Source organism: Prosthecobacter sp. (assembly GCF_044226605.1).
GTDB lineage: Bacteria > Verrucomicrobiota > Verrucomicrobiia > Verrucomicrobiales > Verrucomicrobiaceae > Prosthecobacter.
In genome coordinates this window covers 345,688-461,030 of the sequence record NZ_JBGAGS010000002.1, presented here as the reverse complement: position 1 = coordinate 461,030, position 115,343 = coordinate 345,688, and the positions used below count along the sequence as shown (strand labels likewise).

At 60.0% G+C, this 115,343-nt stretch carries 72 protein-coding genes and 2 tRNA genes (2 of these 74 only partly in view); 46 read left to right on the top strand and 28 right to left on the bottom strand.

The annotated features are described in order from the left end of the window. Positions 1-1,263 carry the 3' portion of a DUF1501 domain-containing protein gene (locus tag ACILSO_RS03915; protein WP_395736058.1) on the top strand. The gene continues 192 nt to the left of window position 1, outside the view, so only the last 1,263 of its 1,455 coding nucleotides appear in the window; the start codon falls outside the window, past its left edge; it ends in the stop codon at positions 1,261-1,263. Between the two features lie 92 nt (positions 1,264-1,355). Then, positions 1,356-2,300 carry a TraB/GumN family protein gene (locus tag ACILSO_RS03910; RefSeq protein WP_395736057.1) on the top strand — a complete coding sequence of 315 codons (945 nt, stop codon included), beginning with the start codon at positions 1,356-1,358 and terminating at the stop codon, positions 2,298-2,300. Positions 2,301-2,307: 7 nt separating this feature from the next. Here the strand turns inward: ACILSO_RS03910 and ACILSO_RS03905 are convergent, their stop codons facing one another. Next, on the bottom strand, positions 2,308-3,279 hold the full coding sequence (locus tag ACILSO_RS03905) for an SIS domain-containing protein (RefSeq protein WP_395736056.1): 972 nt from the start codon (positions 3,277-3,279) through the stop codon (positions 2,308-2,310). 144 nt (positions 3,280-3,423) lie between these two features. On the opposite strand from ACILSO_RS03905, the gene ACILSO_RS03900 reads away from it, so the two are divergent. Further along, a complete protein-coding gene (locus ACILSO_RS03900; RefSeq protein ID WP_395736055.1) occupies positions 3,424-4,407 on the top strand; it encodes a hypothetical protein in 984 nt (327 codons plus the stop codon). A 60-nt stretch (positions 4,408-4,467) separates the two neighbouring features. On the opposite strand, the gene ACILSO_RS03895 is transcribed toward ACILSO_RS03900, so the two are convergent. After that, positions 4,468-4,701: a ferredoxin gene (locus ACILSO_RS03895; protein WP_395736054.1), complete on the bottom strand. Its 234-nt coding sequence runs from the start codon at positions 4,699-4,701 to the stop codon at positions 4,468-4,470. A gap of 168 nt (positions 4,702-4,869) precedes the next feature. Between ACILSO_RS03895 and ACILSO_RS03890 the strand changes: the two genes are divergently transcribed. Next, positions 4,870-11,415, top strand: coding sequence for an autotransporter-associated beta strand repeat-containing protein (locus ACILSO_RS03890; RefSeq protein ID WP_395736053.1), 6,546 nt, complete (start codon positions 4,870-4,872; stop codon positions 11,413-11,415). A gap of 51 nt (positions 11,416-11,466) precedes the next feature. Next, complete coding sequence (locus ACILSO_RS03885) at positions 11,467-12,516, top strand: ComEC/Rec2 family competence protein (RefSeq protein ID WP_395736052.1); 1,050 nt, start codon at positions 11,467-11,469, stop codon at positions 12,514-12,516. Positions 12,517-12,578: 62 nt separating this feature from the next. Here the strand turns inward: ACILSO_RS03885 and ACILSO_RS03880 are convergent, their stop codons facing one another. Beyond that, complete coding sequence (locus ACILSO_RS03880; RefSeq protein WP_395736051.1) at positions 12,579-14,207, bottom strand: SGNH/GDSL hydrolase family protein; 1,629 nt, start codon at positions 14,205-14,207, stop codon at positions 12,579-12,581. Positions 14,208-14,336: 129 nt separating this feature from the next. Between ACILSO_RS03880 and ACILSO_RS03875 the strand changes: the two genes are divergently transcribed. Both ACILSO_RS03875 and ACILSO_RS03870 read left to right on the top strand, forming a co-directional pair. After that, positions 14,337-14,639, top strand: coding sequence for a DUF2089 family protein (locus ACILSO_RS03875; protein WP_395736050.1), 303 nt, complete (start codon positions 14,337-14,339; stop codon positions 14,637-14,639). A gap of 14 nt (positions 14,640-14,653) precedes the next feature. Next, the gene (locus tag ACILSO_RS03870; RefSeq protein WP_395736049.1) at positions 14,654-15,292 is read left to right on the top strand and encodes a hypothetical protein; all 639 of its coding nucleotides are present in this window, start codon (positions 14,654-14,656) and stop codon (positions 15,290-15,292) included. A 14-nt stretch (positions 15,293-15,306) separates the two neighbouring features. Here ACILSO_RS03870 and ACILSO_RS03865 read toward each other — a convergent pair whose 3' ends face one another. Then, positions 15,307-16,515 (bottom strand): neutral/alkaline non-lysosomal ceramidase N-terminal domain-containing protein, encoded by a 1,209-nt coding sequence (locus ACILSO_RS03865; RefSeq protein WP_395736048.1) that lies wholly within the window; start codon positions 16,513-16,515, stop codon positions 15,307-15,309. A 166-nt stretch (positions 16,516-16,681) separates the two neighbouring features. On the opposite strand from ACILSO_RS03865, the gene ACILSO_RS03860 reads away from it, so the two are divergent. The 3 genes from ACILSO_RS03860 to ACILSO_RS03850 are packed head-to-tail and all read left to right on the top strand — an operon-like array spanning position 16,682 to position 20,321. After that, positions 16,682-17,647 carry a mannonate dehydratase gene (locus ACILSO_RS03860; RefSeq protein WP_395736047.1) on the top strand — a complete coding sequence of 322 codons (966 nt, stop codon included), beginning with the start codon at positions 16,682-16,684 and terminating at the stop codon, positions 17,645-17,647. A 1-nt stretch (position 17,648) separates the two neighbouring features. Beyond that, on the top strand, positions 17,649-19,085 hold the full coding sequence (locus ACILSO_RS03855; protein ID WP_395736046.1) for an Nramp family divalent metal transporter: 1,437 nt from the start codon (positions 17,649-17,651) through the stop codon (positions 19,083-19,085). Between the two features lie 9 nt (positions 19,086-19,094). After that, the gene (locus tag ACILSO_RS03850) at positions 19,095-20,321 is read left to right on the top strand and encodes a mandelate racemase/muconate lactonizing enzyme family protein (protein WP_395736045.1); all 1,227 of its coding nucleotides are present in this window, start codon (positions 19,095-19,097) and stop codon (positions 20,319-20,321) included. A 17-nt stretch (positions 20,322-20,338) separates the two neighbouring features. Here the strand turns inward: ACILSO_RS03850 and ACILSO_RS03845 are convergent, their stop codons facing one another. The 3 genes from ACILSO_RS03845 to leuC all read right to left on the bottom strand — a co-directional run bounded on the left by ACILSO_RS03845 (position 20,339) and on the right by leuC (position 24,061). Next, entirely contained in the window at positions 20,339-21,436 is a 1,098-nt protein-coding gene (locus ACILSO_RS03845) for an SGNH/GDSL hydrolase family protein (protein ID WP_395736044.1), read from the bottom strand. Positions 21,437-21,444: 8 nt separating this feature from the next. After that, complete coding sequence (locus ACILSO_RS03840) at positions 21,445-22,476, bottom strand: alpha/beta hydrolase (RefSeq protein WP_395736043.1); 1,032 nt, start codon at positions 22,474-22,476, stop codon at positions 21,445-21,447. Between the two features lie 169 nt (positions 22,477-22,645). Then, on the bottom strand, positions 22,646-24,061 hold the full coding sequence (gene leuC, locus ACILSO_RS03835; protein WP_395736042.1) for a 3-isopropylmalate dehydratase large subunit: 1,416 nt from the start codon (positions 24,059-24,061) through the stop codon (positions 22,646-22,648). 174 nt (positions 24,062-24,235) lie between these two features. Here leuC and dctA point away from each other — a divergent pair, with 174 nt between their 5' ends. Then, positions 24,236-25,492: a C4-dicarboxylate transporter DctA gene (gene dctA / locus ACILSO_RS03830; protein WP_395736041.1), complete on the top strand. Its 1,257-nt coding sequence runs from the start codon at positions 24,236-24,238 to the stop codon at positions 25,490-25,492. Positions 25,493-25,556: 64 nt separating this feature from the next. Then, complete coding sequence (locus ACILSO_RS03825) at positions 25,557-25,985, top strand: DUF2059 domain-containing protein (RefSeq protein WP_395736040.1); 429 nt, start codon at positions 25,557-25,559, stop codon at positions 25,983-25,985. A gap of 34 nt (positions 25,986-26,019) precedes the next feature. Here ACILSO_RS03825 and ACILSO_RS03820 read toward each other — a convergent pair whose 3' ends face one another. Further along, positions 26,020-28,536 carry a transglycosylase domain-containing protein gene (locus tag ACILSO_RS03820; RefSeq protein ID WP_395736039.1) on the bottom strand — a complete coding sequence of 839 codons (2,517 nt, stop codon included), beginning with the start codon at positions 28,534-28,536 and terminating at the stop codon, positions 26,020-26,022. Between the two features lie 77 nt (positions 28,537-28,613). Between ACILSO_RS03820 and ACILSO_RS03815 the strand changes: the two genes are divergently transcribed. The 3 genes from ACILSO_RS03815 (at position 28,614) to ACILSO_RS03805 (ending at position 31,548) form a co-directional block, all read left to right on the top strand. Then, positions 28,614-29,681: a class I SAM-dependent methyltransferase gene (locus tag ACILSO_RS03815; RefSeq protein ID WP_395736038.1), complete on the top strand. Its 1,068-nt coding sequence runs from the start codon at positions 28,614-28,616 to the stop codon at positions 29,679-29,681. 16 nt (positions 29,682-29,697) lie between these two features. After that, positions 29,698-30,594: a TIGR01777 family oxidoreductase gene (locus ACILSO_RS03810; protein ID WP_395736037.1), complete on the top strand. Its 897-nt coding sequence runs from the start codon at positions 29,698-29,700 to the stop codon at positions 30,592-30,594. Positions 30,595-30,669: 75 nt separating this feature from the next. After that, the gene (locus tag ACILSO_RS03805) at positions 30,670-31,548 is read left to right on the top strand and encodes an HAD family hydrolase (protein WP_395736036.1); all 879 of its coding nucleotides are present in this window, start codon (positions 30,670-30,672) and stop codon (positions 31,546-31,548) included. Here ACILSO_RS03805 and ACILSO_RS03800 read toward each other — a convergent pair. Both ACILSO_RS03800 and ACILSO_RS03795 read right to left on the bottom strand, forming a co-directional pair. Next, the gene (locus ACILSO_RS03800) at positions 31,545-32,516 is read right to left on the bottom strand and encodes an NAD-dependent epimerase/dehydratase family protein (protein ID WP_395736035.1); all 972 of its coding nucleotides are present in this window, start codon (positions 32,514-32,516) and stop codon (positions 31,545-31,547) included. The genes ACILSO_RS03805 and ACILSO_RS03800 overlap by 4 nt on opposite strands. A gap of 402 nt (positions 32,517-32,918) precedes the next feature. After that, on the bottom strand, positions 32,919-33,167 hold the full coding sequence (locus ACILSO_RS03795) for a hypothetical protein (protein ID WP_395736034.1): 249 nt from the start codon (positions 33,165-33,167) through the stop codon (positions 32,919-32,921). Here ACILSO_RS03795 and ACILSO_RS03790 point away from each other — a divergent pair. Beyond that, positions 33,166-33,726, top strand: a complete 561-nt coding sequence (locus tag ACILSO_RS03790; protein ID WP_395736033.1) for a hypothetical protein — start codon at positions 33,166-33,168, stop codon at positions 33,724-33,726. The genes ACILSO_RS03795 and ACILSO_RS03790 overlap by 2 nt on opposite strands. A 403-nt stretch (positions 33,727-34,129) precedes the next feature. Here ACILSO_RS03790 and lptD read toward each other — a convergent pair whose 3' ends face one another. Together lptD and lpxA are read right to left on the bottom strand one after the other, a co-directional pair. Beyond that, positions 34,130-36,523, bottom strand: coding sequence for an LPS assembly protein LptD (lptD, locus tag ACILSO_RS03785; protein WP_395736032.1), 2,394 nt, complete (start codon positions 36,521-36,523; stop codon positions 34,130-34,132). Positions 36,524-36,748: 225 nt separating this feature from the next. Beyond that, positions 36,749-37,540 (bottom strand): acyl-ACP--UDP-N-acetylglucosamine O-acyltransferase, encoded by a 792-nt coding sequence (lpxA, locus tag ACILSO_RS03780; protein ID WP_395736031.1) that lies wholly within the window; start codon positions 37,538-37,540, stop codon positions 36,749-36,751. A 120-nt stretch (positions 37,541-37,660) separates the two neighbouring features. Between lpxA and ACILSO_RS03775 the strand changes: the two genes are divergently transcribed. Further along, positions 37,661-37,747, top strand: a tRNA-Ser gene (locus ACILSO_RS03775). A gap of 34 nt (positions 37,748-37,781) precedes the next feature. Continuing rightward, positions 37,782-38,732: a glycosyl hydrolase gene (locus ACILSO_RS03770; protein ID WP_395736030.1), complete on the top strand. Its 951-nt coding sequence runs from the start codon at positions 37,782-37,784 to the stop codon at positions 38,730-38,732. Here the strand turns inward: ACILSO_RS03770 and ACILSO_RS03765 are convergent, their stop codons facing one another. After that, a complete protein-coding gene (locus tag ACILSO_RS03765) occupies positions 38,733-40,187 on the bottom strand; it encodes an AlkA N-terminal domain-containing protein (protein ID WP_395736029.1) in 1,455 nt (484 codons plus the stop codon). A gap of 130 nt (positions 40,188-40,317) precedes the next feature. Between ACILSO_RS03765 and ACILSO_RS03760 the strand changes: the two genes are divergently transcribed. Further along, positions 40,318-40,833, top strand: coding sequence for a methylated-DNA--[protein]-cysteine S-methyltransferase (locus ACILSO_RS03760; protein WP_395736028.1), 516 nt, complete (start codon positions 40,318-40,320; stop codon positions 40,831-40,833). A 7-nt stretch (positions 40,834-40,840) separates the two neighbouring features. On the opposite strand, the gene pbpC is transcribed toward ACILSO_RS03760, so the two are convergent. Continuing rightward, the gene (gene pbpC / locus ACILSO_RS03755) at positions 40,841-43,162 is read right to left on the bottom strand and encodes a penicillin-binding protein 1C (RefSeq protein ID WP_395736027.1); all 2,322 of its coding nucleotides are present in this window, start codon (positions 43,160-43,162) and stop codon (positions 40,841-40,843) included. Between the two features lie 5 nt (positions 43,163-43,167). Beyond that, on the bottom strand, positions 43,168-49,032 hold the full coding sequence (locus ACILSO_RS03750; protein ID WP_395736026.1) for an alpha-2-macroglobulin: 5,865 nt from the start codon (positions 49,030-49,032) through the stop codon (positions 43,168-43,170). 176 nt (positions 49,033-49,208) lie between these two features. Between ACILSO_RS03750 and ACILSO_RS03745 the strand changes: the two genes are divergently transcribed. The 7 genes from ACILSO_RS03745 to ACILSO_RS03715 all read left to right on the top strand — a co-directional run bounded on the left by ACILSO_RS03745 (position 49,209) and on the right by ACILSO_RS03715 (position 62,438). Beyond that, positions 49,209-51,650 (top strand): DUF1592 domain-containing protein, encoded by a 2,442-nt coding sequence (locus tag ACILSO_RS03745; RefSeq protein ID WP_395736025.1) that lies wholly within the window; start codon positions 49,209-49,211, stop codon positions 51,648-51,650. A 15-nt stretch (positions 51,651-51,665) separates the two neighbouring features. After that, positions 51,666-53,024, top strand: coding sequence for a DUF1552 domain-containing protein (locus ACILSO_RS03740; protein ID WP_395736024.1), 1,359 nt, complete (start codon positions 51,666-51,668; stop codon positions 53,022-53,024). Between the two features lie 68 nt (positions 53,025-53,092). Continuing rightward, the gene (locus tag ACILSO_RS03735) at positions 53,093-56,938 is read left to right on the top strand and encodes a hypothetical protein (RefSeq protein ID WP_395736023.1); all 3,846 of its coding nucleotides are present in this window, start codon (positions 53,093-53,095) and stop codon (positions 56,936-56,938) included. A gap of 19 nt (positions 56,939-56,957) precedes the next feature. Continuing rightward, on the top strand, positions 56,958-58,214 hold the full coding sequence (locus ACILSO_RS03730) for a hypothetical protein (protein WP_395736022.1): 1,257 nt from the start codon (positions 56,958-56,960) through the stop codon (positions 58,212-58,214). 12 nt (positions 58,215-58,226) lie between these two features. Then, positions 58,227-59,189 (top strand): hypothetical protein, encoded by a 963-nt coding sequence (locus ACILSO_RS03725; protein ID WP_395736021.1) that lies wholly within the window; start codon positions 58,227-58,229, stop codon positions 59,187-59,189. 418 nt (positions 59,190-59,607) lie between these two features. Next, positions 59,608-59,748: a hypothetical protein gene (locus ACILSO_RS03720; protein WP_395736020.1), complete on the top strand. Its 141-nt coding sequence runs from the start codon at positions 59,608-59,610 to the stop codon at positions 59,746-59,748. Then, positions 59,748-62,438, top strand: a complete 2,691-nt coding sequence (locus ACILSO_RS03715; protein WP_395736019.1) for a DUF1592 domain-containing protein — start codon at positions 59,748-59,750, stop codon at positions 62,436-62,438. The genes ACILSO_RS03720 and ACILSO_RS03715 overlap by 1 nt, the downstream gene beginning before the upstream one ends. Before the next feature lie 10 nt (positions 62,439-62,448). Here the strand turns inward: ACILSO_RS03715 and ACILSO_RS03710 are convergent, their stop codons facing one another. Next, positions 62,449-63,027, bottom strand: a complete 579-nt coding sequence (locus ACILSO_RS03710; protein ID WP_395736018.1) for a hypothetical protein — start codon at positions 63,025-63,027, stop codon at positions 62,449-62,451. A 288-nt stretch (positions 63,028-63,315) separates the two neighbouring features. On the opposite strand from ACILSO_RS03710, the gene ACILSO_RS03705 reads away from it, so the two are divergent. The 4 genes from ACILSO_RS03705 to ACILSO_RS03690 all read left to right on the top strand — a co-directional run bounded on the left by ACILSO_RS03705 (position 63,316) and on the right by ACILSO_RS03690 (position 68,516). After that, positions 63,316-64,602, top strand: a complete 1,287-nt coding sequence (locus ACILSO_RS03705) for a DUF1552 domain-containing protein (RefSeq protein ID WP_395736017.1) — start codon at positions 63,316-63,318, stop codon at positions 64,600-64,602. A gap of 164 nt (positions 64,603-64,766) precedes the next feature. Continuing rightward, positions 64,767-65,939: a ThuA domain-containing protein gene (locus ACILSO_RS03700; protein ID WP_395736016.1), complete on the top strand. Its 1,173-nt coding sequence runs from the start codon at positions 64,767-64,769 to the stop codon at positions 65,937-65,939. 235 nt (positions 65,940-66,174) lie between these two features. Beyond that, entirely contained in the window at positions 66,175-67,287 is a 1,113-nt protein-coding gene (locus ACILSO_RS03695) for a hypothetical protein (RefSeq protein ID WP_395736015.1), read from the top strand. Between the two features lie 317 nt (positions 67,288-67,604). Beyond that, entirely contained in the window at positions 67,605-68,516 is a 912-nt protein-coding gene (locus tag ACILSO_RS03690) for a ThuA domain-containing protein (RefSeq protein ID WP_395736014.1), read from the top strand. A 706-nt stretch (positions 68,517-69,222) separates the two neighbouring features. Here the strand turns inward: ACILSO_RS03690 and ACILSO_RS03685 are convergent. The 3 genes from ACILSO_RS03685 to ACILSO_RS03675 all read right to left on the bottom strand — a co-directional run bounded on the left by ACILSO_RS03685 (position 69,223) and on the right by ACILSO_RS03675 (position 74,370). After that, positions 69,223-71,709, bottom strand: coding sequence for a DUF1592 domain-containing protein (locus ACILSO_RS03685; RefSeq protein WP_395736013.1), 2,487 nt, complete (start codon positions 71,707-71,709; stop codon positions 69,223-69,225). 5 nt (positions 71,710-71,714) lie between these two features. Continuing rightward, positions 71,715-72,986, bottom strand: a complete 1,272-nt coding sequence (locus ACILSO_RS03680) for a DUF1552 domain-containing protein (RefSeq protein WP_395736012.1) — start codon at positions 72,984-72,986, stop codon at positions 71,715-71,717. A 64-nt stretch (positions 72,987-73,050) separates the two neighbouring features. Further along, complete coding sequence (locus ACILSO_RS03675) at positions 73,051-74,370, bottom strand: hypothetical protein (protein ID WP_395736011.1); 1,320 nt, start codon at positions 74,368-74,370, stop codon at positions 73,051-73,053. 147 nt (positions 74,371-74,517) lie between these two features. Between ACILSO_RS03675 and ACILSO_RS03670 the strand changes: the two genes are divergently transcribed. Then, entirely contained in the window at positions 74,518-75,309 is a 792-nt protein-coding gene (locus ACILSO_RS03670) for a DUF1080 domain-containing protein (RefSeq protein WP_395736010.1), read from the top strand. A 42-nt stretch (positions 75,310-75,351) separates the two neighbouring features. Next, a complete protein-coding gene (locus ACILSO_RS03665) occupies positions 75,352-76,845 on the top strand; it encodes a sulfatase (protein ID WP_395736009.1) in 1,494 nt (497 codons plus the stop codon). Here the strand turns inward: ACILSO_RS03665 and ACILSO_RS03660 are convergent. Further along, positions 76,820-77,191, bottom strand: a complete 372-nt coding sequence (locus tag ACILSO_RS03660) for a nuclear transport factor 2 family protein (RefSeq protein WP_395736008.1) — start codon at positions 77,189-77,191, stop codon at positions 76,820-76,822. The two genes, ACILSO_RS03665 and ACILSO_RS03660, sit on opposite strands and share 26 nt — an antisense overlap. Before the next feature lie 118 nt (positions 77,192-77,309). Here ACILSO_RS03660 and ACILSO_RS03655 point away from each other — a divergent pair, with 118 nt between their 5' ends. Further along, positions 77,310-81,803, top strand: coding sequence for a PVC-type heme-binding CxxCH protein (locus ACILSO_RS03655; RefSeq protein ID WP_395736007.1), 4,494 nt, complete (start codon positions 77,310-77,312; stop codon positions 81,801-81,803). Positions 81,804-81,807: 4 nt separating this feature from the next. Beyond that, on the top strand, positions 81,808-82,689 hold the full coding sequence (locus ACILSO_RS03650) for a hypothetical protein (RefSeq protein ID WP_395736006.1): 882 nt from the start codon (positions 81,808-81,810) through the stop codon (positions 82,687-82,689). A gap of 334 nt (positions 82,690-83,023) precedes the next feature. On the opposite strand, the gene ACILSO_RS03645 is transcribed toward ACILSO_RS03650, so the two are convergent. Next, positions 83,024-83,635 carry a transposase gene (locus ACILSO_RS03645; RefSeq protein ID WP_395736005.1) on the bottom strand — a complete coding sequence of 204 codons (612 nt, stop codon included), beginning with the start codon at positions 83,633-83,635 and terminating at the stop codon, positions 83,024-83,026. A gap of 153 nt (positions 83,636-83,788) precedes the next feature. Between ACILSO_RS03645 and ACILSO_RS03640 the strand changes: the two genes are divergently transcribed. After that, the gene (locus tag ACILSO_RS03640) at positions 83,789-86,983 is read left to right on the top strand and encodes a PVC-type heme-binding CxxCH protein (protein ID WP_395736004.1); all 3,195 of its coding nucleotides are present in this window, start codon (positions 83,789-83,791) and stop codon (positions 86,981-86,983) included. Positions 86,984-87,036: 53 nt separating this feature from the next. On the opposite strand, the gene ACILSO_RS03635 is transcribed toward ACILSO_RS03640, so the two are convergent. Continuing rightward, positions 87,037-87,846 carry a hypothetical protein gene (locus ACILSO_RS03635; protein ID WP_395736003.1) on the bottom strand — a complete coding sequence of 270 codons (810 nt, stop codon included), beginning with the start codon at positions 87,844-87,846 and terminating at the stop codon, positions 87,037-87,039. A 9-nt stretch (positions 87,847-87,855) separates the two neighbouring features. Further along, entirely contained in the window at positions 87,856-90,501 is a 2,646-nt protein-coding gene (locus ACILSO_RS03630; RefSeq protein WP_395736002.1) for a DEAD/DEAH box helicase, read from the bottom strand. A gap of 142 nt (positions 90,502-90,643) precedes the next feature. Here ACILSO_RS03630 and ACILSO_RS03625 point away from each other — a divergent pair, with 142 nt between their 5' ends. The 7 genes from ACILSO_RS03625 (at position 90,644) to ACILSO_RS03595 (ending at position 105,120) form a co-directional block, all read left to right on the top strand. Then, positions 90,644-94,168 carry a DEAD/DEAH box helicase gene (locus ACILSO_RS03625; RefSeq protein ID WP_395736001.1) on the top strand — a complete coding sequence of 1,175 codons (3,525 nt, stop codon included), beginning with the start codon at positions 90,644-90,646 and terminating at the stop codon, positions 94,166-94,168. A gap of 340 nt (positions 94,169-94,508) precedes the next feature. Beyond that, on the top strand, positions 94,509-95,108 hold the full coding sequence (locus ACILSO_RS03620; protein ID WP_395736000.1) for a hypothetical protein: 600 nt from the start codon (positions 94,509-94,511) through the stop codon (positions 95,106-95,108). A 110-nt stretch (positions 95,109-95,218) separates the two neighbouring features. Then, positions 95,219-95,294, top strand: a tRNA-Ile gene (locus ACILSO_RS03615). A gap of 117 nt (positions 95,295-95,411) precedes the next feature. Beyond that, a complete protein-coding gene (locus tag ACILSO_RS03610) occupies positions 95,412-100,472 on the top strand; it encodes a DUF1800 family protein (RefSeq protein WP_395735999.1) in 5,061 nt (1,686 codons plus the stop codon). Then, positions 100,472-101,935 (top strand): DUF1501 domain-containing protein, encoded by a 1,464-nt coding sequence (locus tag ACILSO_RS03605; RefSeq protein WP_395735998.1) that lies wholly within the window; start codon positions 100,472-100,474, stop codon positions 101,933-101,935. Before ACILSO_RS03610 ends, ACILSO_RS03605 begins: the two co-directional genes overlap by 1 nt. Before the next feature lie 34 nt (positions 101,936-101,969). Continuing rightward, on the top strand, positions 101,970-102,515 hold the full coding sequence (locus tag ACILSO_RS03600; RefSeq protein WP_395735997.1) for a hypothetical protein: 546 nt from the start codon (positions 101,970-101,972) through the stop codon (positions 102,513-102,515). A gap of 100 nt (positions 102,516-102,615) precedes the next feature. Further along, positions 102,616-105,120: a protein kinase domain-containing protein gene (locus ACILSO_RS03595; RefSeq protein ID WP_395735996.1), complete on the top strand. Its 2,505-nt coding sequence runs from the start codon at positions 102,616-102,618 to the stop codon at positions 105,118-105,120. A gap of 43 nt (positions 105,121-105,163) precedes the next feature. Here the strand turns inward: ACILSO_RS03595 and ACILSO_RS03590 are convergent, their stop codons facing one another. Together ACILSO_RS03590 and ACILSO_RS03585 are read right to left on the bottom strand one after the other, a co-directional pair. Then, entirely contained in the window at positions 105,164-107,155 is a 1,992-nt protein-coding gene (locus tag ACILSO_RS03590; protein ID WP_395735995.1) for a serine/threonine-protein kinase, read from the bottom strand. Positions 107,156-107,394: 239 nt separating this feature from the next. Further along, on the bottom strand, positions 107,395-107,931 hold the full coding sequence (locus tag ACILSO_RS03585; protein WP_395735994.1) for a hypothetical protein: 537 nt from the start codon (positions 107,929-107,931) through the stop codon (positions 107,395-107,397). 163 nt (positions 107,932-108,094) lie between these two features. On the opposite strand from ACILSO_RS03585, the gene ACILSO_RS03580 reads away from it, so the two are divergent. The 4 genes from ACILSO_RS03580 to ACILSO_RS03565 all read left to right on the top strand — a co-directional run bounded on the left by ACILSO_RS03580 (position 108,095) and on the right by ACILSO_RS03565 (position 113,866). Continuing rightward, on the top strand, positions 108,095-109,588 hold the full coding sequence (locus ACILSO_RS03580) for a type IV secretory system conjugative DNA transfer family protein (protein WP_395735993.1): 1,494 nt from the start codon (positions 108,095-108,097) through the stop codon (positions 109,586-109,588). Positions 109,589-109,784: 196 nt separating this feature from the next. Next, on the top strand, positions 109,785-113,165 hold the full coding sequence (locus tag ACILSO_RS03575) for a hypothetical protein (protein ID WP_395735992.1): 3,381 nt from the start codon (positions 109,785-109,787) through the stop codon (positions 113,163-113,165). Between the two features lie 49 nt (positions 113,166-113,214). Further along, positions 113,215-113,364, top strand: coding sequence for a hypothetical protein (locus tag ACILSO_RS03570; RefSeq protein WP_395735991.1), 150 nt, complete (start codon positions 113,215-113,217; stop codon positions 113,362-113,364). A 67-nt stretch (positions 113,365-113,431) separates the two neighbouring features. Beyond that, positions 113,432-113,866, top strand: a complete 435-nt coding sequence (locus ACILSO_RS03565; RefSeq protein ID WP_395735990.1) for a Crp/Fnr family transcriptional regulator — start codon at positions 113,432-113,434, stop codon at positions 113,864-113,866. 44 nt (positions 113,867-113,910) lie between these two features. On the opposite strand, the gene ACILSO_RS03560 is transcribed toward ACILSO_RS03565, so the two are convergent. The 3 genes in view from ACILSO_RS03560 to ACILSO_RS03550 are tightly spaced (at most 22 nt apart) and all read right to left on the bottom strand, a layout consistent with a single transcriptional unit that may run on beyond the window. Then, on the bottom strand, positions 113,911-114,189 hold the full coding sequence (locus tag ACILSO_RS03560) for a hypothetical protein (protein ID WP_395735989.1): 279 nt from the start codon (positions 114,187-114,189) through the stop codon (positions 113,911-113,913). 1 nt (position 114,190) lies between these two features. Continuing rightward, the gene (locus ACILSO_RS03555; RefSeq protein ID WP_395735988.1) at positions 114,191-115,183 is read right to left on the bottom strand and encodes a hypothetical protein; all 993 of its coding nucleotides are present in this window, start codon (positions 115,181-115,183) and stop codon (positions 114,191-114,193) included. Between the two features lie 22 nt (positions 115,184-115,205). After that, positions 115,206-115,343, bottom strand: the end of a protein-coding gene (locus ACILSO_RS03550; protein WP_395735987.1) for a hypothetical protein. It continues 279 nt past the right edge of the window; the window shows 138 of its 417 coding nt (coding positions 280-417); its start codon lies beyond the right edge, outside the window — the gene reads right to left on this strand; its stop codon occupies positions 115,206-115,208.

The window sequence follows — 115,343 nt, the reverse complement described above, 5'->3', positions numbered from 1 at the left end:
CAAAACGGCGCGCCCTCCCATGTGGACCTGTTTGACCACAAACCGATGCTGAAAAAGATGCACGGCACGCAAATTCCCGACAGCGTGGTGGCAGGCAAACGCTTCAGCACCATGACGGGCGGACAGACGGCACGGCCGGTGCTGAGCGAGATCACAAGGTTTTCTCGTCATGGCCGCAGCGGCGCGACCGTGAGCGATTTTCTTCCCCACACGGCGGCGATGGCCGACGAGCTGTGTTTCATCAAGTCCATGCACACCACGCAGGTGAATCACGCACCGGCGATCACCTTTTTCATGACAGGCAGCGAGCAGGCGGGCCGTCCAGCCATCGGCTCGTGGCTGAGCTATGGCCTCGGAAGCGAGTCAGAGGACATGCCGTCCTTTGTCGTGATGACCTCGCGCGACAAGGAGGCGAGCTGCGGCCAGATCTTTTATGATTTCTACTGGGGCAGCGGCTTTCTGCCGTCCAAATATCAGGGCGTGAAATTCCGCGGCAGCGGAGACCCGGTGCTATACCTGAGCAATCCCGATGGCATGAGCCACGCGGTGAAGCGCACCATCCTTGATGGCATCGCGGGCCTGAACGAAATGAAGCTGCGGGACTTCGGCGATCCCGAGATCGCCACGCGCATGGCGCAATATGAGATGGCCTACAAGATGCAGACAAGCGTGCCGGAGCTGACCGATGTCTCTGACGAGCCGCAGCACATCCTGGACATGTACGGCCCGGACGTGAAACGCCAGGGCAGCTACGCCTACAACTGCCTCATGGCGCGCCGGCTCGCCGAGCGTGGCGTGCGCTTTGTGCAGCTCATGCACGCGGGGTGGGATCAGCACCGGAACCTGAACACCCAGCTCAAAATTCAATGCACCGACACCGATGCCCCAAGCGCCGCACTGGTGAAAGACCTCAAGCAGCGCGGCTTGCTGGAGGACACCCTGGTCATTTGGGGAGGGGAATTTGGCCGCACGCCCTTCCTGCAGGGCAAGATCGAGGACACCAAGCAGTGGGGCCGTGACCACCACCCCTACGTTTTCACCGTCTGGATGGCAGGCGGCGGTGTGAAGCCCGGCATGACCTACGGCGAGAGCGATGAATTCGGCTTCGGCGTCGCAAAAGACGGCGTCCATGTGCACGACTTTCAGGCCACACTGATGCACCTGCTCGGCATCGATCACGAACGCTTCACCTTCCGCTTTCAAGGCCGCCAGTTCCGCCTGACGGACGTGCATGGCAGCGTGGTGAAAGCGGTCGTGGGGTGATGGCGCAGGCCTTTTGACCGGACGCGGACGGCCGCCAGGATGATCACACATCCGGGTTGCATCCGCCGCCGCCCACGTGTTTGAGTGAACATATGCTGATTCCCCGTTTTATCCTCGCACTCGCGCTGTGCGTCTGCGTGGTGGCCTGCAAGCGTGAAGCGGTAAAAAACCTCACGAAGCCGGACGCTGCGGCGTTTGTGGCGGATGGTGGCGGGGATGGCAGTGTCTGGGTGGTGGACGGGCCAAACGGTGGCCGTCTCTTTTTGTGCGGCACCATCCACACTCTCCGGGAGAAGGATTACCCCTTGGCGCCAGCCTACGAGGCGGCGTACATGTATTCAAACAAGCTGGTGCTGGAACTGCCGCCAGGCGCCGCCACAAGTGAGCAGCTGGGAGAGCGGATGTCGCAGCTCGGGCTGTATCCGGAAGGAACCTCGCTCGAAGCGCATGTGAGCAAGGAAACCTGGGACGAAGTGAAAAAATGGGCGGCAAAGCGCCGGCTCAACCTTGCTCCTCTCAGCCGCCTGCGGCCGTGGTTTCTCTCCCTCATGATCACGAACACCGAATACGCGGCGCTCGGAGCCAAATCCAACCAAGGCGTGGACACCTTTTTTGAGGAGCGTGCGAAGAAGGACGGCAAGCCGGCCGAAGGGCTGGAAACGGTGGAATTTCAAATTCAGATGTTCGCTTCTCTGAGCGAGAAACAGCAGCGCGAGTTTCTGGAGCAGACCCTGGTGGAGATCAGCACGGTGGAGCAGGAGTTTGAAAAAATCATCAAGGCCTGGAAATACGGCCAGCTGGATGAGCTGAAGGAAATGCTGTTCCGGGAGGCAGACAAATACCCCGACCTGACGAATCTTTTCCTCACCTCACGCAATCTGGCGTGGATGGACCGCCTGGAGCAGATGCTCAAACGCGGTGAAAAGGTCATGGTCCTGGTGGGCACCGGGCACCTCACTTCAGAATCCGGGCTGATCGAATTGATGCGCAAACGCGGTTATCGCGTGCGGCATTACCGGGAAGTGACGGACTTCTGAACCTGCCTCACACCAGCCGCAGCCGGGTAAGGTCCTGGGTATCGACCATTCCAACAGGCCGTCCCGACTCATCCACCACGACGAGGTCATCCACCCGGTTTTTCTCAAAGGTGGCAAGAACCTCCGCCGCCAGTTTGCCGGCCTGAATGCTCACCGGGCGTGGGGTCATGAAGGCGCTCACCGGCTGATCCGCGATGGCATGGTTTTTCTGGAAAGCGCGGACGAAGTCGCCGTGAGTGAAAACACCGGCGAGAGTGCCGTCTGGATTGGCAACGATAGCGGCCCCGCTGCGGGCGCGCGTCATGGCCTGGAGAGCGTCCCGCACCACCGTTTCCGGCTGGATGACAGCGAGTTGGTCTCCACTGCGCATGACATCGCTCACCCGGGTGAGCAGGGCACGCCCCAGCGAGCCGCCGGGGTGCAGCCTGGCAAAGTCCTCCGACTGGAACCCTCGCGCCTCCAGCAGAGCCATGGCCAGGGCGTCGCAGAGGACCAACATCGTTGTCGTGCTGGAAGTGGGGGCCAGGTTGAGCGGGCAGGCCTCCTGGGTCACGTGGACGTCCAGCACCACATCCGCATTTTTGGCCAGCGTGGACCCCATGCCGCCGGTGATGGCGATGATCGGAATGTCAAAACGCTTTAGGTGCGGCAGCAGGTCCAGCAGTTCGGACGTCTCCCCGCTGTAGCTTAGCATGATTGCCATGTCCCCTGGGTCCACGACCCCCAGATCTCCATGCAGGGCATCGCCCACATTGAGCAGCACCGTGGTGGCGCCGGTGCTGTTGAGGGTGGCGGCAAGTTTACGGCCAATGTTCCCGCTTTTGCCCACGCCACAAACGATCAGCTTGCCACGGTTGCGCACACCTGCGAGAAGCAGTTCGATGGCGCGGGCGAAAGAATCGTCGATGCGTGCATGCAGCCGCTGCAGCTCGTCAATTTCAAGCTGGATGACGCGGCGGGCTTTTTCGGGGTAATTCATGGGACCAGAACTGTTAGGCGGGGACTGAGATGCAGCAACCAAGTGCTTGAGAACTAAGCATTTCCCCGCCATGATTGGCGCCGTCCCGTCTGATCTGTCTTTTCGTCAATGACTTCTGGTTCCATTGGTTCCCACCGCGCCTTCATGGGTGTTAGCATCACTTTGTGCGTCATACTATCGCTGACGCTCTATGTGGGATGGCGGGTGTACTTCTTCAGTCTGTCCAATCGCAACACTCTGATCGAAATGGCCCACAAGGCCGAGCAGAGAAATCATGAACTGGAAAGCATGGGCATTTCGTTTGATGCGGCCACCACGGGCGGCACCGCCCCGTCCACTTTGCCCAAAATCGGCGCTGGCAACAATGAGCCTCTCAAAATCGCCGCCCCCATTTCGCCTGCCCCCACAACAGCCACCCTCCCGCCAAGTTCCACGTTCCCACCAGAATCGAGCATCAGGGAGCTCCCCTTGCTGGAAACCACCGATGAAGTCGCTCAGGCCATCGCTCTGCTGGAACAGTATTGGAAAACCCCCGAGTGGAAAGATCGTGTGGCAATGGTGGCCAACGCTGAAAAAGTCGCTCCTCTGATGAAGGATTTCTATGAAACCCAGGGGGGCAAGGACCCGGTGCCGGGCAGCATGTCCACCAAGGCGCGTTATCAGATCAACAACACTGAGATCCTTTATTTCAGCTACTCCAGCAGCCGGCCCACCGGCTCATTGGAAGTAGCCATGCTTCGCGGCCCTCAGGGAAATTTCCTCATCGATTGGGAGAGCCTGGCAGGATACGGTGAAATGTCATTCCATGAGTTCCGCAACCAGCGGCCCACCAAAGCTGTCCTCATGCGGGGCTATGTACGCCTCTTTGAGTATTACAATTTTGAGTTCTCGGACTCCAAGAGATACCTCTGCATCAAGCTGATGTCCGAAAACGGTGAAAATTCGGTGTACGCCTACTGCGAACGCGGAAGCCAGCTCGCCCGCTCGATCGACGCGGATCTCGTCTCCACCGGCCCATCAGGGTTCAAGGGCTACACAATGCTGGTTTCGTTTCCGCCAAACGCCCAGTCCAATCAATGTGTGAACTTGGAAAAGGTGCTGGCCCAGCGCTGGCTCAATCTTCCCTGAGACGACGGCCGGGCGGTCCAGTTGGAACCGAACGCCCTGCCGCTCAAAACCTGACAACGTTTACTCGCCGTCACGGCCGATCGCTTCCACGGGGCATCCCGTCAGCGCTTCTTCGCAAAGGGAGCGCTCCTCATCCGATTCCGGCTGTTTATAGAGGAAGGAATGACCACCGTCGTCGTCGCGCTTGAAGTTTGCCGGAGCTGTTTCGCGGCACAGGTCGCAGTCAATGCACTGGTCATCGACATAGTAGGCTCCAGGAGCGTTTTGGGCGTATTTGTTTGCAGCGTCAGCCATGGGAATCTGGGAAGTAAGGGGGTGGTGATAGTAGTTCCCGGCCTTCGGGATTCAAACGGTTTTTTGCCCCCTGCCCTCCTGCTCCCTGATTGACAGAGTCTTTACAATAAAAGCTCGCCTCAGCCGTGATGCTCGCCGCATCATTCACCCCCAACCTCGTTTCAGGCCATGAAATCGATCGCTTTCGCCCTTTTGCTCCCCTTCGCAGTCCATGCCGACAACGAAGTCGGCTTCATAGAACGGTTTGCCCTCGCCTCCGACCGGGAAAAAGCACTCGGCGAACTGGTGCCGGGCTCACAGGACTACTATTTTTTCCACGCACTGCATTACCAAAACGTGCGGAACGACGCGAAGCTCAACGAAATCCTGAATCAATGGCGTGAACGAATGCCTGACGAGAACGAAATGCGCCGGATCATTCTGAACCGGGAGGCGCTCCTGAAATACGAAAGCGCCCCGCTCGAGACTCTGAAGTATCTCATCGAGCGTCTTGGGATCCGCCATGACCACCAACAGGAGGTCCGGGATCGAAAACCCGACCTTCCCACAAACCTGGACGCCGCCAAAATCGGCCGGACGGTGTTCCTAAACGATGCGCTCAACAACGACCGGGGCCTGGAATCACTCAGTCAGGACGCTCTGACGGCCCTCATCCGGGATCAGGTGCCGCTTTCTCCGGACCAACGCCACAGCGTTCTCGGAAAGCTGCAGCGTCCCGACGTGCCAAATCTGGTGCAGGCGATCATCGCAGATCTCCAGGCAGACCGGTCACGCACCTTCGGCTCGCTGCCGATTCATCGTGCCCTGCTGCCCGAGCAGCTTGATGCGTTGCTTCAAACCTTCCCGCAGTGGCTGGGACAGCAGGCCTTTGTGAACACCCGGCTGCGCAAGCTGGTCCCCAGCGCGGACGTGAACCTGGAATATGACGACGCAGAGCGGGAGGCCTGGCTGGAACGTGTGTGGGCGTTTGCACAAAAACTGCCTCCATCCCAAAACACATTGAAGGCCCGGGTTTTATACCTGCGGCTGGATCATGACCGCAAGAAGGGTGTGTATAATCGCGAACGCTTCATCGAATACCTGAAGCTCCCGCGCCAGACGAACTACATCAATCTCAGCTATCTCAGGAATGTGAGAGCTGGGGAGATTTCCAATCTGAATGCGGACCTTGGCGATGCCCTCCTGAGCTCTCCGCCGATCCACACGGATGAGCCGCTCGTGCGGGAGTATTTTCTCCATGTGTTTGCCTCGGAGGTGAAGGCAGATTCCGACCCCAATGACGTACTCGCGAAATGGACGGATTACATCGCGGAAGAGTGGCTCACCCCCGTCCTGGCGGAGGCTGTGATAACCAACGGCATCGGCAGGGCAGAGCGCTGGGCGTCCCTGATCTCGCCAGCAGAATTCCAAAGGCTGAAGGAGCGGGTGGACATTGAGTTTCCGGCGACAAACGCGCCGGAGTTCAAGCCGGGAGACGACATCCAGTTTGACGTCACTGTGAAAAACACGCCCAAGCTTATCGTGAAAATCTTTGAGCTGAACACCCTGAATTTCTTCCAGACCCAGCAGCGCCAGCTCAACACCGACCTGAATCTGGACGGCCTGGTGGCCAACAGCGAGCAGACCCATGCGTTTGACGGCGGCCCGTTTGTTCGCAAGCGGCAGACGTTTAAATTTCCCGAACTCAAAGCCAGGCGCGGCGCTTGGATCGTTGAATTCATCGGAGGCGGCCGCAGCAGTCGTGCACTTGTCCGCACGGGTCAATACCACGCCCTTCAGCAGACGGGTCCCAGCGGAGACCTGATCCTGGTACTGGATGAAAAGAACCAGCCCGTGAAGGATCCGGTGGCATGGTTTGAAGGACGCAAGCTGGCGGTAAATGAAAAGTTCGGCCGGATCGTGGTGCCGTTCACCAATCAGCCGGGCATGAAGAACCTCATCATCGGCGATGCCGCGGGAGGCTTTGCCACACTGACAACTTTCAATCACCATGCAGAAGACTACCGCCTGGATGCGCAGTTCCACATCGAACGCGAGCAGCTGCTCGCACGCCGCGAGGCCACGCTCGCGATTCGGGCGGCCCTGATGCTCGGAGAGGTGCACCTTTCCCCGGACCTGCTTGGCGAGCCAGCACTCACCATCACAAGCACCACCCACGATGGAATCTCCACCACGCGTGAAGTGAAGGACCTCAAGCTCAGCGCGGGCAGCGTTCTGACGCACACGCTCCAGGTGCCTGAACGCCTGGCCTCCCTCACCGTGGGATTCAAAGCCAGGGTGGAGGTGCTGAGCAATGGCGGGACGAAGAAAGATCTCAGTGCCAGCCATACGTGGACGCTGAACGGCATCGACAAAACTGAGGCGGTGAATGACGGCCATCTCAGCAGCTTTGACGGCCAGAGAGTCTTTGAACTTCTGGGTAAAAACGGAGAGGCGATTTCCGACCAGCAGATTCTCTTCACGTTTAAACATCGTGAGTTCAACCGCTTCCAAGTCGTGGCGCTGCGGACAGATGAGCGAGGCCGCGTGAGTCTCGGCAGGCTTGATGGCATTGAATGGGTGAAGGCCAGGATCCCAAATGGCCGGGAGACGCGCTGGCTGCTGGAAGATGCGGCCACCACTCAAGTGACGATTGTCCATGCGAAACAAGGAGAGCAAATCCGCATTCCAGTGCCCAAGGCATCTTCGAACAACATTTCGCTGATCGCCCAGTCAGCAGGCACCTACCTTCGTGCGGTGGAATCGAGAATCCTTCAAGTGCTTCCTGATTCCATTCTGGTCAGCGCACTGGAGCCAGGGGACTATTCTTTGCGCATTCCTGGCCATGATCAAATCATCACCATCAAGGTCGCTCAAGGTGATGTCATCGGCGGCTGGGTGCTCGGCCGGCACCGGCAGCTCGAACTCAAAGGCACAACACCGCTGCACATCGTGAGTGTCGAGAATGACGCGGAGTTCATCACCGTAAAACTGGCGAACAGCGGGCCGTTTGCGCGGGTTCATTTCGCAGCGTCACGGTTTGACCCGGGGAGCGGTATCTTTGGCGGGCTGGGCGGCTTTGCACGGTTTGGCGCCGCGTCCGGCACGCCGGCTAAAAATCCGAATCTCTACTCGGCCGGACGGGAGATCGGCGATGAATACCGCTACATCCTGGAGCGGCGCTACGCCAAACTCTTTCCGGGCAACATGCTGACGCGTCCCGGTCTTCTGCTCAATCCATGGGAAATTCGCCAGACGGACCTGGACGCTCTCTTGCAAGCAGGGGGCCAAAGCGCAGTCATGACTCGTGGCGGCGCTGCGGCCACGATTCATAATCCGGGCCCTCAACCTGCCGGCAAACCACAACCCCAAGGCGGACCGGCAGGCGGCACCAACCTCGACTTCCTCGCGGCCGCCGCACCAGTGCTCTACAATCTCATTCCAGACAAAGACGGGGTGGTTCGCATTGAACGCAAAGCGCTGGGGGACCGCCAGCATGTGCAGATTTATGCCGAAGATCTGCATAACGCCTCATGGCGTTCGCTGACGCTGCCGGAGGTGCCAACGAAGTTTGCCGATCAACGTCTGGTAAGAAACCTTGATCCTGCGACCCCATTCACGCAGAAGAAGGAGATTACCGTCCTGGAAAGCGGAAAAGCGCTCAAGCTGGCAGACATTTTGACCAGCGAAATGGAAACCTACGACACTCTTGGAAGCATCCATTCGCTCTTTACCACCCTGACTGGAAACGAGCACCTCGCGGAATTCGCCTGGGTGTTAAACTGGCCGAAGCTCAAGGAAGAGGAGAAGCGGGCAAAGTTCGGTGAATATGCCTGCCATGAGCTGAATTTCTTCCTCTCGCGCAAGGACAAGGCCTTCTTTGATGCGGTGGTGAAGCCCTATCTGGCGAACAAAAAGGACAAGACCTTCATGGATGAGTTTCTGCTGGGACTTGATTTGAAAAAACATCTGGAACCCTGGTCCTATGCAAGGCTGAACATCGTGGAGCGCATTCTGCTGGCGCAGCGGATCGAGAACGAAGCACCGAATGCGGCGCGACATGTAAGGGAACTGTGGGAGATGATTCCGCCAGACCCGGAGCGGCAGGATCACCTCTTCGAAACCGCTCTGCGTGGCCGCGCGATGGACGAGGGAAATTCGAATGGCTTCAAAGATGCCGCCAAAAACGCGGCCATGTCCCCTCCCCCACCACCGGCACCAATGGCCGCTGCGGCCCCGGCCGATTCCCTCCATCCCGCAACACCTCCGGCAGCCGAGGCAGGAGCTCCTGGCGCCACGATAGTGCCACAGCTTCGGCAGCGCTCCATGAACGCTCTGGAGATGAGGCAGCTCGCCACCGACAAGGATGCCAAGAGGAAAGAGATGGCCGAATATGCCGAGGCGCGCGAACAAGCTCTCACCAAGTCTGGAGCCGGAACCCTCGTCTTGAATGGTGCCAACACATACACCGGCGGCGTCACCATCAATGGCGGAACCTTGATGTACTTCGGCAGCGGCGAAACCACGGAAGCACGCAAGCAGATCCGCAGCTTTTTCCGCGCACTGGGTCCGACCAAGGAATGGGCGGAGAACAATTACTACAAGCTGCGCATTTCGGCCCAGAACGCTGATCTCGTGACCGTGAACTCATTCTGGCGGGATTACGCTGCATGGGTGGCGGCGGGGGCCAGGGGCGGCTTTGTCTCCGGCAATGTGGCCGAGGCCACCACGAGCTTTGCGGAGATGATGCTGGCCCTTGGAGTGGTCGACCTCCCATTCGAAACCGCAAAGCATCCGGCGAAAAGTGAGAACGGCCAGTTTACATTCACGGCCGGCGGCCCGTGCATCGTCTACCACAAGGAGATCAAACCCGCTGCTGAAGCAAACAACGCACAAGGGCAGCTTCTGGTCTCGCAGAGCTTCTTCCGGCAGAACGATCGCTATCGTATGGACGGAAACGAGAGGTTTGAAAAATACGTCACCACGGAGTTTCTGAATGGAGTCACGTATGGTGCAAGCATCGTGGTGACCAATCCCACCAGCAGTCCGGTGAAGGCGGTGGTCCTGCTGCAGATCCCGCAGGGGGCGCTGCCGGTGCTCGGCAGCAAGGCCACGGATTCCCGCCAGATCCGGCTGGAACCGTACACCACGCAGACTTTTGAATATCACTTCTACTTCCCGCTGGTGCCGGCAAAAGCAGGCCTCAAATTTGCCCACTTCCCTGTCAACGTGGCCACCTCCACGAATGCGACAGGCGCCAGGCCGTTTGAGTTCAATGTAGTCTCAAAACTCACGGAAGTAGACAAAGCCTCCTGGGACTATGTCTCTCAGCATGGGAGCGAAGCGGAGGTGTTTGCATTTCTGGAGCAAAACAACCTCGCCGCCCTCTCCCTGAGCCGGGTGGCATGGCGCTGCCGCCAGAGCGTGGATTTCTACCGGAAGCTCATCTCCTTCATGCGCACGCACCATCTGGATGACGACACCATCGACACCTATGCGCTCCTTCACAATGACGCAGCGACATTGCGTGAGTGGCTGAAGTCTCGCTTTGGCGAGGCTTGTGGCCCCTGTTTCGAAAGCAAACTGCTGACGCTGGACCCTGTCGAACGCCGCAGCTACGAGCAGCTCGAATACTCTCCGCTCGTCAATCAGCGTGCGCACCGCGTGGGCGGCGAGTGGAAGATCGCCAATCCTGCTGTGCTGAATCAGTACTCCAGCCTGCTGAACATTCTGGCTTACAAGCCTCAGCTCGACGCTATGGACAACCTGAGCGTGGCCTATTTTCTCTTTTTGCAAGACCGCGTGGAGGAAGCGCTGACCCGTTTCAAAGGGATCGACGTGGGCAGGCTTCCCACGAAAATTCAGCATGACTACTTTCAGTGCTATGCGGCCTTTTATGAAGGAGATCTGGCCGCGGCGCGCGGCCTGGCAGCAAAGTACGCAGATTATCCCGTTCCACGATGGAAGCTGCTGTTTGCAGATGTGTCCACGCAGCTTGAAGAAATCGAAGGCAAGGCCGCGAAGAGTGAGAAAGGCGACAAGCCTGACCGTGAGAAGCAGCAGGCCGAACTCGCAGCCACCGAACCGGGATTTGATTTCAAGGTGGAGAACAAGAACATCGCTCTAAGCTGGAAAAACCTGGAGGAAGTGACGGTGAACTATTATCTGATGGACCCTGAGTTCAGCTTCAGCAGCAGTCCCTTCGTGAGCCAGGACGCCGGACGCTTCAGCATCATCAAGCCCAACAAGACGACCGTGCAGACTTTGCCAAAGGACCGGAGCACTCTGGATGTGGCTTTGCCGGCTGAATTTGCCAAAGCCAACGTGCTGGTGGAAGTCCTGGGTGCCGGACAGCGCAAAACGCAGGCCTACCATGCCAACACGCTGAAAGTAGCTCTGACCGAAAACTATGGCCGCCTGGAGATCCGCGACGCCACGACGGACAAGCCCCTGGCCAAGGCATACGTAAAGGTGTATGCGCGGCTGAACAACGGCACGGTGCGCTTTTTCAAAGACGGCTACACGGACCTGCGCGGGCGCTTTGATTACGCGAGCCTGAACGGTCCGGAGAACGGAGCACCGCAGCCCGTGCCATACGAAGGCGCACCGGCAAACGGCCTGGACTACCAGATGCTGAAGCCTGCTGAACTGCAGCAGGTGGAGAAACTCGCATTGCTGATCCTGAGCGACACTCACGGCGCGACAGTGAAGGAAGTGCAGCCGCCAGGACGGTGATAAAGGAGTTTCTGAGAGAATCTGGCCTCAAGCAGCGTGAACACGCATTCCATGAAACCGATCCTCGCCGCCTTCCTCGCCCTCACCCTGTGTGCCACTGCCCGTGACAAGACGCTCGATTTTTACTGGATCGACTCCGAGGGCGGTGGCTCCACGCTGATCGTGACACCCGAGGGTGAGTCGGTGCTCATTGATACTGGAAATCCCGGCGGGCGGGATCCTCAGCGCATACAAAAAGTCGCCACAGAACAGGCGAAGCTCACACGCATCGACCACGTCATCATCACGCACTTCCATGCGGACCATTTCGGTGGTCTGGCTGAACTGGCAGAATTGATGCCCGTGGGCACGCTCTATGACAAGGGCATTCCGGACAACAGCCCGGACGGCAAGGCGCAGGACATGCGCTGGACGCTGACAAGCCGCCCCTACCGCAGTGCCAAGGTGGGAAAGCGGGTGACGCTGGCTGCCGGAGACATGGTGCCGCTGAAACAGGCCGAGGGCAGCCCGAAGCTGACGTTGCGCTGCCTGGGGGCGAACCAGAAGTTTGTCCCGCCCTCTCCAGACCAGGCGGAGAATCCGCTCAAAGGCTCCGTGCCTTCCAAAGCAATCGACTCGACCGACAATGCAAACAGTGTGGTGATGCTGCTGCAGTTCGGCGATTTCCGCTTCTTCGATGGCGGTGACCTGTCCTGGAATGTGGAGGAGAAGCTGGTCTCTCCTTTCAACCTCGTCGGCACGGTGGACCTTTACCAAGTGAACCATCATGGACTGGATGTGAGCAACAATCCCATCCTGATCCACAGCCTGCAGCCCACGGTTTCAGTCATGAACAACGGTCCGCGAAAAGGCACGAGCAAGTCTGCCATGGATGCCCTCAAATCGACACCCACGATCCAGGCAATGTACCAAGTGCATGAAAACGTGCGCGAAGACCATGAAAACACCGCTGACAAAAGCATGATCGCCAATCATGGAGATCTGGCCGAAGGCTGCGCTGCAAACCACATCCACTGCGTGGTAAGCACGGACGCGAAGACCTACACCGTTGAAGTGCCTTCGCAGAAGCACAGCCGCACGTTTCAGACGCGCGCAAAATAAGGAATGCTGGACGTGGCGGAGTGCGGAGGGGATCAGAATGATCCCTCTGAGGCGGGAGGGCCTTACTTTTTCTCCGCCAGCTTCGCACGAATCACCGGTGCCAGCCATTTGGCCGTTTCATCGGCGATGACGTTGTAACCCGCGAGGTTGGGATGGCGGTCACCGGTCCAGCCGGGGAGGTGGCCAAAGATGCCGTCCAGGTGGTTGTCGAGGACGACGACGGTGGGCTCCGTTCCTGGCTGAATGTACGGAGTGGCAAAGGCGCGTAGATTCTCAGGAATCTTCGCGAGCGGGAAGCGGCGGTAGTTGAGCATGTCCGGCCCCTTCTTCAGTTCAGCAAGGTATCGGGGGACGATGTCGAAGAGCTGGAGTTTCTCCTCCTTGGCAACCTGCCTGACGAAGTCGTTGATCTCTGGGCGCGGGCTGTCCACCACATAGGGAATCACGGTCATGGGAATGAGCATGGCCTTGGGATGGTCTGCGCGGAGCCGGGTGAGAAGTTCGTGAAAGTCTTTGGGAAAGTTCTCTTCGAATTTCTCGCGCTTGGAACGGTCGTTGATGCCATAGCGGATGAAGATGTAGTCGGCCTGCGGCTTGGTTTTCACAGCCTTGTCGTAACGGGTGTCAAGCAGACGGCGGATGGTCTCGCCGCTGACTCCTTCATTGTAGACATCGGTGGGCGGGAGGTCGGCTTCGGCGGCAAGTTTGATGCGCAGGGTGTCTTCAATCTGCGGCTCGTCAGGAGCGAGTTTCTTCGGAATGCTCGCCTCGGTGGTGCTGTCTCCAAGGAGGATGATCTGCAGGCGCTTTTTGCCTGCGGTGGCATCGCTGTAAACGAAGGGCTTGCCGCCGATGAACTGGTCTGAGGTGAGGGTGGGGCAGATGCGCTTTTCCACGTGAGCCACGAAAAGCTCCGTGCCGCGCACGTGGCTGACAAAGGGCCATCGCGCGGGGTTGTACATGGTATCGGTGAGGTCGCGCATGAGGACGACGTGCTTGCCGTTTTTCTCCATTTGGCGCAGTCCAAAGGGACGGCCGGAGACACACATGTTGAGGTGCACGCCCATGAGGATGACGTTGTCGATGTGCCTGGATTCGAGAAGGTTCCAGATTTCCACGCCGCTGTCGCTGATGGCGTCTTTTTCCTGGTCGATGCGGAGGACGTCGATTTGCTTTTTCCAAGGGGCTTTCGCATTGAGGCCTTTGGCGGTGAGTGACTGCGCCCAGGCGGCATGTTCGGCAGGATCGTCGTCTTCGCCGCCGTCGGTTTGATCGAGGGGATACACGGCCATCTCTTCCGCCGGGATCTGCTTGCACCATTCGGCGATCTTGTCAGGCAGACGCGCGGCGGTGGGTGCGGACTTGGCGCGGTCGCGGGCTGGAGTGCCCTCATAGGGCTGCATGCAGCTGCTCGGGGCGTGAATGATGAAGACGCCGTCTTTGCGGGCCTTCTCAAGGACTTCATTCATGCGGGGGGCCATCTCTACCTCGCGCGTAACGGCGTTTTTGCAGTGGTGGGCGTCCCACATGTCGCAGACGATGATGGCGGTGCGGGATGGGAGCCACTGTTCCTTGACCAGTGCGGCCTTTCCGGAAGGGGCCCGGGATTGCAGCGTGAGGGAAAGAGGCTTCTCCTCCTGTGCCAGGACATGAAGAGAGAGGAGCAGAAGGGAGGAAAGCAGCAGGCGCATTGAGGCGATACGCTGATTGGGGGCGCATTTGCGCAAAATCCTTGGCTTTAGGTGTGGCGAGCAGCTTTTCAATAAAACAAAAGTTTGATTGCATAATGTTAAACATTATGTTCATTTTCACTTAACTATATGGAAGATTCGTCGCCTAACCGCCGCTGGCTCGATTCGCTGGAGGATGAGGATATTAATTTTTTGAAGCGCTTCCTGCTGGCCTCCGGCTCCCTCAAGGAACTGGCCGAAGGCTACAAGGTCAGCTACCCGACGGTGCGCCTGCGCCTGGACCGACTGATCCAGAAAGTACACGTCTATGATGATGCCAACGCCGGCGATGCGCACGAGCGCCACATGCGTGCGCTGGCCGCGGACGGGAAGATCGACACCGCGACCCTGAAAACACTGCTGTCCAGCTACCGCAAAACACAAAGATCCTAAACCAACCGAAGACGATGAAGCCGTATCTCCTGATCCTCGCTTTGATGACCTCGTATTTGAACGCAGCCGCACCGGCCTTTCCAAACCGTTCATGGAAAGCGGACACACCGGGGCTGACGATGTCCAAAGATGCAAGCTATGACGACGCGACTGGCACGATTGAGGTCACGGCCTCTGACAAGGCGGTCATTCCCCTGCTGGTCGATGCTCAGCCGAATGTCGGCACGCACTCGTACGCATTGAAGGGAGAGGTGAAATATGAAAAGGTGGGTGGCACGGGCTTTCTGGAAACGTGGACAAGCATTGGCGCTGGCAAAGCCTTCTCCCGATCACTGGGTGACTACGGCCCCATGGGAAAACTCACCGGGACGAGCGCTTGGCGTGAATTCATTCTGCCAATGAACATGATGGGATCGTCCGAACCGGCGAAGCAGATCGAGATGAATGTGGTGCTGCCGGACGGCGGAAAGGTGTGGCTGCGGCATCTGAGGCTGGAACCGATGGACTTTGGAGCATCGGGATTCCCTTTTATGACGATCATGATTGCGGCCAGCGCAGGAACTGCGGCCATCGTTGTTTTGGTGGTCTGGCGCAGCAAGCGCCGGCGATCCCGAGAAACCGAGATCAAACGCATGATGGCGGCCGACGCGTGAGCCAGGGCCCGCCATTATTGGGAAATTTTTTGGTGCAGTTCGTGGACCTTGGCGGCGATGCGCTCCTCCACGCTGTCAGCCCATCCAGCGGCGGCTTCGTAGCCGCCTTCTTTGAGAACACGCAGGCTGGGGACGTAACCGGTGTAGTCATTGGAATAGCCTGCCACCCAGACGCCAGCGGCCCCGGCGAATTCACGTTTAAAACGGAGGGAGTAGTCCACCACCACCTCGCTGCCGAGAGTGATGAAGGTGAGGTCGTTGCCGATCTTGATGACCTGCACCGGGTAATCGTGGTCCGCCCGTCCAGCTTTGGCGTAGCTCAGTTTGATCTCCTCATAGGCGGCACGAATGGGGCCGTTCACCGGGCGCGGATTGACGACAAGAGCCATTTCAACGGCGTTGGAAAGCGAACGCCCATGCTGCATGGCCAGCTCCAGATCCGTGACACCAGGCACGACATCACTTCGGCGCGGGTACGGGTTCTGGTCACCTCCACATCCCATGAGAAACAGCGCGGTGAAGCCGGTCCGGTGCTCCTGTAAGTATTCCTGCGCAAATCCGGCGTAGTCGCCGCACCAGTTGTAGAAGCCGAGGCTGGTGTTGTGGCATGCGTAGCCAAACAACGTGGCGCGTAGCGTGCCGTCGAGAGCTTCGATGCGCAGAGCAGGCACCTCATGATCGACTGGACCATTCGGGTTCGGTGCTTTATTGGTGTCCGGGTGGCCAGCCGGCAGCGTGTAGTCACGGCGGCGGTTCATGGCAAAGCCGCAGCGAGCCTTGTTCCAGGTGAGACGTGCGGGCTGCATTTCCGACAGAGCTTTGCCAACGAGCGAAACAAGATCACCCTGCAGTTTCTGTGTGTAGTCCCAGGCATCCTTCGCTTTCGGATTGTCCTTGTCGGCATCCGTGAGCGGCGCTGTGCGCAGGGATGGCCCGCTATGGGTGTGTGAAGCGTTCATGACGAGGTTCGACGGGGGCAGGCCATATTTCTTCTCCGCCTGCTGCGCCACCTCCCGGCGAAGAAGCTGCGGAACTCCGATGAGATCCAGCGTGACAAAGACCAGCTTGTTTCCCTTCTCATCCTCCAAAGCAAGAGCCTTGGCATACAGCTCTTGAACCTTGCCTTCGGCAGGTTTGTTGCGCGCCCCATACCCGGCCATCCAAAGAAGCTTCTGAGGCGTCACCGTGATGGTGGCGGTTCCAGCTTTCCAATTGGCTGGCACGTAAGGTGCCACGGATTTCGGCGCAGCTGGAGGCGAAAGAGGCGTTGCTCCAGGCGGCGCGGCAAAGACCGGACTTGCACACAAAACGGCGAGGGAAAAAGCGCGGAGCGACATGCACAAACTACGGGCGCGCTCACGTTGTTTGTTCACTCCGCACCCATCTTTCATGCGCCTTGCCTCTGTCCTCACACCGCTCAACGATCACCATCTGACTCTCGCGGCCCAGTGCGGCGTGGAAGAGATTACGGTGCGCTATCCAGGGCCGGAGTTGGAGCGCCTGTTGAAATCCAAAATGCAAATCGAGAGGCACGGCCTGAAGCTGGGAATCATTGAAGGCTACCTGCCCATCGAGAAGCTCAAGCTCGGAAAGGACGATGGCAGTGACGTGAGGGCGATGAAGCGGCTGCTTGAACACATGAGCGAGGCGGAAATCCCGCTGCTCTGCTACAACTTCATGGCCGGCACCGACTGGGTGCGCACCAAACTGGATGCCAGGGAGCGTGGCGATGCGCTGGTGACGGCCTTTGATCTCAAGGATGCACAACAAGCCATGTCTTTGAACGCGACGAAGATTCAGGCTGGTGGCGAAACCATCACGGCAGACGCCCTGTGGACGAACTTGGAGCGCATGCTCGCCGAACTGCTCCCCGCGGCAGAAAAACACGGCGTGACGATGGTCATGCATCCCGATGACCCGCCGCTGGCCGAATTCGCCGGCAAGGCGCGCATCATGAACAGCGTCGAAAACTTCGAGCGGCTCATGCGTCTCGCACCGAGCCGGCACAACGCGATCTGTTTCTGCCAGGGCACCTTTGCGGAGATGGGTGCGGATATTCCCGCCACCATCCGCAGGCTCGGCCCGCACATCCGCTACGTTCATTTTCGCGACGTGCGTGGCAATGCGGAGTGTTTTGCCGAGACGTTTCATGACAACGGCCCCACCGACATGGTTGCCGCCATGCGCGCCTATCACGACATCGGCTTCCCCGGTCCCATGCGTCCCGATCATGTGCCGCAGCTCGACGGCGAAGAAGAGGGAGAGCCCGGCTACACCATGATGGGCCGTTTGTTCGCGTATGGCTACATGCGCGGGCTGATTCAAAGCGTTCAAGCCTGCCAGCCCTCATCCTGACATGAATCCACCCAGCACGAATTACGGCTGCCTTCCTCCTTGGAAGACCGACGATCTCCCCGCGCCGCTGCCATTCAGCTGGCGCAATGCGCTGCGCACCATCGGGCCGGGGGCCATCCTGCTCGTGGGAGCCATTGGGATGGGCGAGTGGATCGCGGGGCCGTTGTTTGTGGTGCAGTATGGACGCAGTGTGCTGTGGATCGCGACGCTGGCCTTTGTGCTGCAATCGCTGCTGAATCTCGAAGCGGTGCGCTACACGCTTTACACAGGAGAGCCGGTGCTCACGGGTTTCATGCGGATGCGGCCGGGATCGCGGGTGTGGGGTGTGTTTTATGCGCTCGCAGGCTTTGCGCAGCTCGGCATGCCTGCGGCGGCGGCGGGATGCGCCGGGGTGACTTTTGCGATGCTGCAAGGGCGTGCTCCGACGAATGTCGATGCGTCGACTGTGACGTGGATCACGGTGGCGCTTGTATTGATCTCGGCCGTGGTGCTCGCCTCAGGCAAGAAAGTCGAGCGGCTGCTGGAGCGGCTTTCGTGGATGATGATCATCTTCATCTTCGGTTTCCTGCTGTGGGTGAACTTCACTTTTGTGCCGCTCAAGGACTGGAGCAGCACGCTGACAGGCTTCTTCTCATTCGGAGTGATTCCTGAAAAGGTCGATTTCGTGATGCTGGCGGTTTTTGCATCTCTCGCAGGCAGCGGCGGCATTGGCAATCTTGCCATCGCCAACTGGTTTCGTGACAAGGGCTTCGGCATGGGTTCCAAAGCGGGCAACATGGGCGGCGTATGGAGCACGGAGCAGACATTGGCCCCCGTAGGCAGCGTGTTTCCGATCAACGTGGAAAATTTGAAGCGCTGGCGCGACTGGTGGCGTTACGCGATCATTGATCAATCCGGCCTGTGGATGCTGGGATGCATCGTGGGCATGTTTTTGATGGTGAATCTGGCCTCGTCATTGTTTCAGCCCGGCATGCAGGTCACCGGCGTTGCGGCGGGTGTGTTTCAAGCGGCGGAGATGCGCAAGCTGTGGGAGGGCTTCTGGATTCTCGGCCTCATGAACGGCTTCTGGATTCTTTTTTCGACGACGCTGACGAATGTGGATGTGCTGGCCCGCGTGGTGGCAGACATGGCTTGGGCGGGCGGTGCGGTGCCGAAGAAAATGCCGGTGGGGCGGCTCTATGGCCTGCTGCTGCTCGGCTTCACGGTGATCGCGTGCTTCGGTGCATTCCTTGGCGATGCGAAACTGCTGCTCATGATTCTCGGCGCCACCGCCGCACCCATCACGGCTTTCTCCGCGCTGCAAATCCTGCGCCTCAACACCACGCTGCTGCCACGTGAACTGCGGCCGCCCCTGTGGCGCAAGATCGCGCTCATCTTGTGCGCCTTGTTTTACGGCTTCATTTCATTCGCCATGTTCCACCAGATTTTCTCCCACTAATCCCCCCTCATGTCACGCATCACCGCCATCGAAACCGCCATTCCCTCCGGCATCATGCCGAATCTGCTGCTCGTCCGCATTCACACGGAGGACGGGTTCATCGGCTGCGGCGAGACGTATTACACGCCACATGCCATCGCTGCGTTGATTCACGATTGGATGGCAGAGCACCTGCTCGGAGCCGATGCGCTGGCGATCGAGGCGCACTGGCGTTTCATCTATGAGCGCTGCACACCGTTTGGGCATCCGGGTGCGGAGATGCGCGCGCTGTCGGCCATTGATCTCGCGATGTGGGACATTCTTGGGCAGGCGTGCAACCAACCGGTGTATCGCCTGCTCGGCGGGCCGGTGCGTGAGGCGATTCCCGTGTATAATACGAGCGGCGGTCCGAGTTACGGCGCGCTGGCAGGCACCACAGCAGCTCCACGTCATCCGGGCTGGCCGGGCTATGGCGACATCGGCAGCAAGGGACCGCTGCAAGACAACTGGGCCTCTCACTTTGCCGCCGGTGATCTCGCTGAGGAATTGCTCGCTGAAGGCATCACCGCGATGAAGCTGTGGCCCTTTGATCGCGCGGCACATCGCAACGGCGGTCTGCACATCTCATGGGCCGATGTGGAAGAAGCGATGAAACCCCTGCGAGAGATTCGCGATCGAGTGGGCATGAAAATGGACATCGCCATCGAAGGGCACGCGTTTTTCCAGCTCCCGGCGGCGGAACGCATCGCCGAAGCTTTGCGCGAGATCAAACCGCTCTGGCTGGAAGACGTGCTGCGCGTCGACAACGCAGCCACGCTGGCCGATTTCCGTCGTCGGAGCGGTCTGCCCATCGCGGCGAGCGAAATGCTGCTCGGCCGTAAAGAATATTTGAGCGTGCTGCAAGCGCAGGCTTGCGACTACTGCATGGTCGATCCCACCTGGAACGGCGGCATCAGCGAAACCCGCCGCGTCATCGACATGGCGCAGACCTTCAACGTCCCCGCGACGATTCACGACTGCACCGGCCCGCTCACGCTTTTCAGCGGCCTGCATCTCGCGGCCTCATCGGCCAATGTCGTTTTTCAGGAGACGGTCCGGGCGCACATCCGCTCGTTCTACGACAAGCTGGTCGATACACTGCCAGTGATCGTGAACGGGAAGGCGCAGATCCCCACGGGAACAGGTCTGGGGACCAAGTTGAAGGACGAACTGTTCCGTGAAGGAGTGAACGGATGGAGGAAGAGTGTGGCGAAGTAGCGGGGTTGGCAGGCCCCTTAAAGCTTCGATTTCATCCACGAGTAGAAGCTTGCGCCGATCTGGGCGTAGCCGACGGCATTGGGATGGACGCCGTTGTTGTTGGGATACCCATCCACGGGATCCACATTCAGCTCTGTGGGAACGATGAAGATTCCGTCCTTCTCCCGGTTGGAGAGACGCTTGAGCATGATTTGCACAAGGCGGTGCTGGATGCGCTTCCAGCCCCAGCGCGGATATTTGTCCTTATAGTTCGCTGTAAAACCTTCCTGCCGGGCGTTCGGAGGAGTGGTGAGACCGACGGCGAGTTTGGCCTTGGGCGCGGCTTTGTGAAATTCGGCGAGGAGTTTGTCCGCATTGTCGAGCACCTCGTTGATTTTGGCGTCGGGATTGTTGGGGTCAGCGCCGAAGCAGTCGTTGATGCCAAGGAGGAACGTGACGATGTCGGGCGGCTGGTTGTCGCAGTGTTCCTTAAAGTATCGAGGCAGGTCGAAGTCGCCTTTCTTGCCATCTGCGGAGGGAAAAACAAAGGGGCTGGTGGATTTGCGCGCGAGAGGCCCTGCAGTGACACCTGCAGCCTCCGGCGAAAACTTGGTGAGAAAATCGATCCACCGCCAGCCGCCGTAGCCCTCGTGAGCAACGCCAGGCTGCGCGCCGGCAGGTTTGTGCGTGCCTAGAAGCATCGTCTTCGGATTGCCCGGCTGAGCCAGCAGGCGGGCAATCTCGTTGGGGTAGGCGGAGGCGTGCGTGAGGCTGTCTCCCACGATGAGGATGCGCAGCGGCTGCGTGGAGGAGGATTTGCGCGGAGAAACATGCAGCGTCGTCTTTCCCTGCTCGACGACTTTGCCACCGGCATCCTTGACGGTGATGGCGAGGGGGTGATCGCCAACGTCCTTGTCAGAAGGCGTGAGGGTCCAGCGGCGGTCTTCGTTTTTGCCAAGCTTGCACGTGAACTCAAAGCGGTAGTCCTCGGGCTTCTCGGTGAGGACGATGTTGTCGTGGTAGATGCTCATCGCGACATCCGGCGTGGCGTAAACCACCGGCGGAAGAGTAAGCTGGAGATCGCCGGCGACAGCAGACGTGGCGATGACAAAAAGAAGACTGAAAATCCGGTGCATGACTCCCACTACGGAGCGCCATGGGCGAATCGTTCCAAGAAGCGGAGAATGGCTGCCATGGAAAGCTGGCCGCCGGGAGTGGAAGGAAAAAAATCCATGCCATGCGTAGCCCAGGGAAGCTCGAGAAAGAAGTGGTCCGCCCCGATCTGTGCGAGGCTGGTGCTGAAACGGCGGCTATGCCCAATGCCGACCAGGGAATCCTGGGTGCCGTGAACGATCAGTGTGGGAATTTGGTGCGTGTGAAGAAACTCCGTGGCGGAGGCGGTGCGGTAGCCTTCGGTCACTTCATGCGGGTCTCCTCCCATGTACTGGCGGACGAGGGTGAGTGATTTGAGCAGGTCGTCCGGAACCGACCACTCGCGGGCCAGATGCATGTTGGGAGTGCCATAAACATCAATGCATGCCCGGGCGCCAAGATCCGGCATACCGTAGGCGCAGGCGGCGGCGATCTGTGCACCAGCCGAGCGCCCCATGAGGACAATGTGCCGCGCATCGATGCCGAGTTCTGCCGCATGATCGCGCACCCAGGCGAAGGCGTGGCGGGTATCCTCCGCCTGCGCAGGCCACCGGTGCTTCGGCGCAAGGCGATAGGCGTATGAGCAGAGCACGTAGCCGTGGGATGCGAGTTCGGTATTGGCGGCGATAAACTCGCCCGGATCACCGCTGTCCCAGCCGCCAGTGTGGGCGATGAGGAGGCAGGGCAGCGGCTCTCGTTTGCCGGCTGGGCGATAGATGACGATGTCGAGAGATTCAGCCCCCTGCTGCCAGTAGGTGCGGCGCTCATGATGCACTTTGAATTTCCCGGTGTGCAGCGGCATCCACAGACGCAGCCAGGAGAAACCCAGGCTCTGAGCCCTGGCAATGCGCGATGCCTGCATGGCTGGTATGAAAAAGACGATGGCGAGAATCAGGCAAAGTAGCGCGACCAAGCGCGATGAACGCAGGGCTGGATAAAGTGACGCGAGCAGCAGCAGCGTGAGCCAGTGGCCGAACTCGGTGGTCACCAGCTGGAGCTGCCATTGCAGGCGCGTGGGCGCCATGATCCAGGCGTTGACCGCCAGAAAGGACAAAAGGAGAAGTGCCAGAGTGAGCGCCACGGATTTCACAAATCGGGAGATGTCCGTCTATAACATGATTCTGGATTCACCGAAGTCACAAAAAAGGCGCGGATCTCGCGACCCGCGCCTCTTTGGAAGAAACTTCAGCTGATCAACCGGCAATCGTGAACACCTCGCGGGCGTCCGCGATGCTGCCGGTGAGAGCGGCTGCGGCGACCATGACGGGGCTCATGAGAACGGTGCGTCCCGTGGTGCTGCCCTGGCGGCCCTTGAAGTTGCGGTTCGAGGAGGAGGCGCAGAGCTGGTCTCCCACAAGTTTGTCGGGGTTCATGGCCAGGCACATGGAGCAGCCTGCGCCGCGCCATTCAAAGCCAGCTTCGCTGAAGACCTCATGCAGCCCTTCCTGGCGCGCGAGCACATCCACCACCTGCGAGCCAGGAACGGCGATGGCTTTGACTCCAGCAGCCACCTTGCGGCCTTTGATGAATTTCGCCACTTCGCGGAAGTCGCTGAGACGACCGTTGGTGCAGGAGCCGATGAAGGCCACGTCGATCTTGGTGCCCTTGATGGGTTGGCCGGCTGGCAGCTTCATGTAGTCCAGGGCATCCTGGATGGAAATCCGGCCAGGCTCGGTGCTGGCGCTTTCGGCGGTCGGCACGTTTTCTGTCACAGAGATCGCCTGGTCCGGGCTGGTGCCCCAGGTGACTGTCGGAGGAACGTCTTCGGCCTTGATGTTCACCACGTCGTCATAGACGCAGTCTTTGTCGGAGGCGACGGCACGCCATTGGGCAACGGTGCTGTCCCAGGCATCTCCCGTCGGGGAGTAGGGGCGGCCCTTGAGATACTCAAAAGTCTTTTCGTCCGGATTCACATAGCCGCAGCGCGCACCACCTTCGATGCTCATGTTGCAGACGGTCATGCGCTCTTCCATGGACATGGCGTCAAACAAGCTGCCGCCGTATTCGTAGGCGTAACCGATGCCGCCGTTCGCTCCAAGAAGGCGGATGATGTGGAGGATGACATCCTTCGCGTAAACTCCGGGGCGGAGCTGGCCGTCCACATTGATGCGGCGGACCTTCATCTTGCCCAGCGCCATGGTCTGCGTGGCCAGGATGTCGCGCACCTGGGTGGTGCCGATGCCGAAGGCGATGGCTCCAAAAGCGCCGTGAGTCGCAGTGTGGCTGTCGCCGCAGGCGATGGTGGTGCCGGGCTGGGTGATGCCCTGCTCAGGCCCCACAACGTGCACAATGCCCTGCTTGCCACTGGAAAGACTGAAGTAGGTGATGCCGAACTCCTTGGCGTTCTTGTTGAGTTCCTGGATCATGGCCTCGGCCAGGGGGTCGGCAAACGGGGAGACCTGGCTGTCCGTGGGGACAATGTGGTCCACCGTGGCGAAGGTGCGGTGCGGGTAGGCCACCTTCAGGTTCAGATCGCGCAGCATGCCGAAGGCCTGGGGGCTGGTCACTTCATGGACGAGATGAGTGTCAATGAGGAGCTGTGTCTGGCCATTGGCGAGGGTGCCGACGACGTGCGAGTCCCAGACTTTTGCGAAGAGTGTTTTGCCCATGATGCGTGCGAATTGGTGGTTTGGAGGGCTGGCAGCCTAGCACGCCCGGCGGAGGGTGCAAGGATGGGGAAAGAAGTCCCGCCAGATGCCTAATGCCACGACGAACACCCTCACTAAAAGTCGTGAAACAATGCTTCTTGGCATTTCCTCCCGGACCTGCCAGCATCCGCGCCCATGAAATGGCTGAAAAATCTCTACGTGCAGGTGCTGGTCGGGATCCTGCTGGGCATCCTGATGGGGTGTTTCTGGCCTTCCGAGTCGATCCCGCTGAAAACCCTGGGCGTGGCCTTTGTAAACGCGGTGAAGATGCTGATCGCACCAATCATTTTTTGCACGGTGGTGCATGGAATCGCCGGAATGGGAGACCTGAAAAAGCTGGGCAGCGTGGGTCTGAAGGCGCTGATTTATTTTGAACTGGTGACCACCGTGGCGCTGATCATTGGACTGATGGTGGCAAAGGGGGTGCAGCCAGGTGCGGGCATGCACATGAATCCGGCGGAGATCGTGCTGAGCGCTGACGACCAGAAGGATTTCGACAGCTACACCAAGGCGGGAGAAAAGCTGACGGTGGTCGGGCACCTGATGCAGATCATCCCAAAAACCTTTGTCAGCGCCTTTTCCGAAGGGGAGATTCTTCAGGTGCTGTTCATTGCCATCCTGGCCGGCGTGGCACTGGCCAGAATGGGGGACCGCGCCAAAATGATCAACGACATGCTGCACTCGGTGTCGCAGATGTTCTTCGGCATTGTCAGCATTGTGACCAAGGCCGCGCCCATCGCGGCTTTTGGAGCCATGGCGTATGTGATCGGCAAGTTCGGATTTGGCGCGCTCGGGAACCTCATGCTCCTCATGGGCTGCGTCTATCTCACATGCCTGCTGTTTGTTTTTGTCGTGCTCGGCTCCATTGCCTGGTGGAACGAATTCAGCCTGTGGAAGATCCTGCGGCATATCAAGGAGGAGCTGCTGCTCACGCTCGGCACCTCTTCATCGGAAGCCGCACTGCCAGGCTTGATGCGAAAGATGGAGAACAGCGGCTGTTCTGACGGGGTTGTGGGCATCGTCCTGCCCGCGGGCTACTCCTTCAATCTGGATGGAACCAGCATCTACCTCACCATGGCCGCGCTGTTCGTGGCCCAGGCCACCGACACACCCCTCTCCCTGGCGCAGGAACTGGGCATTCTTGGCATTCTGCTGCTCACCTCGAAAGGCGCTGCTGCAGTCACCGGTGGTGGGTTTATCACACTGGCCGCCACCCTCGGCGCCACGCATACCATCCCAGTAGCCGGACTCGCTCTCATCCTCGGCATCGATCGCTTCCTCTCTGAAGCTCGCGCCATCACCAATCTGATCGGCAACACCGTGGCCATGCTCGTCGTGGCCAGGTGGGAGAATGAATTTGACGCAGAAAAAGGAAAGATGCTGCTCAGGTAAATGCTGCACGCTGACCACACCCGTTTTTCTCCGGACCATCCCTTTGAAAGCCAGCCTTGCAATCATGCGCGCCATCCTCTTCACCTTCCTCCTTGCATGCACCCTCACAGCCCAGGCCAAAGACGCCGATTCGGCTCTGACTCAGGACATTCGCAAGTTTCTCAAACTGACCCACGTCGCCGAGCTGAGTTTTGCGGACATCCAGAACAACATTGAATTGCAAAGCCGTGCCAACCCGGATGTTCCGGCTGCATTCTGGAAGGAGCTGTCTGCAAAGCTCAACCCGCAGGACTTCATCGAAAGAATGGTGCCCATTTATGAAAAACATTTTTCCCATGAAGAGATCAAGGCCTGGATTGCCTTCTTCGAATCTCCCCACGGCCGGTCCTTTCTCAAAAGCCAGATAACGGTCCTGAAGGAATGCGCCGCTGCGGGCCAGGCTTACGTTGAGGAAGTGGCGGCCCCGCTTCTCAAAAAACACGAAAAGAAGTAGTCGCTGCCTTCACGGATCGGCGCGGCCCGCTCAATCAAAAATCGATCTTCATGGGCGGCGGCGGAGCTAGCTTCAGCTTCGGACCATCGTCATCCCCTCCGTCCACGGCATCCACAGGAATGGCTTTGCGGATCGGCGTGCCGTCATCGTTGACCGGGCTGGCACGTGGGACCGCCATCTCCGAATTATAAGGATCTTCGCCGATCACCGTGAGAGCCCGCATGCGCACAGGCTCAACGTTCACCCATTTGGAAGTCTCCGCGATGAGAGGGGCGGATCCAAAAGCGCTGATGGGGGACTGGTAGCCAAACTGCTTGATCTCGACTGGCAGTCCTTCGCCGGTGTGAAGATTGCAAAAACCCTCCAGCGGCGTGCCCGGGCGCAAATATTCGAAGTAAGTGGCGCGCACGGATTTTTCACGGCCGTCAGGTCCCTTGATTTTCTCGTAGCAGTAGTCGGTGGCGCGCATGCCGCTGCGCTGGCACATCTCCACACGCTCCGCCGTCTGCGGCGGTTCGATCTCCTGCGGCACGTAACGTGTGATGCTGGCATTCACCATGTCCGTCCAAACCGGCAGCACGATGCGGTTGGAAAAGGCGCCGGGATAGATGGTCTTCTGCTTGTCGAAGCCAGCCCACACGCCGCAGGTGACTCCCGAGGTGTAGCCCATGAACCAAAGATCCTTGAACTCGTAATGCGTGCCCGTTTTGCCTCCGGCCGTGAATTCGCCGAGCTTGTAATCACTGACCGCCGGACTCCCGGTGCCCCGGTGCAGCGCATCCACGAGACAGGTGTGCGTCTGGTAGGCGGCAATGGGGTCCATGCTCTGCACGCTGCGCAGGGCCGCTTCAGAGATTTGAAACACCGCCTTGTCATTGTTGTCGGTGATGCGCTGAATCAGGTTCAGCTTCTGCGGTCGGCTGCCCAGGGTGGGGAAATTCGAGTACGCCAGGCACATCTCACTCAGCCGCACCTCGCTTGCTCCCAGAAACATCGAGGGATAGTCCCGCATTTCGGAGCTGATGCCCGCCTTCTGCGCCACCTGTTTGACCATGGGCACGCCCACACGCTCTCCCAGGCGCACCGTGGCCGAATTGCGGCCTTGGATCAGCGCCTCACGAGAACTCATCGGCGCCTGGGTCCACTTCGGATTGTCCACCTCCGCGCCCCACTCTCCGAGAATGCCGGTGAGACCGCCGATCATCACGCGGCGGTTGTCCAGAGGTGCGTCGTCCACCTTGGTGCCAGGATAAAGCCCTGGATTGCTGAATGCCGCCGCGTACACCAGCGGTGTGAAGGCAGTCCCCGCCGGACGCACTCCGTCTGTCGCACGGTTAAACTGGCTGTCTCCGAAATCCCTTCCGCCCACCATGGCAAGAATGCTGCCGTCTTTGTTATCGATCATCAAAGCGGCTGCCTGCAGATATTCCGGCAGCGGCTTGGGCGTGGCCGGGTCGATCTCACCACGCCTCATGCGCGCGCGGTAGTCGGTCATGATCGCGCGGAACTGCGCAAAGGTCTGGTGCTCGTAGCCTGCGCGTTTTTCCACTTCAGCCATCCGCTTGGTGACAGCTTCTTCCGTGGCTTTCTGCAGATCCTGATCAATGCTCGTGTAAATCTTGAAGCCGCCGATGGAGGCACGCTCTTCACCCACGAGTTCCACCACCTCCCGACGCACCGAGTCAAAGACGTAGCTCAGGCGGGGGTCGGAGCTCTGCGGAGCGGTGACAAGCGGCTTTTTCTTCAGCCTTGCCGCCTCCTCCTTCGTCAGCGTGCCCTCGATGGACATGCGCTCGAGCACATAGTTTCGCTCCTTCAGCGCGCGCTGCGGATGCTTGATGGGCTGGATGTTGTTCGGGCTTTTGATCAGCCCCACAATCGTCGCCGACTCCTCGACGGTGAGATCCTTGGCGTCCTTGCCAAAATAGCCACGAGCAGCGGCCTGAATCCCGTAAAAGTTGATGCCGAAAAAGATGCGGTTCAGATAGAATTCGAGAATTTCAGGCTTCGAAAACTGCTTCTCAATGCGCTGGGCGATGAAGGCCTCCAAAATCTTGCGCTTGTAGCTGCGCTCCAGCAGCTTGAAGGTTTGCCGGGCCAGCTGCTGCGTGATCGTGCTCGCACCCTGCGTCACTTCGCGGGCCACGATGTTTTCCTTCACCGCTCGGGCCAGGCCGATGTAATCCACGCCATCATGCTTGAAGAAGCGCGAATCTTCCTGCGCCACCAGCGCGTCGATGAAGTGCTGCGGCACATCCGTCACCGGCACTGGCGTACGATTCAGCACGTACAAACGGGCCATTTCATCGCCGTCACGATCATAAATGATGCTCGCAGACTCGAGTTTCTTGAGTTCCTCAAGATCAAATTTCTCTGCGTCCCGCCTCAAGGGTGCCACGATAACGCTGTACACACCAAAAGCAGCCACCACGCAAAGCAGCGCAAAGGCCATCAAGGCGCTGAACCAGCCGCGGCGGTAAAAGGGCAGTTTCAGGCCGGCTTCGCCACGCCAGTTGCGCACAGGCTTAAGATCGGGATCATCACGGAACATGGATTGGGAAGAAAGAAGAGCGGACAAACTACCCCCCCTTCACATTCTGCGCCAGTCCTTTCCCTCGGTTCTCCTCCATGTCTTCCCTGCCCCAGATCCTTCGCGCAAAACTCGCCGCCACGCCCTCCGGCCGGCTTCCCTTTGCACAGGTCATGGAACTGGCGCTTTATCATCCTGAGCATGGTTATTATGGCGCAGGGCCACGCAAAATCGGTCGTCAGGGCGACTTTTTCACCAGCGTGAGCGTGGGTCCGTTGTTTGGGAAGCTGCTCGCCATGCGGGCTCTGCAGGAGTGGCGGGATCTGGGGGAACCCGCGGATTTTACCATCATTGAGCAAGGCGCCCACGACGGCCAGCTGGCAGAGGATGTCATGGACGCTCTTGGCGGTACAGGCATCCGCTACCTCATTGTGGAGCCGAACGCCCGATATCGTGAGGCTCAAGCCCGCAGGCTTGAAGGACGCCCGGTGCATTGGGTGGAAAGCCTTGCCGATCTCAAAACCAGCCCGGCCCATGCTTTTTTCTTGTGCAACGAACTGCCGGACGCCTTTCCGGTCCACCTCGTGCGGTGGAACGGCGAGCGCTGGGAGGAATTGTTCGTGGAATCGGACGGCGCGGAAGCCTTTCGCTTCATTCCAGGAGACTGCTCCTGCGGGAATCTGGAGGCCGAGGTAAAACACCTGCCGCACGACCTCGCTACCGGCCACGTCTTGGAAATCAATCTCGCCATGCTGGCTTGGATTCGTGACCTCGCACATTCAGCGTTTCGCGGTGCCATCTTCATTGCCGACTACGGTCTGGATGCGGAGGAGTTTCATGCGGACGCACGGGCGGAGGGCACGATTCGTCGCTACCATCAGCACCAAATGGATGGCCAGGTGCTGGCAGGGCTGGGCGAGTGCGATCTCACAACTCACATCAATTTCACGCGCCTGATCGAGGAAGCCCTGCGGCATGGACTTGCGCAGCGTGAATATGACCTGCAAGGCCGTGTTCTGGGGCGCATGGCCACCTCCTGGATTCAAAGCCTGGAAGGCAGCCAGCCCGATGCAGCCACGATGCGCCAGTTCCAGTCTCTCACCCATCCAGCGCTGATGGGGCGCTCCTTCCGCTGTGTCATTCTGGAGAAACCTCCCGGACGTTAAGAACGTTACAGGGTTTATGCGCATCGGCCTCACAGGCGCCACGGGTTTCATCGGCAGTCATTTTGCTTTGCTGGCGCATGGCAAGGGCCATCAGATCGTGGCCTACTCCCGTGGAAGCAAAGGAGCCCCCGTGGCAGACGAAAACTTGCAGCAGCCGCGGCAGGCGGCCCATGCGCTGCCGGAGACAAAGCTGGATGCGCTGGTGCATCTGTCCGGGGAATCGCTGATGGGGCTGTGGACTGCGGAGAAACGGGATCGGATCTGGAAAAGCAGGGTGGATTTCACGGAAGCTCTCGTTGCGCACCTGGGGACGTGGAAGGAGCAGAACCGCCCGAAAGTGCTCCTCTGCGCCTCCGGCGCTGGATTTTATGGCAACAGCGGGTCGGCCATCGTGGATGAAACCTCTCCACGCGGTGAGGGCTTCCTGGCGGATGTTTGCGCAGGCTGGGAAAGGGCCGCACACCGGGCGGAGGCCCTGGGCATGCGAGTCGTCTCTTTACGCACGGGCATGGTCCTGGGCCGTGACGGCGGGGCCTTTCCCCTGCTGCGTCGCGTTTTTGGCCTCGGTCTCGGCGGCAGGCTGGGAAGCGGCGAGCAGTGGATGTCTTGGATCCACCTCAATGACGCGGTGCAGATCATTCTCAAGGCGCTCGAGACGGAAACAGTGAGCGGCCCCGTGAATCTTTGCGCACCGGGCGCAGTGACGAATGCGGAGTTCACCCGAAAGCTCGCCGAAGCTCTTCATCGCCCGGCCTTCTTTCATGCCCCCGCTTTCGTGCTCCGGCTGCTGCTGCGTGGAATGGCGGAAGAAATGCTGCTGAGCGGCCAGCGCGTCATTCCTCGCATCGCCGCTGAAATGGGCTTCGAATTCGAGCATGCCGACATTTCCGGGGCGTTCAAATCACTCGTATGAAGGCGTGGTTGGCAGTGGCTTGAAACAACTGTAAACAATCGTCCACCACTGCAAATAACCGTCAATTTCCCCAGCATGGCATCCCAGCAGACCACCATCGGCATCATCTACGATTATGACCAGACGCTCAGTCCCACCTACATGCAGGACGAGACGCTCTTCCCTCACTTCGGCATCAATCCCGAGCAGTTTTGGAAACGCAGCCGTGAGCTGGTCAATCAGGAAGGATACGACGGCGAACTGGCCTACCTCAAATGCATGCTCGACTACCTCGAAATGGACCGTCCCACCAACGACGACCTGCGGAAACTTGGCTCAAAACTGAATTTTTTCCGCGGGGTGCCCGAGTTGTTCGACGAGCTGAACAAAGTTCTCAATGACCAGCACCGGCTGCTGGGGGTGAAGATCGAGCACTACATCATATCCAGTGGCCTCAAGGCGCTGCTGGACGGGTCCGCGCTGGCGCCATTTGTGAAGCGCATCTTCGGCTGCGAATTCGGCGAGGACAAAAACGGCCGCATCACCTTCCCGAAGCGCGTGATCAGCCACACCACCAAGACCCAGTACATCTTTCGCATCAACAAAGGCATGCTGGAGCCTCATGAGGACGTGAATGACCACATGGCCCATGAACTGCGCCCCATCCCTTTCCAGCACATGATCTATGTGGGAGACGGCCCCACGGACGTGCCGTGCTTCACCCTCATGAAACGCTACGGCGGACATGCTGTGGCGGTGTACAATCCAGATGAAGTCAGCCGCAGCAGCTTCCGCAAGTGCTACCAGCTCACGGGCGTGGCCGACCGGGTGAAACACATTGCTCCCGCCGATTACCGCTCCGGCAGCCATCTGCGCCTCCTGCTGGAGGAGATGGTCACAGACATTGCCGACGGCATCGTCCGCAAACGGCGCCAGGAGATCGAGGAAGGCACCGTTTCAGCACCTCATTTCTAGCAGACCGCGATCCCTCGCGCCCGCATCTCGCGGAACCATTCCACATAGGCGGGCACCCCTTGCGCTATCGTGGTCGTGGGCTTGAAGCCCAGCAGAGACTTTGCCTTGCTCACATCGGCGGAGGTCAGCGGCACATCGCCGGGCTGCTCAGGCAGTTGATTGATGACCGCCTTCTTGCCGAGGGCATGCTCAATGTTGGTGATGAGTTCATTCAACGTGACGGTCTGCGACCCGCCGAGATTGAAAATGTCGCAGATAGGGCCGCTGCGATAGTTCAGCGCACCGACAATGCCATCCACGATGTCATGAACAAAAGTGTAGTCCCGCGCAGTGCTGCCATCGCCGAATTTGTCGATTGGCTTGCCGTCTTCAATGAGACGGCTGAATTTGGAAATGGCCAGGTCAGGGCGCTGGCGTGGGCCATAGACAGTGAAAAAACGCAGAGCCACCGTCTTGATGCCATAGAGATGGCTGTAGTTTGAGCACATCTGCTCGCCTGCCATCTTGGTCATGGCATAGGGGCTGATGGTTTGAAGAATGGGATCCGCCTCTGCAAACGGGACTTTCTTGTTCACGCCATAGACAGAGGAACTGCTGGCAAAAACAAAGTGCTTCACTCCAGTGCGCCGGGCTGCCTCCAGCAGATGGAATGTGCCTTTGATGTTGGTGTCGATGTACAATTCCGGCTGCTCGATGGAGGGGCGCACTCCGGCCCGGGCCGCAAGGTGAATAACCGCGTCAAAATGACCCTTTTCGAAAGTTTCAGCCACAAACTGGGGATCGGTGATTTCTCCTTCCCGGACCACCACTTTCGGCCCTAGCGCTCGCACGTTCTCCCTCTTGATCGACGGATTGTAATAGTCGTTGAAGCTGTCGATGATCGTGATCTGTGCGGCATCATCTTGAATGAGACGCTCAACGGTATGGGAGCCGATGAATCCAGCTCCGCCTGTGACAAGAATTTTCATGCTAAATAGGGTCCGGGGGCCGTGGTTGCAGGCCGCCGAATGAGCAACTAACGGGCAGCGATCCGACATTTGCAAGGGCATCAGGAGAAAGGGATTGACGCAAGGGGGCGAATTTCGCTAAATGTAGGGGAATTCTCTGAATCATTCATTTTCCAGTCTTTGAACCATGAGCGAACCCGAAAACACGCCACCCCAACCACCTTCTGGCTCAACGCCAAAGACAGCCGCCGTCCCGCTTAAAAAGGAGACCGTGCGCATCACCCTGCGTGGGCGTCCTGGTGCTGGTGTCACCCAGCCTCGTGAGTCCACGGCCCCCATTTCCCCGGCTACCGGCGGCATTCCAGCCTCCTTCAACACGACCTCCGTGGTTCCCATGGTGTCGAAGAAGTCCACAGCTCCGATTCAGCTGCCCTCGGCCCCCCTTCCGCCGCCTGCGCCCAAGTCCAGCACCACTCCGGTGAAGCTGCCTGCGCCGCCAATGTCTCCGCCGTCCCGGAAGGTCACCGCCGCTGTTCCTGTGGTTTCTTCCCCTCCTCCGAGCGCTCCAGCTCCGTCGGGTTCGATGCCCCCTCCGGCACGTCCGCTGGCTCCGCCTACGGCCCCGAGGCCCCCAGGCGCTCCCGTGGCACCTTCGGCCCCCGGCGCTCCCATGCCGCCCCGTCCGGCCGCTCCACCCATGGCGGGCCTGCCGGCAGCCACCCGTCCCCTCAGCCAGAATCCAGCCGCCCCGCCACCCCGCACGGAAACCGGCGCTCCAACCGTCCCTCTGCAGAAGGCACCCGGACCTCGTCCTCCTTCAGCACCTGGTGCTGGCACCGGCCCCATGGCTGGCGGCGCCACCGGTGGTGCTGCCCCACTCCCAAAAGCAACCGTCAAGCTGCAGCCTACTCAGGCCATGCAGCGCCCCTCCATTTCGGCGCCTCCAAGCGCTCCGGTGAAGCGCAGCGCCGCTGCGGACGCAGAGCAGTTTTATGAAGAAAAAGACCCGGAAGCCGGATTGGTGCCATTGTCGGTGATCTGCTTCGTGCTCTCCGCTGTCTTGATGACCGTGCAGCTCCTTGGATCAGACAGCGCCGGCTTCGTCGACAAAGAAGGCGGCTCTCCCGTCAAGGTTCCAGAAGTGCTCAAACAGGATTGGGAAACCTTTTCCAAAGCCAACAGCACCTGGTCCAACGAGAAGTTCGCCAGCACTTTGAAGCCGATTCCTTGAAGCCCCTTCCTGACAGACTCACCTTCACTTTTCTCATTTCATGCCTCTTGCCTGGTTAGTTTTCCTCCTTGCTGTAGCAGCCTTGGCCCTCAATTTCCTCGCCAAGAGCGGTGGCAGCATGTAAGCCGTTTGGAGCAGCGAGTTTTCCCAAACAGTCATCTCATTGCCACCTTTGCGGAGGCAATGAGATTTCGTTTTTATGCATGTGAGTGAGCGCTCATGCGCGAGTGGCGGAAGAGGCGACGAAGAGAACGATGTTCATCTTCCAAAAGCGACGCGCTTCACTCCAGACACGGCGATGCTAAGCGTTCAACAAATCGCGGCCTGACTGTATTCCCCATCCCTCAAACGGCCAGCTTGGCAGCACCGAGGCGAAATATCACCCGCTCCAATCACGTGAGGACTACTGCTTGCCGCCGCGACCACCAGGATTCGGATCCATGTCCAGGTCGAAGTTGAATTTCGGGAAGTCCTTGAGAGTGAAGGACAGGAGAAGACCGAAGTCTGAAATGCCATTGCCATTGTTGCGTGACATCACACCGAAGGAAGCAACCCAGCTGCTCAAGTCCTTCGAAATGCTGTAGCTCTGAAACTGCAGGATGCCCCCCGTCGCTTCGTAGATGTGGTAGGTGTTAAAGCCGAAGTCCTCGTTCAGCCGGGCATAAAAGCGCGTGTAAAGCAGGCTGCTGTTGCGGAAAAACGGGTGGTCGTGAATGTACTGGTGCCCCATTTCAAAGGACGCGTTTTTGTTGATCAGCCACGTGACGCTGTTGTTGGCTTCGGTGAAGCTTCCCACCCCGCCTTGAATCGGCAGCTGCACGTCAGACCTCAGGCTGGCCCAGGGCACCGGCACCCAGAACAGTTCATTGTAAACATTGGAGAGGCTTCGGCCATACTCCGGGTCCTTGCCAAAAACGTTCACGTACGTGTTCATGCCCGCCCAGGTGTAGGTCTGCTCGTCCCCGCCATTGGGCGTCTCCCAAAAACCACCGTACCCATTGCTGCCCATGTAGTCACGCTTGGTCTGCAGCAGGTTGCGGAAACCAACACGCGCCACATTCCATGATCTGAGGCTGTCCACCGCAGTAAACAACGGCACATCAATGGAGCGCGGCCTCGTGGTGGAGGAAAGCCTGTCGATCGCAGGCAGGCCGGCGTTCTGATTTGCATCCAGGTAAGAATAGTTCAAGTAGGGCTGGAACACGTGGCGTATGCCGTTGAGTCCGAGAAGCGGCACCTGCACATCACTCCAGTTTTTGGAGAGCTTGAAGGAAACGTCCAGGCCCATGCTGAAAATGCCTCGGGTGTAGTGGCTGAGCCCGGTCACGCTGCCGACGATGCCCGTGTAGCTTGTCAGGCCCGCACCAATCCTCGGCGTCACATTCAGCCAGCCCATAAAGGTCTTCGGGTACAGAAACTCATGATAGGTGTGGAAGCGCCCGTAACCCGGCTGCCGAAGCCTGCTGGAGATGGCTCCAAGCCCCTGCGTCACATCCAAAGGTGTCAGAGTGGCATTGCGGGACTGCCCCGCGAGACTGAGGAAGGAGGAAGCCGCTGTGCCCAGTGGATCCCCCAGCACACCTGGCAGACCACCCGCCCCCAGCGCCTGCAGGCGGAGAAGTTCGGCCTTTTCCTGGTTGCCCACCACTTCACCAATAATGCCGGCACTGATCGTCCCCTGATGGTAGATCCCCGTGTTCCACAGCGGCCGCCGGGTAAAATCAATGGAGAGCTCGGGCAGACGGGTTGTCGTGCGGTAGAAGTTGTTCAGCTTAAACTTCGCCATCAGCGTGGCGACGTAGGAGTCATTCGTGTGAATGAGGGAAACGAGGTTGTCCGGCTCGCGATTGGTCCGGTAGTCGTTGAAGAAGAAATCCTCGTAGAAGTGGATGTCGCTGATCTTGTTGATGTCGAAATCCAGATACCAAGTGTTAACATCAGGCCCGGGCAGGTAGATACGATGCTGAAAGTTGACGCGATAACGGTTCGTCGGCACCGCATATCGTGTTGCGCTGGTCGCATTCGTGTTGGGGGCGGTGTCGTTGACACCGTAAAGCTTCAGCGTGCCAAAATTCTGCCGGTTCGCACTGTGGCGCAGCGAGATGAAATCCACCCCGGCGCCCACGCCACGTTTGCTGCGGAGGTCAAATTTGTACTTCGCATAAGTGTGGTCGCCATGCACCACGGCCAGCTGTGTGAGCAGGAAGGCGCCCCAGCGGCTCTGAAAGCCGGGCCCAAGCCGCAGGTTTGTCTCCTCATCCAAAGATTTCGTCAGTTTCGGCACCCACAAGAAGGGTGTTTTCCCGGCATACATCTTCACATCCTTGAGGATGGCCCTGTCTTCCGGATAAATTGTCAGCTCTTTGACTGCCAGCCGGTAATTCGGATCCTGCACGTCGTGCGAGGTAAAGGACACCCCTGTGGCATCAATCCGGTTCTCCAACTTGCTGCTGGAGTGGAAATCTTCCGCCTTGAAGAAAAACATGCCCGCCGTTCTCCTGAATCCGCCGCCGCCGGCACCGCCTCCGCTGCCCGTCAGCGCGGTGCCTGGAATGCCAGACGTTCCCGCCGCGATGCCGGTGATCACATTTCTGCCTGACATCTCACCCGTGATCGAGTTGTAGGTGATCGAATCCCCGCGGTAGATCGTGCCATCCCGCCAGATCGTCACTCCGTCCTTGGCAATCACTTCTCCAGTGGACTGGTTGTACTGCGCACTGCCACAGCGCATTTCGACGTTTCCGTAGTGAATATGCACGTCGCCTGTCACCGTCGCGATGCCCGTTTCGGGATCCATCGTGGTCGTTAAACCGCGAATATTTAAATCGCTCGTGAGGCTGTCGAGAAGGGATTGCCCGCTTGCCGCCCCGGCGGCTGCCAGGACGCAAACAAGAACCGTCACGCAAAATCTTGAAAAAATCATAACACGAGAGAGCATCACCCTAAATAGGCAGGAAGATGAGAGTCCCCTAAATAGGCTACTGGGATCGCGGTGACAAGAAAAAGCCGGAGTTTTTTCGCCTCAATCGTCCTCCGTACCGCGACGCACGGAACACACCCCTTTTTTGCTCGGTGCCTGCACAAATTCCAGCATCCGCCGTGCCTTTTCGGACCACTCCCTGCCGCCCGCTTCCTGCAGGGCTTGGGACCGGTTCAGCCCGCTGCAGAACAGCAGCTGAAACAGCTCTTTGACCGACGCCCGGTCCTCAGCGGTGAAACCCTGCCTCCGCAGGCCGATCACGTTCAAGCCCGTCATGCGGTTGATGCGGCTGCCGGCACAGTAATGCGGCAGGTCCTTGCTGAAACTGCTGTTTCCCTGCATCAGACAAAAATCGCCAATGCGTAGAAACTGATGCACCACGGAACCGCCGCCCAAAAAGGCCCCGTTCCCCAGGTGGACATGGCCGGCCAGCAGGACGGAATTGGCGAGGATGTTTTTGTCTCCCAGCACCACATCGTGCGCCAGGTGGCAGCCCACCATAAGAAAATTACCATCACCGATGCGGGTCGCAGCCCCCGGCTTGCTGCCGCGGTGAATCGTCACATGCTCGCGGATCACATTTTTCTTGCCCAAAATGACACTGCTCTGCGTGGCGGGATCAAATCCCAGGTCCTGAGGTTCGGCACCAATCACCGCCCCACGTCCGATTTTGGTCCCCTCCCCCACCACCACATGCCCCACCAGCTGCGCATGCGCCTCGATCTTGCATCCCGCGCCAATCTCGCTGGGGCCCTCGATGATCACATACGGGCCGATTTCGGCCGTCGGGTCGATTTGGGCGCTCGGATCGATCAGGGCGGTTGGGTGAATCATTTCCGATGACCATGGATGCCACCCCGTCAGGGATCAATCCAGACTTGCAGCTCCCGCAAAACTTCCTCTTGGCAGGCTGCATCCCATTGCCTATGGTCCCGATTCCGCAACGCAGCACCAGGAGAGGTGGTCGAGTGGTTTATGGCTCCAGTCTTGAAAACTGGCGTGGGTTTATCCCCACCGTGGGTTCGAATCCCACCCTCTCCGCGCTGACGCTTCCGCACAAGATCAGCGCCCCCTCATGCTCCTACGCTCCGCTTTCTTCGCCGCTCTCGCCTCCCTGCTTTCTGTTTCAGCTTCCGCCGAGCCGCTCCTCGGCGTCCATGGAGAGAACTCCATGCAGCGCGTGCTGGATTTCGAAACCTGGCTGGGCCGCAAGGTGGACGTCATTCTCTGCACCGTGGATTTTCAAAAGTGGGAGAACTACCGCTATGCCAGCTGGCTGAGCCAGACCGTGTATGGACAGCGTGGCGACCGCCGGCTGGTCTATGATGTGCCCATCATCATCAACGGGGCCAGCTATGCAGAGGCGAAGACGGGCGCCTATGACGAACACTGGAAGTGCCTGGCAGGTTCCATCCTGGAAAACAATCCAGGCGACTACGAAATCGTGATTCGCCCGAGCCACGAAATGAACGGCGATTGGTTCGCCTGGGGCGTGGGCGGATCCAAGGCCTCGCAAATCCCGGACTTCATCGAATCTTGGAAACGCTTCCATGGTGTCTTCCGCAGCGTGCCGGGTGGAGCGCGGTTCCGCTTCTGCTTTTCCACCACCGAAGGCGCCAGCGATCCCCGCCCCATGTGGCCCGGAGACGACTACGTGGACCTCGTGGGCCAGGATGTGTACTGGAAGCCGAAGGTCATGGGTGGCGAAGGCTGGGAGACCAACGATCCCAAGGAAGCCTGGGAAAAGCGCGTCAGTCCCTACGGCTACAATGAATGGAACCTCACCGGCATGCTCGCCTTTGCCAAAGCTCACAAAAAACCCTTCCAGATCGACGAGTGGGGCGTGTGGGGTCCCGACGCAGCCTCCTTCGTCGAATCGATGGCAGCTTTCCTGAAAGCGAACGACGTGCGGTCTCACACCTACTGGGAGTCGAACGCCGGCTATCCCGGCGAGCTGCACCAACGCGAGAAGGAATGGCCGGCGACCACGCAGGCGTTCAAGACAGCGTTTGGGAAAGCCAAATAGTCACAGGCTGTTCCACACATGCAGCACTGCATAGCTGCGCCACGGCCGCCATGCCTGTGACATCTCCTCTGCCTGCTTCGCGGTGACTCCGCCCAACTTGTTCCGCACCGCGATGTCTTCCTTCGGAAAAGCATCCGGCCAGCGCAGCGCACGCATGGCGATGTAGTGAGCCGTCCAAGGCCCAATCCCCGGGAAGGTCACGAGTTGAGCGATGGTCGCCTCGGGATTGGCACCCGGCTCCAGATGAAGAGCACCAGAACGGATGGCCTCTGCCATCGCGAGAATACACGCAGCCCGAGTGCGAATGATACCAAGACTGGCGATGCCCTCGACCGTGGAGCGCGTGACCTTCGCGGCCAGGGGCGAGAGACGACTCAGCTCAGGAAACGGCGTTTCGATTTTTTCACCAAAGGCCTCAGCATACCGGCAGGCAATCTTCGTGGCCGCCTGCACCGTGATCTGCTGCCCGAGGATGGCACGCACCGCCATCTCGAAGCCATCGAACGCGCCGGGCACTCGAAGCCCGGGCTTTTGCAAAACGGCAGGTTTCAACCGCGGGTCCTGCATCAGGTGCGCAGCGATGACATCAGGACGCGCGGAGAGGTCGAACACATTGCGCAGGCGGCCAAGCAGCGCAGGCAGAACAGGAGCGAGCGAGTGGGTGAACTCCACCTGCAGCGCGTTCTTGGCAGGCGCGTTGGACACCTTGATCCAACCCGTGTGGTCACCAAGCCGCACCGTGCGCGAATACGTGCCGCCCGAAACGAATTCGACCTCACGAATCGCACGTCCCGCGAGGAACTGCAGCATGGCCTCCCAATCGTAAGGCGGACGATAGCCCAGTTGCAGCGTGGAGGTATCAGTGGCGTGAAGCTTGGCCAGATGTGCCGCAGCTTCTTTACGCAGGCGCGTAGGCGGCATGCGATAATGAGTGCTGAAAGCGTCATTGAATCGGCGCAGGCTGGAGAACCCACTGGCAAAGGCTACATCAATGACGGGCAGCTTGGTATCGGTGAGAAGTTGCTTCGCCAAAAGCAGACGTCGCGTCTGAATCAGCTCAATGGGCGAAACACCAAGCTCCTGCTGCACAATGCGCCGCAACTGGCGCGAGCTGAGATGAAACTGCGCCGCAATCTCTTCCAGTCCCGCGCCATCATCCGCGAGCCCTTCATCCATGCGGTGCACAATGAGATCCGCTAAACGGTGGGCCTGATCCACCGGCGCGTGGCCCGGTGCCAGCTCGGGACGACAGCGCAAGCAGGGACGGAAGGATGCCTTTTCGGCTGCGCCGGCATTGGGATAAAACTGGCAGTTCTCGCGCTTGGGAATTTTAACCGGGCAGATGGGACGGCAGTAAACGCCCGTGGAAGTGACGCCCACGTAAAACACGCCGTCAAAGCGTGGATCGCGGGATTTCAGGGCGCTGTAGGCAGCATCGTCATCAATGAGATTCATGGTGTTTGGAGATGCGGCATGTTGCTTCCATTCCACTGATACGGCTGGCCGTTTTCGGACATGAAGTTAAAATAAACTTCATGTCCGAAAACGGCCAGCGTGCCAGTCCAGAAGGGCCATGATTTACCCCATGAAAGCCAGCACCACCTCTTTGACCTACTTTTACAAAACCATGCCCTCACCTGTCGGCACGCTCACACTGGTGGCCAATGACCATGGACTGGCGGCGGTGCTGTGGGAAGACGATGATCCGAAGCGCGTTCGCCTTGGGCCGCTGCATGAAAACAAGCAGCATCCCGTGCTGCTCGAGGCAGAGCGGCAGCTGCGAGACTACTTTGCAGGTCGGCTCGAAAAATTTGTGCTGAAGCTGGACTTCGCCGGCACTGAATTTCAGAAGCAAGTTTGGGCCGCCTTGCTCACCATCCCATTCGGCCAAACGCGCAGCTACGCGCAGATCGCCGAGCAGATCGGCAACCCCACCGCAGTGCGTGCCGTGGGTGCCGCCAATGGCAAAAACCCCATCTCCATCATCGCCCCATGCCATCGCGTCATCGGTTCAAACGGCAAGCTCACCGGCTTTGCGGGAGGCATGGAGGCAAAGGCGTTTTTGTTGAAGCTGGAAGGCAGGGAACTGGCGCTGGAATAATGGGCCATCACGGCACCATTTCCACCCGCACCTCCACCGCCGAGCTGCGCCCCTGATCATCCAGCACATGCACCCGCCATTTTCCGGCGGCTGCCGTCCACATCACCGGTGTGGCGGGATCGCTGGCACCTAGAAACCGTGCTCCGGCAAACCAGAAAACGCGGCTCACTCCTGGCGCTGTATCCGCGCGCAGCGGGATCGTCTGCCGCGCCGCATCGGATGCTTGCAGGGTGTAAACCAGCGCCGCTCGCGGAGACACAATTTTCGGCACTGCGCCCATGTCTGCCGCGGTGAGAGATTCAGCGCTCGCCTTCAGTGGCGGCGGCGTTTTGCGCGGCACTCCCGCAAGCTTGAACATCTCCAGCAGATCCGGCGGCCAAAACTCAAACACCTCACGCTTCAGGCCACGCCTGCCATCATCACGCGCCACTCGCAGCCCCGTGTCCGCATCCATCAAAACCTCCCGATGAATCTCACACGGTGTGATCGGCGAGACGCCAGGAATGAACCCGCCCTGCACGCGATGCAGGCAATGCGGCGTGGGCAGTTGCCCCGACACCGCGCACAGCTCCACCTGCGCAACTCCCGCAGGCGGTGCCTCACGCTTCATCGGCAGCCGCAGATGTCGAAACGTTTCAAACAGCAGCGGTGCCGCGCACTCGCGCGCGATGAAGGCCGGATTGGCCTTGCCATTGAAATTACCAATCCACACCACCAGCACATACTCGCCGCGCATCCCTGCCGCCCAGGCATCACGAAAGCCATGCGAGGTCCCCGTCTTCCACGTCACCGCCGGATCATCCATCACCGCCTCGCCTTCTCGCGTGCGCAGCATCTCCCGCGTCAGATATCGCGACTCAGCAGTGAGCAGGGGCTTGGCCGCGGAGGCACTCGGCTCCGTTTTGAAATAACTCAGCCGCCTCGCGCCGCCATCGCTCGCCAGCAGCGCGTAGAGTTCCGCCAGTTCCTCCATCGAGACTTCACCACCACCGAGCGGCAATGACAGCCCGTAAAATTCCGCAGGCTGCGGCAGAGCCACGCCAGCCTCCTTGAGAAATCCGTACAAGCCCGGCGCATCCAGCCGCTGCGCCAGCGACACCGCCGGAATGTTGCGGCTGTGATACAGCGCATCCTGCGCGGAAATCGGCCCCGCAAAGTTGCGGTCAAAATTCTCCGGATTGTAGCTGCCGAAGGCCATGCGCCCATCCCGCAGCAGCGTGTGCGGATGGATCAGCCCCTGCTCCATCGCCAGCGCATAGATGAATGGCTTCAGTGCCGATCCCGGCGAGCGCCGCGCCAGCACTCCGTCCACCTGTCCCTGAATCGAGCTGTCAAGAAACCGGCTGGATCCCACATAGGCCAGCACCTCCCGCGACGGAGCATGCACCAGCAGCGCGCACGCATTGGTGATTCCCACCTCACGCTTGCGCTCCACATAATCATTGAGCGCCTCCTCCACACCACGCTGCCGGTTGCCATCCAAAGAGCAGCGCAGCGGCGTCCCGGACCCCGCGCGGTCTTCCACCGGCTTCTCGGCAAACAGTCGCCGCGCCAGATGCGGCGCCTCACGTGGCACCGGCTGCAGCTGCCGCAGCGTGAAAGCAGCATCCAGCGGATCAGCAGGCAGGCCCCTCTCCACGCGCAGGCGTTCCCACAGCCGATGCTGTGCCGCGGCCAGACGCGCATTGTCACCCGTCGCACTCGGCCGCCGCGTCGTCGGACTTTGCGGCAGCACAGAGAGCGTCACCGCTTCCCGCATCGTCAGCTCACGTGCCGGCTTCCCACACCACAGCAGGCTCGCCGCCCCCACTCCTTCCACATTCCCGCCATAGGGCGCCTGGTTGAGATAGGCCTCAAAAATGGCGTCCTTCGAATAATGTTTTTCAAACTGCACCGCACGCAGCATCTGCCATGCCTTGCCCCACGGCGTGCGGGTGTGCAGATCATAGCGCAGCCTTGCGAGCTGCATCGTGATCGTGGAGCCACCGCCTCGCGTCGAGCCAGAGACCACGCCCCATGCCGCACGCAGCATCGAAAGCGGATTCACCCCGGGATGATCATAAAAATGGCGGTCCTCCAGCGTAAGCGTCGCCTCGGTCAATGCCGGGCTGATTTCCGTCAGCGGCACATAGCGCCGATACTTCCCGTCCGGCGTCAGCGCCAGATGCAACAGCCTGCCATTGCGATCCTCCAGCGTGCGTGAAAATCGAAACTCCGTCGGGTATAACTCCGGCTGCGGCAGCAGCAGCCAGATCAGCGCCAGCAGCAGCAATGCCTCTCCCGACCAGCGCAGGAGGCGCATTCGCTGCAGGCGATGAAGCAGGCGCATGACCGTCACTCCACGTTCACTTTGCCACCGCCATCGCGTCCCTTGGTGCCACGGTCATACATGCTTTCGGCAAACACCGGCGGGATCGCATAACTGCCTACGGCAATCGGTTTGATGCGGTACGAAAAGGTCTTCACCTCGCCCTTGCCCAGCCCGCAGAAGAACACATTGCGATCTTCGCGCACATCCACGTAATCCGCGCCCGGGATCGTGCCGCGCCCGGGCTTGAGCCCGTTCGGTTCCAGCTCAAAGCTGCCGGGCATCAAATCGAGCACAGCAATGTTGCTAAGCGCATCGGGAGACACATTGCGCACACTCAGCCGCACCAGCGCGCCTTCACCCACCTTGAGTTTTTCCACCGCCTTGCCATCCGCTCCCAAAATCTCACGAAACACTTCCAAACCATCGGCGATGCGTTGAGTCGGCACACCGGTGTCAAAGCCTGCCTCAGTCACCTGATAGAAGGCGCCAAGATCACGCCCGCCTTCCTGTGCAAGACCGAAGCGCAAGCTTCCAGCCTGGGCGCTGAAGTCGCTCTGGATCAGACCCGTCGTCTCCGCCACCAGCACGCTTGGCGGACCACCTGCCCGCGCCAGTTCGCTCAATGACACCTTCACGCCCGACTGCTTCGCGAGGTCGGAGTAGGCCTTCAGCGCCAGGATCGTCGTGGCGGCGCTGATGGTGTTGAATCGGTTGCGCGCCAGCGGCTCGGTGATCACAGACAGATCATCATAACCAAAGTTCCCCGCCAGTTCCGGGAAGTGTTTGCAGGCCACTGCAAAGCCTTCCGCCTGGCTCACCTGCGGATCTCCATAGTACCAGCCATGCCACCTCAGGGGTGCCTGCCCTTGGCCTTTGCGCACGGCAGCCCAGTAATCCTGCATCAGCACCACCGCCTCCGGACGCTTCTGCAGCAGCGCATACGTTCCCGCCAGATACGCCGCCGTGAGATGCCCGCGCCACGCCTCCTGATGTTTCTGCCGCAGATTGTCACGCAGGTTCAGCACATACGTGGAGGTGTTTTCGCCATGACGCGTGAGCAAATAGATCGCCGCCGCCTGGATCGCCGCATCGTCCAGGCTGCCCACCGGCTGCCGCGCCATCTGCTTCATGCGATTGCGCGCACCCTCCAGCAACGCGGAAGGCACCGCATGGCCCGCATCCCGCGCCTCTGTCAGGAACCGTGTCACATAGACGGAGAGATAATCCATGCCCGTGAGTGCATCCGAATCCCAGTAGCCAAATCCACCGTTCGAATGCTGGCGGCTGCGCAACAGCGCAAAGGCCCCGTCCAGCTGCTGCGCGGACTCCGCGGCATCAAAACCAAAATCCACCTCCTTCGCCAGCAGCAGCCGTGCAACAGCGCGGCTGGTGATCTGTTCGGAGCATCCATACGGATACTTGTGCAGATAAGACTCCAGTCCACGCGCAAGTCCCAGAGGCAGCGCAGATACATTAGCATTCAGCTTCCGATACTGCGGATACATCTCCCGTGTGACCTTCACGTCATGCGCATTCTCGCGGAAGTACCCGCTCTGCACATTCGTGATGTACGGCGCAGCAGGCCGCACACTCAGCGTCGCCCGTCTCAGCACAACCTGCCCGGCGGCTTCCGCTTTGAAGGCGATCTCTGCGCCGCCAAGTTCATCCTTCACCTTCACCCGGAAACGCACCGTGTCCTCCTTGCCTGTGGCCACGTTGATCGCACCCTTCGGCGATTCGATCACTTCAAGGTGTGGCGTCACCTGCGCCACAACACTGATCGGCGCATTCGCCTCCGAGCCTTCGAGATTGTTCGCCACCGTGAGCGACGCGATGAATTCATCTCCCGGCGCGGCAAAGAACGGCACATTCGGCGTCAGCACCAGCGGCCCGCGCACGATGCTGCTGGTCTCCGCGCGGCCCACCGCATCCTCGGCCACAGCCACCGCCATGACGTTGAGCTTCCCGGCAAAATAATCCGGCACTGTGTAGCTGACTTCCTGCCGCTCAGGCCCCGCGGCGATCAGGCCCGACCAGAACACCACCGGCGGTTCCTTGCGCCGTTTAAACGGATTCAAGTTCAGCCGCAGCGGCTTGTCCGCATCTCCCCCGTAGGCCTTGTTTTGCGCGATGAGCGAAAACTCCGGCAGGATCAAATCCATCAACTGCTCCGTCTCCACTTCCATTGCACGTTTGCGGCTCAGATGCGCCAGCGGATCCGGCAGTTTGTAATCGCTGATCTGGTGAATGCCCGCATCCACCGCATAGACCACGATCCTGCAAGGCTTCGCCGCCGAGAATCCAATCTTCATCACGTCCCCCGGTTTCACCTTTTCCGGCGTATCGATCTTCACTTCAATTCGCCGCTTGTCCGGATTCGCAATGAAGTGCTCCACCGCATAGCTCAGCGGCGAGGTGAAAATTTCCTTCGAGTCCAGCGCACGCACAAAGGACGCGTTCACATACGCCGAGCCTTCAATGTCATTCGGCACCGTGATGTGCTGCACGCTGGCCGTCGTGCCCGCCTTGAACCACTGCCACCCCAACACACGCTCACGCTCAATGGTAATGAGTCCCGCCCCCGTGTAAGTCGCGCTCAGGCTCGCTTCCAGCGACTCACCGCTATTCCACGCACCCTTCGCCAGTTTGATGCCCAGTTCCGCATCGCGCTCCATGCTGCGATCCAGGTCTCCCTTGCCCACCACAGTGAATGGCGTGGCACAGACCACATTGTTTTCTGCATCACGCAGTTCCAGACGGAACCCACCGGACGCATTCGTTGGCAGCGCATAAATGCCGCCTTCAACCGGCAGCGCAAACCGCGTCTCCGTCATCATGGACTCCCTCTGCGTGGAGACATACGCATAGCTGCCGCTCTCCTGCTTCGTCAGTACAGACACATGCTTGATCTGAATCAGCCGCGCCATGAGATCCTTCGGTGCAAAAGGTTTCAAGTCCGGCCCCACGGCCATGAAGCGCACATTGGCCACCGTGTCCTTGCCCAGGTAGTCAAGCTTCGCATCCGGCTTGTAACCGATCACATAAGGCAGCGCGGCCACCAGGAAATTTTTCCCGCTGCGAACACTGCGCCCGCCATCAGCTTCAAATCCCTCGATAAGCAGGCTCACCTGAAAGCAGCTTTTGTCAAAACGCTCGAGTGCCAGATCAAACTGCGCCGCACCGGTGTCGTCCGTCGTCTTTTCGCCGAGATTGATCTTCTGCCCCGCCTCAGTCTCTTCCGTGTCCTCCGCCTCCGGCAGACGATTGTGGAAGATGAAATCCGGGAACTGCGAGAACGCGAATGAACCCGGGCTCAGTTCCATCCGCGCTTTCAGCACACGCTTGGCAGCCGGAAAACCAAACAAAGTTTGCAGCGAGACATCCGCTTTGATATCGCGCGGCTGCAGCCACCCGGCGAGTTCACTACCGGTGAGCGTCACATCGATCTTCATGCGATCCGGCTGGAAGTCCTCCACCTTGAAGGTCGTCTGCCCAAGCCGGAGACGGTCATTGACGCCTCGGATCAAATACAGCCGCGCGATATAGCGTCCCGTTGGATCGGTCTCATCCGTCTTCATCTTGACCTCCATGAAACCGTCTCCGGACAGCACGATCTTCTGCGTGTCGATCACCTCGTCCTTCGCGCTCACAAGGTCCATCTCCAGCGGCAGCCCCGCCAGTCCGGCGCTCCAGTCACGGCGCTTCAGCACCGCGCCCAGGTGAATGTCATCCCCCGGCCGATACACGCCGCGCTCGGTAAACACAAAGGCCTCCAGCGCCTCCTTCTCCGAGGCCATCACACCGCCAATGTCGAAACGTGAAAAGTCGAGCAGGCGGTCCGGACGATCAAACGGCAGAAAGGACAGGTCATTGCCCAGCGTGGCCACAATGGCCACGGGCCGCTTTTCCCTCTGAAACTTGGCCACATCTGGCAGGAGCACATGCCCGTCGGCCGTGGTCTGCTGCAGCAGATACTCGCCGTTCTTGGCCAGCACAGTGATCACAGCTCCATTCACCGGGTCACCGCTCTGGATGCTTTGCACAAACACATCGCGCGAGCCGTCCGCATTCTTTTTCACCATCAGGCCCAGATCGGTGACGAGGACGAAGCGCTTCGTCGTCGCCTGATCCATTACCCGCCAGTCATCCTCCACGTCATCTCCCTCCATGCTCTTTTTGCCTCCAGAAACGGGTTCCACTCCGTCCGCTGTGAGCAGAAACAAACCGCGCGATACATCCGGATCTGCAGCATCTGGAGCTTGCAGTGCACTGGCGAAGTCGATCACCGAATAGCAGGCCTGAAACTCGTTCTTCATCGCCACCGGCTGCACACGGCGCATGAAGTGAGCGATGTTTGATTCGTCAAAACGGTCATACATGGTGAAGTAGGGATTGGCAAAGTCGCCCTCCGTCATCACCACCAGGTGGTTCACCTGCCGCGCCGGCACCCGCGCCATGTTCACGCGCAGAAAAGGCACGCCGCGCGATTGCAGCGAGAGCTTACGCTCGCCATTGAGAGCCAGAATGCCCCCCTTCCCCAGCAGCTGCACCTCCTTTGGAAAACGTGGAGGATAGGCAAAGGTGCGCACCTCCCGGCTGAGCCGGAAACCGCCGAGAGCCTCGACTCCCTTCGTGACACGCACAAACAGACGCCCCTGCTTTTCCGTGAGAAACTTGAACGCATGCCGCGTCGTCGCCGGGTGATCATCACTCAGCTCCAGTTCGACCGGCTTGAGCGCCACTGGGGCGAACTTCTTCAGCATATCCTCCGTCACATCGTTCACGCCCGGATGGACGCGGCGGCCGCTGACATCCACGATCTGAAAGCCGACCGGCTCCTGCCACACACCCAGATGCTTCATCAGGCTCTCCGTCGTTGCATAGCCTTCCGTGTTGATGAAGAGAAACTGCTCAGGCTCGCCATCCTCTGTCTTCAGGATGTCCGTGCTTGTCTCGGTGATCTTGAAACCGCTGTCCACATCCGGCACGCGCACCTTTGAGACGAGATCCGCAGTCAGAGATCTGCCACCAACCGTGCTGGTAATTTCCTTGTGCAGCGTCACCTTCACATAGTCCTCCTTCTCCGGCACCTGGATGCGCGCCGTGCGGATCCAGAACTCGCGCTGGAATTTCCCTTCCGTGACCGTGAAGAGCGTGTCGGGCTGTTTTCCTTTCCAGTCGAAAATTTTGGCGCCTCCCACCACCTCCAGTGACACCAGTTGCTCCACCTGTGCCTTGGCCAAAGGATGAGTCGAGGTGAAACCCACCACAACATTTTGCAGCGATGGATCGCGCGGATCGATCTCAAACTCTGAGCTGGAAACGGAGAGCACCAGCGGCGCTGTCGTCCCCTTCCAGCTTGCCTCTTTCAAAGCCACTTCTTTGGGCAGCTGTGACGGATCAAGCTTTACAGTGAATTCCTGCCCCGAAGGCCAGTCCTTCGCTGGCGTGAACTCCAGCAGCTTGTCAGAAGTCCATTTCCAAGTCCCGGGATGTTCAGGAGAGAGAGTGACACCAGTGGCCGCCTTCCCAACAGCATCCAGCCGTGCCAGGGATGCATTGAACGCCACCTTCATCGGCTGCGGTTGCGGCTTCTCTTTGATGATTTGAGTGAGCTCAGGCATCACCAGCACGCCTGTGACCTGCCGCACTTCCAGCCGCACCTGAGGTCGTGGCCGGTGCGCGTCAAGATAGTGACGCACCTGCGGCACGATCAGGCACATCGCGCCTGCGAAAACAATGGCGAAGGCATAACAGCCTGGATGCCGTCGCACATGATCATCCGCCGCACGGGCAAAGCGCGGCAGCCAGGGCGGCGGCTGATAATGAAATTGCCCAAACAATGCGCGCATCAGGCGCTGCACCCACGAACCGGAAAAATCGGACATAAAAAGGGAGAGATTTGTAGGTGGAGATTAATCCTCCGGTTTTCCCGCGCTCGGGGAATCTTATGGCAAAAAATGATTTTTAATCCCTTGATTCTGTCCGCGACTGCCTCGGTTTCCGCCCCCCGATAGTTCGGGGGGACTGCATGAATTGACATGCCGCACCGTATGAAAATCCGATGCCAGCCCGCCACCTGCTCCCATGCCTTGCCACCGCCCTGCTGCCCGCTTTTTGCGGCTCTGGACTGGCCGCGCCTGCCGCAAGTCTTGACCCCAGGGTGCAGTCCTATTTTGAAGAACATTGCCTGAAGTGCCACGACGCCGATGTGCAGAAAGGTGACTTCCGCATGGACACCCTGTCTCCCAAAGTCGGCTTCGAAAACACGCCGCAGTGGCTGGAGATCATGGAGCGCATCAATTCGGGCGAGATGCCGCCGAAGAAGGAGAAGAAGCGCCCCGAAGCAGCAGCCTCCGCGCAGGTCGTGGAATGGATCGCCGCAAGAATGAAAGAGGGCGAGCACGCACGCATGGCCTCACGTGCGAAGGTGAGCTACAACCGCCTCACTCGGGACGAGTACGTCAACACCATCCGCGACCTTCTCGGCGTGGAATACGACGCCAAGGATCCCGGCGCGTTTCTGGAAGATCCTGAGTGGCATGGCTTTGAGCGCATCGGCTCCGTGCTCACGCTCTCACCATCCAACATCGAGAAATACCTTGCCGCGGCGGAGACTGTTTTGAACGAGGCCTACCCCGACATCACACCTCCCGCGAAGAACGCCAAACCGGTGGTTCCGTTCGGCGGCTCGAAGCCCGTCCTCTATGAAGAGCAGATCAGCGAACGACATCGCGAGCGCCTGCTTGAGCTGGGCCTGCTGGACAAAGTGCGCTATGACATGTGGCCGGGAGACATCTTCCGCTACTCCTTGCTCAAAGACCCGCTGCCCGAAGCCGGCGTGTATGAGATCAGCTACACGCTCAGCGGATTGAAGCCTGACAAAGGCCGTGCGCCGCGCATCAAAGTGTACGAGGCAAAGCTGGACCGCGTCTTGTTTGAGCAGGACATCGTCGCCCCTGAGGACAAACCAATCACGGTGACCTTCCGTGCGCATCTGCCCAAAGGCCGCCCGAACATCGAAGTCTATAATGACGTGCCCGGTCCGTCCAACCTGCCACGCTCAGGCCGCCATGGAGACACCCCGTTTATCAGCACCAAAATGGGCCGCATCCCCTGGCAGATGAAGCTCACCGATGAGCAGGGAAAGCCCCGCTATCCCTTCCTCATCATGGACTCCATCTCATGGCGCGGCCCGCTCGTCAGCGATGCCGAAAAGAAGCTGCGGAATGACTACATGCCGCAGGAAGAGGGCAACATGGAGCAGGTGCGCGAGTGCCTCGCCACATTGGCACGCCGAGCTTTCCGCCGCCCGATCACCGACGAAGAACTCGATGGCTACATGAGCATCGTGAAGGCCGAACTCGCGGCCAAAGAAAAATTCCGCGACGCAGTCAAGGCGGGCATGCTTTCCATCCTCTGCTCCAAGAGCTTTGTTTTCCTTGCCGAGGGCGACGAAAACGCGGCACGCAACACGCTCAATGATTGGGAGATCGCATCTCGTCTCTCCTACCTGCTCTGGAACACCACGCCCGACGCAGAACTGGCTGCGCTGGCTGAGCAAGGAAAGCTGCATGACAAGGCCACGCTCTCAAAGCAGGTGGTCCGCCTGCTGGCAGACGCACGCTCCGTCCGCTTCACTGACTCCTTCGCCACCCAGTGGCTGCGCCTGCGCAAAGTGGGCATGTTCCAGCCCGACAAGAAGCTCTACCCCGACTACGACAAGGCGCTGGAATCCAGCATGATGGGAGAAACCAAAGCATTCTTCCATGAGGTTTTACAGGGCGGCCACACCTTGCGCGACCTGCTCCACTCCGACTGGAGCATGATGAACCCGCTCCTCGCGCAGTTTTACGGCTTGCCCGAGACCGCTGCATCGGGCGCTGAATTCCAGCGCGTGTCGCTGCCTGCTGACAGTCATCGCGGCGGACTGCTAACCCAGGCCTCAATCCTCTCGCTCACCTCCGACGGCGTGCGCCATCGCCCCGTCCACCGCGGTGTGTGGGTCATGGAGTCCATCTTTGGCAAATCCCCTCCCCCGCCGCCTGCAAACGTCGATCCCATCGCCACCAATCCGGCTGCGCCCAAAGCCACGCTGCGTGAGAAGCTCGAAGCGCATATCCACGACGCGAACTGCGCCTCCTGCCACGCCAAGATCGATCCGCTGGGACTCGCGTTTGAAAACTACGATGCCATAGGCCGCTGGCGCACCGAAGAGGTCACCGATGGCACCGGCACCAACCCAAAGGTCAAAGCTTCAGGCAAGCTGCCAGATGGTCGCGAATACCAGACCGCTGATGACTTCAAAAAACTGCTCCTCTCAGACCTCGACGCCTTCAACGCCACCTTCATCGAGAAGCTCGCCACCTACGGCCTGCGCCGCAGCATGTCCTTTGATGATCGTGAAGACCTGAAAGCCATCGCAGCCACCAGCAAGGCAAAGGACTACCGCCTGAGAGACATCGTCGAGGCCTTCGTTTGTTCTAACCTGTTCCAGAAGCGCTAACAGCAACACACACCTATGAGCAATCTTAACCTCAACCGCTGGCGCATGAGCCGCCGTCAGATGCTGCGCGGCCTTGGCGCTACGATTTCCCTGCCCCTGCTCGAATCCATGGGTGCACTGCCAGCGCCCTCGCAGCCCAAGCGCAGTGTGTTCCTCTACATCCCGAACGGTGTGAACACCCTGACCTGGCAGATCGACAAGGCCGGTGCGGATTACGAATTCACCAAGCCCCTGATGCCACTTGAAAAGCATCGAGCCGACATCACGCCCATCAGCGGTCTGCACCACCCCATGGTGATCGGCAAGCATCACAATTGCGAGAAAGTCTGGCTCACCGGCGCCAATGTCCCCGGCGATGGCGGCGCCTTCCGCAACACCGTTTCCGCCGACCAGCTCATCGCCGAAGTACAGGGCAATGCGACGCGCTTTTCCTCGCTCGAAATGGCCATCGAAGGCACCTCTCTCGCCTGGTCCAAAGATGGCATCCAGCTTCCGGCAGAGCGCAACACCCAGCAGATTTTCAACCAGCTCTTCGGCGTCGAAAAGGACAGCAAGGAAACCATCCGCCGCCGCCTCAGCCGCCGTAGCAGCATCCTCGATCTCGTGGCAGACGACGCCAAGCGCGTGAACGGCAAGCTCGGCAGCGCCGACCGCAGCAAGCTCGATGAATACCTCACCGCCGTGCGCCAGGTGGAGGAGCGCACCCGCCGCGCCGACGAATGGCTGAACGTTCCCAAGCCCGCCGTTCCCGCTGCCGAGGCTGCACGCCTCCAGCGCAAGCTCAGCATGGCCGAGGCCGGTGAGTATTACCGTCTCTTCTATGACCTGATGGTCATGGCTTTGCGCACGGATTCCACTCGCGTCATTACATGCGGCATCGGCGGCGAGGGCAATGCCAGCGGCATTCCTGAGATCGGCATTCTGCAGACACGCCACGGCCTCTCCCATCATAACGGCGACCCCGAGCAGCTGCGCCGCCTGACGGAGACGGACACCTTCCTTATCGGTCAGCTCAGCTATTTCCTGGATCAGCTCAAGGAGCTCAAGGAGGAGAATAACAGTCTGCTGGATACCACTCAGGTGCTTTGGGGTAGCGGCATGGCGTATGGACACAGCCATGGAAATGCCAACCTCCCCACCATTCTCGCAGGCGGTAAAGCACTGGGCTACAAGCATGGAAAGCATGTTGACTTCAATCTGCCGAAGATCGGAAAGTATGATGTTTCCAATGCAACTGAGCATTATAAGATCTGCTCGCGGCCGGTGGATGGGGACGCACGGGTGAGCAACCTGCTGCTGACCATGCTGCAGCGTGTGGATGTGAAGGTGGACACGTTTCAGGACAGCGTGGGGGCGATCTCGCAGATCATCTAAAAAGGGGGCGAATGAGACGATTTTTTCTGCGCCGGAGTACCCTAGTTGTGTGTCTGATTCCGCAACTTTTGCTCGCGGGAGTGGATGTCAGTTATCAACTTCCGACCACGAGTCCGCTGCCGCAGACCTACCGGGTCACGCTAGCGATAGTGGATGAGAAGAAGCCGGACTGGATCATCAGCCAGTTTGCGGCGGGGGTGGTGCGTACGGTGACGGTGGAGAATGGGGGCAAGTTTTCGGAAACTTGGGACGGGCTGGATGACAACTTCATGCCGGTGCCTCCGGGGACTTATGGGTTGAAGGGGATCTACATGCCAGCGAGCCAGTGGCCGGTGGATGGGGCTTATCATTCCATCACTCCGCGATACATCACGAGTGCGGAGGCGTGGCGGGCGCTGCCGGGGGAGGCGAAGGCACCGATTGTGGTGGGGGATCCGGTGAACAGCCCGATTGGGGATGTGGATGTGGGCGCCGATGGTATGGCGGTGTTCTGCTACCAATATCTGGAGAACGCGCGGAATTTTTACACGGCGGATTTCAAGAAGCCGATCAACTACGATCAGGCGACGCCGGGCTACAATTCGGGTGGCGCGGCAGGGGGCAAGGCGGTGGCCACAGATGGGGTCACTTCCTGGTGCAGTGAGAATGAAGGTTTTGTTTTTCGCACGGACGGCAAAAAGTTTGGCAAGGCGGACGGACGGTTTCGGAAAGGGGTGCATGTGCAGGAGGGGCATGTCACGGCGATGGCAGCGTGGCGGGGGACAAACCAATCGTTTGTGTATCTGGCGGAACGGGGACGGCTGGTGCGGGATGAGAAGCGATGGTATCACCCCGAGGAGAGCACGAAGGAGATGATGAACCGGATCCTGGTGCTGGATGGTGATACTGCGGCACAGCTGGCATCGGTGCCGGTGAACGGACCTCTGGGAGTCGTGGCACGATGGGGGGACCGGCTGTGGGTACTGCACAAGGATGGCGATGGCTTTGCGGTCAGTGCGGTCAAGCTGAAGGCGGGACTGCCGGAAGGTGCTTTGGAACGTGTGTTGCAAGTGCCGGCCGGTGTTACGCCAGACGATCTGGAAGTGGACAGCCATGGGCGCATCTATCTTGCGGATGCCAGGGCGAACAAGGTGCTGCAGTTTTCATCTGGCGGGAAGCCGCTGCTTGTTTTTGGGAAGCTGGAGAAGCAGCGGTCAGGGAGCTATGATGCGCAGTCGTTCATGTCTCCGGAGAAGCTTTCCTGCTGGCGTGATGCGGAGGGGCATGACCGCCTAGTGGTGATTGAGCGTCAGGGATTGAATCGTGTGAGTGAGTGGAATGCGGAGGATGGGAGTCTGATGCGGGAGTGGCTGAGTGTGCAGACGTATGCGAATGCGGGCTATGCGGTGGACCCACGGCATCCGGACCAGTTTTACATTCAGGGGCATGGCGGCTGGCTGATGCGCCTGCATGTGGACTACCAGACGGGCGAGTGGCGGCCAGAGGCGGTGTATCCGGATGTGTGCAGCGGACGATTTGAGAACCGCCACTTCGGCTTTCCGCGCCTGTTTTATCGTGGGGACACGCGCTACCTGGCGTGGTCGCGGGGAAATTTTATTTATCGCGAGGCGGGTGATCGCTGGCTGGCCTCGGCTGCGATTCTGACCGAGGGCGAAGGGAAAGAGCGGAAACGCTATGTGTGGCATGATGAGAATGGGGATGGGCAGGTGCAGGACAGTGAATACCAGCCGCACCTGACCACGCCGCCGATGAATCCGCGCTATTGGGGAGACTCATGGCTTGAAGACTTTTCACTCATCGCGATTCAGGAGGGCAGCGCCGATGTGTGGCGGCTGGCGCCCGAGTCTTTCGACAAGCATGGCAATCCGGTCTATGCGGCGGATGGGTGGAAGAAGCTGCTCACCGATCCGGTGCTTGATGCACGGAAACAGGGGACGACTACTGCGACGTTTGGTGGCAATGAGATTGGGGATCGTTTTTCTTCAGCCTGGGCGATGGTCGCGGGATCGATGGCAGACGGCTTTTATGTGAATGCGCGGGGCCCGGACTTGGGAGCCAACTTTGGGGCGCAGCAGAAGCTCTCCCGTTATGTGCCCGATGGCAAGGGAGGCTACGAGCTGAAGTGGCGCGTCGGCAGGGTGGCGCTGCACGGCACGGCAGAGGAGGGCGAAGTGTATGGCTCCATCCACGTCATGGCTCCCATCGGCGGACTCATCACGCAGGTGGATCAGTCACGCATGGGCATGGTGCTCTATACTGAGGACGGACTGTATGTGGAGACGCTGTTTCCTGATGAACGCAAGACGGGCGGCAAGACCAAGGGGCCGTACAATCTACCGGGCGAATTTTTCACGGGCTATGCGTTTGCCAATGCGGACAATGGCAAGGTGTGTCTCGCGCTGGGCAAAACGACGCCGGTGCTGTTTGAAGCAGAAGGGTGGACCACCAAGGGGAATCCTGTGCGGCGGCTGGAGAGTGTGCAGAAGAGTGTGAGCATCGCTGCGGCGCAGATCGCCAGTGCGCCGGAGTTTGCGCTGGCGGTGAGGAAGCAGCGCAACGGAGGCACGACGGCGCGCGTGGCGCAGTTTGCTCCGCTGCCGGGAGGCGGGCCGGCGCTGGACGGCTCGATGTCCGGCTGGGAGGTGTGCGAGCCGGTGGCCTTTGCCGCGGATGCCAAGCAGACCGTGGAGGTGCGCTGCGGTTTTGATCCAAAGCATCTTTATCTCCGCTGGCACGTCCGGCTTGGGCGGAAGTTTGATGCCAAGCCGCTCGAACCCGCCGAGCGACTGTTTACGCATGATCGCGAAGCCGACACGTTGAGCTTTTACATTCAGGGGGACACCCAGGCGAAGCCCGCAAAAGGAGGCAACGGCCGTGCGGGAGATGCGCGTTTTGTCTTTGGTCTGTTCAAGGACAACGGTCAGGTGCGGCCGGTGGCGCTGGCGATGCTGCCGAAGTGGGGCGGCGCAGGCAAGCCCAGCCCGCTGACTTATCAGACTCCTGCGGGTGGTGCGGCTGCGTTTGAGCATGTGGGGCTGCTTTCCTCCGCCACACTCGGTCATGCAATGGATGCCGATGGCGAGGGCTTCGTCATCGCCGCAGCGATCCCAAGGGCCAGTGTGCCCATGCTGCCAGAGTTTGATAAAGAACTCCGAACGCAGGTGAATTTCGACGCCACCTTTGGCGGACATAACCGGATCTGGTGGGCGAATGCCGACGGGTCCGCCACGCGCGAGACCTATGATGAGCCGACCGAAGCGCGGCTGTATCCGGGCTCATGGTCGCAGGCCAGTTTTGCTCCGATGAGCCGTCTGCCGGTGCGGGCCTGGAGTGTCATCGGTCCGTTCGGCTTTGCCAAGCTGCCACAGCTCAAGCATCTGGAGGATCGCCCTGAGATCACACGGACGCTGGCGGCCACCGCTTTCCCGCCCGAGCAAGTCATTGATCTCGGAGCCAGCATCTCCGGCGAACAAACGCAGACCCGCAAGGCCGCGCGCACGCTGAAATGGAAGCCTGCGAGCATCAGCGGAGACATCGTGGCGTTTGACCCGGCCATCGGCTGGAAAGGCTACGAGGATGAGGGCAGCGCGTATCTCATCACGTGGGTACAGTCGCCACGGGCAGTGAACATCCACCTGAAGGCGCTGGATGAGCATCATGGTCATCATGCGGTGCGAGTCTGGGTCAATGGGCAGCCGCTGCCGTCCATCCATCCCAAGGGGCAGAGTGCCAAGGACCTGCATCACTCCCTGGATGCGACTCAGCCCGTGGCATTGCAGGCCGGATGGAACAAGGTGCTGCTGCGCTACGACCAAATCTGGGGTTCCAATCAGATCGGCCTGGCGGTGGATGCGGCACCCGAGGTGCTGTGGTCGCTGAAATTTTCCGCCACACCGCCTGAAACGCGGAAGTGAGGCACCGAATCTTTTTTTCATGATGAAATCATTTTCTTTAACTGCCTGTCAGCGTTTTGCCGCCTGCCTGCTGCTCTCCAGCGCCGCCCTAGATGCCGAAGACAAACCCAAGTTCCGCACGGATGCGGACGGGCCGGTGAAGGCCAGCGACAAACGGAAGGCACCCAAGGACCGAAAGCCGGGGGATCCGCCTGAGTGGTTTCAACTGGTGGAGGGCCAGTTTCCACCTGAGGGCTCGGCCCATGCGGCCTCAGGCGAGCTGATCCATACCGAGCATTTGGAACGCCGCTTTCAGATCCGGATCGACCGCAATGACAGCCAGGAGCGCGGAATCTGGGATCTGCCGCTGGACGCCACGATGCTGCCGTTTGGTGCCATCTGGTATGTCGGGGCACCCGCGGCGCTGCAGGACATCCCGCTGGGAACGCACTTGCACGGATTGTTCTACCTCACTGACCCGGAGGACAAGACGCCGCTGCCGGACACGTGGTACAAACGCAAAACGCCGGAGTGGGAGTTTCGCCGATGCCTGCGCATCGAGGATGAGTTCTCCTATCATGCACGGCAGCAGCAGCTGTGGAAAATCGACAGCGTGGATGTTACGACGAAGAAACTAACGGCCACGCTGCAGGACAAGGGAAAGCCCTCAGGCCAGCCGAAGCTGTTTGATTTGATGGCAAGCACACGCGTGTTCGCGGGCAATGGCATCGCGGACCTGAAGGCGCTGCAGCCGGGGCAGAGCGTGCTGTTTAACCTGACCTGGGTGACTCTGTATGGCCCGGGGCGCATCACGGACATCTGGCTGGATGAAAAAGCACGCGCACTCGTCACGGCGAACCAGATGGAGCGGCACCGCAGCTACATCCGCGAGCGCGGACTGCCGGCCTGGGTGAACTCGGTAGATGACGAGCAGCAACTCGTCACGCTGACGTTCTTCGGAAATGTGGATGCGAAGCTTTTCGACGAACTCAAGATTAAAGACCCCAATCTCCCGCCGCCGAAAGACGGAAGTCCGCCGCCTGTGGAACCGCGCGGAGGACTGGCTGTCGCGCGCGAGACGCTCATGACGTATGATCCGGTGAATGACCACAAAACGGGCAGCCTGCTCGAAGTGAACAAGGTCCCCGCCGAACCCGGCAGCAGCGGAGTACAAATGAAGATCAAGATGGACATGATGCTGGAAGGCTACCGCCCGAAACGCATCGTGCGCTTTTACCCTGAAACGTGGAAAGTCATCGCCCTGCCGAAGGAAGAAGAATACTTCGGGAAAGAATAACCTCACCGCCTCATGAAAACGATTTTTGCCGTGCTCGCCTTTTTGTCTGGAACCGCCTTTGCGGCGGACACAGCTCCTGCCAAACCCATCCCGGTGATCACACCGGGCAAGGTGATCATCCCCTTTGAAAAGATGCGACGCCCGTGGGGTGAATTGATCAGCCTGGACCTGGCCACGCGCACCGGGAAGTTCCGCAGCGAGAGCAACGATGAGGTGATCAGCTTCACGGTGATGCCGTATGCGGAACTGCTGCACCACGCAACGCTGGGAGATCTGCAGGATTTCAGGGTGGGCGAGCGGGCGATCTTCCGCCTGCATGTGAACGAAAAAGAGGAGTGGGTGTGGCTGACCTACATCCAGGATGAGATGAACATGATGAACGGCCACAAGGAGTACTTCTATGTGGACCAGAGCGACGCAGCAGCGGGCAAGATGACGTGCACGTGGGCGAATTTTGACATGAGCTTCGTACGCGAAAAAAACGTGGTGATCGAGACAGACAAGGACACGCGCTTCTGGAAAGCCGGACAGCCCGCAAAGTTCAGCGACATCAAGACGGGTGACAAACTGCGCACGAAGACGCACGGCATCGGCAAAGGCAAGACCCGCGTGGCCTGGGAAGTCTTTCTCGACGACGAAAGCCTGCTCAAATTTCAGACCGAGCAGAAGGCGGTGCATTCCAAGCGCATTCTGGAAGAAGGCGCGCCTGGGTATGTGGATGCTTCCAAAGGCACGGAGCTCACGCTGACGCTTTTTAATGAAGGGGAAGAGCAGATCAAACGGCTCAAGGGAGGCAGCACTGTGCGAGTAGCACCAGCCGGGGTGGATCGCAAACCCACCGCAACGCCCATCACGGGCAAAGTGACCAGCCTCGGCAAAAACGGCCGTCAGGCGCAGGTAACACTCGCGCTGGACGCGAGTGCGGAGAAGTTTCAGCCGGCGGGAATTGCGAGACTGTGGGTGGCGGAGAAGTGAGGCTGCTGGAGGGTGGGTGATTGAAATGACTCCGTTTTGAAGAAGGGGCTGTTTTTAGCAAGGGAATGGGCAGGAATGTGAGGCTGCTGTTATTCGGAGGCGTGGGGAGCGCGGAGATGTGGGGGTAGCGGAGCGCCGCTCAGGGGACTGAGCGGACCACTATGCTGGCGCTTTCGCGTGGGTGATGAGGCATTGGGGGGAGGCACTGAGTGCGGGCTGGAATGCGCCTCACTCGCGAGCAGCTGAACTCGAAGTGGCTGGATTGTGGATCGGAGGGCAACCTCTGGTTGCTCTTGGTCGTGAGATGCAGCGACGAGCATGTGGCGAGCTTGATGGAGCTCGGAATTTTGATTCCGAGCAAGGACTCGACGCGGTGTCGAAACTGCCTTCGGCTGTCTGACGGCGCCGCGCTACATTCATGCTGATCCACGCTGGGATTGGATCCGAACTGGGGCAGCAGTGGAAGTTATTCAACGCGGGGGAGGTGGAATTCTGGTCCGGTTTTACGATCTTCGGGGAGAACAATGTGCGCGCTGATGCGTTTGTTTTCTCCCCCTGATGAACCGTTTGTTTTTGCCTGCTGCCATTCTGCTTTCCGCCCATGCGCCATTTTACGCCGCCGAGGCCCAGGGGCGTGCCGTGATGGATCAGAGGCACAAAGCGTTGTTTCAAGAGACCTGCGTTAGCTGCCATGGGCCGGAGAAGCAGAAGGGAAAATTCCGGGTGGATGAGCTGCCGTTTGAGATCAAGGATCTCGAGACGGCGGAGAAGTGGCAGAAGGTGCTGAACCAGATGAACTCGGGCGACATGCCGCCGGAGGACGAGAAGCAGCCGGCGAAGGAGGCGAAGGCGGATTTTCTGGATGATCTGGCGAATGTGATGGTGGCGGCGCGGCGCACGCTGGGGGACCAAAAGGGTGTGATCACGATGCGGCGGCTGAACCGGCGCGAATACAAGAACACGCTGCGTGAGCTGCTGGGCGTGGATGTGAATGTCTCGGACCTGCCTGCGGATGGTGGGGGTGGATTTGACACGGTGGGGGCGAATCTTTTCATGTCGGCGAATCAATTTGAGCAGTATCAGGTGATCGGGCGCGAGGCGATGGAGGAGGCCTTTGCGTGGCAGGCGGCGACGGGTGTGGAGAAGAAGCTGCACTATGAAGGTGAGACGACCACGCCTGTGGTGCGGAAATTTGTGGACTACCAGATCGATGCGCAGAAGCGCGCGCAGGACTGGGTGAAGGCGGTGGAGGAGGCGGCCGCGAAGCCGGAGAACAAGGAGATCGTGGCGAAGATCCGGAAGGAATCGAAGAATGAGAGCATCTTCCGCCGTGAGTGGGCGCGGATTCCGGGTGCGCCGAATCCACGGAGCTTTGGCTTTGACAAGAAGGGCGAGAATGATGCGGACCTGGCTAATGACTCGCTGGGTGCAGGATGGCTGAAGTATCACCAATACTACGTGGCGCAGCCTGCGGTGGAAAAGGGGGCCTACCTGGGCACGCAAACGCGGCATCCGGCGGAGCTAAACGTGAACTACATCGAGCTGCTGGTGCCGTTTGACTGGCCGGTGGGGAACTACGTGGTGCGCGTGTGTGCGGGAGCGGCGAAGGATGCGCCGGCCGAGAGGCGCTTTCTGGACTTCGGCATTTATGCGCGAACGGGGCGTGTGATGGCGACGCATGAGATCACGGCGAGCATTGAGAAGCCGCAGGTGATCGAGATCCCGCTGACGCTGACGCGTAGCAACATGACGCGGGAAAACCGGCTGCTGTTTGTGCGTGAAAAGGGCAGCTGGGACACGAATGAGGAAGGCGGGCGCAAGAGGGCGGAGGCGGTGAAGCGCAATGGCATCGGGCCTGAGCTGACGCTGTGGGTGGACTGGATCGAGGTGGAGCGTGTGCCGGATGCTGCGAAGGCAAAGCCGCCGGGAATTGCGGCGCTGGGGATTGCGCTGGATGACAAAGGGCCTGCGCCTGCTGTGGCGGAAGTGCGCTCGGGGCTGGAGCGGTTTGCGACGGAGGCGTTTCGTGGGACGGCACCGACGGCGGATTATGTGGATCGGCTGGTGAAGCTCTATGAGGTGCGGCGGAAGGCGGGAGACAAGCACAGCGTGGCGCTGAAAGAGACGCTGGCGGTGGTGCTGTCGTCGCCGATGTTTTTGTATCTTGCGGAGCCGATTGCTGATGAGAAGCACCGGCCGCTGACGGGAGCGGAACTGGCGACGAGACTGTCGTATTTTTTATGGAGTGCACCGCCGGATGCGACGCTGCGGGAGCTGGGCAAGAAGGGTGAGCTGATGAAGCCGGAGGTGCTGGCGGCGGAGACGGAGCGGCTGCTGAATGATGCGCGCTCGGCGGAGTTTCTCGAGGCTTTCGCACATCAGTGGCTGGGGCTGGATCGCATCGATTTTTTTGAAGTGAATCGCACGATGTATCCGCGCTTTGATAGCGGAACGAAGGTCGCGGCGAAGGGGGAGATTCATGAGACGATCGCGCATGTGGTGCGGGAGAATGCGAGCCTGCGGGATTTGCTGAAGGCGGACTATGTGATGATCAATCGCGTGCTGGCGCACTACTATGGGATTCCGGGTGTGAAGGGGGACGGGTATGAGAAGGTGATGTTGCCGAAGGATTCGCCACGTGGAGGACTGCTGGGCATGGCGGCGATTCATTTCATGGGGGGGAATGGCGAGCGCACGAGTCCGGTGGAACGCGGGGCGTGGGTGCTGCGCAAGCTGCTGCATGATCCGCCACCTCCTGCGCCTGCGAATGTGCCGGCGATCACGCGGCTGGCGGGCAAGGTGCTGACGACGCATGAGCGGCTGCTGGCGCATCAGGAAGATCCGCAGTGTGCGAGCTGCCATCGCAAGATTGATCCCATCGGTTTTGGATTGGAGAACTTTGATGCCGCGGGACAGTGGCGCACGGAGGACAGCTACATGGCGGTGGATGCGAATGGCAAGGCGGATGCGAAGACGAAGAAGACGTGGACGATTGATGCGAAGGCGGAGCTGTACAAAGGGCCGGCGTTCAAGGATTTTTTTGGGCTGAGGGATATTGTCGCCTCGAAGTCCGATGCGTTTGCGCGTGGGTTCAGCGAGGCGCTGCTGGAGTTTGCGCTGGGAAGGCCGCCGGGGTTTCGCGATGAGCCGCTGATTGCGGGCATGGTGGAGCGGGCCGGGAAAAAGGATCTCGCGGTTCGTGAGTTCATTCACGCGCTGGTGGCGAGCCAGGAATTTCATACGAAATGAAAACTCTGACTCAGCCAACGCCAGCCAAATCGAGCGCCTTTCGAAGCAAATCGGAGACGCCGACTTCCTCCGCACTCTGGTGGAGCAACTGGGTGTCGAGGCGTTCGCTGTTGAGCCTCAGAACTCCCAAAACATCCTGCCATTGGCGTTCTGAATCTTCGCCGCCAAGACGATACCATTCCAGCTTTGCCACCACGATGTCCTCAGCGCAGCACACGGAGGCCTCGATGCTACTGCCTTCGGCAACTGGCATCCGGCGAGATCTGGCAAACTCCCCTCCATCAAAACGGCGCGCCTTGGGCACAAACACATCCACCTTCATCGCCGTGGCGAAGTGGATCAGGTTGAATGACGACCTCTGCTTGAGCGCATCCATGATGGCGCCTTCGTCCGCATACCATTCATCGCCGAGCAGCTTGATCAAAGGACGGACATGTGATGGAAGCAGGTCCGCCATGATGTCTGCGTCGAAGGTTGCGCGCGGAATGCCATGGACAGAGCTGGCCAGCGAACCGCCGAGAAACCAGCGGACTCCCAGTTCATCGAGAACATTCGCCGCGGCCAAGGCAGCTTTGAGTGTGTCATCCATGAGCGTTCAGCGGGCCATAAACCTTGGTCGCGAGCTCGGGTCCCAGAAGTCTCTCCGAAAGATGACGGTGCAGTTCGGCTTCGGTAAAATGAGGAAACTGCCGCCGCAGTGCGGCACGGCTCATCTCTCGCACGGATTGACTCCATCCCACGGCCATGGACAGCCTCTTTGTCGGGCTCATGGCCTGCAAAGCTCGCAAACGGATCTGCTCGGCTTGGATCGTTGTATCCGTCATCATCATTTACTCCTGTCACACTTTTGCCTTCCCGCAACCAGCACCCAATGCCTATGAAAACCCGCCGTCATTTTCTTCAATCGAGTACTGCGCTTATTGCGCTTCCAGCGCTGGAGTCGCTGGGGTTTCGGAGGTTTGCTTCGGCGGCGGTGCCGGCGGGGCCGCCGAAGAGGCTGGTGTTTTTGGGGTTTGGGTGGGGGATTACGACGGAGTCGTGGTTTCCGGACATCAAGCAGCCGGGGGCGGACTATACGCTGCCCGAGGGGCTGAAGCCGCTGGCGCGGCATAAGGCAGATTTTACGGTGGTGCAGGGGCTGTGGAATAAATACAGCAATGACGGGCACTGGGGCAGCACGATGTGGCTGACGGGGGCGAACCGTTTTGGGGAGCCGGGGCAGAATTTTCACAACAGCATCTCGGCGGATCAGGTGGCGGCGACGAAGCTGGGGTTAGACACGCGCTTTGGCTCGCTGCAGCTCAATGGCAGTGAGAATGCGGAGTCATCGGGGCATGGACCGGGGCTTTCGATGGCGTGGGATGTGAGCGGCAAACCGATCGGCGGGCACAAGGGGCCGGTGGAGGCGTTTCACCGGCTGTTCTCGAAAGACACGACGCCCATTGAGCAGCAGAAAGCGATGCTGGCGCAGAAGCGCAGCGTGCTGGACACGGTGATGGAGAACGCGCGCACCCTGCAGCGTGGTCTTGGTAAGACGGACAAGGGCAAGCTGGAGGAGTATTTCCAGGGCATCCGCGACATTGAGACGAGACTGAGCAAGGACGAGCAGTGGATCGGGGTGCCGCAGCCGAAGGCGCCGATTCCTGAGCCTGCGGCGGGTCTGGCGGGCAAGGAGGAGATCAAGATCATGTACGACATCATGATCGCGGCGATGCAGACGGACAGCACGCGGGTGCTGACGTATCGGCAGCCGGTGAGCACGCTGCTGACGAGCATCGGCATCAAGGTGGCGCCGCATGACATGAGTCATTATCATTCCACTCTGGGAGAAAAGCTGGAGGCCTCGAAGCAGCGTGACCTGACGCAGAGTGAACTGCTGGCGGGACTGATCGACAAACTGAAGTCATCGAAGGAGGCGGATGGCAGCCGTTTGTTTGACCATGTGGCGCTGGCCTATGGCAGCAACATCCGCACGGAGCACAGTCTTGATAACTGCCCGACGCTGCTCACGGGCGGTGGAGCGGGGATCAAGCTGGGGCACAACATCGTGGCGCCAAAGGACACACCGCTGTGCAATACGTGGCTGACGATGCTGCATGGCATTGGGGTGAATGTGGAGCGGCATGGAGACAGTTCGGGGGTGCTGAAGGAACTCATGGCCTGAGGCTCCGCAGTCATGGCTGAATTTTAACATTCTTTGGCGGAAGGCTCCCAAAGAAGCGAGGGGTGGCCGCATTATTGTACCGCGCAACAACAAACCCGGGACCTGGTGTTGCTCGGCACTCGAGTGCAGCAACACTCCCCCGGTTCATCCCCCGCCCACCAATCATGAAAACAACCTCCCTGCTGTCTGCTGCCGTGTGCAGCTTCCTCGCGCTTGCCAGCATGGCCAGCGCTGCGCCGAAGAAACTGCTCGTCGTGACGATTACCGCCGGTTTCCGCCACGGTCCGGCGATTGTGGCCGCGGAAAAAATCCTGCCGACGCTCGCGGCCAGCAGTGGCGGAGAACTCGAATTTGAGTTTCTGAGCGAGCCTGGCCCCAAGCCAAACGCCGGCCCCAAGCCTGTGCGTACCAAGCTGATGAGCGACGAGCAATGGACCGCCGAGGAGGCGAAGTACAAGGCAATGGAGAAGAGTGTGCAGCCCGCGCAGAAAGCCTGGGATGCCAAGGTGAAGGAACTCTTTGCCGCGAAGCTCGGCGCCGCCGGTCTGGCAAGCTACGATGGCGTCATCTTTTGCAACACGACGGGTGATCTCCCACTGCCAGAGGGCGACGCGCTGGCCAACTGGGTGAAATCCGGCAAGAGCTTCATCGGGATGCATGCAGCCACCGACACGCTGAAAAACATGAGCTCCTACTATGAGATGATCAATGGCAGCTTTGCCGGGCATCCCTGGGGCGGCGGTGGCACTTACACCTTCGTGAATCATGAGCCAACACATCCTGCAGTGGCGATGTTCAGCCCTGAGTTTCAGTGGAAGGACGAGATCTACCAATACACGCATTTCAATCCCGCCAGCGTGCGTGTGCTGCTGAGCATCAACATGGCGAAATCTCAGCCGCAGGCGCCGTATCACGTCCCCGTTTCCTGGGTGCGCGATGTCGGCACGGGCCGCCTCTTTTATACGAACCTCGGCCACAACGCCTCCTCCTGGGAAAATGAGACCTATCAGAAGCACATCGTCGCGGGCATCTGCTGGGCGCTGAAGCTCAGCGACGGCCCCGCCGCGCCGAATCCCGAGGTCTCCGCGCAGCAGGCGCTCAAGGGCATCGCCACCGTGGCTGCCGTGGTGCTGGGCAAAGACGCCGCCGCACTCGAAGCCAAGGCGCTGGCCAAGGCCAAAGCCAATCCTGCGTGGGCCACCGAACTCGCCACCAAGGCCGATGCGTACCGCCTGCTGCCCACTCCAAAGAAAGAAGCCTCGCCCGCCGAGATCGAGCAGGCAGCCAAGGCAAAGAAGGAGCTGATGGAGAAACTTGTCAGCGAGATCGAAAACTAGACCAACTCTCAAAAATCTTGTCACATCGCCCGGGCGGCGGAGCGGCCCCATTGGCTGCGTTGCTCGCTTGCCTGTTATTTTCAAATAGCAGACGGCGCTCCCGCCTTGCCACTGGGGCCGCTGCGCTCGCCGGTCAAAATGACAATCTTTTCGAGAACTGGCTAGACGAAGCATGAGTTGAATGGAGCCGAGGGCGGTGTGCGTTTATGCCACCGCCCTTTTTTTGCATCCATTCATGAAGCATCCATTTCTTCTCGCCTCGCTCCTTCTGGCAGCACTGCCAGCCATTCACGCCGCTGACATCGAACTCACCGAAACGCTGCAACTGCCCGAGTGCCACAGCATCGGCTGGGTGCGGGCGAACACGCAGGTGAAGGGGCAGAAGAACTGGGATGGTGTGCTGGACGAAGCGAAGTGGGGCACGCCTTCGCCGCAGCAGGCGGTGGAGCGGAGCTGGGACTGGAAGCTGAGCGATGATCAGTGGCTGCAGGTGGTGAAGGACAAGGGCGAGGGCAAAAGGGAGGACGTGAAGTTTGACCTGTGGATTCCCGAGGGTGTCGCGGTGGCGAAGGGCATCGTGGTGATGTCGGGGCATGGCAGCGGGGAGTCGCTGTACAAGCATGCGGAGCTGCGGAAGATCGCGCGGGAGCTGCATCTGGCGTTTTTCAAATTTAACGGCAATCCGATGCAGCGCGGGTTCTGGCCGAGGAGCCTGCTGTATGAGCGGCTCAAAACGTTTGGCCAAAGAGCGCAGCATGCGGAGCTGGAGAATGCGCCGCTGTTTCTCTACGGGCACTCGAATGGGACGGGATTTTCCGCGATCTTTCCGGCGGACAGCTCGCGGGTGTGGGGCTGGGTGTCGATGCGGCCGGGCACCACGTATCAGGTGTATCAGCCTGGAGCGGCGCAGATTCCGGGTCTGGTGATTTTTGGTGAGGTGGATGATTTTTTTGGACGCCCCTCCAAGGCAGAGAACATGGGCGTGGTGGAGGCGATGCGGAAGAAGCACCACGCGGTGTGGAACTACGCGGTGGAGCCGAAGACGGGTCATGGTCCGGGCGACAAGACGTGGCCGCTGGTGTTTTCCTTTTTGAAGCACACCTTTGCCGCGCGGGTGCCGGCGGATGCAGAGCCGCTGAAAGGGCCGGTGAAGCTGAATGCGCTGGTGCTTGAGAAAGGAGCGCTCGGGAAGAACTGGGATCCTGAGGCGGGTGGGTATCAGACGCTGATGACGGCGCCGTTTGCTGCGTTTACCGGAGACAAGGAGACGGCTTCGTGGCTGATCAATGCGGAGTATGCGGCGGACTGGCAGTCGTTTCAGCGGGATGGGCAGGTGGCGAAGAGGTAAGGGTGGGGGATAGAACGCCGATGTATGCGAAAAGGGTGAGCCACCCCTCACCCCAGCCCTCTCCCCGAAGAAAGAATTTGATGCTGTCGATTTTCAGGGGCGGGGAGAGGGAGAGGTTCGCTGAGCTCTCTGGATTTATCGGCCACGGAATGACTTACAATGCTTCAATTTGGGGGATCGGAAGCGAAGGGAGCAGGCGGGAGCGCTGATCGACGGGCAGAAGTGCCCATCGTACTTTCATGGGGCGCAAATCGGTCTATTTGCCGACATTTCATCTGGCCGGGTTGCGTTTGTGTCGGTATCAGATTCAACCACCTATGATTTCTCGTACTCGCTTTCTCCTCGCGCTCGCTGCTTCAGCCACTTTTGCCGCTTCGTCTTGGGCGGCAGACAGCGTCAAAATTGTCCTCGTAGCGGGGAAGGTGAAGGAGGTGGACAAGATGGGGCATCATGACTACCTGGGCGGCTGCCGTCTGATGCAGGTGCTGCTGAAGCAGAATCCGGGAATCGATGCGGTGCTGGTGAATGAGGAGTGGCCCGCGGATGAGAAGGTCTTTGAAGGTGCGGCAGCCGTGGTTTTTTACACGGATGGCGGAGGGAAGCAGGCGTATCTGGCGACGCCGGAGCATGTGGCGCTGGTGCAGAAGATGGCGGATGGCAAGGTGGGACTGGTGAACCTGCATCAAGCTGTAGAATTTACACCGGCGTTTGCGCAGCAGTCGATGAGCTGGACTGGCGCGGTGTACAACGGGCTCTCAAGCCGAGGCCATTGGGACAGCTCGCACGATGTGTTTCCGAAGCATGCGATCACCAGCGGTGTGACGCCGTGGAAGATCAATGATGGCTGGCTGAACCATCTGCAATTTCCGGCGGAGATGAAGGGGATCACGCCGCTGGTGTGGTCCGGGAAAGAGAAGTTGGGGTCGCCCGAAGGCGGGGACAAGGACATTGTGGGATGGACTTATGACCGGCCAAGCGGCGGGCGCTCTTTCAGCTTCAGCGGGCTGGACGCGCATGGGGCGTGGGAGCAGGCTGGGATGCGGCAGCTGGTGATCAATGGGGTGCTGTGGTCCGCGGGTGTGGAGATCCCGGCAGGTGGCGCGAAGTGCGAGGCGGACAAGGCGCTGATTGATTCGTTCATGACGCCGAGGATTGCGCCGCCGAAGAAGGTGAAGGCGGAAGGTGCGCCAGCGCCGGGAGCGGCGGTGGAGAAGGCGGAGGTGAAGTGAAGAGGGACTGCTGATTTAACAACGCAGAGTTTAGAAGACCGCAGAGAAATCCTTCCGGATTGACGCTCTGCGGTTTTTCGTTTTCTGGGGTTTGATTTGAGGTGGGGGGTGGAGTGCGAAGCGAATTCCGAGCGCCCAGGCCCTGGCGCTGGATGAGGGCGGGATTGGGGAGACATGCGGAGCGTGACATGCGGCGGGGTTCTGCGGAATAAATTCCGCGCTCCTGGGCGCTGGGTCTTTGAAGACCTGAAAGGAATGGGAAGACTGTATCCCAAAAAGGAACTCAATTGATGACTATCGAAGTCAGGAGTGAGGCGGCCCTAGAGAGAGGCTTTGGAACGCCCCTCACCCGGCCTCTCCCCGAAGGATGCCAAGAGCTGCAATGATTGGGGCGGGGAGAGGGGATTCGCGTTGGGATGCTTTTAGACCAACTCTCAAAAATCTTGTCACATTGCCCGGACGGCGGAGCGGCCCCATTGGCTGCGTTAGTCGCTTGCCTGTTATGTTCCAATAGCCGGCGGCGCTCCCGCCTTGCCACTGGGGCCGCTGCGCTCGCCGGTCAAAATGACCATCTTTTCGAGAACTGGTCTAAAGCTTGATCGAAATGCAACACGTCAGCACTCGTCCCCGAAGATGATGTATTTGCCTTCTCACTTCTTTGATTAAAGGCCGGATACCGCTTTGCTGAACTTTAAAAAAATCCGGATCAGCGGGAGCGGAAGATTTCGCTCGTGAGGCACTCGGTGAGGAGGGTGTTGAGGCCGAGGCCTTGCTTTTTCACCTTGTCGTGGAGCTTTTCGATGATGAGGTCGTCGTTGAGCTCCATGGTGCGGCCGGTGGTGTAGGTGAGGACCTGGCGGATGATGTGGCGGCTGAAGAGATCTGAGCGGGTGTCGTGGATGAGCTTTTTGAAGGTGACGAAGTCGGCGTAGGTCTCGCCGGAGGGGAGTTCGCCGGTGGTGTCGATCTTGGCAGCGGGAGTTTTTTTGTTCACCTGCGGGTATTTGGTGCGCCAGCGACCGACGGGGTCGAATGCTTCGAGGCTGAAGCCGAGGGGGTCGATCTTGCGGTGGCACTCTGCGCAGGCGGCGTCGGCGCGATGTTTGGCGAGGCGGTCGCGAATGGTGGTGGCGCCGCTGACATCGGGATCGATGGCGGGCACGACATCTGGCGGCGGCGGTGGCGGGATGCCGAGAATGTTTTCCGAGACCCACACGCCGCGGGTGACGGGCGAGGTTTCGACGCCGTTCGCGCTGACGGTGAGCACAGCGGCCATGCCGAGGAGGCCGCCGCGATGGGCATCTCCTTTAAAACTGACCTTCTGGAAACCGTCGGCCAGGCGCAGGGTTTTCTGCTCGGGGAGGTCGTAGAGTTTGGCGAGTTTCTTGTCCACGAAGCTGTGGTCGGAGTCGATGAACTGAATGACGGAGCCGTTGGTCTTGAGCAGATCGCGGAAGAAGAGGCTGGCCTCGTTCTTCATGGAGGTGGGGAGGTCCTCCGCGTAGTAGGAGCGGACGACCTCGCGAGGCGGGGGCATGCCGCCGAGCTCGCGGAGGTTCAGCCAGCTGTCGAGGAAGCCGCTCACGAAGCCATTCACGCGTTCATCAGCGAGCATGCGCTGGATCTGCTTTTTGAGCTCGGCGTCCTGCGTGAGCTTGCCAGACTTGGCGGAGGCGAGCAGGGCGGCGTCTGGCGGAGCGGCCCAGAGGGCGTAGGAGAGACGGGTGGCGAGGTCGTAGGGGCTCAGGGCTTTTGCGGACTCTTCAGTGATCTCGCTCAGGTAAAGGAAGGAGGGAGAGCAGAGGATGAGCTTCAGTGCATCCAAGGCAGCCTGGCGCGGGGTGGCTTTTTCAGCCAGACGCTTTTCATAGAGCGCGCGGATGGGCTGGCGGTCCACATCGGTAAGCGGACGGCGGTAGGCTTTCTCGGCAAAGGCTTGGAGCTGATCGAAAGCGTGGGCTTCCTGAAAGCCGTCTTTGCCAAACACTGCGATTTCTTCGGGGCCGCCTTTTTCTTCGGGAACGGGGCCGTTGATTTTGATGTCGCTGATGCGGATGTGCGGGAGCTGGCCTTCCAGCAGGATATGGGCGCGACCGACACCGGAGGAGCCGACGTCTGCCTTGAACTCATCCTTGTAGCGTTTGTTGATCGTGACCACGGAGGCGCGGGATTCATAGGGGCCGTTTGGGAAGATGAAGCGCGGGGTCTGCCCGGCCTCCAGCCAGACGCGGAATTTGAACACGGTGGGCGTGTTGTCCGGCACCACGGCACTGGCGAGCAGAGGCTCGATGGCCTGCGGGTAATGGATGTGGCCTTTCGTGACATCTCCCGGCACAACGCCGAGGATGAAGGGCTCTGAGAAGTCGATGCCGAAGATGGTGGGATCGTAGTGGGTATCCCGGTGCAAAGCTGTGGCCTCCACTTCGAGGTCGTAGAGACCGGAGACGGGCACGCCTTGTTTGAAGTCTTCGATGTGGCCGTAGCCGCCCTGTCGGGTGTCTGTGTTTGGCTGCTCGTAGAGGCAGAGGTAGCGGAAATTGAAGGCGGACTTATGGGAGCCGGTCAGCTCTTCGTACTGCACGAAGTGGCTGTTGAAATGCCAGCTCTTGGGCTCGGTGGCCGGCTTGCCTAGGCGTGTCTCGACGAGGCGGTTGGCGGACTGAAAGTACTGGTCCACCAGGAAGCCGGAAGTCACGAGGGACTTGCCGATGGTGTCCATGTGCTGGCTGGTCTTCTCCTTCGGGAAATCGGCGGTGAGGCCGAGCGTGTCCACCCGGCGGCCAAAGAGCACGGCGAGGGTGTTTTCATACTCGCGGCTGGAGAGGCGACGCATGACGGTGCGGCTGCCGGTGCTCTGGAATTTGCCCGCGGCGGCCACGGTGCCATCGCGCAACGCGCGAATGATGGCGAGGCGTTCTGCGTCGGTGGGCTGGGCCGCTTTTTTTGGCGGCATCTCCTTCAGCGTGAGCTGATCGATGATGTCGCGCGCATCGATGATGTCTGAGACGGACTTCAGAGGCAGCGCGAACTTTTCAAAGGCGCGATCGCCTTTTTGCACGTCGGCGTCATGGCACTCCAGGCAGTATTTTCCAAGGAACTGCTGGGCTAGCTTGGGCGCATCGTCAGCGGCGCGGGCCGTGGCGAGGAGTGCGAAGGAAAGCAGTGCGCTGAGGCGAGGTAACGAAGCCGTCATGCTGATCACGCGAAGCACCCCGTGCTGTTGCCAAAAGATTCTGTCTCCACACCCATCTTCTGGGCGATGTCCACGAAGAGATTGCAAAGGGGCACTTTGTTGATGCCTTCACGCGGCACTTCGCGGAATTCGCCGTGCTTGTAACCGCCGCCGGCGAGGATGATGGGCAGGTCGGAGTTTTTGTGCGAATTGCCATCGCCCATGCCGCTGCCGAAGATGGCGGTGGTGGAGTCGAGCAGGGTGCGGTCGCCATCGTTCATCTTGGAGAGACGGGCGATGAATTTGCCGAAGTGTTCGATCTGGTATTTTTCCAGAGTGATGAGGTCGGCGACGGCCTCGGGGGCATTGCCGTGATGGGAGAGGCCGTGCCAGTCCTTTTTGATGCCAAGGTGCTGCGGCATGAAGTCACCGCCGATTTCCAAGGTGGCGATGCGGGTGCTGTCTGTCTGCAAAGCGAGCGCGATCAGCTCATAGAGGATGGGCAGGTCTTCGACGGCGTTGTGATTTGCGGGCTTGTCAAAGGGGGCCTTGGGCTTGGGCTGGCTGACCCAGCGCTGACGGAGCTCCAGGCGCTTTTCCACATCGCGCACGGAGGTGAGGTACTCATCGAGCTTGTCCTTGTCCTCTTTATTCACGCGCTTGGAGAGGCGATTGGCCTCGTCCATGACGGAGTCGAGGATGGAGGCCTGCACCTGATTCTCCTGCACGCGGCGTGCCTGGCGCTCCTTGGAGTCGCTGACGAAGAGTTTTTCGAACAGCTGGGAGGGATTGGTGACGGGGGGCACGCGCACGCCGGACTTGGTCCAGGCGATCTGGCAGCCGCCGTGGATGCCGCCCTCGGAACCGACGGTGAGGGAAGGAAAACGCGTTTCGAAACCGATCTCGTCGGCGAGATACTGGTCGATGGTGACATTGCCATCCGGGCGGTTTTGAGCCTCAGAATTGAGCACGCCGGAGAGGAAGGAATGGACGGCAAAGTGGCCGCCCTTTACGCCGTGATCGAGGCCACGGAAGACGGTCATGTGATCGCGGATGTCCCACAGCGGCTCCAGCAGGGTGGTCTTCTCGTAGTCGCGGCCTTTGGTGGTGGGGAAAAGCTGCTTGGTCTGGTAGCCAAGGAGATTGCCAACAGCCACGAAACGGCGTGCGCCTGCTCCTGCACCTTTGGCCACCGTGACGGCGGAATTTCCGCCCACGGCTGCGGCCATGAGGGAGGGAAGTCCCGGCAGGGCGAGGGATGTGCCCAGGGAGCGGAGGATGAAGCGGCGTCTGTTCATGATTTGGGGGGCAGATTACTACGTAACCCGGCCCCCCAGTGTTGCAGCAAGAAACAGGCCCTGTTTACTCGGATTTCAGGCCGATGGTGTTGACGGAAATCACGCGGTATTGGTGCTTTTTTCCGGCTTCGGCGGTGGCATCGGTAAAGCGCATTTCCACGAGAGGATTGCTGGGGGTGTCGCTGTATTGGAGGCCTTGGAAAATGGGGCGGCCGAAGGGATTTTTTGGCTGCTCGGGCAGGGTGGCGATCTGTTTGCCATCGCGCTCGATGATGAAGTGGGCGAGGCCGCTTTCGAGATCGGCCTCGGCTTTCCAGGTGAGGGTGTTGTCTTTGACCTGGAGGCCGGTGGGCGCGGGAGGCGGAGTGGTGTCTGGGATGGCGGTGTCTTTGACGTAAGTCGTCCAGGCTTTGGCGATGGCTTCGTTTGGGAGCCAGAGGGACTGGGATTTGTCTCCGGTGAACTTGGCGGCGGGGGTGGCTTCAGTGCTCTGGAGAGCGGCGAGCCATTCGCCTTTTGTGGGCATGGGTTTCAATGGGCCGCCGGTTTTTTCGGGAAGGCGGGCGGTGAGGCAGGCGTCCAGCCAGAGAATGGTGAAGTAGCGCTGGTTGCCGCATTCGTGGCTGGTGAAAGGATCCACGGAGATGCCGATGAGGCCGCCTTTGGCACGCACGGCGGCGAAGAATTTCACGTTGGCGTCCCAGGCTCCAGCAAAGCGGCCTTCTTTGACAGTGACGCCTTCCTTGGTGCCTAGATTGCACATGATGGGGACGCCAGTTACGGCTTCCGGCAGGGTGTAGGATTTGATGGTGGGGCGGGTGGGATTGGCCTCCAGCAATGGGACGCCGGAGCGCAGGCAGGCGGCGGCGACGCGCTCGGGGTGTAGAAGGGTCATGCCGCCGGACCAGTGACCGCCGCCGCTGTGGCCCCAGAGCGCCCAGGGGACTTTGGCGAGTTCGGGGTGGCCGGACTTGGAACCAAGATCGGCGAGGGCTTTTTGAAAGGCGGCGTCGGAGCCGTTGCGAGGATCGCACCACATCTGGCACTCGGCTTTGTCCGGCTGCTCATAAGAGGGGGCGAGGAGGGCGCAGTCGTGCTTCTTTGCCAAGGCCTGCCAGTGGAGGTCATAGGCGCCGGTGAAGCCGGATTTGCAGGATCCTTCGCCGCAGCCGTGCTGGTGGACGATGACGCCGCGGAGGGACTTGACGCCGGGGGGAACCCAGACGGTGTAGTTCACTGGAAAGATGAGCTCTCCGGGCGTGGTGGAGGCCTCATAACGCACGCGGTAGTAGGGCGGGTCGGCGGCGGGAAAGACATCGTACGGCGGCTGCTGGGCAGACAGCGAGGTGGCGAGGGCGAGAAGGCAGAGAGCAAGGGAGCGCATGGAAAGAAACCAACAGGGGATAGAGTGAGAAAGTTGCAAGCGAGAGGAGAAACTGCGGCGCTTTGGCCGTTCTTCCTGTCCGACCTGACTGAAACCGATTCACTCCCCTGCCCTACCGCTTTCTATTTCCTTCCACTTTTTATTTCCATGAGACTTCCAGCCCTGATTTCCGCCCTGTGTTTTTGCGCTGCCGCCGCTTTTGCTGAAGAGGGCTTTACCGAGCTCTTCAATGGCAAGGATCTGACGGGATGGGATGGTGACCCGAAGCTGTGGAGGGTGGAGAAGGGCGGGATCGTGGGCACTTGCACGGGGCCGGATGCGATGCCGAACAACTCGTTTCTCATCTGGCGCGGTGGTGAGGTGAAGGATTTCGAACTGCGTGCGATGGTGCGTGTGGAGGGGGACAATAATTCGGGCGTGCAGTATCGCAGCCGCGAGCTGCCGGAGGTGGCGCCGTGGGTGATCACGGGATATCAGATCGACATTCATCCGGCGCTTGAGCACACGGGGATGACGTATGAAGAAAAGGGGCGCGGCATTTTTGGCCTGAATGGAACGGATGTGATGCTGGACCCCGAGGGTGCGCTGTGGAAGCTGGCCACGCATGAGCCGGTGAAGGTGGATGTGTCTCAGTGGAATGAGTACACGGTGATCGCACGTGGGAACCACCTGGTGCACAAGATCAATGGGAAGATCACGTCAGAGCTGACGGATTATGATGAGAAGAAGCGTGCGCTTTCGGGGCTGCTGGCGATCCAGCTGCATCGTGGCAATGCGAACAGCGTGCACGTGAGGGACATCCGCCTGAAGGTGCTGCCGGTGGAGGCACCGAAGCCGTTTGATGCGGCGAAGATTCCCGCGGGGGCGGAGAAGATCGAGAAGCCGCGCACGAAGAGTCCGCAGGGCACGGGGCCGGTGGTGCCGCCGACGAAGAAGTAACTGTCACCGCGTCTGTATCTGTATCTGCATTCACTACTGCTTATGAAACGATTGATCGCTTTCGCATTGCTCGCGTCTTTTGGGGTGTCATTGGCAGCGGATACGCCGCCGAACATCATCCTGATGATGGGGGATGATCATGGCTGGGAGGAGACGGGGTATAACGGGCATCCGCATGTGAAGACGCCGGTGCTGGATGAGATGGCAAAGACGTGTTTTCGCTTTGAGAATTTTTATGCTGGGCATCCGAGCTGCTCGCCCACACGGGCCAGCTTTATGACGGGAAGACACCCGAACCGGATGGGGACTTTCAATCCGGGGTTTTCGATTCGGCCGGAGGAGATCACCATTGCGCATGTGCTCGCGAAGGCGGGGTATCACTGCGGGCATTTTGGGAAGTGGCATCTGGGGCCGGTGAAGGCGGAGTCGCCGACGAGTCCGGGTGCGATGGGGTTTCATGAGTGGGTGTCGCACGACAATTTCTTTGAGCTGAATCCGTCTCTCTCGCGCAATGGCGGAGCGCCGGAGGTGATCCAGGGAGAGGGCTCTGCTGTGTTGATTGGCGAGGCGATCAAGTTTATTGATCGCGCCAGCAAGGCGAAGCAGCCGTTTTTCACGGTGGTGTGGTTTGGCTCTCCGCATGAACCTTACAGCGGGCTGCCGGAGGATCTGGCGCTGTATGATGATCTGCCGGAGAAGTACAAGGACAAGAAGGTCAGGCTGACCTCGAATGAAACGGGAGGACCGACAACGCGCTCGCAGGGTGAGGTGCTGCGCGAACGGTATGCGGAGATCACGGCGATGGACCGCGCGATTGGCACTCTGAGGAAGCACCTGGCGGCGACGGGTTTGCGCGAAAACACGCTGCTGTTTTACTGCGGCGACAACGGCACATCACCGGATGCTTCGCTGGTGCTGCCGCATCGCGGTGTGAAGGGGCAGGTCTATGATGGGGGCGTGCTGGTGCCGGGACTGATTGAATGGCCGGCACGCATTCCGCAGCCGCGCAGCACGAAGGCGCGCGCCACGACGAGTGATCTGCTGCCGACGCTGTGCGCGCTGACGGGGCAAGCGCTGCCGGAGCGGCCGATCGATGGCATGGATTTGCTGCCGGTGATTGACGGCAAGGTGACGGAGCGTGCGAAGCCGCTTTGGGTGTGGCAGTTTGACACGAGCCATCTGAAGAAGGGAGAACCGTATATTGAGCCCAAGCTGCAGGAGGGGACGACGCCGCTGGCGAAGAAGGCGGGTGGAAAAGCGACGCGTGATTTCAGCAACTTCAAACACAGCGTGATCGCGGAGGAGGACTACCAGGGGCCGCGTGCGATGATTGATGGGCGCTTCAAGCTGGTGGTGCATGAAGCGAAGAAGGGCGGCGCGGCGAAGCAGGAGCTGTTTGATCTGGTGGCGGATCCGGCTGAGAAGACGGACCTGCGGGAGCAGCAACCTGAGGTGGTGAAAAAGCTGGAGAAAGGCTTGCGCGACTGGCAGGAGTCGGTGCTGAAAAGCCTCACGGCGGCGGACTATCGGAAGTAACGGCGACTTCCATTTTTTGGATTTTGCCGTGGATCAGGGTGAAGCGGTGGGCGACTTGTGCGTCTGCGAGCAGCGCGCCGGAGAGAGAGCGCACGATTTGATGAACGGTGACGAGAATGCTGCCGGTGGATTCGGCAGCGAAGGAAATGGGCTCCACGTGGGGATCGATCTCGCTCCACTGTTCGGTCCAGTAGGCGCGGATGGCGTCGGGGCCTTCGACGAAGCCGCCTTTGAAGGCTCTGGGCCAGGCCACATCGGGAGTCATGAGGGCAAGGGCGGCGGCGATGTCGCGGGCATTGAAGGCTGCGTAGGCTGCGCGGAGGAGGTCGGTTTCGGAAGTGGTCATCTATGAGGTAGATAACGACCGCTAGGGACGGCAAAGAAGATTGTTTATTTAAATTTGTCCGGTTTCGCGGGGTACTGAGAGATACCACCACCGTTTCTCACGTTTGCTCCCACCTCTTATGATCCGACCAACCGCCATTCTCCTAACCCTGTTCTCGCTGGTGACTTTTGCGAGCGCCGCCCCACTCGTCTTTGAAGGCACGGAAGGGCCTGGCAAGGGCAAGCACATTGTCTTCCTGGCGGGGGATCATGAGTATCGCTCAGAAGAATCGCTGCCGGCGATCGCGCGGCTGCTGGCGAAGCATCAGGGGTTCAAATGCACGGTGCTGTTCGACATCGACAAGGATGGGGACATCGTGGCAGGTGAAGTGGCGAACATGCCGGGGATGGAGGCGCTGGACACTGCGGATCTCGCGGTGGTGTTTTTGCGCTTCCAGCAGTTCCCGGCGGAGCAGATGAAGCACTTTGACGCCTACCTGGCGCGCGGCGGTCCGGTGGTGGGGCTGCGCACGGCGACGCATGGTTTCAAAACGACGAAGGATGATCCATACGCGAAGTATTCGTATGACAGCAAGGTGGCGGGCTATGAGCTGGGCTTTGGCCATCAGGTGCTGGGGCAGACGTGGGTGGGGCACTACGGCACGAATCACAAGCAGAGCACGCGCATTGCCATCGTGCCGGAGAAGGCCTCGCATCCCATCCTCCGCGGGGTGAAGGACATCTGGGTGCAGGCGGGCGGCTATGTGGGCAAGCCGACGGACGGCGAAATTTTGACGATGGCGCAGCCGCTGAATGGGATGACGAAGGATTCGCCGGCAGACAGCACGAAGCCGCCGATGCCGAGCGAGTGGACGCGGACTTATAAGTCGGCTTCAGGAAAAACAGGGCGTGTTTTCACCACGTTGTATGGGACGTCTGAAGACATCACGAATGAAGGCTACCGCCGCATGGTGGTGAACGGGATCTTCTGGGCGCTGGGCATGGAAGACGCGATCAAGCCGGACCTCGATGTGTCGTTCGTCGGTCCCTTCAAGCCGAACACTTTCGGTGGCGGCGAATATGCGCATGGGGTGAAGCCGGAGATGTATGCGGGCTTTGCTTCGCTCATTCCTGCGAATGCCAACACCAAGAGAACTCCCAAAAAGGAAGGTAACAAAGCAGCAGCGGCAGCACCTGCGGCGCCTGCGGCCAAGGCTGATGAAGCGGGCAAAGTCTCGCTCGCCACTGGAAAGCCAGCCCGCTATGTGCGGATTGAAATTCCCGGCGACAAACGCTGCCTGCAGATCGCGGAGATCGAAGTGATGAGTGGCGGTAAGAATGTGGTCAAGGGCGGCAAGGCTTCACAGTCGACCACGACCAACGGTGGAGTGGCGGAGCGGGCTTTCGATGGCAACAAGAGTCCGGACTGGGGCAAGGGCGGCCAGACGCATACGAAGGAGAATCAGCCGAATCCATGGTGGGAGGTCGATCTGGGTTCCAGTCAGGTGATCGACACGATCGGGCTGTGGAGCCGCCAGAGTTTTTCGGACCGCTTGGGGGACTTCACGCTGTCGTTGCTCGATGAAGCTCGCAAACCCGTGTTCGAGATCAAAAACGTCGCGGGACCGGAGGTGATGACCATCGATGTGAAGAACGGCGGCAAGCTGACCTACCTGACGTTTGACGGCAAGCCGGGCAAACCTGCCGAGAAATCCAGCCGTGGCGGTGGCGCTCCTGCCGCGAAGGAACCTGAACTGGCGGCCGTGCCTGCGGATTACAAAGACCCGGTGCCATTTGCGTTTGGCAAAGGCGAGGTGGTGGCGATTCTGGGCAACGGCCTGCCGGACCGCATGCAGCATGATGGCTGGATGGAGACACTGCTGCAGAGCCAGCTGCCGGAGATGCAGGTGCACTTCCGCAACATGAGCACGAGCGGCGACCGGCCCAACAACTACCCGCGCAGCAGCGGTGCCACGCACATGACGGACTACCTGCGCCATGTGAAGGCGGATGTGGTTTTCGGATTCTTTGGCTACAACGAATCCTATGACAACAAGCCGGAGGAGTTTCAGAAGCAGCTCGTGGAGTTCGTGAAGAAGACGCGCGGCAGCAAGGCGAATGGCAAGAGCTTCCCGCGCATCGTGCTGTTCAGCCCCATCGCGCATGAGGACACGCGCAATGTGAACGTGCCGGATGGCAAGGCGCACAATGCGCTGCTGGAGGCGTACACGAAGGCGACTGAGGCCGCAGCGAAGGAAGCGAGTGTGTCATTTGTGGATCTGTATCACCCTTCGCTGGAGCTGTTCAAGGCGGCAAAGGAGCCGCTGACGATCAATGGCGTGCACCTTTCCATCGAGGGAGACCGGCAGCTTGCGGAAGTGATTGCGAAAGCCCTGCTGGGCAAGCCGGTGAGTGCCTCGCCCTCCATGGAGGCGCTGCGTGAGGCGGTCGTGGACAAGGACCTGCACTGGTACAACCGCTACCACGCCTCCGACGGCAATGATGTGTGGGGCAGCCGCTCCACGCTGAGCTTTGTCGATGGCCAGAACAACGCCGTGGTGCTGCAGCACGAGCTTTCCATGCTGGATGTGATGACGGCAAACCGCGACGAGCGCGTGTGGGCACGCATCAATGGCGGAGACAAAAAGATCGATGACAGCAATGTGCCAAAGCCCATCCCGGTGATCTCCAATGTGGGTGGCGGCAGCAAGAGCAGCAATGCTCAGAAGGAAGGCACGCTGAAGTATCTCGGCGGCGAAGAGGCCCTCAAGGACATCGCCATCAAGAAGGGGTTTGAGATTCATCTGTTTGCGGATGAGTCGCGCTTCCCTCAGATCGCCAATCCGGTGCAGATGCAGTTTGATACGAAGGGCCGCCTGTGGGTGGCCGCGTGGCCGACCTATCCGAAATGGGAGCCGCTGAAGGAGATGAACGACGCGCTGGTCATCCTGCATGACGACAACAATGATGGTGTGGCTGATCGTGCCACGGAATTTGCGCGCGTGCAGAACCCGCTGGGCTTTGAATTCTGGAACGGCGGCGTGCTGGTGACGCGACAGTCGGAGATTTTGTTCCTCAAGGACACCGATGGCGATGACAAGGCGGACGTGCAGACGATCATGCTCATGGGGCTGGACAGCTCTGACTCGCACCACGGCGCCAACAATCTCATCTATGGGCCGGATGGCGGCATCTACTGGCAGAGCGGGGTCTTCATGCAGCACAACTATGAGCATCCCTGGGGACCTTCCCTGAACACCGGGGCCTCGGCCATGTACCGGTTTGATCCGCGCCGATTCACCATCGCCCTGCATGCGATGAATTCACCGAATCCGCACGGCACCTCGTTTGACTCCTGGGGCTACCAGTATGCCACGGACGGCACCGGTGGGCGTGCGTATCAGGTGCGGCCGGAGGGCAGCGGCTTCAAGATGTACGAACTGCTGAAAAAAGAAGTGCGCCCTGTGACGGCCAGCGAGGTCGTGAGCAGCACGCACTTCCCTGACGAGATGCAGGGTGACTTCCTGATCTGCAACGTGATCGGCTTCCTCGGGGTGAAGCATTATCACCTGGAGCGTGATGCCGAGAAAGGCACCGTCTGGGGTGAGCCTGCGGGCGATGAACTGACTGTGAAAGTGAAGCAGGCAGATGGCAGCGTGACCACGGAGACCTCCCGCGGCTTCCTCATGAGCGGAGACAAAAACTTCCGCCCGAGCGATGCGGTGTTTGCGCCGGACGGCTCGCTGTATTTGAGCGACTGGCAGAACGTGATCATCGGCCACATGCAGCACAATGTGCGTGACCCGAACCGTGACCACACGCATGGACGCATCTACCGCATTACGGCCAACGGACGCCCGCTGCAGAAGATTGTGCCGATTGATGGACAGCCGATCCCGGCGCTGCTGGAGAATTTGAAGCATCCGCCCGATGGAGTGAGGCACCGCACGCACATCGAGCTCAGTGAACGCGACAGCAAGGAAGTCATCGCCGCCACCAAGACCTGGATGAAGCAGTTTGATCCGAACAAGAAGGAAGACGCGCATCATCTGCTAGAGGCGCTGTGGATTCATCAGCAGCACAATGTGCGGAACGTGGAGCTGCTGGGGCAGCTGCAGAAGTCTCCTGAACTGCATGCGCGCAACGCGGCGAATGTGGTGCAGCACCTTTGGTTCAATGTGGAAGCGTCCATGCACGGCGGCGTGATCGCCGGCGAGAAGGAGGAGAAGGCGCAGAAGTCTGGGGTGCTGAGCGACACTCCGGAACTCACCACGATTCGTGTGGCCACCGTGCCGGAGCGCATGATGTATGATGTGAAGGAGCTGAATGTGAAGGCTGGCAAGAAGGTGAAGCTGACCTTTGCCAACATCGATTTCATGCCGCACAACATCCTGCTGGTGAATCCTGGAAAGGCGGATGAGGTGGCCATGCAGGCCATGGCGCTGGGTGCCAAGGGATTTGAAACCGGCTTCATTCCCAAGAACAAGGAAATCCTCTGGCACAGCAAGCTGCTGGACAACGGCAAGGAGGAGGTCATTGAGTTTACGGCTCCAGCGAAAGCGGGGGATTATCCGTATATCTGTTCGTTCCCGGGGCATTACCTCATCATGCGCGGGGTGCTGCATGTGAAGTAATTTTATGAGACCACTTCGATCACTCCTCAAACGCTGGTGTTTCTGGCTGCTGGGGGTGATCCTGCCGACACACACGATTGTCTTTGAATTTCTAACCCATCAGATGAGCGGGGCCATGTTTGACCCCATGGTCACTCCATGGCATGCCCTGATGCTGCTGGCACTGCCGGCTGGCGTTGCACTGCTCTTAATGGGTTCGGAAAATGGGAAAACTTCGCTTATCGGACAAGCGTGTGTGGGTTGTGGCCTGCCATTGATGCTGTTGATCGTTTGGGCGATTGGGATCAATCACCTCAACGCCCTTTTGAGTTTTTTTATCGGAACTCTGCTTTTGTTCATGGAACCCTCCGAATTTAAAAAAACTCTTTTCGGCGATTACTATGGCTCCCCCATTGCAGCATTGGCTTATCTGGGACCGCTGGCTGGCTGCTCCATGGCTTTGGTCTTGATAAAGCGGACGTTTAACCAGAGGACAAAAGCCGTTGTTCTTCCAACGTTCATCACGGCCGCCCTGCTTGTCTCCTACCTTGAGTTCCAGTCTCTTTCGTTGGAGACAGAAATCAGCAAGGCATTCAAGAACTTGGAATCAGGACAAGAGACCGCCGCTTCGAACGCTTTGGAGACCGATAACGCCAGGCACGTGCTTGCAAGGCTTAGCCGCCAAGGGCGGCAGTTTTCCAGCGCTGGAGCCCTGTACGCTGTAGGCCCGGTGGATGTCTTTGGTCCATGGACTTACCTGCAACACGGACGGCTGCACCCGGCTCAGTTGCTACAGCAGACCAAATTCCCCCCATATGCCAGGCTGTATCATGCTCTCTGGCCGGAGCAAACACCCCAGCCCTATTCGTGGAGAGGGCTGTCGCCTTGGGAGACCGCGAGTCGATAGCGGGCCGTATGCCTCATTTGGACTGCGGATCGGGGATGTCTGAATGGACGGGTGGGGCGGCCTGAATGGGTAGAAACCAAACCGCACTCGGAAAGTGCGGACCACTTCACGCTGTGCCCGGCGACTAACCCTCTATGTACTCCCTCCCCAGCCACTACCTCATCATGCGCGGTGTGTTGCATGTGAAGCAGGCGTTCCCGGAAAGTAATCGGGGCATTCCTGCCCCGTCTGGAAAGATCGTTTGAAAAAACGCAGACAAGAAATCAAGCTTCTTTCCTCTTCGTTCAATCTCCCAAACGGGCCAGGAATGGCCCGATTACTCCGGAGCGCTCGGTTACTTGAGAATGTGGTTTTCGATCAAAGTAAACTCATCAGGGCGCAGTCCAGCTCTTTGAGGATTGTCCTGTATGTAATTCCGAAAAGCCCTCAGCTCCTCATAATCCCGCACGATGCGGTTGTAGCTGTCCTCCATCCAAAACGCCTGCGGCGGCCTGCCGAGCTGAATATTGCAGATTCTGGCGCTCGCTCCCTTCATTCCGCCCACCAGCTTGAATACATTTTCATCCTCCCCAGGTTTCAGCAGAAGGTGAACGTGATTCGGCATAATCACCGCACAGTCCAGATCAAGCCGAAGACCATCAAACTTGCCCAAAGCCTGCTCAACATGCCGGCGGATTTCAGGATCCCGCAGCGTACAGCTGCCGTACCCGGCATCCAGCCACGTATCCATACGCTCGGTAAACAGCTCGGAATACTCCAATGCATCCGCGTCATTCCACGGCTGAGGATGATTCTCCAGCCAGACTGCACGCTGCCGGACCCACTGCTTGAGCAGCTCCTGCGGAACTGAATCCGCCAGTCGAAAGGTGAAGAAGTAACTCACGCCCGGCTGCACCCAGTGCGGCAACGTCTGCTGAGTGATATCCACCTGCAGATTGCGGCTCAAACACTGAAAGCGAACGAAAGGGCGCATCCTCAAGTAGTCGGAGCATTCCTGCCCCGACGCAAGTTTCGCCACGGGCCAGGAATGGCCCGATTACTTGTCTGGTTTCATCCCGTTCTGCGAGATACATCGAACGCTCAACCACGTTCTCTTTCCATGATCAGAACCCTTATCATCTCACTCACTGTGGCGGTCACCCTTGCTGGTGCGCAAACAACGAAGCCGGACAAACCGGTGAAGAAGTTTGAGGCGATGGTGAATCCGCTGGATGCGAAGAACAGGGACACGGGGAAGCCGCCGCCGCCTGAAGATCCGGCACTGCTGAAGTATTACATGGAGGAAAAAACTGCGCCGCTGCCTCCGGTGACGAAGGCGGTGGAGACGGCGCTGCCGCTTGTGCTTCAAAAAGGCGAGCACGTGGTGTTCATTGGCAACACACTGTTTGAACGCGGTGCGCAGTTTCCGCATTTCGAGGCCATGCTGCTGAAGGGACATGCGGACAAACAGCTGGTGGTGCGCACGCTGGCGTGGGCGGCGGATGAGGTGGACCTGATGCCGCGGCCGACGAATTTTGGCACGCTGAACCAGCACCTGCATGCGCAGAAGGCGGATGTGATCTTTGCTGCGTTTGGGTTCAATGAGTCGTTTGGCGGAGTGGAGAAGCTGGCGGATTTCAAGCTGCGGCTCACGGCTCTGGTGCAGGAGCTGAAGACGCATGCCTACAATGGCAAAACGGGGCCGCGTGTGGTGCTGGTGTCTCCGATTGCGAACGAGAATGTGCCGGGCATGCCCGCAGCGGACTCGAACAACGCGCGGCTGGCGGCCTACACGAAGGCGATGGGTGAAGTGGCCGCCGCGGAGAAGGTGGGATTTGCAAATGTGTTTGAGGCGATGCTGCCGGGGATGAAGGGCCTGACCTTTAATGGCGTGCATCTGGAGGATGCGGGGTATGCGGTGCTTGGCGAGGTGCTGTATCGGACGACTTTTGAAGTCAGCGCGCCGGAAACCACGCCGGAGCTGCGTGCGGCGGTGGCGGACAGGAACCGGCAGTTTTTCCAGCGCTACCGGCCGCTGAACGGATTTTACTACACGGGCGACCGCAACAAGGACTATGGCTACCTGGACTTTCTGCCGGCGATGCGGAGCTTTGATGTGATGGTGGCAAACCGTGACGAGCGTGTGTGGGCCATCGCGCAGGGGCAGAGCTTTGCGGGCAAGAAGGTGGATGACTCGAATGTGCCTGAGATGCCCGAGACGAAGGAGAGCAAGGGTGCAAACGAGTGGATGACTCCGGCAAATGAATTTGCGGCCTTCAAGGTTGATCCACGCTTTGAGGTGAACCTGTTTGCGAGCGAGGAGCAGTTTCCGGAGATCGCGAATCCCATTCAGATCCGCTGGGACACGCGAGGGCGCATGTGGGTGAGCACGTCGCAGGCGTATCCCCATCTCTATCCTGGCCAGGAGCCGCATGACCGGCTGATCATTCTGGAAGACACGGACAATGACGGGCGTGCCGACAAATCGACCGTGTGGGCGGACCGGCTGCACATTCCGCTGGCCTTTGAGTTTGGTGATGGCGGTGTGTATGTCTCCGACGAGCCGCACCTGACCTTTCTCAAGGACAAGGATGGCGATGGCAAAGCGGACTTCTCACGCCAGGTCTTAACCGGCTTCGGCACGGAGGATTCCCACCATGCGCTGCATGATTTTGTCTGGAGTCCGGATGGCGATCTCATCATCCGTGATTCGATCTTCCTGCACTCGCAGATTGAGACGGCCTACGGCCCGGTGCGGCTGGACAATTCCGGGTGGTTTCGGCTGCGCACGAGCACGCAAAAGCTGAGCACCTTTGGCAGTTACCCCAGCACCAATCCCTGGGGGGTGACCTTCGACGACTGGGGCCACCATGTGGCCAGCCATCCCATTTTTGCCAGCGCCTTTCATGCGACGAATCCACCGTATCCAGAGCAGCATCCCAGCGCGGGAAAGATGCCTGCGTACTCCGGCACCTGCGGCCAGGAGTTTGTGGACTTTGATTTCTGGCCGCAGGAGCTGCAGGGCGGGTTTATCAAGGCACGTTACAAGCCCACGAATAACATCGAGATGCATCAGTGGATCGAGATGGATGATCACTATGAAGAGAAAAAGCTCGGCGATCTCATCTTCTCCACGAATCTGAGCTTCATCCCCACGGACGTGAAGGCGGGACCGCGCGGTGACTTCTACATCTGCGACTGGTACAACCCCATTAAGGGACATGCGCAGTACTCGCTGCGCGATCCGCGCCGCCTGCGCACCAGCGGGCGCATCTGGCGCATTGTGCCCAAGGGGGCCAAGCTGGCGGAGCCACCGACAGTGGCGGGCGCGCCCGTCCAGGCGCTGCTGGAGCTTTTGAAGAGCCCGCACTACCGTTGGCGCTACCAGGCCAAGCGCGAGCTGCACGAACGTGATGGCGCCGAGGTCAAAGCGGCACTCGATGGCTGGGTGGCGAAGCTCGACACGAAGGATGCGCGATTCCGGCATCATCAGCTCGAAGCGCTGTGGACTTATCGGACCATCGGCACTGAGAATGCGGCGCTGCTGAAGGAACTGCTGAACTGTGAGGAGCATCATGCACGCGCCGCAGCCACGACGCAGCTTCGCTACATCGATCTGCCGGAACGCATCGCGCTGCTGCGTGCCCGGGCGAATGATGACAACGGAATCGTCCGCATGGAGGCGGTCATTGCGGCAAGCTACATCGGTACCGCGGAAGCTCTGGATGCGGTGCTGGGCGTGCTCGACAAGCCGATGAGCGATCATCTGACGTATGCGGTGCGTACTTCGCTGGGCAGCGAGGCTCTCTCGCGACATTGGAAGACGAATGAGAATGCCAGGATCACGGCGTTCATGAACGCCTTCGCGGCGAGCTACAAGCGCAGCTCGTTTGAGAAGAAAAAGACGGTGGAGGAAACGGCCTTCGACAAGCAACCGGGCGTGGCCAAAGTCACCATCAACTGCGTGCGCGAGCGCATGCTATTCGACAAGACGGAGTTCAGCGTGAAGGCGGGGCAGCCGGTGAGCCTGGTCTTCAACAATCCTGATGCAACGGCTCACAACCTGGCGATTTGCAAACCGGGAAGCGCGGAGGAAATCGGGCTGGCGGGGAACGAAATGGCGAAGGACCCGGAAGGCATCAAGAAGGATTTCATTCCTGCAACGGACAAGATTCTGCATCATACGAAGCTGCTGAATCCGAATGCTGCGGAGGTGCTGCGTTTCACGGCTCCGAAGGATGCGGGGGATTATCCGTATGTGTGCACATTCCCGGGGCATTGGGTGATCATGCGCGGGGTGATGCACGTGAAGTGAGGCGGGGTATCGCGCCCCGATTCAAGATTTCAGACGGGCCAGGAATGGCCCGATTACTGACTGCGCTTTTTCGGCGTCTTCTTTGCTGCTTTCTTTGCAGGGGCTTTTTTCTTGGCGGGCTCGGTTGCGACCGGAGGTGGTTCTTCGGTGAGGATGGGGATGGAGGTGCCGAGGTCGATGCCGAAGATGGCGGAGATGTCGGCTCCGGCGAGATCACCGGAGTCTGCTGAGAGATCCGTGATAACGGAGCTGCTGGCATTGGAGAGGAGCTCGGCCTGATCTACACCGCGGAGGGTAAAGAGGAGTTCGGGCTTCGTGTCCAGCAGCACGCCTACACCATAAAGCACTGCGGAGACATGCTTGCACATGACTGCGTGGTCGGGGCAGGAGCAGTTGAAGCGGATTTCCTTCGGCTTGGGGAACAGACCGTCCTTGGGATCGGTGAGCACCTGCATGAGGCCATCGCCCAGCTTGCCAGCGAGGAGGTCGAGCATGGAACCTACCTGTCCGGCGCTGGACTCAACGATGTGCTGCCACTGCTTTTTCGGCAGAGGGTGAATGGTGATGCTGGTGTCATACAGTTCCGACCCCGCGACCACAGCGGAGAGTTCTCCGGGGGTGATTTCGAGATTGTACACATTGCCCTGGCGCAGGTAGCTGCGGCCACGTGGCAGGCGTGTTTCATAGTCCTGATAGGATTCCAGATTTCGGCACCAGGCCTGGCCCCAGAAGGTGGTGCTGAGTTTTTTCTGACCGGCTGGAGCAGGCAGCGCTTCGAATTTTTCGCCACGCTTTTTCCGCTTCGCGATCTCGCGCTGCACGCGGGCTTTCTGCTCTTCTACATCTTGGTAGGACCACCACATAAAAACTGATTACACGACGGCTGCATTCACATCAAGCTTCACCAGATCGAGAAGCTCCTCGGCGCCCATGTCGGTGATGAGTTTCTCGGCACCGCCGTCTCCGGTGATGAGGTCGTGAGCCAGGCTCATTTTTTCTGTGATCAACGCGTCGATGCGTTCCTCGATGGTGCCCTGACAGACGAATTTGTGGACCATGACGTTCTTCTTCTGACCGATGCGGAAGGCGCGGTCGGTGGCCTGATTTTCCACGGCGGGATTCCACCAGCGATCGAAGTGAATGACGTGGCTGGCGGCGGTGAGCGTGAGTCCGGTGCCGCCAGCTTTGACGCTGATGACCATGAAGGGTGGGCCGCCGGGCAGCTGGAAGGATTCCACGAGCTGCGGACGCTTTTTCACCGCGGTGCCGCCGTGAAGGATGAGACCCTCGCGGCCAAAGACGGTGGCGAGGAAGCGGGCCAGAGGATCGCAGGTTTCTTGAAACTGGGTGAAGATGAGGGCGCGCTCGCGGCGCTCGGCGAGCTCGCTGCAGATTTCCGCGAGGCGCGTGAACTTGCCGCTGTCTTCAGGACTCCATGCGCCGTCGCCGTTCCAGTGGCTGGGGTGATTGCAGATTTGTTTGAACTTGAGGAGGAATCCGAGCACCAGGCCCTGACGCTTGATGGGCTCCATGGTTTTGTCGGCGAGCATCTTTGCCAATTGATCGACGAGCTTTGCGTAGATGGTGGCCTGGCGCTTGGTGAGGCCGCAGAAGGCTTTGGTTTCGATCTTGTCGGGCAGATCTGTGATGATGCTGCGGTCCGTCTTCATGCGACGGAGGATGTAGGGCTGCACGAGTTTGCGCAGTGGTGCAAAACCGGCGCTGCTTTTGGCGCAGTTTTTTACCGCAGATGCAAAGGCGGTGGAGCCACCAAGCAGGCCGGGATTGAGGAAATCGAAAAGGCTCCACAGATCGCCGGGACGGTTTTCCACGGGGGTGCCGGTGAGAGCGATGCGTGACGGAGCCTGCAGGCGCTTCACGGCTCTAGTGCTGACGCTGCCGGGGTTCTTGATGGCCTGGGCTTCATCGAGGATGACGATGCTCCATGGATGTGCCTGCCATGATTCGGTGCGCTGGAGGAATTGGTAGGTGGTGAGCATGGCATCGTACCCACGCAGGGCTGCGGCGGGCTGCTTCACTGCAAAGTCCAGCTCCTCGCGCGAGGTCTGTGATGGATGCGCGATGAAGCATTTCAGATCGGGAGCGAACTTGGCGATCTCGGCTTTCCAGTTGCCCACGAGCGAGGCGGGCACGACGAGGAGGCCGGGGGCTTTCGTGTCCTTTTGCCGAGCAAGCAGCAGCGCAATGACCTGCAGCGTTTTGCCGAGGCCCATGTCATCCGCCAAACAGGCGCCGAGGCCGAGGCGGCTCATGAACTGGAGCCAGGAGAATCCTTTGAGCTGATAGGGGCGCAGGGTGGCAAGGAGATTGGGTGGCGGCGGCGCTGAAGCGGGATCGCGCATCTGCTGAAGCAGCGCCGCGAGGTTCTTGCCTGCGACGATGCCGCTCCAGTCATGCACCATCTCGGAGTTTTCCTCCTCCACGGCTTGGAGGCGCGCATCGAACCCTGCGAGCAGTCGCATGCCATCGAGGAAGCCGATGCCGCCTTCGCCAGCGGCATGCTGCACGCGTTCCCAGTGGGACATGACCTGCTGAAGCTGGGCGCCATCGACTTCCACCCAGCGGCCGCGGAGCGAGACGAGGCCGGTGTCCGCGCTGAGGAGCTTTTCCCATTCAGCGTCGGTGAGGGGTTCGCCGTCCATGCTGGCTGCGATCTTGAAGCTCATGAGAGTCCCGACGTGAAGAGAGGATTGCCTGGGAGCATCGATGGTGACCGAGACTGCCGGGCGGGGGCCTTTGCCGCTGCGCCACCAGTCGGGGAGTTTCATGACGATGCCGCTCTCTTGAAAGAGGGCGGTGTCTCGCAGGACGCGGAAGGCTTCCTGGGGCGACATGGCCATGGGCTGGAAGAGGCGCTTGGTTTCCAGCCATTCGCGCAGGAGCCTGGATTTTTCAGCGGCGGTGCGAACGGGCGCCAGGAGGGCATTGAGGGCAGTCTGATCTTTCTGCCCGGCGTAGAGCTGCAGGGCACGTGCGAGAGGCAGGTGCTGGGGCTGGCCGGTGGCGCTGAGTTTTTCGGTGAAGGTGGCGAGAAAGGCGAAGGGGCGCTGGGTGTCCGTCTTGTTTTCCGCGAGGTGAAAGGTCACGCGGCCGACGACATGCCATGCGGGGCATTCCGTGCGCAGCCATTCCTCGACGCCGCGGGTGGCAAGCTGGGCGATGTGCTGGGAGAGATCGAGCCACCAGCGTTCGAGTACATCCGGGGTGAGGTATTCAGCACCGGCGAAGGGAGGTGCGGTGGCGATGAAGGCTTCGCGCTCCGTGAAAACGGAGGTGTTCAGCGCATCCTTGGTCTGACAGAGGCGGGTGAAGAAGTGGCGGGCGAATTCGCGCAGCCAGCGCCAGGGAGGATCAAGTTCGGCGGTGAGCAGGTCCGTGCCCAGCACGCGCAAAACGGCAGCGGGTGAGCCAGCGGCGGCGATTTTCCTTTCTGCCGAGGATTCGGCCACGCCTTCGTGGGAGAGGAAACCTTCAGGGGTCAGGACGGGGGCAAACATGCAGTTGTGTTTGGCGAGGAAGCGTTGTCAAACAAGAGTTGGGAATACGGAAATTCAGCAATCGTCGTTTTCCAAGAGCCACTGTCCATGCTATCGCTCCGGTTCCCCCCGCCGCAGCCCGGCGCGGGTTTCAATACCGCGCATGACCAGCCTCATTTCCAATCTACCCGTTCTGCTCCGCCCGTTTGACGCACGCACCCGACAAGAGGCCGAACGCCTTGTGGATGATGATGCGGTGAGAGGGCTGGAACTGCTGGAAGACGAAATGATGGCGGAAGTGCGGCTGGATGACCGACCGGCGCAGGTGCGCTGGCTGCGCGGCGAGCACGGCTGGCATGGCGAGACGGATGTGGATGATGATCAGGAGCTGGAAGACCTGGCGCTATGCACCACCCTGGTGGCGGTGCAACGGCGGGAGGCGCGCGGCACGCTGCCGCTGCCGCCGGTGGAGGAAGAAGACTTTGAACACCAACTGACGATCAAGCTGGGCCGACCGCTGACGCCGGATGAAGAGAACTACCTGAGCAAGATGGAAAAGCGCTACGAGCGCGTGCGCCTGACGGGGAAGATCTTTGACCAGGACATGGTGCGCCTGCACCCGAAGTGGGCGATCCAGAGCCTGGAACCGGTGGTGCTGTGGCCGGAAGCCCCGAAGTCCCTGCGCGAATTTTGGAACTACATCGCGCTGGCGCTGGCGGACAAGGGACTGGCGGTCCCGGCCTTTCTGCGCGGCATGTCGGACATCGAAGGCACGCGGGAGACGCTGCGCGAATGGCGGCATGCGAGCACGGTGCCGACGTGGCAGAAGCGCATCCGCGAATTCATTGACTCGCGCCAGGATGACCGGCAGACGCACCGCCAGCCACCACGCGTGTGCGACTTCCGCCTGCTCATCACGGTGAATGATGCGCGGCTGCAGATGCGCCTGGAAGGCGAGACGCCGAGCCCCTACACGACGGTGGATGCGGCGCTGCTGGACAATCTGCGCCGTGAGCATCGCGACGGGCGTATTGTGACCTCGGGCGGCTCGGAACTGCTGTTTGTGTCCTGCCTGGCGCAGAGCGAGGAGGATTGGAATGATTCGTTCCGGCTGGAGTCCAAACACCATGCGCAATGGCTGGCCACGCTCTTCCAGCAGCCGGCGCTGCACGAGCGGATGATCACGCGCGATGAAGTGCCGTTTCAGCAGGTGGCAGAACCTTTGAGCTGGGTGGCACGCCTGAGCGCGAACGGGCTGAACCTGACGCTGCAACTTGAAACGGTGGATGGGACCCCTGCCCCGCTGCCGCTGCGGATTCTGCGTGGGGTGCAGACTTTTTACCTGAGCGCGGAGGCACTGTATCGCGGACCCGTCTGGCTGCATGATGAGTCGCGGCTGGATGCGGCGATCACCATGCCGCTGGAGGCTCTGGCGACGGCGGAGGGGATCTCCTTCATGCGCGAGATCGACATTCCGGTGCCGGACGCGATCAAGAGCCGTGTGCGGCATGAAGACCTGCATGTGAACATCACCGCAGCGTGCCTGGCGAAGACCTCGAGCTCGAGCGGCGCGGAGTTTGTGACGTTCAAGGCGGACGCCGTGGATGGCGAAGGGCGTGTGCGCGAGACGCTGCGTTTTTCCGGATGGCAGCCGGTGGATGAAAAAAAAACGGCTGACCACAGCGGAGACGCCATCGTGTGCCGGGACCGGCGCGCCCTGAGAGAGGCGGAGGAGCTGATGAACCAGCTGCGACGCACCTGGGACATGGAGAATGATGCGTGGCGCGTGCGCATGGCGAAGGATTTTCCGGACATGTTTCATGCCTGGGCCTCGAAGCTGCCGGAGAACGTGAATCTGAAGACGGATGACAGCCTGAAGACCATTCTTTCCGATCCGCTGATCGCGCGTGTGCGACTGGAGGCCACACAGGCGGGGAACATCGACTGGCTGGACCTGCGCGTGGTGTTTGACATCGAAGGCATGGATTTGAAGCCCGCGGACATCCGCCGGCTGATCGCCGCGAAGGGAGATTTCGTGCGTCTGGCGGATGGATCGTGGCGGCGTGTGAAGCTGGAGCTGAGCGAGGAACAGCAGGAGATGCTGGACCGTCTGGGCATTGACCTGAACGAGCACAGCGATGAGACGCACCGCATGCACTGGCGGCAGCTGGCGCAGGAGAATGCGGCGGAGATCGTGAACCCAAAGGCCTGGGGCAAGATCGTGGAGCGCATGGAGGAGGCGAAGCTGGATGCACGGCCGCCGGTGCCTGAGGGCCTGAACGTCACGCTGCGTCCGTACCAGATAGATGGCTTTCATTTCCTGACGTACCTGACCTCGAACCGCTTCGGCGGCATCCTGGCGGATGACATGGGCCTGGGTAAAACGCTGCAGGCCATCACGTGGGTGCTGTGGCTGAGGTCTCGCAAAAAGGCGGATGGACCGCACCTGCCGGTGCTGGTGGTGTGCCCGAAATCGGTGCTGGATGTGTGGGCGCTGGAATTCAAGAAGGGCTCGCCGGATCTGCGCGTGCTGGTGCTGCATGAGAAGGACCTGTTTGATCTGAATCTGGTAATGACGCAGATCGACGTGGTGGTGATGAACTATGCGCAGATGCGCGGCTTTGACGGTGAACTGGCCGCTGTGCGCTGGCTGGCTGCGATTCTGGACGAAGGCCAGCAGATCAAGAATCCAGACTCGAAGGCCGCCAAAGCAGCGAGGCAGATCCGTGCGGACAACCGGCTGGTGCTGACGGGTACGCCGCTGGAAAACCGTCTGCTCGATCTGTGGAGCCTCATGACGTTTGCCACGCCCGGAGCATTGGGTGAGCGTGCGTACTTCCACCGACACTTTGACCGCCGCAAAGATCCGCGTGCGTCCGAGCGACTGGCGGCACGCCTGCGGCCCTTCCTGCTCCGGCGCACGAAGGCGCAGGTGGCGCGCGACCTGCCCTCGCGCAGCGAGGAAAACCTGCTGAGCGAAATGAGCGGACGGCAGGCGGAACTGTACAAGGAAGAGCTGGCGCGCGCGCAGCTGATGGTGCTGAACAGCTCCGGCTTTGACATGGTGAACCGCAGGCGCTTTGCGATTCTGCAGGCGCTGACGCGGCTGCGGCAGATCTGCTGCCACCCGGGCCTGATCGACAAATCGGCTGAGAACGAAGAGAGCGCGAAGCTGACCTCCACGCTGGAGCTGATCCAGGAACTGCATGATGAAGGGCACAAGGTGCTGCTCTTCAGCCAGTTTGTCTCGATGCTGAAGATCATCCGCACGAAGCTGGAAGAGATGAAGCTGCCGTACCACTGGCTGACGGGAGCGAGCACGGACCGTGCGGGGATCGTGAAAGCGTTCCAGGAAGATGAGAATGCGAGTGTGTTCCTGCTCTCGCTGAAGGCGGGCGGCAGTGGTTTGAATCTGACTTCCGCATCCTACGTGATTTTGTATGATCCGTGGTGGAATCCTGCGGTGGAGAACCAGGCGATTGACCGTGCGCATCGAATTGGCCAGACCCAGCCGGTGATGGCTTACCGGATGCTGACGAAGAGCACGATCGAGGAGAAGATCATGACGCTGCAGCACAAGAAGAACCTGATGGTGAGCAATGTGCTGGGCGAAGGCGGGTTTACGAACCTGCTGCAGAAAGAGGACTTTGACTTCCTGTTTGATATTGAGGCGGAGCGGAGTGTGTAACCGGCCTAGTGAAGAGATGTGATTGAGAGGATTGGAGATTGCGGGCGAGGCGGAGCGTGGAGTCTTTCTCTTCGTCCTACGTTTCCTCTTCTTGCCGGTTCTGGGATTGGCGCGGGGCGGGAGTGCTCAGGGAGGAGGAAGATTGGTGGAAACGAAGTGCTGGACGAGGCGGAGCGTTGAGGGATCAGGATGATCCCTCTCCTGCCAGATGTGCTTTGCTGCACTGGTGCGCCGATTGCTTGCGGGGAAGTTGGCCGACGGAGGTATTGACTCAAGGAATCCGCGTGAATACATGGGGCATAGCCGACGTTCTGCACCCCTGTTGTCTTCTCTAAGCGTTATGAGCCATTCGCCACCTTCAAGCCCGACTGAGATTCGTCTTCGGGACCCGCTGACCGAGGTCTCGCGGAAGGAGCGCACCGCGCTGCTCGGCGTTGGGACGCTCGGCATCATTGTGGCCAAGACCGGTTTCGTGCCATCCAAGATCTCGGCGCTCGGCATCGACTTTTCGGTCACTGACCAGCAGATGCTTTACCGCGCGCTCACAGGGGTCATCGGCTATTTTGTCGTCGCGTTCATGCTCTACGCCGCGTCGGATTTTGTGGCGTGGCGCGTCGCGTGGATGAACGCGATGCGCGCCGCCACGAAAGCGCGCCACGAGCGCAAGGCCTCGGAGTCGGCCTCTGAACTGCACGCAGCCGTCGAGCAGGAGCTCAGCATGCAGTTTCGGAACATTCCGTATGCCCTGAGCTCGACGGTTTCATCCCTCCGCGCCTTGTTTGATTTCGCGGTCCCCGTTGTCATCGGTGTCTGGGGAATGTCCGCAACGCTCTTTGTGCATCCGCAGACTGCTCCAGCGGCGCAGGCACCTCTGCCGGCGGCTATCGCCACTCCTGCGGCAGCCCCGGCACCGGCGCAGCACAAGGCAACTGAACCGTGATTCCGCGGCGCATCTGAGCAAGGACGGAGCGCACCTCATGCCCGCAAGTTTCGTGCACCGCCAGTTGCCGCAGGTGCAGGACAGTGCATAATCCAAGGCTCCGTGCGCACGCTCCTGTAGCTCAACGGTTAGAGCAGGGGACTCATAATCCCTTGGTTGCGGGTTCGAATCCCACCGGGAGCACCATGCTGAAGGCGTGGAAAGAAAGGCTGTGGAATCAGGGAACTTGATGGGGCTGCCGCCAATTGCAGCTGAACAAGCAAATGGGTGGAGGTTGTGAGGGAATTGTGGTAAATTTAAGCAATGTTCGCCACAGCCTACGGCCGTCTTTTTCGAGTGCAGATTGCTGCGTTTTTGCTGCTGCTTGGTTTTGCCAGTTCGGTGCGGGCGGGGTTTAGCACGCTGTGGACGCTGGGGGTGCAGGATTGGACGGCGAATGAGTTTGCGGCGGAGAGCTATTACAGCAATGCAGCGCCGGGGAGCGCGACGGTGAAGGATGATGACTACTATTTTGCGGGGACGTACCCGGCTCCGATCGGGGCGGTGGGGGTGAGTGAGAATGTGGGGACGAATTTTGAGCGGGCGATCACGGCGGGGGATCCGAATGACCGCATGCATTTTAATCTGAGCGCGGCGCAGGCGGCGGGGACGGCGCGGTATCGGCTGACGTTTCACTTGATCTGGGGGGGATGGTGGATTCCGGCGCAGGGAGTCGGTGGGAAGGGCTACGGCACCCATGAGGTCACTGTGAAGATGAATGGCGTGGTGGTGGGGACGAAGACCTTCACGCATGATGATGGGCTGGTGCTGTCCTTCAATGCGAGCCAGGTGGGAGCGGTGGCGGGGGAGAATGTGCTGGAGATCTCACGGACTGGCGGGACTCCGGATGCGTGGATCTCGTTTGATGATCTCGGGTTTGAGGTGAATGCGACGGCGCTGGTGGATGCGGACCATGACGGGCTGCCGCAATACTGGGAGGAAGAACAGGGGCTGAACGACAGCGATGCCACAGACGCGGTGAAGGACAGTGATCGTGACGGGCTGACAAGCCTGCAAGAGTATCCGCTGGGGACGGACACGAACCAAGCGGACACGGATGGCGACGGACTGAGCGACGGGGAGGAAACGAACACCCACCATACGAATGTGGTGGCGGCGGACACAGACGGGGATGGAGTGAGCGATGGAGACGAAGGCAAGGTGTACCACACGAATCCACTGGTGGTAGACACGGATGGCGACGGCGCGCCGGATGCATGGGAGCTCCGCACGGGCTATGATGCGAGCAGTGCGGCGAGCAAGCCGCCGGCTTTTCCAAACGCGATCGGCTTTCATTTTGCGACGGATCAAACGGCGGACAACGTGATCAAGCCGCTGGAGGTGACAGGGTATGCGCCGCAGATGAACTGGAATGAAACGAGGCTCATGACTCCCTGGGGCGGGGTGAACGGTGATGTGTCGGATGTGGGTTCCCCTTCCCTGGGCAAGCTGGTGGACAGCGCAGGTGCAAACACGAACGTGAACATCGCGTGGACGGCCACGGGGATGTGGTACACGGGCAACAACGGCAGCAGCAACCAGCGGCTGCTCAACTCGTTTTTATATGTTGGAGATGACACACCGGTGAGCGTGACGCTGAGCAACATCGGCTTCGCGCATTACGACGTGATCGCCTACGTGGGCGGTTACGTGGATGGCAACCATGGCTACGTGCGACTGAATGATGACGCGGGAACGGACCGGCATTTCCTGGCGAACTCCACGCGGCCGCAGGCGGAATTCAGCGAGCCGGGCCTGTCTTCGGCGAGCCTGCCATGGAAGGGAAATGTGGTGAGGTTTCGAAACCTGACTGCGAGCACGTGCAATGTGAAGCTGTACCGCTACGGGACGGACACAGTGGCGCTGCATGCGATCCAGATCGTGAACGCAACGGCGGACACGGACGGGGATGCGATGCCGGACTGGTGGGAATTCAGATACAAACTGCGCGCCGACACGGTGGACGCCGGGCTGGATCCGGATGCGGACGGCGCGACGAATTTGCAGGAACACCTGGCGAGCACGGATCCACGCAATGCGGACGCGGATGGCGATGGGCTCAAGGATGGCGAGGAAATCAACACCTACCACACGAGCCCGCTGCTGCCTGACACGGATGGGGATGGACTGACGGACGGGGATGAGGTGAAGGTGGACCACACGAATCCGCTGCTGGCGGATTCCGATGGTGACGGGCGAACGGATGCGGTGGAGCTGAAGATGGGGAGCGATCCAATGGTGGCAGAAGCGGCGACGTATCTGATGCCGGTGATCACGACGGCACCGCGAGTCTTTGACTGGTCGCTGAACAACGTGCAGATCGTGTGGGACCACACGCAGGGGCAGACGGCGGTGGGGAGCTGGGAGGACAGCCTCTTTACCGCTGCGGTGACGAACTCCGTGGCTCCCGGCGGGGATTCGCTAAGAGTGGGCCTGAGGTTTACGGGGAACCGTGTGGCACGCTACTTGTACTCGGGCTGTGCGGGGGCTTTCAGCTATTCGAACAATCCGACGTCTGACATCTGGGACACGGACTGGAACTGGTATGTGCAGGACCTGCGCGCGGCGCTGGGATTCAGCGGCCAGGGCAAGATGGACATCTCCCAAAGGCTGCGGTTCCAGGTGCATGGCGCGAATGTGGGGAATGATCCGAATGCATGGACGATGACGTTTGAGATCCGGAACCTGGACACGAACCAGGTGGTGGACAGCGTGACCTTCACGAACTGCACGCTGGCTCCCAGTGCGCACAATGGGACAGCGACGTGGCAGGACAACACGGACCCGGGAGTGGCTAACAAGCTTTCCGTGAATACCCGGCCTGGGATTCAGCTGTTTTTCCGAGCCGCTGCGCTGACGGATGCGGCGACGTTTGCGGCTTATAAAGACACCGACAAGGATGGGATGACAGATGTGTGGGAGGACGGGCACGGATTTAACAAGAACTCGACCTCGGATGCAGCGCTGGATGCAGACAGTGATGCGCTGACGAATCTGCAAGAGTCGCTGCTGGGGACGGACCCGCATGTGGCGGATACGGATGGTGACAGCGCGCCTGATGGCGCGGAGGTGGCGGCGGGATCTGATCCGCTGAATCCGCTGAGCAAGCCCCCGTATTTCACCGGGGTGCCCGCAGGCATCAACGGGGTGGATTTGAACGGCAACGGCCTGCCGGATGCGTTTGAGCAGTGGTCGGGAAGCTTTGGTCTGCAAGGCGGACGCGACAGTGACGGGGATGGATTTACCGATGCGCAGGAGGCTGCCGCAGGGACGAATCCGCTGGATGCGAAGTCGCGGCCATGGCTGAACTATTTGCAAAGCGGCAGCGACTTCACGCTGCGCTGGGGACTGGCGGCGAACAAGCAGCACCAGGTGTGGCAGAGCACGGATCTGCACAACTGGACGCCGGCCTCCGGAACGCCCGCGGCGGTGGGCAGTGAGATGCGGCAGACATTTGCCAATGCGCTGAGCGGACAGAAGAAATTTTACCGCGTGGCGCTGAATGATGTGGACGCGGATGGCGATGGTGTGAGCGACTGGCTGGAGATCAACGTGATGCATTCGGACCCTAACAGCGCCAACAGCTTGCACACGGCGGTGAAGGTGACCACGATGTCGGGCGGAAGCCCGGTGACGACGACGATCAGCGGAGACTACTACTCTTACATCGAGCGCTTTCAGGGCGGGAGTGCGAGCGGGGGCTTTGCGAGCAGTGACAGCGGCGGGAGCGCGGGGAGCGGAATCTCGCGCGCGAATGCAGCGCAGTTCCTCACGCAGGCCACGTTTGGGCCGATACCCGCGGACATCGAGCGGGTGCAGAGCATCGGGTATGGGGCGTGGATCAGCGAGCAGATGAACAAGACGCCGACGCTGCATTCGACATACATCCAGAAGATCAATGATGATGTGCAGGGAGCGCACACGGACACGACGTACAACACGAACGACACGAGGCTGTTGTTTGGCAACAACATGATGAGCGCCTTTGCGCGCGCGGCGGTGCAGGGAGACGACCAGCTGCGGCAGCGGGTGGCATTTGCGCTGAGCCAGATCCTGGTGGCGTCCCGGCATGATGCGAACCTGACGGACAAGCCGATGGGGATGGCGAATTTTTATGACATCTTTGTGAAGAACGCCTTCGGCAACTACTACGACGTGCTGTGGAACGTGACGCTGCACCCGTGCATGGGACGCTACCTGAGCCACGTGGGGAACCAGAAGGCAAAGCCGGAGATCAACCAATATCCGGATGAAAACTTTGCGCGCGAGGTGATGCAGCTCTTCAGCATCGGGCTGTGGGAGCTGAACCTGGACGGCAGCCGGAAGGTGGATGGGAACGGGCAGAACATTCCGACGTACACGAACACGGACATCACGCAGACGGCACGGGTGATGACGGGGCTGTGGTTTGGCGGGCGGGAGTGGGGGAACGGAGGCTGGACGGACCCTGACTACAGCACACCGATGACGATGCATGCGGACTACCATGATTTTGCGCCGAAGACGCTGGTGCGAGGCCTGGTGCTGCCGCAGCGGCCGGCGACGAACGAGGATGCCATGCGGGATGTGGCGGAGGCGATACGCAATCTTTTCAACCACCCAAACTGCCCACCCTTCATCTGCAAGCAGCTGATTCAATTCCTGGTGACGGACAATCCTTCGCCGGCGTACGTGCAGCGCATCGCGGCGAAGTTTGTGGACAATGGCAGCGGTGTGCGCGGCGATCTGGCGACGGTGGTGAGCGCGATCCTGCTGGATGCGGAGGCACGTGATCCGCGCTATGCGGAGAATGTGGCGTCCCATGGCAAGCTGAAGGAGCCGGTGGTGCGGACGATGGCGCTGGCGCGAGCCTTTGGCATTCGAGATGTGCCAAACTTTGTGTGGTGGGACTGGGGTGACTTTTATGACAACACAAGGCAGGAGCCGACGAATTCACCGAGTGTGTTCAACTTCTACCGGCCGGAGTATCGGGCGGCGGGGCTGCTGACGCAGAACAACCTGGCGGGGCCGGTGTTTCAGATCACGGACAGCTACTCGTCCATCGCGACGCCAAACAAACTGTGGAGCATCATCGATGACGGATTTCACCTGTGGAGCGTGTATCACTTCCCGCTGGACTACACGTGGGCTGCGGCGCTGGCGGGGACGCCGGAGGTGCTGATGGATGAGCTGAACCTGATTTTTTGCGGCGGACGCATGAGCGCGACGACGCGTGCGATCATTGTGAATGCGATCAATCAAATCCCCGCAGAGCAGGCGACTGCGCGAGCAAAAGTAGCCGTGTATCTGACCGTCGTTTCACCCGAAGGAGCCGTGATCAAGTGATGAAACATCCCTTTGCCAATGCAGCCATGAAACAGAGCCGGCGCCGATTTTTGGGAAATGCGGGCTGTTCCGCGATGAGCAGTGTCTCGATGGCGAACATGATGCTGAACCTGCGCCTGGCGACGAGCGCGGCAGCGCAGAGCGCGCCGACGGACCGCAAGACGCTGGTGTGCATTTTCCTGAATGGCGGGATGGATTCCTTCAATGTGCTGGTGCCAAGGGACGATGCGCGATATGCGAACTATGGCACCTCCCGCGGCAATCTGGCGCTGGACCGGGCGGCGCTGAAGGCGCTGAACCAGATCTCGGGCAGTGATGGAAACCTGTATGGGCTGCACCCGAGCTGCGGGGGCTTTCAGGAGCTGTTCAACGGACTGGGTGGAGACACAAGCAAGCGGAGGCTGGCGATGATCTCGAACATCGGCACGCTGATCCAGCCGACGACGAAGGCGCAGTATCTGGCAGGGAACACGCCGCTGCCGCGCGCGCTTTTCTCCCACGCGGATCAGATTGACCAATGGCAGACTTCCGTGCCGCAGGGCATGGCACAGGCGAGCGGGTGGTTTGGGCGTGCAGCGGACATACTGCAGAGCACCGCGAACAGCGGAGCGACGGCGATGAACATTTCGCTGAGCGGGAACAACCTGATCCAGGTGGGGAACAATACGCAGCAGTTTGTGATCACGGATTCGGGAGCGCTGTCGCTGTCGAATCCGACGGACTCGAATCCGGCGAACGCGGGAGCGTGGAAGAACAGCGGGCATAAAAGCCTGATCGCGCAGCATTACAGCAACCTGATGCAGGAGTCGTACTCGCAGCTGACGAAGACGAGCATGGACCTGCAGGAGAATTTTCAGACGATCTTTCAGGCGTATGATGGCTCGGCGATCGCCCCGCTGTTTCCGGACAATTACTTTGCGGGGCAGATGCTGGCGGTGGCAAAGACCATCGCCATCCGGCAGTCGCTGGGGCTGCACCGGCAGACGATTTTCCTGAGCTTTGGCGGATGGGACCACCACGGTGAACTGCTGAAAACGGAGGCGGGGATGCTGGCCACGCTGGACGGAGGACTGACGGCGTTTCAGAAGGCGATGGAGGCGCTGGGAATGCAGAATGATGTGATCACCTTCACGGCATCGGACTTTGGGCGGACGCTGCGCAGCAACGGACGGGGCACGGACCATGCGTGGGGCGGAAACCATTTTGTCATGGGCGGGCCGGTGCAAGGCGGACGCATCTACGGCACGTTTCCGGACGTGACGCTCGACAGCAATGACGACGTGGGGTACGGCGGGCGCATGATGCCGACGACGAGCGTGGACCAGTTTTTCGGCGAGCTGCTGCGGTGGTTTGGAGTGGGCGCGGGCGATCTGAGCTATGTGCTGCCGAACATCGGGAACTTCTACAACGTGAACTCCAGCACGCTGCCGGTTGGATTTTTACGGGCGGGGACATGGACTTGAAAAAGCTGAGCTGGATGGGGCTGCACTCGCCGCCGTGATCGGCGTGGCGTGGTGGCTGTCCTGGCCGAAGACGAGTCTGCCTGAGAGCAGGAAGGTGGCGGTGGCGGCGCAGGTGATGAGCCTGAAGCCGGTGGTGGAAAGGCCGCCGGTGGGAGAGGAAATTGTGCAGGGGTATGCTTCTGCGAAAACCACGGTGCAGCAGGATCTCACGCTGGTTTCGCGGGTGCTGGAGAATTTCGCGCTCCTGGTGAAGGGGGATGATCCGCTGCCGCTGGGAGCGAACGAGGAGATCGCGGCGGCGCTGCGCGGGCGCAACCGCATGCAGATGAGGTTTGTGGCGGAGACGAGTCCTATTTTCAATGCGAAGGGGCAGATCGTAGACCGGTGGGGGGTGCCGCTGTATTTTCATGCGATCTCGCGCGACCGGCTGGAGATACGGAGCGCGGGGCCGGACCAGGTGATGTGGACGGCGGATGATGTGCAACGGGAGAGTGACGGGACTTTTCTAAGCGCGGAGGAACTGCAGGCGCCGAGCCTGCTGGAGGAGTCGCTGCTGCACCGAAAAGGAGGCAGGAAGTAACAAATTGCAGGAGACGGGGTATGAACTAGAAATTTGACCGCGATCCACTCCGCTTCCTGATTTGCCGCAGGCACGCAGACGCACATCACCTTCCCCCCGAATGGCCGCCACCAGCGCAGACACCCCCAGTACTTCCGCAGGATTGTTTGATCTGGCGATGGCGGATGCGACCTCGATCGAGGAAATGGAGGCAGGGTGTGCGCATAGTCCTGAGCAGGCCGGGCAGCAGATCGGGGGGCGGTACATCCTGCGCTCCGTGATTGGCGAGGGCGGCGCCGGGCAGGTGTGGCGGGCGGAGCAGACAGCACCGGTGAAGCGGGACGTGGCGATCAAGATTGTGCGGCCTGGTTTGCTGACAAAACCGGTGTCCGCGCGGTTTGAGCGGGAGCACCAGGTGCTGGCGCGGATGGAGCATCCGCACATCGCGGCGGTGTTTGATGCGGGAGAGCTGCCGGACGGCCGGACCTACTTTGTGATGGAGCGGGTGTCGGGATCTGCCATCACCCAATGGTGCAAGGAGAAGAACACGCCAGTGAGGGAACGGCTGGAAATCTTTGTGCAGGCGTGCATGGCGGTGCAGCATGCGCACCAGCGCGGCATTTTGCACCGGGACCTCAAGCCTTCGAATGTGATGGTGGTGGAGGTGGACGGCAAACCGCTGGTCAAGGTGATTGATTTTGGGATCGCGAAGACGCTGGAGGGAGATCTGGCCGCAGGAGCGGACGCGACCCTGTGCGGCATGGTGCTGGGCACCCCGCGCTACATGAGTCCGGAGCAGGCGGACCTGAGCGGGCAGGATGTGGACATACGCACGGATGTGTATGCGCTGGGCGTGCTGCTGTATGAGCTGCTGACAGGAACGACGCCGATCCAGAATGACGCGGGAAATGACCCGCCGCTGGCGGAGCTGCTGCAAAGAGTGCGGCAGGATGACATCGAGAAACCAAGCCAGCGGGTGCAGCATGGCAGCGCAGCGGAAGCGGCGCAAACGCGGATGCTGGCGCGTATGCTGCGTGGGGAGCTGGACTGGATCACGCTGAGGGCGCTGCAGAGGGACCGAGAAGCCCGCTACCCCACGGTGCTGAATCTGGCCGAAGATGTGCAGCATTACCTGCGCAATGAGCCTGTCTCCGCCGGTCCGCCGGGCATGGCGTATCAGATGAAAAAGTGGCTGGTGAGAAACCGCACGGTGGTGAGCACCGCGGCAGCCCTGATCGTTTCCCTGGCGGGAGGCCTCGCGGCGACTTCATGGGCGCTGAGACGGGAAGAAGCACAGCGCCAGGAAGTGCTGCGCCAGATGCAGGATGCGCGGACCAGCGCCGACCTGGCCCAGCAGGTCAGCGCACAACTGGAGGATCTTCTGAACAATGCACGGAAGTACGCGGACGCGGGGATGAACACGCAGATACTGCGAAAGCTCGCGGACGAGTGTGCCGCAGGCATGCCGCGATTTGCAAACCAGCCGAAGGCCGAGGCATCTCTGGCGATACAGCTGGCGCGGCTTTACTCGGCGCTGGAAGAACCCTCCCGGGCACAGCCCTGGCTGGTGCGGTACTGGGAACTCCTGGTCCAAACTGAAGGGGAGCATTCGCCGGCCGCACTGGAAGCGCTGTACACACTGGGATGGAGACAGATCGGCATGGGGGAAGCGCCGAAGGCGGTGGAAACACTGAGAAGAACGCTGTCTGGCTACGAACAACTGGCACGCACCGGGGTACGAAAGAGCGGGCAAATGCTGCGCGTGCGGAAGGAGCTGGCGCATGCCCTTTCACGCAGCGACCAGCATGAGGAGGCCGTGGTGCTGATGGCGGAAGTGATGAAGTCTCAGGGAGATCTGCCGCCGGCGGAGAGAGCCGTGTGGCTGCGAGACCAGGCCGAGATCCTAAAGCGCAGCGGGCGGATGGCGGAAGCGGTATCTGTGCTGCGGCATGCCACCGAGAGCCTGCCCGTGGGGGATGATTTTGCCAATCAGCGCGTCTACCTGCTGACGATGATGGCGGACATCACCGGAAAACGCGAAGATCACGAGCAGGCACTGGCAGCGTCTGCGGAACGTCTGCACACACTGGAAGAGCAGCCGGGAGCCGAGCACTCAAAGCTGCTGAATGCGCTGATTTCTCACGCCTTCTATTCCTGCACAGTGCCGGGCTGCCCCGGGGGAGAGGAAGCCGCCCGGCGCGCGCTGACGATGGCGAGATCCGCCGGGCACGAGTCGAGGCTGGCGGACGCGTGGATCTCCCTGAGCGAGACTTTGCGCATGAAGCACCAGTTTCGTGACTCTGAACACGCCCTGAGGGAAGCCATTTTGGAAGTGGGTCAGACGAAGGCAGAGGCCTGGCGCCGGATGGAGCTGCACCGGCGACTGGGAGATCTGCTGACGGCCCGGAGTGATTTTGCCGAGGCGCTGAAGGAGTATGAAACCGCCGCCGCAGGCTGGTTCGACTCTCCCTCTTCCGGAAGGCCGCCAGAGAAAGAGCGTCTGATTTTCGGCAGTTTCATCAAATTCTGGGAACTGGCGGCGAAAGCGAACTCGCCCGTGGCAGATGAGAATCAGCTGAAGATCTGGCAGAGCAAACTCCAGGAATGGGAAATGCGCCAAAAATGAACAGGAGCCGTGGCCGAATGGAACCACGGCGCACGGAGCCCGTTCAATCCCGATTGAAGAAGCGGCCGATGGATTTGCCCGCACGCTGGAACAGGTTTGGCTCCTCCTGCGACTGCGGCCTTCTGCGAAAGCCAGACTGGGAGGAACCGGAGCCCCCACTCGAAGACGGCGCCTTCCAGTCGGGATCATCCGGCTTGTCGATCAAGGACATGGAAGCGAGGGTGGGACCATCAAGGAGGCCATTGGGGACGAGGCCGTGTTTGGCCTGATAGAGAATGATGGCGTTGTGGGTGCCCTTGCCTTCCTTGCCATCCTGCGCAGAGCTGTAGATGGATTTTTCTTTGAGCAAACCTTGCACGTCATAGAGCAGATGGCGCCGGCCGCTTTCCGAATAGGAGGCCTGAGGAGGCGTGGGAAAAATGGCGGCCAGGGGCCAGAATCCCTGGGGAGGTTCCGACACAGGAGGCTGGACCATGGCACCAGGTGGCAGTGAGGCCGCCACTGCTGGAGGAATACCCTGAGCCAAGGCAGGCGGCGCCCCCGCCGCAGGAGGAACCGAACCGGGAGAAGCAGCGACTGCTGGAGCAGCGGCGGTGCCGGGACCAGGGGCTGGTGGAGGCAGGGCGCCGGGAACAGGTGGAACGCTTCCAGCAGGACCTGCGGGCATGGCCGGGGAGCCGGGAGCTGCTGACGCAACGTTTGGAGCGGAGGGTCCAGTAGAAGGAACAACCGCAGGAGATGCGGGTCCAGGACCGGCCGGAGCAGCCACGGCCACGGGTGCTCCGGGAACGAGCGTTGCCGACGGAGTCTGGGGGGCGGGAGCGGCTGCAGCGACAGCAGGGGCCGCTGGTGGGACCGGAGCAGCGGACCGGGCCGGAGGCGGCGGCGGTGCCTGTGCCGGGGCGGGAGAATTTCCCGCTGTGGCCTTTGCTGGAGGCGGGACGGCAGGGGCACCCGGAGTGGTGGATTTAAAGTAGAATGCCGCTCCGGCCGCGAGCACTGCAACGGCGGCCGCCGCATAAACAGGAGCGTGACTTCTGCTCTTAACCGCTGCCTTGGACTTGGGGGTGATGAACGGCTGGGTGGTGGCATTGGTGCCAGCGAGGGACCCGGATTTCAACCCGAGAAGCTCCAAGAGCTTGCCGGCACTGGGCGGGCGAAGACTGGGGTCTTTGTGGAGGCAGGCGGCGATGACGGCCTCCCATTCTTTCGGGATGCAGTCGCTGGCCTTGATCTCCAGCTCCTCCCGACGCTCGATCATGCTGGAGGGGATTTTAGAAGTGAGCTGGGATGGGATGTCTCCCCGATAAAAGGGGGGCTTGCCGGAGAGCAGTTCGTAGATGGTGGCGCCCAGAGAGTAAACGTCGTCGGTGGGGGCAGGCCGCTCTCCCATGGCCTGCTGCGGGCTCATGTAGGGCAGCGTGCCGCTGACGCCGAGCTGTGAGATGGACAGCCGCTGCATGGTGTCCGAAATGCTGCGGGCAATGCCGAAGTCAGCGATCTTGGCCGTGGCATCATTGCTCATGGCCATGATGTTCGAAGGCTTGAGATCGCGATGGACGACCTTGCGCTGGAAATGCGCGTAATCGAGCGCATCGCAAACACCGGGCAGCCATTTGGCCACCTGCTCGGCGGTGAAGACTCCGTGGTCAGTCTCAGAGCGCAGTTCGGACAGAGTCTTGCCATCCACAAACTCCATTGAGATGGCAGCCTCGTCTGCATCGTCCACAAAATCATAAATGCGGACGATGTTGGGGTGAGAGAGCTCGAGACCGCGGCGGGTTTCGATTTTGAGTTCTTTGACCGCCGTCGGATCAAGACCGATCAGACTGGGAAGGAATTTCAAAGCGACAGGGCGCTCGAGTTTCAAGTCATCCGCCAGCCACACGACGCCCATGCCGCCCCGTCCCAGGATGCGGGTCAAACGATAGCGATTGAAATAGGTGGCACCTGCAACGGGGGTGCGAACCTTGATCGTCTGATCGATGTCATCAGCTGCACTTGCTGTCTTGCTGCTGGAAGGGGGTGTGTCCATGGGGTGGAGATAGAACGAGAGGCTATTTTATCTGTCAGAGCCGGGGTGTCATTTAACTTTTTTGCAGGGTTGGGTCCGTCTTAGACCGCGGGGTGCGCGGTTTTGTTGGAGGAATCACGGGATCCCCCCCCTGTTTTGCCAAAAACCACCGCTTGCCTTTCATTCCAGCCGGTTCATCAGGCATTGACCGAGCTGGAGTTCCAGTTTCTGACCTGACCTCTTTTTTGGTCGACGACGAATTATTCGGACGTCCAAGCGAACACATTATCGTGCCATGTGGCGGGATTGCCGTCTCTGCCGGCATACCAGACGAGCACATCCTGCACGATGTCCTTGTCCGGAGCGACAGGGCTGGGGATGCGGCCATCGCCATTGAAATCAAAGCTGACGAAGAAACGCCCTGCCTTGAGATCCTTGAGCGTTTGAGAGGACAGTTCCCAGGACCGGAAATAATTAACCTGCGTGGAGTTCAGACCGGCATCGGTGCCGCTAACGGCCGCCACCATGGCTTTGTCGATGGGAAAGGCCGTTTTCTCATCGAGCGCGCTGCCCGGAGGCAACGGGAAACCGTGCTGATGGGAGTGGAAATCACGCAAAGCGCTGATGATTTTGCGACACTGGTCGCGCATGACTGAAGCTTCTGAGTAATCGCCACGCGAATGCTCAGGGGCTGGCGGCCGGCTCGCAGGGGTCTCGCGAACCTGCGTGGTTTTAAGCGGTGGAGTCCACAGCAGGTAAAGGAGGAACAGGCAGCCGGCGGCGAAGACAAAAATCATGAATGCAAGGAGAGGGCGCCTGCGGGGCGCGACGGCAGCGGTAGTTGGGTCGGTGGTTTCCATGGACCGAAATAGCCAGCGCCATCCGGACTGTGACGGTGAGGAAAAGAAAGTCACACTTTCCGGCGATGCGGCTAGTTGACGAGACAGCGTTTATCTCCGCATGTTTTCATTCATCAAATTTCTCGTCGCCGTCGGCATCGCCACCTTTGGCATCTGGTATGTTTTTCAGTATGACAGCATCAACGAGACCACGGGAGGAGTGGCGTTTGTGTGCGTGCTGGGAGCGATGGTGCTGCTGAAATGGCAGCCGGATTTTTCGAAGAAGGACTACATCGTGCAGTACAAGAACCTGAAATGGCTGCCGGGGGAGTTCACACGTCACTGGCTGATCACGGGTGACACGGGGGTCGGGAAGACGACCTCCGGCTTCAATCCGCTGCTGCACCAGATCTCCGTCTCGCGGCCCAACTGGGGCGGACTCATCCTGGGAGCCAAGGGTGACGAGCATTTCTTTGCACTGGAGCACTTCACGGGGCACGGGAGACCGGAGGCGGTGTGCGTGCTGGCGGTGCGCCCGGACCGCCTGGACCGCAAGTGGCAGCCGAAAGAACGCTACAATCTGGTGTCTGACGGCCGGCTACCCTACACCACCCATGCGAAAAACCTGGTGGATACGGGAGCGTCCCTGACTGAAGGGGAGCAGTCCTCCTTCTTCAAACCTGCGGCGCAGCAGGCGCTGACCTGCGCCTTTGAGCTGCTGGAAAGCCTTGGAAAGCCGGTGAACGTGCTGCGCGCCTATGAGTTCCTGACCGACAAGTCGAACATGGAAGCGCTGTTCAACGAACTGCTGGATGCCGAGAGCACACCGGAACGCATCAAGCTGGCGAAGTACTTTGACCAGACCTTTCTCAACGCCCAGGCGGCCGAGCAGAAGGAAGGCCTGGTGGGCACTCTGAAAGTCATGCTCGGCTTTTTCACGCATCCGGACATTGCCGAAGTGTTCTGCTCCGACCTGCCAAACACAATCGACATTCAGGATGTGGACAAGGGCCGTGTCTTCTGCACGGCCATGCCGCAGACTTTCCAGACCGAGCGCCGCTACATCAACACGTACATCAAGCTGCTGTTTTATACTCATGCGATGATGCGCTTCGACAAGCCGAAGAAGGAACGCAAAACGGAGAACCTGCTCATCGCGCTGATGGATGAATTTCAAGCGCTGGCCACCGCGAGCGAGGATGGTATTTCCGACCACAATGTGATCGACCGTCTGCGTGCGGCGAACTGCTGCCTGATCCTGGGCATGCAGAGCGATGCGTCCCTCTTCCCGGTGCTGGGCAAGGAAACGGCGCAGGTGCTCACATTGAACTGCCGCTCGCGCATTGCCTTCCGCCAGCCGGATCCCGAGGGAGCGCAGGCGGTGGCGGAGTTCATCGCGAAGGTGGAGAAGAAGAAGGTTTCCAAGTCGTCCGGCTTCCTGGGCAAGGACAGCAGCAAGACGGTGAACAAGGAATGGGACTATGAAGTGCAGCCGGGAGAGCTGATGAAGATGCCGGACGCGACTGCGTGGATCGTCCACCCGAGCAAGAAGAAGATCCGGCTGCGCATTCCGGCGATGGATGGCGCCGGGAAGATTCCGGACTGGTGGAAGTGATCGTTTCCTGTTTCTGCCAAGCCGTTGGTCAAGGCGGCGATCAGTGCCGAAGCCCGGGATGCAAAGGCATGGTCCTGAGTCTTTTTTGCATGGACTTATCCGAGTTACCTTCTTGGGGTGGCACCTGGAAATCTAGTTCGTCACGAATCACCACGGAGCGGCTACTCAAAGTAGAAGCATCACTGCACTCCACGCCATGCCCCTTTCCGAAGACCAGCAAAAGACGCTCAACACTCTTACACACCTTGCCAAAACCGTTTCCGGCGAGGTCGGGAAATACGAAGATTTTTTCCGTCAGGCGGAAGCGATCAATCATTTCAACACAGGCGGCAAGCAGCCGGATCTCAGCCAGCTGAGCGACCAGGATCTCAGAGACATGTTTGATGCCGGGAGCCGGTCGGCGGTCATTAACGAAGTGGATTTACTGGAGCCAGAGCACAAGCTGGGGAGCATCTATCTCGAGCGGCGAAACATCACCTCCGCACGAGGCCCTGAGTCGAGAAGCAAGGGGCCGGACGTGCCGGCGAGCAGAGAGTATCTGGAGGGGGCCGTGAGCAAGTGGATGGAAGTGCAGAATTTTGCGCACAATCCTCGTGATCTGCTCCAGGCGCAGATGATCATCCGCGACAGTCCAGGGATGGATCTGGGGAACAAAGTCCAGCAGCTGCAGGAGAAGTATGAAGCCCTGCGGAAAGCCGCGCTGGAGAAATCTGGTGTCAGCCTGCGTGACGAGGGCATTGAACAAACCATCACAGAACTCAAGAGCCAGCAAAGAGAGTTCGAGCAGCGGGCCCATCAGTTCAAAGAGGAGGGAATGAGAGTCGGGGCACGCCTCGGTGTGGAGCATGCTACGAAACAAAATTTCAGTGCCGAGAAGGTTGCACTGGAGATGCACATCATCTCAATCGGGGATGCGGAAAACTTTCAGGATATCAGCGGCGCGAACATTCGCGGGCTGGATTTGAGCCAGAGCGACCTTTCCAGGGTGCGAATTGACGCAGAAACTTTGAGCCAGGCGAAGGGGCTTGAAACTGTGAAAGGGGTGGAGCCGAGGCTGCTGGCCGAGGCGCAGGCGATCAAGCCGCATTTGGAACGGCTTGAGGATCTGCACGAGCGGCTGGGGAAGCTGGACAACAAGGGCGGTGTGATGGCGAATCTGCGAAACATCCGTCATGGAGGCGTGGATGGAGAGCGCAAACATCTGCAAAAAGAGATCTTAAAGGCGCAGGAAGCGCTGAAGCAGACCAAGGCGAACCTGGCCGCACAGGCCCCTGCGGTCGAGAATGAATTTGAGCAGCGAAACACGTACGGTCTGGGAACCGAACTGACGGTGCGCCCGGAGACTGAGGCGAGCCTGGCTGCGAAAAAGAACCAAGCCAGCGAGACCTTTCGAGTGGACTCAGCGCAGGCGCTCGACAGCCGCGGCACAAAATTCGCCATCGGCAAAAGGGGTCTGGGAGACAAGACTGCCGAACTGCAGCAAAACCTGCAACAACTGCGGGCGAGCCCCGCACCCAATCCAGAGGATAAAGATGCAGTCAAGGCACGCCGAAACGCGATCAACGCCGCCGATGATGTTCTGGAGAAGAGCGCCGCCAAGGACGTTAATGTCCTGGGCACCATGGCACCTCTCTATGGCCGGGAAACGGAGGTAGGAAGTGCAATCGGAGGCACGATGGTGCAGGATGCCGCAGCCAAAAAGGCGGTATTGGGCGCGGATACCAGCACTCTGCTAACCCGTGCAGTGGCGAGCTCTGCTGTGAACAAGGCGCTGGGAATGGACGCCGTGGCCGAGGAACGGTTTGCGATAGATGCGGCCGGCCAGTCATCCACGCTGAGCGTGGTGGTGCCCGGCGCCCCGATCCTGACCCGCCCAACCGCCGACAAACCGCAGGAGTCTTTTCTGCAGGCGGACTATAAACACCCGGACGTGCAGAAGGGACTGTTTGATCTCGAAGCCCAGGATTACATCACCGGCCAGATTGACCGGCATACGGGAAACATTTTCGTCGATCCACACAGCAACGAGGTGCGTGGCATCGACAATGATCTGGCGTTCCCCGTGGTGGGACGGGAGAATTTGCTCAAAGATGACGCCGTCAAGTCGAAGGCTGTGGCGACGAAGCCGATGTTCATGCATGCAGATACAGCGGACAAGATCGAGGCCATGAAGTCGAAGGACCTGCGTGCCGCGCTGCAGTCTATTGAAACTCCGCCAGGCATCGCGGGCTTGGAGCCGGACGCCATTGAAGGTGCGGTGAACCGGCTCAAGGAACTGAAGGATCACATCAAGGATCTGCGCAAAGACGGACGGGTGGTTGACAAATTCAACGATGCTACGTTTGAGAAAGCGCGTGCGGCGCAGATTGAGGTGATGCCTGGGAAAGACCTTGCCCAGACGACAGGCATCCCACCTCCCGCATCTTATCTGGGGGCGGCCATCGCTGAATCTGCGAAGACGCTGGCCATCAATCAAGAGATGCCGGAGAATCAGCACCGGAACATCCTGAAGAAGGACGATGTGCCAAAGTCTGAGATTGACCCCCAATTTGCGGCCTACCAGCAGGGGGTGCAGGATGCGAGGGCGGAGATTGCGGCGAACCCGCAGCAACTACAGAACGCAGGTCTGGCCAAGACGATCACAGATGGTCAGGCGCGGCTGCAACAGTTGCAGGATCAATTGCAGGCCCAGGACGAAACCCTCAAGACTTCGGCTGAAAGGTTGAGCCAAGCCAGCCTGAATGGAGACAGCGAACTCGCTGAGGGTTTCGAAGAAATCATGAGCAGTGCCCAGGACGTGCGTGTGAAGACGCTGAAGGAGCTCAAAACGGAACAACAAAAGGTCAGCGCGGCATTGGACGAGGCCGTGGCGCCCCGGAAGAATGAGATTGCCAGTCAGGCGCGTCTGGCCACAGCCCAGGTGCAGGTGGAGCAGCCGCAGAACGTGGTAAATGTGGAGTCGAACCAAGCCAGGGTTGAGGCCGAGGATCTTGGAAAATTTGAAGCGAAAGCTCCGAAGGCCAAGATCGAGAAAAAAGGCTCTGAAGAACTGGTGTTGAACGATCCAGGGGTCCAAATGGAGGCTGAGGAGGCTACGGAGGTGGAGCTTGATCTCAACGAGCCAGCAGCCCAAATCGAAGTCGATGGAGACCTGAACGAACAGCAGGAAGTCGAAGTGAACGGCCTGAACCAGCCAACCGTGGAGGCCCAGGAGATGGATGGCGCCGGGGAGCAGGAACAGACACAGGATGTGAAGAAAACATCCAGGATTGGCAGCGTGCGTGATGCTCTGCGGAGCGCCGCCAGCAGCGCGAAGACTTCAGTGGCTGACAGGCTGGAGCGCAAAGGCGGGGAACAGAAGCTCGGTGAGGTGGATGCAGGCATCCAGGCGAAGTACAAAGATCTCCAGAAGCAGCTCAGCGACCCCGACAAGAAGGCCGCAGCGCAGAAGGAGATGGACGCGATGAAAAAGGAATCCCCCGGCCTCAAGCAAATGGACCGCAGCAAGGTCGGTCAAGTCATCAACAGCGGCCTGCGGGATGCCGCGAAATCTGTCGGCAGCAAGCTGAAAGCTTGAATCATGGAGCCCCCCGCGCTTCGTGTTTCACCCCTGAATCTTTTCAATCATGTCATGCATAACGAGCACTGATACCGATGTTTTAAGCGCGGCACACAGCATCGCCGCAGCCCTCAGCGCCTGTGGCGGCTATGCCGTCGGGCAGGCCCAGGCCATGGGCAGAAAGTCGCCCGCTCTGAAGCGCGGGAGGATGATTTAAGTCCCTCATCGGGCAGCGCAAGACCAGTGCAAGACGTATCAAGTGCTAAACAAAATTTCCCCAAACCATGCCATCCCTAACCCCACTACTAGCCAACTTCAAAGCCAACGAACTGACCCTGCTCTCCAGCTTTGGCGACTCGCGTTCCTACCAAAAAGATGACGTCGTCATCAGCCAGGGAGACGACAACGACCACCTGTACCTGGTGTTGAAAGGCAAACTCGAAGTGCTGCAGGAAGTCGATGGAGCCGACCAGGTAGTGGCCACGCTGGAGGCTGGAGATTCGATGGGCGAGGTGAGCATTTTTGATCCTGGTCCTGCCAGCGCCACGGTGCGTGCGGGATCGGAAACCGAGGTCTGGCTCATCAAGCGTGACAGCCTCGACAGTCTGCACAGCGCTAATCCGAAAGTGGCTTACCGGCTGCTCAGCCGCATCACCACCTGTCTCTCCAAACGCCTGCGAGATATGAATGACAGGCTGGTGGACCTGGCGAACCGCTGAGGCGGAGGTGAGATGCCTGCGGGCCCAGTTGCGGCGCAACTGGGCTACTTGATTTTGGGGGCGATGCTTTGCTGCTGTGCCTGAGATTGACTCCCCTGCCCTGCCTTGGTCATGCCGAGAGCTTCGCCGACCGATTTCTTCGCGGCGAGGGTGCGATCCGTGGCGTCGATGTCGTGGTCGCGGTCGATATCGGCCTCTTCTTCGTCGGCGCTGTCGATGACGCCATCGTGGTCGAGATCACGAGAGCGGTCATCGGCGAGATCGACATCACCGTCGTGATCGAGATCACGGCTGAGGTCGGTCTTTTTGGGAGGGGTGGGCATGTTATTTCACGCCATGGCTCTGCTTGGCAGGAGCCTGCTTGGGGCCGAGATCTACGCCAGCGCTGGCGAGGGCATCGCGCACGCTTTTGACGCCGGAGCCAATGCCTTTGCCAATATCCTTGCCAACGGCTGCGCCCTTCTCACCGCCGATGGCACTGCCAATGGCGCTGCCGATGCCGCCGCCAATGCCGCGCGCGTGGTCCGCCGCGAGATTGGCTGCCTGGCCGGCGAGATTGCCAGCGACTTTGCCGAGCATCTGGCCGACGGTTTTGCCTTGCTCTCCACCGATAGCGGAGCCGATCATGCCGCCGACTTTTTTGCCGATGCTGCCACCGACGTCGAGGCCGCCGGCTGCTTCAGGAGTTTCAGGCTTGGCAGCGCCCTGCTGGCGGTGACCGCCGATGACGGGGCCGCCTTCTTCTTGGCCCACTTTGGCCGCGGCTTGCGCGGGCTGACCTGGCTGGCCCTGCTTGGGGCCTTCGGTTCCTTTGTCGCCCTGGCCGAAAAGTTTCTGAATGCCTGCGCCGACGGCCTCACCGATCATCTTGCCTTCCTTGGAGCCGCCAGCACCGGAGAGGATGCCCTGCATGCCGGCTTCGAGCTTTTCCTTGGCGGTGAGCTCCTTTTTTTCCTCGGCAGTGAACTCCTTTTTCGTCTCGCTAAGGTTTTTGATGGTGTCGGCTCCCGGCATGGCCGCGGTCTCCAGGGCCGCTTTGAGGCCGCCCCCACCGGCCTTCTCGGCCATCCCTGCGACTTGGGCGGCGGCATTTCTTCCTGCGGCGGCATCCATCTGGCTGGGCTTGGCAGGTGTCCATGCGGCCTGGGCTGGAGCGGCGGGCTGCTGCTGCTCCGCGGCAGGGGCTGCCTGGGTAGGCTTGGCGGGGACCCAGGCCTGTGCAGCGGGCTGCTGGGGCTCCTGCTGTGGTGCCGGGGCCTGGGGCTGACGATGAGCGCCCATGGCCGGGCCGTCTTTTTTCTCGGTGTCTTCAGGCATGATGAATTGAGGGGGGATGAATTTAAACTTTGAGTTTGCTGCTGGAAGCGGCGGATTTGGCACCGAGGACAGAGCCGAGAGCGTCACGGACGGAGGGTGCGACTTTGCCAACGGCGGAAGCTCCGATATCGAGGGCTTTTTCGCCAGCCTTGACCGCCAC

Excerpts from the sequence above, each read along its gene's own strand:
- ACILSO_RS03910 (WP_395736057.1), top strand. The coding sequence starts at position 1,356 with ATGCTGATTCCCCGTTTTATCCTCGCACTCGCGCTGTGCGTCTGCGTG.
- ACILSO_RS03905 (WP_395736056.1), bottom strand. The coding sequence starts at position 3,279 with ATGAATTACCCCGAAAAAGCCCGCCGCGTCATCCAGCTTGAAATTGAC.
- ACILSO_RS03900 (WP_395736055.1), top strand. The coding sequence starts at position 3,424 with ATGGGTGTTAGCATCACTTTGTGCGTCATACTATCGCTGACGCTCTAT.
- ACILSO_RS03895 (WP_395736054.1), bottom strand. The coding sequence starts at position 4,701 with ATGGCTGACGCTGCAAACAAATACGCCCAAAACGCTCCTGGAGCCTAC.
- ACILSO_RS03890 (WP_395736053.1), top strand. The coding sequence starts at position 4,870 with ATGAAATCGATCGCTTTCGCCCTTTTGCTCCCCTTCGCAGTCCATGCC.
- ACILSO_RS03885 (WP_395736052.1), top strand. The coding sequence starts at position 11,467 with ATGAAACCGATCCTCGCCGCCTTCCTCGCCCTCACCCTGTGTGCCACT.
- ACILSO_RS03880 (WP_395736051.1), bottom strand. The coding sequence starts at position 14,207 with ATGCGCCTGCTGCTTTCCTCCCTTCTGCTCCTCTCTCTTCATGTCCTG.
- ACILSO_RS03875 (WP_395736050.1), top strand. The coding sequence starts at position 14,337 with ATGGAAGATTCGTCGCCTAACCGCCGCTGGCTCGATTCGCTGGAGGAT.
- ACILSO_RS03870 (WP_395736049.1), top strand. The coding sequence starts at position 14,654 with ATGAAGCCGTATCTCCTGATCCTCGCTTTGATGACCTCGTATTTGAAC.
- ACILSO_RS03860 (WP_395736047.1), top strand. The coding sequence starts at position 16,682 with ATGCGCCTTGCCTCTGTCCTCACACCGCTCAACGATCACCATCTGACT.
- ACILSO_RS03855 (WP_395736046.1), top strand. The coding sequence starts at position 17,649 with ATGAATCCACCCAGCACGAATTACGGCTGCCTTCCTCCTTGGAAGACC.
- ACILSO_RS03850 (WP_395736045.1), top strand. The coding sequence starts at position 19,095 with ATGTCACGCATCACCGCCATCGAAACCGCCATTCCCTCCGGCATCATG.
- ACILSO_RS03845 (WP_395736044.1), bottom strand. The coding sequence starts at position 21,436 with ATGCACCGGATTTTCAGTCTTCTTTTTGTCATCGCCACGTCTGCTGTC.
- ACILSO_RS03840 (WP_395736043.1), bottom strand. The coding sequence starts at position 22,476 with ATGGCGCCCACGCGCCTGCAATGGCAGCTCCAGCTGGTGACCACCGAG.
- leuC (WP_395736042.1), bottom strand. The coding sequence starts at position 24,061 with ATGGGCAAAACACTCTTCGCAAAAGTCTGGGACTCGCACGTCGTCGGC.
- dctA (WP_395736041.1), top strand. The coding sequence starts at position 24,236 with ATGAAATGGCTGAAAAATCTCTACGTGCAGGTGCTGGTCGGGATCCTG.
- ACILSO_RS03825 (WP_395736040.1), top strand. The coding sequence starts at position 25,557 with ATGCGCGCCATCCTCTTCACCTTCCTCCTTGCATGCACCCTCACAGCC.
- ACILSO_RS03820 (WP_395736039.1), bottom strand. The coding sequence starts at position 28,536 with ATGTTCCGTGATGATCCCGATCTTAAGCCTGTGCGCAACTGGCGTGGC.
- ACILSO_RS03815 (WP_395736038.1), top strand. The coding sequence starts at position 28,614 with ATGTCTTCCCTGCCCCAGATCCTTCGCGCAAAACTCGCCGCCACGCCC.
- ACILSO_RS03810 (WP_395736037.1), top strand. The coding sequence starts at position 29,698 with ATGCGCATCGGCCTCACAGGCGCCACGGGTTTCATCGGCAGTCATTTT.
- ACILSO_RS03805 (WP_395736036.1), top strand. The coding sequence starts at position 30,670 with ATGGCATCCCAGCAGACCACCATCGGCATCATCTACGATTATGACCAG.
- ACILSO_RS03800 (WP_395736035.1), bottom strand. The coding sequence starts at position 32,516 with ATGAAAATTCTTGTCACAGGCGGAGCTGGATTCATCGGCTCCCATACC.
- ACILSO_RS03790 (WP_395736033.1), top strand. The coding sequence starts at position 33,166 with ATGCCGCCCCGTCCGGCCGCTCCACCCATGGCGGGCCTGCCGGCAGCC.
- ACILSO_RS03795 (WP_395736034.1), bottom strand. The coding sequence starts at position 33,167 with ATGGGAGCGCCGGGGGCCGAAGGTGCCACGGGAGCGCCTGGGGGCCTC.
- lptD (WP_395736032.1), bottom strand. The coding sequence starts at position 36,523 with ATGGATCCCGAAACGGGCATCGCGACGGTGACAGGCGACGTGCATATT.
- lpxA (WP_395736031.1), bottom strand. The coding sequence starts at position 37,540 with ATGATTCACCCAACCGCCCTGATCGATCCGAGCGCCCAAATCGACCCG.
- ACILSO_RS03770 (WP_395736030.1), top strand. The coding sequence starts at position 37,782 with ATGCTCCTACGCTCCGCTTTCTTCGCCGCTCTCGCCTCCCTGCTTTCT.
- ACILSO_RS03765 (WP_395736029.1), bottom strand. The coding sequence starts at position 40,187 with ATGAATCTCATTGATGACGATGCTGCCTACAGCGCCCTGAAATCCCGC.
- ACILSO_RS03760 (WP_395736028.1), top strand. The coding sequence starts at position 40,318 with ATGAAAGCCAGCACCACCTCTTTGACCTACTTTTACAAAACCATGCCC.
- pbpC (WP_395736027.1), bottom strand. The coding sequence starts at position 43,162 with ATGCGCCTGCTTCATCGCCTGCAGCGAATGCGCCTCCTGCGCTGGTCG.
- ACILSO_RS03750 (WP_395736026.1), bottom strand. The coding sequence starts at position 49,032 with ATGTCCGATTTTTCCGGTTCGTGGGTGCAGCGCCTGATGCGCGCATTG.
- ACILSO_RS03745 (WP_395736025.1), top strand. The coding sequence starts at position 49,209 with ATGCCAGCCCGCCACCTGCTCCCATGCCTTGCCACCGCCCTGCTGCCC.
- ACILSO_RS03740 (WP_395736024.1), top strand. The coding sequence starts at position 51,666 with ATGAGCAATCTTAACCTCAACCGCTGGCGCATGAGCCGCCGTCAGATG.
- ACILSO_RS03730 (WP_395736022.1), top strand. The coding sequence starts at position 56,958 with ATGATGAAATCATTTTCTTTAACTGCCTGTCAGCGTTTTGCCGCCTGC.
- ACILSO_RS03725 (WP_395736021.1), top strand. The coding sequence starts at position 58,227 with ATGAAAACGATTTTTGCCGTGCTCGCCTTTTTGTCTGGAACCGCCTTT.
- ACILSO_RS03720 (WP_395736020.1), top strand. The coding sequence starts at position 59,608 with ATGCTGATCCACGCTGGGATTGGATCCGAACTGGGGCAGCAGTGGAAG.
- ACILSO_RS03715 (WP_395736019.1), top strand. The coding sequence starts at position 59,748 with ATGAACCGTTTGTTTTTGCCTGCTGCCATTCTGCTTTCCGCCCATGCG.
- ACILSO_RS03710 (WP_395736018.1), bottom strand. The coding sequence starts at position 63,027 with ATGGATGACACACTCAAAGCTGCCTTGGCCGCGGCGAATGTTCTCGAT.
- ACILSO_RS03705 (WP_395736017.1), top strand. The coding sequence starts at position 63,316 with ATGAAAACCCGCCGTCATTTTCTTCAATCGAGTACTGCGCTTATTGCG.
- ACILSO_RS03700 (WP_395736016.1), top strand. The coding sequence starts at position 64,767 with ATGAAAACAACCTCCCTGCTGTCTGCTGCCGTGTGCAGCTTCCTCGCG.
- ACILSO_RS03695 (WP_395736015.1), top strand. The coding sequence starts at position 66,175 with ATGAAGCATCCATTTCTTCTCGCCTCGCTCCTTCTGGCAGCACTGCCA.
- ACILSO_RS03690 (WP_395736014.1), top strand. The coding sequence starts at position 67,605 with ATGATTTCTCGTACTCGCTTTCTCCTCGCGCTCGCTGCTTCAGCCACT.
- ACILSO_RS03685 (WP_395736013.1), bottom strand. The coding sequence starts at position 71,709 with ATGACGGCTTCGTTACCTCGCCTCAGCGCACTGCTTTCCTTCGCACTC.
- ACILSO_RS03680 (WP_395736012.1), bottom strand. The coding sequence starts at position 72,986 with ATGAACAGACGCCGCTTCATCCTCCGCTCCCTGGGCACATCCCTCGCC.
- ACILSO_RS03675 (WP_395736011.1), bottom strand. The coding sequence starts at position 74,370 with ATGCGCTCCCTTGCTCTCTGCCTTCTCGCCCTCGCCACCTCGCTGTCT.
- ACILSO_RS03670 (WP_395736010.1), top strand. The coding sequence starts at position 74,518 with ATGAGACTTCCAGCCCTGATTTCCGCCCTGTGTTTTTGCGCTGCCGCC.
- ACILSO_RS03665 (WP_395736009.1), top strand. The coding sequence starts at position 75,352 with ATGAAACGATTGATCGCTTTCGCATTGCTCGCGTCTTTTGGGGTGTCA.
- ACILSO_RS03660 (WP_395736008.1), bottom strand. The coding sequence starts at position 77,191 with ATGACCACTTCCGAAACCGACCTCCTCCGCGCAGCCTACGCAGCCTTC.
- ACILSO_RS03655 (WP_395736007.1), top strand. The coding sequence starts at position 77,310 with ATGATCCGACCAACCGCCATTCTCCTAACCCTGTTCTCGCTGGTGACT.
- ACILSO_RS03650 (WP_395736006.1), top strand. The coding sequence starts at position 81,808 with ATGAGACCACTTCGATCACTCCTCAAACGCTGGTGTTTCTGGCTGCTG.
- ACILSO_RS03640 (WP_395736004.1), top strand. The coding sequence starts at position 83,789 with ATGATCAGAACCCTTATCATCTCACTCACTGTGGCGGTCACCCTTGCT.
- ACILSO_RS03635 (WP_395736003.1), bottom strand. The coding sequence starts at position 87,846 with ATGTGGTGGTCCTACCAAGATGTAGAAGAGCAGAAAGCCCGCGTGCAG.
- ACILSO_RS03630 (WP_395736002.1), bottom strand. The coding sequence starts at position 90,501 with ATGTTTGCCCCCGTCCTGACCCCTGAAGGTTTCCTCTCCCACGAAGGC.
- ACILSO_RS03625 (WP_395736001.1), top strand. The coding sequence starts at position 90,644 with ATGACCAGCCTCATTTCCAATCTACCCGTTCTGCTCCGCCCGTTTGAC.
- ACILSO_RS03620 (WP_395736000.1), top strand. The coding sequence starts at position 94,509 with ATGAGCCATTCGCCACCTTCAAGCCCGACTGAGATTCGTCTTCGGGAC.
- ACILSO_RS03610 (WP_395735999.1), top strand. The coding sequence starts at position 95,412 with ATGTTCGCCACAGCCTACGGCCGTCTTTTTCGAGTGCAGATTGCTGCG.
- ACILSO_RS03605 (WP_395735998.1), top strand. The coding sequence starts at position 100,472 with ATGAAACATCCCTTTGCCAATGCAGCCATGAAACAGAGCCGGCGCCGA.
- ACILSO_RS03595 (WP_395735996.1), top strand. The coding sequence starts at position 102,616 with ATGGCCGCCACCAGCGCAGACACCCCCAGTACTTCCGCAGGATTGTTT.
- ACILSO_RS03590 (WP_395735995.1), bottom strand. The coding sequence starts at position 107,155 with ATGGACACACCCCCTTCCAGCAGCAAGACAGCAAGTGCAGCTGATGAC.
- ACILSO_RS03585 (WP_395735994.1), bottom strand. The coding sequence starts at position 107,931 with ATGATTTTTGTCTTCGCCGCCGGCTGCCTGTTCCTCCTTTACCTGCTG.
- ACILSO_RS03580 (WP_395735993.1), top strand. The coding sequence starts at position 108,095 with ATGTTTTCATTCATCAAATTTCTCGTCGCCGTCGGCATCGCCACCTTT.
- ACILSO_RS03575 (WP_395735992.1), top strand. The coding sequence starts at position 109,785 with ATGCCCCTTTCCGAAGACCAGCAAAAGACGCTCAACACTCTTACACAC.
- ACILSO_RS03570 (WP_395735991.1), top strand. The coding sequence starts at position 113,215 with ATGTCATGCATAACGAGCACTGATACCGATGTTTTAAGCGCGGCACAC.
- ACILSO_RS03565 (WP_395735990.1), top strand. The coding sequence starts at position 113,432 with ATGCCATCCCTAACCCCACTACTAGCCAACTTCAAAGCCAACGAACTG.
- ACILSO_RS03560 (WP_395735989.1), bottom strand. The coding sequence starts at position 114,189 with ATGCCCACCCCTCCCAAAAAGACCGACCTCAGCCGTGATCTCGATCAC.
- ACILSO_RS03555 (WP_395735988.1), bottom strand. The coding sequence starts at position 115,183 with ATGCCTGAAGACACCGAGAAAAAAGACGGCCCGGCCATGGGCGCTCAT.